The sequence below is a fragment of the Magnetospira thiophila genome (assembly GCF_054657015.1).
Window position 1 is genome coordinate 1,355,275 of sequence record NZ_BAAHXF010000001.1, and the last position, 113,893, is coordinate 1,469,167.

Below are 113,893 nucleotides of genomic sequence, written 5' to 3' on the forward strand. Positions count from 1 at the left end.
GGGCCGTTTTCTTGTTGCGATTTGTGCCCCATTATAAAGCCAATTGTCAGCAAGCGAAGAGCCAAATGAAACCCGATCAGATCGAAGAATTTTACGCCCGTTTGTCCGCCGCGCGCCCGGAACCCCGTGGCGAACTGGACTATGTCAATCCCTATACCCTGTTGGTCGCCGTGGTGCTCTCGGCCCAGGCTACGGACAAGGGAGTCAACAAAGCCACCGGGCCGCTGTTCGCGGTGGCTGATAGCCCGGCCAAGATGGTCGCCCTGGGCGAGGAAAAGGTCCGCGAATACATCAAGACCATCGGCCTGTTCAATACCAAGGCCAAGAATGTCATCGGGCTTTCGGAAAAGCTGCTGGCCGATCATGGGGGCGAGGTGCCGCAGGATCGGGCCAGCCTGGAGGCGTTGCCCGGGGTCGGTCGCAAGACCGCCAGCGTGGTGGTCAATATCGCTTTCGGAGAGCCGACCATTGCCGTCGATACCCATATCTTTCGGGTGTCCAACCGCACCGGGCTGGCTCCCGGCAAGACGCCGCTCGCCGTCGAAAAAAAATTGGAAAAGGTGACGCCCGATCCCTGGAAGCGCCATGCCCATCACTGGCTGATTTTGCATGGCCGCTATATCTGCAAGGCCCGCAAGCCCGATTGTCCGGGCTGCCCGGTGGCCGACCTATGTCAATTCAAGGAGAAGACATCCGGTTGAGCAGGGTGGCGTAGCAGCCGCTGGGGGTCAGGTCGATGCCGTTGCCGGGGCGGGTCTCCACATGCGTCACCTGAAGGACGCTGTCCCTGTCATAGAGAAACAGATCAAGGATGCAGGACTCGCCGCGGTATTGCCAGAGTTCCGCCGGAGGGTCCTGACGCCTGAAGTCGGGGGGCCCGAGTTTCCGGCGAACCTCGGCGGCGCTGAGATGGAGCAATTCGCTGGGCGGCATCATCTGACGCCGGGGAGGTGGGTGCTGGACCGTCGGTGCGACGGCGGCGACTTCCGGCGCGGTGACCTGCACCGCCGGGGGCGCGGTGGGCGGCGCGCCGCCGCACCCGGCGACCAGGGCCAGGGCGCTCAACGCCAACCAGCCCCGGGCAAGGGTCACGGAAAGGACTTTTTATCGGACGAGAGGGACATCATGTCGCCGGAGACCTCGCCACCGGACTCGATGACGATGCGGCCATACTGAACCGACCCGATGACCTTACCACCGGCATGGATGACCAATTCCTCGCGGGCCGTCAGGTTGCCCTCGAAGCGCCCGGATATTTCCGCTCGCTCCACGTCCACGTCGCCCTTGAACAGGCCCGAGGGCAGAACTTCGATCAGCTTGGCCCCGGTGACGGAAACTTCTACCTCTCCCTCGATGACCAGCCGTTCGCAGGCGGTGATTTCACCCTTCAACCGGATGTCGCGACCGACCACCAGACGCTTGGGGTCCTCATCGGCGGGCTTGGGTTTGTCACCTCGGCTGCTGGGACCGCCCGGAATTTCCATCTGACGGCGCGGAATGTCCGCCCGATAGGGGGCAGCGGGGATGGCCGGGGCCGGACCTTTGCGCGAGAAGGGCTTCAGGGGCGAGTCTTCCCCTTCGTCCAGAGCAGGTTCGATCATTTCTGCGGGGGTTTCCACCACTTCTTCTTCCTCTTTCTTTTTGCCGAACATTGAAAAGTCCTCCTGAGATATTATGCGCTGCGATGACGCCAGGCCTCGACCAGATGGACCATGGCGGCGGTGGCGATCAGCGGGGCGACGAGATTGACCAATGGAATGGTGAAGGTGAAAGCCATCAACATGCCGATCAACATCAGTTGGGTTTTGTGGGCTCTGCGCATGCCCAGGGCATTGAAGTCATCCAGACGGCGCAGGGCTACCAGCTCGTAATATTCACGTCCGAACAGATAGCCGTTTACCAGGTAAAAAGCGATCGGATAGAGCGGTGGAATAATCAGGAAAAACAGCAGAAAAATATTGAGCACCACGGCAATGGCCAAAAACTTCACCGTGGTGACGATAAGCTCGCTTATGGGCTGCTGACGGGCGGGCGGCAAATGCGGATAGTGGCGCTTGTCCACCGCCGCCGCCGCCTCTTCGAGAAAGAAGCCGACGATGATGCTGATCACCGCCGGGAACAGGAACCAGGTCAGCACACCGACGGCGGCGACCCCCAGCACGTCGATGATGGATTCCAGCCAGCCGATGTCGAACAGGGCGGTGTTGCCGAGCAGGAAGCCGATGGTCATCCACAGCAGCACGAAAACCACCAGGGCCAGACCCATGCTCTTCCACAACACATTGCGAAAACCGGGGTCGGAAAGCTGGCCGATGGCCAGGGAAAAAGCCTTGATCATATTTCTTTGCTCGCTGCTCCCCCTGGGGGAGCCCTAAAATTGAAATACCCGGCACCACCGGGAAGCCGTTCGACAGGCCCCTGTTTAGCGCCCGGGCAGGCAGCCCGCAAGGGGTTGGGAGTCCTGAAACTGCGAATGTAGTCAGAAATTGCGTCGCCAACCGGCCTCACAGGCCATCGGACCCCCCTTTTTTCAACGATTACAGCGGAAAAATCATAAAAAAGCATGAAGACCGGTTTTTTTTCGAGCAGCGGTTCCTTTTCCTGGACGCCCCCGACTCACAAGATCTGGGGGGGAGTCCCTGGGATTATAAATTATATTGTGATTTCAGCACATTGAGTCCGAAAACCGAATTTCTCACAAAATCAGAAAACTACGATTGTTGTTTTATTGTCCGTCAACGGAGGAGCCTCGCATCGGGACGCAAGAAACTCGTTACCGAGTCCGCGCGGTCGGTCCTGTCCGACCCCCCTTGCCCCAGGGCTCCGGGTCGCTATACTGCGCCCGCCTCGGGCCACTGGAGATTTCGTTAAATGACCGACTCACCCCCTCCCGACTTCCAGGTTCTGGGAATCGGCAATGCCATCGTCGATGTTCTGACTCAGGCCGAAGACAGCCTGTTGAGCGAGCTGAATCTGGCCAAGGGCGCGATGACTCTGATCGACGCCAACGGCGCGAACGCTTTGTATACAAGGATGGGACCGGGAGTGGAATGTTCTGGCGGGTCGGCGGCCAATACCGTTGCGGGGCTGGCATCATTAGGGGCGACGACCGCCTATATCGGCAAGGTGCACGATGATCAATTGGGCGAAGTGTTTCGTCACGACATGAAGGCCCTGGACGTTCATTACGATACCGTTTCCGGTACTGACGGGGCACCGACCGCCCGCTGCCTGATTTTCGTTACGCCGGACGCCCAACGCACCATGCAGACCTATCTCGGGGCCTGTGTCGATCTGGGGCCGGAAGATATCGACCCGCAATTGGTCGGTCGCGCGGCGGTGACCTATCTGGAGGGCTACCTGTGGGACCCACCGCGGGCCAAGGAAGCCTTCGTCAAGGCGGCCCTGTCGGCCCATCAGGCCGGACGCAAGGTGGCCTTGAGTCTGTCCGATGCCTTCTGCGTCGACCGCCACCGGGAATCGTTCCTGGATCTGGTCAAGCATCACGTGGATTTGTTGTTCGCCAACGAGGATGAGATCAAGAGCCTGTTCCAGGTGGCGACTTTCGACGAAGCCATGCATCTGGTGCCCGACCATGTGGAGATTGCCGCCCTCACCCGGGGGGCGCGGGGCTCGGTGGTTTGGGGCCAGGGCGAGGTGCATATCATGGACGCCGAGGCGGTGGACCGGGTGGTCGATACCACCGGGGCCGGAGACGCCTATGCGGCCGGGTTCCTTTATGGTTTCACGCGCGGCGACGATCTGGCCCGCTGCGCCCGTATCGGCGGCATCTGTTCCGCCGAAGTCATTTCACATTATGGGGCGCGTCCGGAAACGCCCCTGGGCGCCCTCGTCGCCCGGCAATTGGGATCACATCATGAAACTGCGTAATATCGCCATTATCGCCCACGTCGATCATGGCAAGACCACCCTGGTGGACGTGCTGCTCCGCCAATCGGGCACCTTCCGCGACAACCAAAAAGTGGCCGAACGGGCCATGGACTCCAATGATCTGGAGCGTGAGCGCGGCATCACCATTCTCGCCAAATGCACCTCGGTGGATTGGAAAGGCACCCGCATTAATATCGTCGATACCCCCGGTCACGCCGATTTCGGCGGCGAGGTGGAACGTATCCTGTCGATGGTCGATGGGGTTCTGTTGTTGGTCGATGCCGCCGAGGGGGCCATGCCGCAGACCAAGTTCGTGACCGGCAAGGCGCTCAAACTGGGTCTCAAGCCGATCGTCGTCATCAACAAGGTGGACAAGGCGGAATCGCGGGCTTTCGAGGTCCAGGACGAAGTGTTCGATCTGTTCTCGGCGCTGGATGCCAACGAGGCGCAGTTGGATTTCCCGACCGTGTTCGCCTCGGCCAAGAACGGCTGGGCATCCCTGGAACCGGACGACGTGACCGACAACATGAACGTGATCTTCGAGGCCATTCTGGCCCATGTGCCGCCGCCCCATGTGAACGAAGACGCCCCCTTCACCATGCTCGCCACCACCTTGGAGGCCGACCCCTATCTGGGCCGCGTGCTCACCGGACGGGTGGAGACCGGGATCGTCCGCCCCAACATGGCGATCAAGGTGCTCAACCGCAAAGGCAAGCTGGTGGAACAGGGCCGGGTGAGCAAGCTGCTGACCTTTCGCGGTCTGGAGCGGGTACCGACCGAGGAAGCGCGCTCCGGCGATATCGTCGCCATTGCCGGTCTGACCAAAAGCACGGTGGCCGATACCCTGTGCGACGCCTCCGTCGAGACGCCGCTGCCTGCCCAGCCCATTGATCCGCCGACCCTGGCCATGATGTTTTCGGTCAACGATTCACCGTTCGCCGGACAAGAGGGCAAAAAAGTGCAGTCGCGGGTCATCGGCGACCGGCTGATGTCCGAGGCCGAGGGCAATGTGGCCTTGCGGGTCACCGAGACGGCGGAAAAGGATGCCTTCGAGGTGGCCGGACGGGGTGAATTGCAATTGGGCGTGCTCATCGAGACCATGCGCCGCGAGGGCTTCGAACTGTCCATTTCCCGCCCGCAGGTGTTGTACAAGGAAGAAAACGGCCAGCGTCTGGAGCCACAAGAAGAAGTCACCATCGACGTGGACGAGGAATTCGCCGGCATCGTCGTCGAGGCCATCTCCCTGCGCAAGGGGCAGATGAAGGAAATGCGTCCCTCCGGCGGCGGCAAGGTGCGTTTGGTTTTCCACGTCCCGGCGCGCGGCATGATCGGCTATTATGGCGAGTTTCTCACCGAAACCCGCGGTACCGGCATCATGGCCCGGGCGTTCCATGACTATATCCCCTATACCGGAGCCATTCCCGGTCGTCGCAACGGGGTGCTGATCTCCAACGCCACCGGCCAATCGGTGGCCTATGCCCTGGCCAATCTGGAAGGGCGCGGGCCGCTGTTCATCGGTTCCGGCGTTAAGGTCTACGAGGGGATGATCATCGGCGAGCACTCCCGCTCCGGCGATCTCGAAGTCAATCCCTTGAAGGCCAAGCAGTTGACCAACATGCGCGCTTCGGGCACCGACGAGGCGATCCGCCTGACCCCGCCCCGCCGCATGTCGCTGGAACAGGCCATCGCCTATGTCCAGGACGACGAGCTGGTGGAGGTCACCCCGGAAAGCATCCGCCTGCGTAAGCGCCATCTCGACCCGCATGTGCGCAAACGGGCCAGCCGCCAGTCGGCGGCGGAGAACTGATCTCTTGACGGCGGTGGAGTCCTCTTCTGAAATTCAGATAGCGGAGGCTCCGCCAACCCGTCATATCACCACAGACCCTTTCTGGCGGCTGATGCCCGGGCGGATGCCCAGGCGTTGGTGGCTGTTCCGACCCTTCGATTGGCTGGCCCGGCATTGGCCGGACTTTCGCACTCGGCGCGGGGTGCTGGTGGTGCGCATGGACGGCATCGGCGACATGGTGCTGTTCCGTCGGGCGTTGGATCACTATGCAGCGGCGCTTAACGTCGAGCGGGACCAGGTCACCGTGCTCGGTTGCACCAGTTGGGCGCGGGTGGCGCATGGGGTGTTCGCCGGATATCGGGTGGTGGTGCTCAACGAGCATCGGTTCGCCAAGAGCATTTGGTATCGGTTCAAGACGGCCGTCTGGGTGCGCAGGCTCAACCCGGCGGTGGTGCTCAATGACTCTTATTTTCGGCGTCCGTTGATGGCCGACAGCTTGGCCTGGATCAGCGGCGCGCCGCTAAATATCGCCTCGTTGCCTCATATCAGCGACAAGACCCGTTCGATCTATAATTGGTACCTCAGCCAGGCCAGCCGGATTATCGATACCGGCCCTTATCCGACTCACGAAATTCACCGACATTTCCGTTTTCTTTCGGTGCTGGCCGGGCGCGAGATCCCTGCCGAGGCCCCGTCTATCGCCTGGAAATCCGAGCCGCCGGAATATGCCTATGAAGGCCCCTATGTGCTGCTCAATCCGGGTAGCAACGAATATGGCCGCCGCTGGCCGTTCGACAATTATCTGGACATTGCCCGCCGTTGCGTCGCCGCCGGGTGGCGGGTGGCGGTGGTTGGAAGTCCGAAGGAGCAGCCGCCGGAAGAGGGGCTGCGCGAGCTGGACGCCTTGAAGGGGGTCGATAACCTGATCGGCAAAACCAGCCTGCCGGGGCTGCTGGATTTGATGAGACATGCCAGCGCCGTGGTCAGCAACGATACCGGCCCGATGCATCTGGCCATTGCCCTGGGGGCCCCCACGGTGGCCATTATCGGCGGCGGTCATTTCGGCTGTTTCATCCCCTATCCGGAGGACGTGCTTCCACCGAACGTGCATTTCCTGTGGCAGGAGATGGACTGCTATCACTGCTTCTGGGCCTGCCCCAAGCGGGCGACAGACAAGGACTCCTTTCCCTGCGTGGCGGCGGTGGGAACCGAGGCGGTCTGGGCGCGGCTTGAAGGTCTTCTTAAGAAAACGCCGCTAGAGTGACTCCATGGCCGATTTCTATCAAACCTACGAGGATTTCAAGGGCTATCGGACTCCCGGTCTGAAAGCCAAGCACATCCGCCAGTTCGACCGGGAATTCTGGCAGGTGGCTCATGTCGCGCCGACCCATTCGGTGCTCGAACTGGGCTGCGGGGCCGGGCAGTTCCTGCTTTATCTGCGGGCCAAAGGCATTTCGGATTTTCTCGGCCTGGATCATGATCCGGCGCTGGCCCCGGTGATCCCGGCGGAAGTGGCCGATCATTTCCAGGTCGCCGACATCTGGGCTTTTCTGGAGGCCACCGAGCGCCGCTTCGACCGCATCGCCCTGTTCGATGTGCTGGAGCATTTCACCCCTGACGACGGCGTAAAGCTGCTCGCCGGACTGAAATCCCGGCTCCATCCCGGCGGACGCATCGTAGTGCGGGTGCCCAACGTGTCGTCACCCTGGGGACTACAATACCAATATGGCGACCTGACCCACCGGGCTGCCTATACGCCGTCGTCGCTGACCCAATTGGGCCAGGCCGCCGGATTGCCCCAGGTGACCTGCCATGCCCAGGTGCAGGGCAGCCGCTCGCGGCGTTGGACCGAGGCGCTGCTGCATGGGCTGCTGTCCCGATTGCTGACCCGCCCGCCGCAGATCTGGACGGCCAATGTGCTGGCCGTATTCGCCGCCGGGGAGGATTAGGGTTTGGTGCGCGGCTGGATCGAATCCCTGGCCGTCTATCGGGACGTGCGGGTGCTGCGTCTGCTGCTGCTGGGCTTTTCCGCCGGAATTCCCATTTTATTGGTGTTTGCCACCCTGTCGGTCTGGCTGCGCGAGGCCGGGGTCGAACGGGCGGCGGTGGGATTTTTCAGCTGGGCGGCACTCGGCTATGGTTTCAAGTTCATCTGGGCACCGCTGGTCGATCATCTGCCGTTGCCGCTGCTGCATCGTTTGTTCGGGCGACGGCGTTCCTGGCTGCTGGTGGCCCAATGCGCCATCATCGCCGCCTTGCTGTTGCAGGCCTTCAACGATCCGGCGGTGAATCTGACCCTGGCCGCCGTCTATGCGGTGTTGTTGGGTTTTTCCTCGGCGACTCAGGATATCGTCATCGACGCCTATCGCATCGAGGCGGCGGAAGAAGAGCTGCAAGCCAGCCTGTCGGCGGCCTATATCGCCGGATATCGCATCGGCATGATTTTGGCCGGGGCGGGGGCGCTGGAAATCGCCGGGAGCCTCGATCCCGATCCGGGAAGCTATCAGCATTCCCCGTGGTTCTGGACCTATCTGAGCATGGCGGCGGCGATGGGTATCGGGTTGATCACCACCTTGCTAATCCCCGAGCCTGACCCACGGGCCGGTCGGTTCTCCATGGATCGCCCGATGAGCCATTACCTGCGCTTCATGGCCCTGTTCGGACTGTCGGTGGCGGCCTTTGTGGTGATGTTTTTGCTCACCGCCGACGGTGCCGAAGCGGCGAAACTAAGCCTAGCCACATTGCCCGGCATGGTCCCCGACCTGAGCGGCTTTCTGGTCGAGGCCGGGCGGCTGGTCCTGGCGGTGGCGGTGGCGCTGCTCACCGCTCGACTATTGATGTCCAGCGGTTTGGCTCCGCAAGACATGGTGCGCGAGGCCTATGTGGACCCGTTCGCCGACTTTTTTGCCCGTTTCGGACGGACGACCCTGCTGGTGCTGGCGCTGATTGCCTTCTATCGCATTTCGGATGTGGTGATGGGGGTGATGGCCAATGTGTTTTATGTGGATCTGGGGTTCGACAAACAAACCATCGGCCGGGTGAGCAAGGGCTTCGGCTTGGTGATGACCCTGCTCGGCGGCTTCGCGGGCGGCCTGCTGGCCTATCGGTTCGGGGTATTGAAGGCACTGTTCATCGGGGCGGTGCTGGTGGTGGTGACCAATGCCCTGTTTGCCCTGCTGGCGGTCACCGGGCCGGTGTTGCCGATGCTGATGGGGGTGATCGCGGCCGATAATCTCAGCGGCGGCATCGCCTCGGCAGCCTTCGTCGCCTACCTCTCAGGCCTGACCAGTGCCGGGCACACGGCGACCCAATACGCCCTGTTCAGCTCCTTGATGCTGCTGCTGCCCAAGGTCATCGCCGGTTATTCGGGGATGATGGTCGATGCCCTGGGCTATGAATGGTTTTTCATCGGCACTGCTCTGATGGGCCTGCCGGTACTGTTGCTGATCCTTGCGGTCAAGCTGTGGGTGCGAAACTGAAAACCCGCCGAGCCGATGAGATCGGGATAGGTACGTCCGGCCAGTTGTTTCCCCTTGCAAAGGCGATGATGGTGGGTTGGTCGCCAGTCGGTCTTGTTCTTAGAGCGGGATGAATTTAGGTTGGTCCATATCCGGCGTTTCTGACGAGGTTGGCGCATTCCTGCGGCGGGAAGGCATCGAGTAGCCTTCCGATGGCCTCGCAGAGCGCATCGACGGTGCGCGCGGCCTCCTTGCGCAGCAGATGCTTGAGTTTGGCAAAGACCTGCTCGATGGGGTTCAGGTCGGGGGAGTATTTCGGCAGGAAGAACAGCTTGGCACCCGCGCCTCGGATGAGGCGGCGGATGGCTTCGCCCTTGTGGCTGCCGAGATTGTCCATGACCACGATATCGCCGGGCTTGAGGGTGGGGATGAGCACCTTCTCGACATAGACCCGGAAGCGTTCGCCATTGATCGGCCCGTCGAGAACCCAGGGCGCCTCAATGCGGTCGTGGCGGAGCGCGGCGAGGAAGGTCATGGTTTTCCAGTGGCCATACGGCACCTTGGCGTCGAGCCTTTGGCCGACCGGCGCCCATCCCCGGAGCGGCGCCATGTTGGTCTTGGTCCAGGTTTCGTCGATGAAGACTAGGCGATCAATGGCCACCCGGTCCTGATACGCCTTCCACTGTTCACGCTTACGCGCCACGTCGGGCCGATCCTGTTCCCTGGGAAGGACGCTTTTTTTTGAAACTCAGTTTTTCGGCATGCACGAATTCCCAGACGCTGCGGTAGTCGACCATCACCTTGCGCTCGGCCAGTTCCGCCACCAACCCACGCAACGTGAAGTCCTTCTCCTTGCACCGCTGGATAAGCCAATCACGGTGTTCTCCTCGGATTGTCTTCGGCCGGTTCCCTCCCATCTTGTCGGGCGCAACACTGCCCGTCTCGCGGAAACGGGTCACCCAGCGGATGACCGAACTGACACCAACGGCAAACCGCGCCGCGGCCTGGTGCCGAGAGAGGCCGCCTTCCTCAACGGCGGCGACCACACGCTCGCGGAGATCGTTCGAATAGGGTTTCGTCATCCATACTGGCCTCCTTTTCCAGCCAGTATGTTGAATCAGAATTGCGAGACTTTGGGAATCCCCTTTCGATTCACTCCGGCTTCATCCCGCTCTAGTGTCTGGCCCGAAAAGAGTTGAGTGATTTCAGTGTGTTGTGATTCTCTCGTTTGTGATGAAGCAAATGAGGAGGCACAACATGTGGACTGAAATCACTCGACCTCAATATGACCGTTCGGGTTTGCGATACGCAAGCGATCTGACGGATGAGGAATGGTGCGTGATCATGCCGCTGTTGCCTCCGGCAAAGAAGCTGGGGCGTCGCCGAATGACGAATTTGCGTGAGGTGTTGAATGCGATCCTCTACATGGCGCGCACGGGTTGCCAGTGGCGAATGCTGCCGAGGGAGTTTCCCCCGCGCAGCACGATCCAGCGATACTTCTATGCTTGGCGTTCCGACGGGACATTGCGCACCATGAACCACAGGCTTCTCATGACGGCGCGCGAAGCGGCAGGACGCGAGGCCAGTCCTTCCGCTGGCGTAATCGACAGCCAATCCGTGAAGACCACGGAAAGCGGCGGCATCCGGGGCTTTGATGCGGGCAAGAAGATCAAGGGGCGGAAGCGCCACATCATCATCGACACCGGTGGGTTGCTGGTCGGCGCCGTGGTCCACGCCGCCGACATCCAGGACCGCGACGGTGCCCCGGCCGTACTGGCCTCGATCCGCTCGGCGTTCCCCTGGTTGCGCCATGTGTTCGCCGATGGCGGCTATGCTGGTCCGAAGCTCGCCGACGCGCTGGCCAAACTCGGCACCTGGACTCTGGAGATCGTCAAACGCTCGGACGCGGCCAAAGGCTTCGTTCTTCTGCCTCGCCGCTGGGTCGTGGAGAGGACCTTCGCATGGTTCGGGCGCAACCGTCGTCTTGCCAAGGACTTCGAGGAAACCGTCGAAAGCGCCGAGGCCTGGCTGCTCATCGCCAGCATCCAGCTTCTCAGCCGAAGGGTAACTGGGGCAAAAGTCCGGGCGGTCAGGCTTCGCAGCGGGCAGCAACCAATTCCGGGAGGTGCGGCACCGGCGTAGCGACGGCCGCGCCGAGGCGGGTTCCGAGGAAGTCCCAGAACGAAATACCGAGTTTGCGGCAGGTCTTGGCGAGGCCGAGGAAGGCGTCGCGGCAGTCACGTCCGGGGTCGCTGCGGGTGGTGCCGCTGACCTTGCGGCGGATGACTTGGCAGCGGATGTCGTTTTCCGATCCGTTGGTGTGGAGCGGGATTTCCGGCCGGTCGAGGACGCGCAGCAGTTCGGTCTTGTTGGCGTGAAGGCGAGCGAGCAGGCGGTCCAGCGTGGCGAAGCCGGTGCGCCGTCGGAAGAGGCGGTCGAAACGGGTCTTCAGTTCGGCCTTGCGGCGCGGGGCCGGGGCGGCGCGGTAGGCTTTGAGGTCGGCGTAGAACCACCAGATCAGGCCACGAACCTTCTCCTTGGCGGCGCGGGCCGCCTCGGTGAAGGTGTCGAGCTTGTGGACCAGCCGCTCGGCGTGGACCCAGCATAGGGCGTGCTCGCCGACATTGAACTGGCCGGCATCGTCGGAGACGATCACAGTGCCGTCGAGGAAGCCGTGGGCAGTGACGGCGCCCCACAAGGCACCCTCGGTGGCGATCGTCACCGGGGCGGGATGGACCTTGAGGGCAGCGATGCCCAGCGCACCGAGGTGGGCCTGCCACGCGGCGTGGTCGGCGAAGCGGCGCACCGGGTGCCCCGCCAGGGTGGCGATGACCGAACCGGCAAGGCGACGATGGCGCATGTAGGCGAAAGCCTGGTCGTTGAGGACATAGTCGCCGTGGCCGGCACGCAGCAGGCCGAGGAAGTTGGCCCGGCTCTTCGATCCGGTGGTGGCGAAGAAGGTGAAGGCGTCGTTGCCGATCTGGGTGCAGACGCCGTTCTTGCCCTGGTGACGGGCGCCGGTGTCGTCCACCGAGATCCAGCCGCCGTGCGTGAGCCCCGCCCGCAGTACGTCGCGGGCCTCGGCGACGAAGGCGTCGTTGGCATCGGTCAGGATGCGCACCACCTGCCGCTTGGAGATGTCCACACCGAGCATCCGCAACAACTCGACCAGGCGCGGCACCGTGGTCTGACCCTGGTGGTATTGGGCGAGGATGAAGCGCTTGATCTCGGGGCCGAAGTGGTCGCCGATCCCGGCCGGCAGCGGCGCCAGCACCGTGCGCCCGTCCGGCGTCAGCCAGCGCTCGCGGCGATAGCGCACGACCCGCGGCTCGATCTTCAGGTCCTGGATGGTGAAGTCTTCGTAGCCCTTGAACCGCGACCCCGGCGGAATGGCGGTGGCGACGACGATCCGCTCCTCGACCGGCGCCGACGGCGCCTTCGGCCCGCGCCGCCGCTTCTCTCGCCGCGACCGCTTGTCCGTCGCCTTGTCCATCCCGGACGGCGTCGATGGTGGCTTGATGTCCGGCTTGCCCTTCAGTCCTTTCAAGCGCGCGATCTCCTCGCGCAACGCCGCATTCTCCGACGACAGCCGGGCATTCTCTTCCAGCAGCCCCAGAGCCAGCGGCTTGAGCACCAACGGTGAAAACGCATCAATATCTGGGCGTGGCTTGACCATGCCCCACAGAATCATGAAACAGTGGCCGATTCAACCAATTGTGAGTCCGTCGGCCGCCGCCGCCCGGACTTTTGCCCCAGTTGCGCCGAAGGATCGCAAGGGCTTGATTTCCATCGGTTCATTTCGAGTCAGATGGAGTGGTTGCCGCCTTCCCCGAACGGCATCGCAGTGTGCCAAGATGTGGTGTCTAGAGCCACAAGAAGGAAAGGACGGCAACCATGACGAAGGCTACTATGATCGGGGTAGATTTGGCAAAGAACGTGTTTCAGGTCCACGGAGCGTTGATGACGGGAGAGGTGCTGTTCCGCAAGAAGCTGTCGCGTCGGAAGTTTCCGGAATTCATGGCCGCCCAGTCACCGGCCATTGTGGTGATGGAGGCTTGCGGCGGGGCGAACCACTGGGCTCGGGAGATGATCCGATTGGGGCACGAGGTGAAGCTGATCGCACCGCAGTACGTCAAACCGTTCGTGAAGCGGCAAAAGAACGACGTGGCGGACGCCGAGGCGATCGTGGTCGCGGCGCAACGCCCGGAGATGCGTTTTGTCGAACCGAAGACGGTCGAGCAGCAGGCGAAGGCGGTGCTGTTTCGCGGTCGGGACCGACTTGTTCGTCAACGCACCGAGTTGATCAATGCGCTTCGGGCGGTTCTCTACGAATATGGCCGGGCCATTCCGCAAGGACGTCACCAACTCATACGGATTGAGGTCATCCTGGAACACTGGCCCGAGGACATTCCCGGTTTGGTGCGCGAGGAATGCCGTGAGCTTTTGGACCAGATCACCGCCTTGACGACGCGGATCGGGGACAAGAACGCGAAGATCAAGGCCGTGTCGGCGAGGAGCGACAGGTCTCGGCGATTGCAGACCATGCCCGGGATCGGTCCGCTGACCGCCCTGGCCATCGAGGCCTTTGCGCCGCCGATGGAGCATTTCCGAAACGGTCGCGACTTCGCCGCCTGGCTCGGCCTTGTGCCGCGCCAGTTCTCTTCGGGCGGAAAGGCGCGACTGGGGCGCGTCTCCAAGGCGGGACAGTCCGACATCCGTAGGCTTTTGATTGTCGGGGCGATGTCGCGCCTCAATTGGCTGGGAAGGCGGACGATCCCAAACGGCTCCTGGCTGGCGCGGATGGTGGCGCGCAAGCCGAGGATGCTCGTGGCCATCGCCCTGGCCAGCAAAATGGCGCGGACCATCTGGGCCATGTTGACGAAACACGAGGATTTCCGGGATCCGGCGCTGGCCACGACGGCCTGACGTTGGAGCACGGGGAGGTGTGAGAAGGCAACGATTGGAATGGGCAACAGGATCGAACAGATCCGGATCGGGAAAACCAGTTTAGAGTCCAGAGCCGACAAGCTCGCGAGTCAGATTTGGACCCGATCCGCGGATCACCATACCGGCCGGCGGCTTTCGGAAGTGCCGCATTCAAAGGCCTTACAGAAGACCGCACTCGATCACTTGCCTACACAATCAGTTTCTTCTTGCATCAACGGCGGCAACCACAGAAGACTCTTAGGGAAGCAATCCGTATACTCCCCTCATGCGTGTTATTGGACTCCTTTTCGTTACTTTACTCCTGGCCCCGGTCGCCCTTGCGGATTTTGCGGCGGGGATGCGGGCCTATGAGGCCGAGGATTATGCGACGGCCCGAGCGACATGGCAGCCGCTGGCTGAGGCAGGGGACCCACAAGCGCAGTATTGGCTGGGCTATCTGTACCGCTTCGGTCACGGCCTCGACCAGGACTTCGAAACGGCCATCGTCTGGTACAAGAAGGCAGCCCAACAGACGGCGGACGGCGATATCATGCGCCGGGCGGCCTATGCCCTGGGGTATATGGTTAAACGGGGGCACGGCACACCAAAGGACCTGGAAAAGGCGGAATGCCTGTATCGCGTGGCGGCGGAGAATGGCTATGCCAATGCGCAGGCCGCACTGCATTTGTTTCTGCGGGAAAAACCTGGGATTGATTTCGAGGCCTTGGATTGGGCCGAACGGGCGGCGCGCCAAGGACAGGACCAGGGGCTGTTTGCCACCGGATACGCCGAGGTATTGAGCCCGTTTGGGGATACGATTGAGGGACTGACAAGAATCATTATTGCGGAAAGATTAAAAAACAAACATGCGATCCAGAAAATGCAGGAATACAGAGATGCAGATAATCAATATTTTTTGAATAAAATTATTAAAGCAGAGGAAAAATCTATAACATGGCAGGCAGAAATTGAACCTCTGCCTGCCATGTTGGTTGAAGTGCCAGATGGATGTTGGCCTTGATTATTTATTTTTTTTCTTCGGATTGTCCTTTACCAAAAAGCTCATCCATCACTTTTTGAACCATCCTCTCCTGCACCTCCTTCCGCACATCGGTCAGGTAGGCGGCCCCGGACTGGCTCAGATTGTCGGCCATCAATTCTCTGAGACGGCTTTGTTGCCCCTCTCTCAGCACCGTTTTCGCCAGCGTCTTGCCCTTGCCGAGCACCGCCTCGGTGGCGATGTTCAGGCTGTTTTTGGCATGGGCCGAGAACACGCCATAGGTCAGCGCCTCGGCCGGGTTCAGGTTGTTTTTCAAGCCCCGGGCGATGGCCTCCTTGACCACCGGTCCGGCCAATCCCTGTTGGGCCAATTCCTTGGCCATCCAGGCGGCGTTAATGTCGGGCATGGCCTTGGCCAGGGCTTTGACCGCCTTGTCGCCACCCGCCTCCAAGACCTTGCGAACCTTGCCGATCCTCACCGTGTCCAGGCCCATTTGCGCCAGTTGGCTCAGGCCCTGCTCCATATCGCCCCGGGCGAAAGCGCGGGTGGCGTTGGCCGCCCCCTGACCCAGGTCAAGCGCCGTGCCGACCGGGGTGACGGAGATCATGACGACCCCCAGGTCCGCGACCGGTTCCGGGACACCGGCCTCGGTGAGCGTGGATTTCAGGTTGCCCTCCCAATCATAGGGGGCTTCGGCCTTGGCCCGCTCTCGGGCGGCGATGTCCGGGGCGGCGTCCCGATAGGCCTGCCGGGATTGCTCAAGCATCTGATGGCGTTGCTCGGTTTGTTGGGTATCGGCGTCCCCGCGCTGTTGGACCCTGTTCCAGGGTTCGCCGGGTAGGTCGAGAGGACCGGAGCTGGACTGAGCACCAACGGCCTGCACCTTCGGGGCCGGACCGACCCCCGGACGATGGACCGCCGGTTTCACGTCATGACCCGTTTGCGCACGAACTCCGTCGATGAAGGTCGGCGGATGGGAATCGTCGTAAACCTCTGGCGCAGGTTGAGGCGGCACGGGTTTGGACGGGGGCGCGGTCTCGGTCACCGCAGTGGCTGCCGGTCGGGCCCCGGCACCGCTGTTGATGATTTTGTCCACCTCCCGCCGGGAGTCCGGGTGGTTGTCGGCGGTGGCGGTGGCGGATTGGCCGCCGGAGAGGTCGATCTCGCCTTTGAAGGTGTTGCGGTGCCATTGATCGACCGGCGGGCGGACCACCTTGTTTTTCGGATGGCCATCCTGGAAATAGCCGGGCGAGGTCATCACCTTGCCGTTGTCGGTGCAGGACCAATCGAGCGGGTCCTTGCAGGCGATGATCCGGTCCGCCTCGGGCTGCGGGGTGACCGGATGCTGGGCGAAGTCGTGCTTGTAGTCGTCCTCGTTGCCGACCGGGGGCAAGGTGGTCTTGGTGGTCTTGGCCTTTTCCATTTGCCGGAGCCGCTGCTCGGCCCAGCGGTCGTTCGCGCTCTGGGACGCATCGAGGGTATCGGTTTGGCGCGACACGGCTTTCGGGGGCGAGACAAAGTCCTTGATCTCCGGCGGATCGATGGTGGCGCGCCGGGACGCGGGCGCGAACAGGTCTATTCCGCTGTCCAGGCGACTGGGCTGAGGAGCCGGGATCGGGGGATCGAACGCCGGAGTCGGCGGATGCGCACTGGCATCCAGGTTGGGGGCTTTCATATCGTCGGATAACGACGGCGTGGTCGATTGCATGGAACCCATAACGGGCCTCCTTTCATGAAAAAACCGCCCGAAAGGGGCGGCGGATTATATTCGTGATATGTTCTAAACAACGGCGCCCCCGGCGTCTGGGCTCTCCAGGCTCATATATACCCTAGTGGGCTGTGTGCTATGGATTGAGAGCAGACGCGGGAAGGGCGGTCGTTGCAGAGACCATAGCCTCACAGAAAAGGAATGTCAACATATAAATAGGTGTTTTATCTTATTATAGAAAATGCTTGATTTGCATGGCGCCTCTGTCATTCCCCGGGCTTTCCCGGCGCGCCGACCCATGTATTATAGGCGGCGACTCCCGCCCCCCTGTTACGAACCGGACTCCTCCTTTCATGTTGCGCATTGCCCGCCCCCGAGACGTCATACATCGCAAGGCCCTGGTGGCCGATCTGGATCGTCTGGTCGCCGACGGCTACAGCACGCCCAAGCGACGCGAGGTGCTGGCCCGGTTGAAACAGGAACTGACCCAGGGCCAGGGGAAGCTTCGCCAGCGGTTCGAGGCACGGGACATCGACGGGCTGGAGTTGATCCATGCCAATGCCTATCTGATGGACCAGATGGTGCGGACCATCTTCGATTTTACGTTGCGTCACGTCTACAAGGTGCACAATCCGACCAAGGGCGAACAACTGGCGGTGGCCGCCGTCGGAGGATACGGGCGCGGCGAACTGGCCCCGCAGTCGGACGTGGATCTGCTGTTTCTGTTGCCCTACAAGCAGACTCCGCACGGCGAGCAGGTGGTCGAATATATGCTCTACATGCTGTGGGATCTGGGGCTGAAGGTGGGCCATGCGACGCGCTCGATCAACGACTGCATCAAGCTGGCCAAAACCGACCTGACCATCCGCACGGCCTTGCTGGATGCCCGAGACCTGTGGGGCGACCAGAAACTGTTCAAACAGTTCAAGGACCGTTTCGAGGCCGAGGTCATCGCCGGAAGCGGCACCGATTTCGTCGAATCCAAGCTGGCCGAGCGCGATGCCCGCCACGAACGGATGGGCGATACCCGCTTTGTGGTCGAACCCAATCTCAAGGACGGCAAGGGCGGCCTGCGCGATTTGCAGACCCTCATTTGGCTGGTCAAATACCTCTACGGCATCGAGGATTTCGAGGCCCTGCACAAGCGGCAGATCCTGACCAAGGCCGATGTGCGGACCTTCGGCAAGGCCTTCCGCTTTCTGTGGACGGTGCGCTGCCACCTGCATTACATGGTCAACCGGCCCGAGGAGCGCCTGACCTTCGACGTGCAGACCGGCATCGGCAAGCGCATGGGCTACCGCGCCCATGCCGGAGCCAGCGGCGTCGAACGGTTCATGAAACACTACCTGCTGACGACCAAGGAAGTGGGCGATCTGACCCGCATCATCTGTGCCGTGCTGGAGGACAAGCAACGCAAGAAGCGGCAGATGTTCAGGTTGCCGAGCATGAATCTGTTCAAGCGCGTGCCGGAGGGCTTCAAGCTCGATGGCACCCGGCTGTCGCTTGATCAGGACGACCTGTTCCGGCGCGATCCGGTGAACCTGCTGCGGCTGTTCCACAACGCCCAGGAGTTGGAAACGGACATTCACCCCAACGCCCTGCGCAAGGTGACCCTGAACCTCAAACGCATCACCCCGGAGGTGCGCAACGATCCGGTGGCCAATCAGGTGTTTATGGACATCCTGACGTCATCGAAGAATCCTGAAATCCCCTTCAGGCGGATGAACGAGTCCGGGCTGTTCGGCCGTTTCGTGCCCGATTTTGGCCGGGTTGTCGCCCAAATGCAGTACGATATGTACCATGTGTACACAGTCGATGAGCATACCATCCGCGCCATCGGCATTCTGTGGCGCATCGAGAACGGCAAACTGAGCGAGGAGCATCGGACCACTTCGGTGGTGATCGAGGAAATTCATTCCCGCCGGGCCTTGTACATGGCGTTGCTGCTGCACGATATCGCCAAGGGGCGGGGCGGCGATCATTGTCTGCTCGGGGCCGAGGTGGCGCGCAAGATTTGTCCGCGTTTCGGCCTGACCGAGGAGGAAACGGAATCGGTGGCCTGGTTGATCGAAAATCACCTGGTGCTCAGTCGCACCGCCTTCAAGCGCGATGTCAACGACCCCAAAACCGTCGGCGATCTGGTGGATCTGATCCAGTCTCCGGAACGATTGCGTATGTTGCTGGTGTTGACGGCCGCCGATATCCGGGCGGTCGGACCGAATGTCTGGAATCACTGGAAGGCCGGGCTGCTCAGTACGCTCTATTACAATGCCCTGGAGTCCATGTCGGGGGGCATTCCGGCCAAGCAGCGCGAGGAGCGGGTCTATCAGGCGCAACAGCAATTGCGCCACGAACTGGCCGACTGGCCGCCCGAGGAGGTGGAGGCCTTCATCGCCCTGGGCTACGCCAACTATTGGCTGGGGGTCGATCTGGAGACCAAGATCCATCATGCCGAGTTGATCCGCAAGGCCCGGGCGCAGAACCTGAAGCTGCATATCGAGACCCGGGTGGAGGCCTTGCGCGGGGCGACCGAAATCATCGTCTATACCTCCGATCATCCGGGATTGTTCTCGCAGATTGCCGGGGCTCTCGCCCTGGCCGGGGCGTCGGTCATGGCGGCCAAGATCTATACCCTGACCGACGGTATGGCCCTGGACACCTTCCAGATCACCGACATCGAGGGTGGCCCGTTGAATGGGGAGCGCGAATTGCAGCGGGTCTACAAGCGGCTGCAGGAGGTTCTGGAAGGCCGGATCTATCTGGCTAAGGAACTACAGGAACAGCGCGCCCGCGCCATGCCCAGCCGGACCAGTGTGTTCAAGGTGACGCCACGGGTGCTGATGGACAACAAGGCGAGCACCGACCACACGGTGATCGAGATCAACGGGCGCGACCGCACCGGGTTCCTGTACGATGTGACCGCCACCCTGACCGCGTTGAACCTGCAAATCGGGCGGGCCCATATTTCCACCTACGGCGAACGGGCGGTCGATGTGTTCTACGTCAAGGATCTGTTCGGATTGAAGGTGTGGGAGGAGGAGCGGCTGGAGCGCATTCGCCGCAAGCTGCTGCAAGCCATCGCGCCGCCAGCCGAGCTGGACTGAGGTTTGCCCCATGAACCTGCTCAAGGCCTTCACCACCATCAGCGGTTTCACCATGATGAGCCGGTTGCTGGGGTTTGCCCGCGATATTCTGGTGGCGGCGGTGCTTGGCGCGGGGATGGTGGCCGACGCTTTTTTCATTGCCTTCAAACTGCCCAATCTGTTCCGTCGCCTGTTTGCCGAGGGGGCCTTCAACGCCGCCTTCATTCCGCTGTTCGCTGGCAAGCTGGAGGCCGAGGGCGAGGATTCGGCCAAACGCTTCGCCCGCGAGACCTTCGCCCTGTTGCTTTGGGCCTTGCTGGTGCTGGTGCTGGTGCTCGAAATCACAATGCCTTGGGTCATGCGGGTGGTGGTGCCGGGCTTCGTGGACGAACCGGAAAAGTTCGCCCTGACCGTCACCCTGACCCGCATCACCTTTCCCTATTTGTTGTTCATCTCCCTGGTGGCGCTGCTTGGCGGGGTGCTCAATTCGCTGTTGCGTTTTGCTGCCGCAGCGGCGACGCCGATTCTGCTCAATGTCTGTCTGATTACCGCCATCCTGGCCGCCACACCGTTTCTGCCGACCCCCGGTCATGCCCTGGCCTGGGGCGTCGCCGTGGCCGGTGTGGTGCAATTCGTCTGGTTGCTGTGGCAGGCCGGTCGGGCCGGATTCTGGCCCCGGCTAATGCGTCCGGTATGGAACGCCGACGTGCGCTTGCTGGTCCGCCGGGTGATTCCCGGAGCCATCGGGGCGGGGATCTATCAGGTCAATCTGGTGGTTGATATGATCATCGCCTCGCTGCTCCCCGAAGGCTCCATCTCCTACCTATTTTTCGCCGACCGCATGACCCAGTTGCCGCTCGGGGTGATCGGTGTTGCCGTGGGCACGGCGCTATTGCCCATGTTGGCCCGGCAACTGCGGGCCGGAGACGATACGGGCGCGCACAACAGCCAGAACCGGGCGCTGGAATTCACCCTGCTGCTGACCCTGCCCGCCGCCGTCGCCTTCGCCATGCTGCCGGAGGCGGTGGTGCAGACCCTGTTCCAGCGCGGGGCGTTCGATCCGGCGGCGGCCCAGGCCACGGCAATGGCCCTGATGGCCTATGCCTTCGGTCTGCCCGCCTATGTGCTCAACAAGACCCTGACGCCGGGCTTTTTTGCCCGCGGCGACACCGCGACGCCGATGAAGATCGCCGCCGTGTCAATGATCGCCAATGTGGTGTTCAACCTGATCCTGATGGGACCGTTTCTGCATGTGGGGCTGGCCATGGCGACGGTCATTTCGGCCTGGCTGAATACCGTTCTGCTGGCCATCATATTGGCCCGGCGGGGACATTTGTCACTGGACCGACGCTTCCTCGGCCGACTGCCCCGGACCCTGTTGGCCTGTGCGGGCATGGGGGCGGCGCTGTGGTATCTGCAACAGCCCCTGGCCCCCTGGCTGGACGGCGGGGAAGGGCACCGCGCCGCGGCCCTGGCGGCCCTGATCGGGGCGGGGCTGGTGAGCTTCGGGCTGCTCGCCGTGATCACCGGGGCGGCCCGTCCGTCCGACCTCAAGAGCTTGACCCGCCGGGCATAAACAGCCATAAACCGCGCGGTTCCGGGGTCCATACCCGGATGGAAACAGGGGATCTTCGAGCCATGAACCGCATTTTTTCGGGCGTACAGCCCACCGGCAATCTGCATCTGGGCAACTATCTAGGCGCCATCCGCAACTGGGTGCGCCTGCAGGACGATTTCGACTGCATTTTCTGTGTGGTCGACATGCATGCCATCACCGTGTTTCAGGACCCGGAAGCCCTGCGCACCTCGACCCGCGAGGTGGCGGCGGCGATGATCGCCTCGGGCATTGATCCCAAGGAAAACATCATCTTCAATCAAAGCCGCAATCCATCGCACGCTGAATTGGCCTGGATTTTCAATTGCGTCGCCCGCTTGGGTTGGCTCAACCGAATGACCCAGTTCAAGGAAAAGGCGGGCAAGAACAAGGAAAACGCCTCGGTCGGGCTGTATGCCTATCCCAACCTGATGGCGGCCGACATTCTGGCCTACAAGGCGACCCATGTGCCGGTGGGCGAGGATCAGAAGCAGCATCTGGAACTGACCCGCGACATCGCCGCCAAGTTCAACAATGACTTCGGGGTCGATCTGTTCCCCCTGCCCGAGCCGCAGATTTTCGGCACGGCCACCCGGGTCATGTCGTTGCGCGACGGGGCCAAGAAAATGAGCAAGTCCGATCCGTCGGATTTGTCCCGCATCGCCATGACCGACGATGCCGACACCATCGCCAAGAAAATCCGCAAGGCCAAGACCGATCCGGAGCCCCTGCCCGAGAGCAAGGCCGGGTTCGAGGGGCGTCCGGAAGCCGCCAACCTGATGGGCATTTACGCCGCGCTGGACGATTCAGACCTGGAGGCGGTGCTGGCCCAGTACGGCGGCAAGCCGTTCTCCGAGTTCAAACAGGCGCTGGCCGATCTGGCGGTGGCCAGGCTCGGCCCCATCGGTGATGAGATGAAACGCCTGATGGCCGACACCGCCGCGCTGGATGCCATCCTGGCCGACGGCGGCGCCCGGGCACGGGCCATCACCGAACCGATCTTGCGGGAAGTTTATGACGTGGTTGGGTTTTTGCGGAACTAAATCCGTTTAATTCGAACACTCTGCCCTGGCACGAACGGCAAACCGGCTTACCTCTTTAGGAAGCATCACTTAAGGAGGCCTCATGGTCGCGCGCCTGTCCAAGTTTGAGATCCCCCGCATCGAATTCAAAGGCGGGGCGCGGCGCATCGGCTGGGGGATATTGGCGGCGCTGCTGCTCTATTATCCGCTGGGCATGCTGATCATTCATACGGTCGATGATGATTTGGACTTGCAGGCCGTCGAGACACCGCAAGGGGGCAGCCATGCGGTGGCCATTGCCGAGGCGCTGATTGCCCGGGAAACCGACGACCACCGCTGGACCGCCAACGATCCGTTCTTTCTGCCCGGCGCGGCCTTGGATAACATGCCTCATTTTCAAACCGGAATCATCTATGCCCTGAGTAGATTCGCTATCGAAATGAGCGATCATATCGGCCGTATGCGGGGCTCTTCGCAGGTCGATGCGGATCTGGACAAGGCCGCCGGATTGCTCAAATACCCGGGCGATGTCTGGTGGTTCGACCTGTCTACCTCGCTCGCTCCGACGGCAGCTTCCGAGGCCCAGTACCGGTCAGCAAGGCGGGCACTGCATGCCTATAATGGACGGCTGGCGGCGGGCAATGCGGTGTTCGAGCGGCGAGCCGATAACCTGCAAGTCACCCTGGAGCGCATTGCCGCCGACCTGGGCTCGGCCTCGGCGACCATCGACCAGCATCTGGACGACGGCGGCGGCTTTTTCATGGATTTCCAGGTGGACGATATTTTCTACCGCAACAAGGGGCGACTCTATGCCTATTACCTTTTGCTGCGCGAACTGGAAAAGGACTACGCCAACATCCTGGCGGAAAAGGAATTGGCCGGTCCGTGGAGCGAGATGCTGGATTCCCTGGGCGATGCGGCGACCCTCCAGCCGCTGGTGGTGCTCAACGGCGCTCCGGATTCCCAGATGATCCCTAGCCATATCGCGGCCCAGGGATTCTATCTGCTGCGCGCCCGGACCCAGTTGCGGGAAATCGCCAATATCTTGCTCAAATAGTCTGAATGCTTGATTTCACCCGACCGATGCCCCATGTATCGACCAACCCGGATAGTCGACCTTCGAGGATCAGCCATGTTCATTCAGACCGAAGCCACCCCCAATCCCGCCACCCTGAAATTCCTGCCCGGGCGCCCCGTGCTGGGCCGCGGCAGCGCCAACTTTCCCAAATCGTCCGATGCGGTGGGCAAGTCGCCGCTGGCCGAGCGGCTGTTCGAACTGGACGGGGTCGCCGGGGTCTTCCTGGGCGGTGATTTCATCACCGTGACCAAGGGCACCGAGGGCGATTGGAGCAAGATGAAGCCGGTGGTGCTGGGCGCGATCATGGATCACTTCACCGCCGAACAGCCGGTGATGACCGGCGGACCGGCCGATGCCGAGGGCGCCGAGGATGATGCCCTGGTCAGCAAGATCAAGGAACTGCTCGAAACCCGGGTGCGCCCGGCGGTGGCCGCTGACGGCGGCGATATCGTTTTCGAATCGTTCTCCGATGGCATCGTTTATCTGCATATGCAAGGGTCCTGTGCCGGCTGTCCAAGTTCGACGGCCACCCTCAAGCATGGCATTGAAAACATGCTGAAATATTATGTGCCGGAAGTGGTCGAGGTGCGCGCCGTCAATTGATTCGGCTGCGTAACCCGTCATTTTGACGGCCCGTCCAGGCCTTTGAAATTTCATCCCCGGTCCTTTGGTCCGGGGGTGTGTTTTTGTGCAACAGCGGACAACCGTTCCGCTCGCGTGGCACCAGTTTGGGCTGGCCCCGTTGACGGGATTTTAATAAAAGGCTGTTCAAATGTTACGGACCACCGGTGTAACCAGAGGAACCGACCCGCGAGGGCGGTCCCATGAAAAGAGCCATGACGCATAAATTTTCCTGGTTTGAACGCATCTCCGTCACCTTTATTTTCTTGTGCCTGATCGGTGTGAGCGCCGCCATAGTGGTCTCACCGCCCGAAGGCATGACCAGCGCCCCACGCGCCATCCTTGATCTGTCCGAGCGCACCCGGTCGGAAATCCTGGTCAGCGAATTCAGTGAGCTGAGCCCCGAAGCCGGATATGCCGGATTCAAGGAAGGCATCGTCCGCCCCAGCGTGCGACTGCTCGAAGGCACCTTCGCCCGCATCGGCTATTCCCTGGACGCCGTCAAATCCGGCGGTGTCGGGGTGCCGCGCCTGCTTCTGCCGTCGATCCCCCGGGACATGGCCAAGATGGCCGAGACCGATGCGCGCAAGACGCTCTTCCTGACCAGCGTGCTGCCCCTGGTGCTGGCGGTCAACGACCGCGTTCTGGCCGACCGGACGCGGGTCGAACAGATCATCGCGATGCAAGAGGAAGGCCGCCACGTTCCGGCCCTGGAGCGTCTGTGGCTGACCACCATTGCCGAAAAATACGGCTTGCCCGAGGATAATCCGAGCCGCCTGCTGCGCCGTCTCGATGTGGTCCCGCCCTCCCTGGCCCTGGCCCAGGCGGCGGTGGAAAGTGGCTGGGGCACCTCGCGCTTCGCCCGCGACGGCAACGCCCTGTTCGGCCAATGGACGACCGACGAGGATCGGGGGTTGGTGCCCCGGGAGCGGGAGGACGACAAGGCCCACCGGGTCAAGATCTTCGATCATTTGATCGACAGTGTGGCGGCCTATGTGCACAACCTGAACACCCACAAGGCTTATGCGGATTTCCGTCAGAAACGGGCCGGTCTGCGGCGGCAGGATGCGCCCCTTGATGGTTATGATCTGGCGGGCACGTTGTACAGGTATTCGGAGCGCGGCGAGGATTACGTCGACACCCTGCGCCTGATCATCAACACCAATGACCTGCGCGGTCTCGATGATGCCCGGCTGCGCGGACCAATGATCACCGCCATGCTGATGCCGGACGACTGATCCTAAAATTAGGGCACCAAAATCTGCCGTCCGACCCAGCGCCAACGCCCGTTGGCGGTAGGCAAGGTGCAGCTCAGCCGGGTGCGACCTCGGGGCAGCGCCGTGGCGGTGCGGATTTCCACCCGGGATTGTCCCAGGATACTGATTTTCAAGTCATCCGCATGGGACGAATAGCAGGCCAGGGCTGACAGATTTTGCGGCGGGTCGGAGACGGTGAAGCCGATGGGCGGCGGATTGGGGCCGTGCAGCACCGGGTCGGTCGGCGACCAGTCCTTCACCGCCAGCGGCCGCGCGGCGGAAACCAGACGCACTCGGTCCGCATCGCCAAATTGTTCATTAAGGGCGAAGCGCGGCAGATAAAAGCGATCCTCGGTTCCGTGGGCAACGCCCGAATGCTGGCCGAAACCGGCTTGGAAGCCAGCGGCCCGGGCGGCCTGCCATTCCCGCAATCCGGCCTCGCCGTAGGGATAGGCGATGAGCGCCGGGGGTTGGCCCAGTTCTTCCACGAAGCGACGATTGGAATGGGCCAATTCTTCGGCCAGGGCGGCATCTGAAATTGCGGGCAAATGGGGGTGTCGGGCAGTCTGGCTGCCGATGGTCACCCCGGCGTCGCGCAACTCACGGATCTGATCCCAGGTCATGTAATCGGGCAGGCCAAGGTCCACCGATTGGGTGGCGACGAACAGGGTAAAAGTTAATCCTGCCGCCCGCCACCGGGGCCAGGCCACCCGATAGGCCGACAGAAAGGCGTCATCGACCGTGATTGCCACCGCCCGGTCCGGCAGGGGCGTCTCGCTCTCGAAGGCCGCGATGATCTCGGGCAGCGGCATCACCCGGGCGCCTTCGTCCCGAAGAACCTGGATATGGGCTTCCAGTTGCTCCAGGCGGACGCTGGTGCTCGGATGGGCCGTCTCGGCGAAACGATGGTACAGCAGGATCGACGCGGAGTCCGCCGCTCCGACCGGCGCGGCCAGCAACAGTCCAAGAATAAAAATGCCGAATCGCCAAACCATTGAGAACCATCCTGTCGCGGGAGGGATTATTTTTGCGCGACCGGGCCAAAGGATACAAGGCCTTGTTTCGCAACGGCATCTTGCAAAGTCCGTGGAAAGCGCCTACCTGCGGAGAAGATCTTTCCTCCCTCTGACCAAGGATATGGACCATGCCCCTGGACGACAGCGCCCTCGATACCCTGTTTCTCAACGCCCGCACCCATAATGCCTGGCAGAAGCGTCCGGTGCCGGAGGCGCTGCTGCATCGGCTGTGGGAACTGATGCGCATGGCCCCGACCAGCGCCAATTGCAGCCCGGCGCGGATCGTCTTTCTGACCAGCGACGCGGCCAAGCAAAAGCTTCGTCCGACGTTGATGGAAGGCAATGTGGAAAAGACCATGACCGCTCCGGTAGTGGCGATCATCGGTCAGGACATGGCTTTCTATGAGCATCTGCCGAAACTGTTTCCCCATGCGGATGCCAAATCCTGGTTCGTGGGCAACGACGAACTGATTGCCACCACCGCCTTTCGCAATGCCACCCTGCAAGGGGCCTATTTGATGATGGCGGCGCGGGCGTTGGGGCTGGATTGCGGCCCCATGTCCGGCTTCGACAATGCCCAGGTGGACGACCTGTTTTTCGCCGGGACGCAGGTCAAATCGAATTTCCTGTGCAATCTGGGCTATGGCGACCCCAAGGCCCTGTTTCCGCGCAGCCCGCGCTTCGACTTCGACGAGGCCTGTCGGGTATTGTGAGTCACACCTCCTTCGAGGCCAGCGCTGCTAACCCATCATCGGTCGCGGCAGGGCGCTGTCGCTGAACAGCGGCAGGCGGCGGGCATCGAACAGCTGATAGTGCCACCACTCATTGCGATAAAAGTCCCATCCGGCGGTGGTCATCAATCCCATCAGCAGCAGCCGGTTGTGCTGGGCCGCCGTCGATATGTCGCGGTTGCCATGGTGGGACAGCGGGGTAAAGGCATCGAAGGGGGTGCCCATGTCCAGTTCGCGGCCCGCCTTGTCGAGCAGGGTGAGGTCCACCGCCGCGCCGCGCGAATGGGGCGAGCCGCGCCGGGGGTCGGCGAGAAATTCCGGGTCGGGGGTATGGTGCCACAGTTTCCATTGTGCCTCGGCGGGGCGGAAGGCATCGAAGATCTTCAACCGCCAGCCCTGTACGGCAGCCAGTTCCACCGTCCGGCGCAACAGGGCCTCGGCTTCCGGATGCAGATAACAGGCGGCCCGGGCATAGACCGGTTGCCCGGTGAAATTGTCCCGGGTGGCATAAGCGATCTCCAGATCGACGGCGTGGGTCTCGGGGGTGATTTCGATCAACGGCATGGGCAGGGATCTCAGGCTGGTTGTGGGGCCGGGTCGGGCGCAGTATAACCCTTTGCCATGGAAAACCCAGATCTCACCCCGACCCTTTTGGCCCTCGACACGGCGACCAGCGGCTGCGCCGTCGCCCTGTGCCGGGGGGGCGCGGTGCTGGCCCGACGGGCCGAGGTCATGCCGCGCGGCCAGTCGGAGGCCCTGCTGCCCATGGTACGCGATGCAATGGCCGAGGCCGGTCTGAGATTCGACCAGGTGGACCGGCTGGCGGTGACCATCGGCCCAGGGGCCTTCACCGGTCTGCGTATCGGTTTGGCGGCGGCGCGCGGGCTGGCCCTGGCGATGGACCGACCTCTGGTGCCGATCACCACCACCGAGGCGCTGGCCCATGCGGTGCCGCAAAGCGAACGCACGGGTCGGACGGTGCTGGTGGTGCTGGATAGCAAGCGGGCGGATTTCTATGCCCAACTTTTTGATGCCGATCTCACCCCCCTGGGGGAGGTGCAGGCCATCGCCCCGCAAGATTTGGCTACTTTTGTGCCCGAAGGGCCGCTGTTGCTGGTCGGCGATGCCACGGACAAGGCCTTCGATATCCTGGGCAGCGCGGGCGGCGATGTGACACGATCCGCCACCGCCCCGGTGCCCGATCCGGTGGTCATCGCCCGATTGGCCGCAACCCGAGCGCCGGTGGCCCATCCGTCGCCGCTCTATCTGCGTCCCCCCGATGCCAAACTCCCGCAGCACGGCGGACGCCTGCGACCATGAGCGACCGGCGGACCATCGTCACGGCGGGACCGGCGCACACCACCGTTCTTGCGGCCCTGCATCTGGCGGCCAATGGCAAAGTCTGGCGGCCCGAAGACTTGCAGTCCCTGTTGATCAGCCCGGGCCTGTTGTCCCTGGTCGCCTGTCGGGGCGAAATCCCCCAGGCTTATGTGCTCTGCCGGGCGGCGGCGGACGAGGCGGAGATTCTCGAAATCGGCACCCATCCGGAGGCCCGGCGGCAGGGTCATGCCCGGGCTTTGCTGCATGCAGTCGAGGCGCGTCTGGCAGCGACCGGGGTGCGGCGGCTGTTGCTGGAGGTGGCCGCCGACAATGGTCCGGCGCAGGCGCTTTATGAACAGGCCGGATTTCAACTTGTGGGGCGCCGTCGGGGCTACTATGCACGACCCTCGGGACCGGCGATGGACGGGCTGATCCTGGAAAGGAAGATTGAATGTAGTTGAAATGAAGTATAATAAAAATAAGAATGATTATCAATAAACTATGTAACTATGTAACAATATGTAATACTTGATGATTTGATTCTATTTCCGTATATTCAATAAAATGACCTATAGTTGGGGGGTATTGAATAATGTCGGGCCAAAACAACTTTGCCGAATTATTGGAATTGACAACCGAAATCGTTGCGGCCCATCTGGGTAACAACACGGTGGCGGTCGATGATATTCCGACCTTGATTCACGATGTTTATCAGACCTTGTCGACGCTGGATGAACCGGCGGTCGAGGTCGAGAAGCCGCAGCCTGCGGTGTCGATCAAAAAATCCATTCAGGAGGATTATTTGATCTGCCTCGAAGATGGCAAGAAACTAAAAATGTTGAAGCGGCACCTCAAAACGGCTTATGACATGACACCGGAAGAATATCGCGAGCGTTGGGGACTGCCTGCCGATTATCCCATGGTGGCCCCCAGCTATGCCGCGCACCGGAGCAGTTTGGCGAAGAAAATCGGTCTGGGCACCAAGTCCCGCAAATAAAGACCGAACGGTTTGGAACATCGGTTGAGGGCGCGAGGGGCCGTGACGGCAGACAGCAAATCCAAAGCCAGTGGCGAAGGCAAGGGCATTCTCGGTGGCGTCTCGGCCATCGAGGAGAGCTGTGTCGCCAGCGGCATGAAGATGACCGGCCAGCGGCGGATCATCGCCCGCGTGCTGTCCCTGGCCGAAGACCATCCGGACGTGGAAGAACTCTATCGTCGGGCGACGGCGGTGGACCCGAAAATCAGCATTGCCACGGTCTATCGGACGGTGCGCTTGCTGGAAGAGGCGCAGATCATCGAGCGCCTGGACTTCGGGGACGGGCGCGCCCGTTACGAAGCCGCCCCGGAAGAGCATCATGATCATCTGATCAACATGAAAACCGGCAAGGTCATCGAGTTTCAGAACAAGGAAATCGAGGCCCTGCAACGGCGCATTGCCGAACAATACGGTTTTCGCTTGGTCGGACATCGGTTGGAGCTTTATGGTGTGCCCCTGTCGGAAGATGATCCTCAGGAATAGCGCGTTCCGCCCGTGAAAAAGCTCTTTATCAAGACCTTCGGCTGTCAAATGAACGTCTATGATTCGGCACGCATGGCCGATCTGCTGGCGCCGCTCGGCTATGCGCCGGTGGAGGCCCCCGAACAGGCCGACATGGTCATCCTCAATACCTGTCACATTCGCGAAAAAGCGGCGGAGAAAGTCTATTCCGATCTGGGACGGCTGCGTCTGGACAAACAGGCCCGCGCCGCCGAGGGACGGAACATGATCCTGGCGGTGGCGGGCTGCGTCGCCCAGGCCGAGGGAGCGGAAATCCTGCGCCGCGCCCCGTTCGTGGATCTGGTGGTCGGGCCGCAGACCTATCACCGCCTGCCCGAGATGGTGGCCCGGGCCAGTCGCGCCGGGGGCCAGCAAATGGACACGGATTTTCCGGTAGAGCCGAAATTCGACTATCTGCCGCGCCCCGGGGCGGCGGGGGCGACGTCGGCCTTTCTGTCGGTGCAGGAGGGCTGCGACAAGTTCTGCACCTTCTGCGTCGTGCCCTATACCCGAGGTGCCGAATATTCCCGTCCGCAGGCCGATATTCTGGCCGATGCCCGGACCTTGATGGACGAGGGGGTGCTGGAGATCACCCTGGTCGGGCAGAACGTCAATGCCTACCACGGCGGCGATGCCGGGTTGGGGGGGCTGTTGCGCGCCCTGGCCGATCTGGGGGTGCCGCGGCTGCGCTATACCACGTCCCATCCGGTGGACATGGATGAAGACCTGATCGCCGCCCATGGCGACATTCCGCAATTGATGCCGTTTCTGCATCTGCCGGTGCAGTCGGGCTCCGATCGCATTCTGGAAGCCATGAACCGCCGCCATAGCCGGGACGATTTCAGGCGCGTGGTGGAACGCTTGCGGCGGGTGCGCCCGGATCTGGCCCTGTCGTCGGATTTCATCGTCGGCTTTCCCGGCGAGAGCGATGCCGACTTTCAGGACACTCTGGATCTGGTGGACGAGTTGCAACTGGCCCAGGCCTATTCTTTCAAGTACAGCCCGCGCCCGGGGACCCCGGCGGCCAATCTGGAAAGCCAACTGCCCGAGGAAATCAAGAGCGCCCGACTGGCCGCCTTGCAGGATCGCATCAACGCCGCCCAGGAAGCCTTCAACCGGTCCTGTCTGGGGCTGGTGATGCCGGTGCTGCTCGACCGTCCCGGTCGCCATGACGGCCAGGTGGTGGGGCGCAGTCCATATATGCAGGCGGTGCATGTGGACGCCGGTGCCGCTTTGCTCAATCGCATAACCGACCTGAAAATCACCGCCGCCCATCCCAACAGCCTCACCGGCATTCCCGTTTCCTCCGTGACAAAGGCGACCGCCTGATGCCCCACATGGACACCCCCGATCCCTTCGACCCCAACGCCGGAACCCTGATTCTGGGGTTCGACAACAACGGCCTGGCGATCAGCCTGTTCGGCCCGCACAACACCCACCTGCAACGCATCGAGCAGGTCTTGGAGATCAAGATCTACTCCAAGGGCAACATGGTGTCCCTGTCTGGAGCCCCAGGGACGCAACAGGCGGCGGCCGATGTGCTCAACCGCCTGTACGACCAACTGGAAAAACGTCAGACGGTCGGCATGGATGAGGTGGACGCGGCCCTGCGCATGGTGACCAATGGCGTGCCGCCGGTGGACATGGACATTCAGGTCAATACCCGCAAGCGACAGGTCAGCCCGCGCACGCCGACCCAGGCCAATTACCTGCGCGCCATCGACGACAACGAATTGGTGTTCGGCATCGGCCCGGCGGGCACCGGCAAGACCTATCTGGCGGTGGCCAAGGCGGTGGAGCGGCTGATTGCCGGCGAGGTCGATCGCATCATCCTGTCCCGTCCGGCGGTCGAGGCGGGGGAACAGTTGGGATTCCTGCCCGGCGACATGCAGGAAAAGGTCGATCCCTATCTGCGCCCGCTCTATGACGCGCTGAACGACATGCTGCCGGGAGATCAAGTGGCCAAACGCATGGAGCGCGGCGAAATCGAGGTCGCGCCGCTGGCCTTCATGCGCGGACGCACCCTGTCCAACGCCTTCGTCATTCTGGACGAGGCGCAGAATACCACCGCCGTGCAGATGAAGATGTTCCTGACCCGCCTGGGCCAGGGCTCGCGCATGGTGGTGACCGGCGATCTGACCCAGGTGGATTTGCCGCGCGGCACCCGGTCCGGCCTGCGCGACGCGGTGGAGATTCTCGACGGGGTGTCCGGCGTGGCCTTCACTCAGTTCCTGGATTCCGACGTGGTACGCCACAGCCTGGTCGGGCGTATCGTCAAGGCCTATGACAGCGCCGAGGCCCGCCGCAAGGCCGCCGCCCGCTATGAACAGGAAGTCCGGCCGGTCCCATGATGACGGACTCCCCAGTGCCGGATCTGTCAGTCACCCTCGCCTGCGCGGGGTGGCTGGACGCCCTGCCCGAGGCCGAGGCGCTGGGCCTGCGGGCCGCCCTGGCTGCCCTGGCCGAGGTGCAGGAGCCGGTGGAAGCGGCGCTGGTGCTGGCCGACGATGCCACCGTGCAAGGACTCAACCGGGACTATCGGGGCCAGGACAAGCCGACCAATGTGCTGTCTTTCGCCGATCTGGGGGAGGATCAGGCGGGTGAAGTGGCGCGCCTGTTGGGGGATGTGGTGGTGGCGCTGGAAACCACGGTTCACGAGGCGGCGGACCAGGGAAAATCCCTTTCCGACCACTTCAGTCATCTGGTGGTTCATGGTATGCTGCATCTGCTCAATTACGATCACCTGAGCGACGACGACGCGGAGCACATGGAACAAAAAGAAAGAGCTATTCTAGCCGGGCTCGGAATTGCCGACCCCTACGCCTCGTCCGGTACCCGGGACGAAGACGGAAACCTGGACCCATGAACGACGACAGTTCCTCCCATTCCCCTGGCAACAGCCATCCCTCGGAAGACACGACCCTGATCTCCTCACTGCTCGGATGGTGGCGGGATCGTCGTCCGAACCGTGATCCGGAGGCCACCCTCAAGGAAGCCATCGGCGAATTGATCGAGGTGCATATCGAGGAAAACGACGCCTCGACCGAACAGATCGTCGAACAGGAAAAGATCCTGCTCGACAACATCCTGTCCCTGCGCGAACGCAACATGTGGGATGTCATGGTGCCGCGAGCCGATATCATCGCCGTCGATTGCAGCGCCTCGTTCGGCGAGGTGGTTGCCATCATGATGCGCGAGGGCCATTCCCGGTTGCCGGTGTTCCGGGACAACCTTGATGAATCCCTGGGCATGGTCCATATCAAGGATGTGCTTGGCTGGTGGAACCGCCAGGACACGTTCAATCTGTCCGAGGTGGTGCGCAAGCTTTTGTTCGTGTCTCCGTCCATGCAGGTTCTGGAGCTGCTCCTGGAAATGCGGGTCAGCCGCTGTCACATGGCCCTGGTGGTCGATGAATATGGCGGCATCGACGGACTGCTCACCATTGAGGATCTGGTCGAGGAGATCGTCGGCGAGATCGAGGACGAGCATGACCGGGACCTGGAAACGACCCTGAAGGAAACCTCCGATGGGTCCATCCTGGTCGATGCCCGTCTGCCCCTGGAGGACTTCGAGGAGCATTACGGACGGTATTTTACCCAGGAAGAACGGGAAGACGCCGATACCCTGGGCGGTCTGGTGTTCACGCTGCTCGGTCGGGTGCCGATCCGCGGCGAGCTGGTCACCCATCCCAATGGCCTGGAATTCGAAATTCTGGATGCCGACCCACGACGCATCCGGCGCTTGCGGGTGTTGCTGAATCCGGCGGTCGCGCGCCCCACCCCAACCCAGGCATAAGAGGTTCGTCGTGCGAAAATGGGCGGCGCGCCTGCGCGATCTGAGCGGCTGGCGACGGGCCGGGCTGGCCCTCTTTCTCGGGGTCTTGACCGCTGGCGCGTTGCCGCCGTTTCATATTCTGCCCCTGCTGTGGATCGGCCTCATCGGACTGCTTTGGATGCTCGATGGAGTGACCCGGCCCGGTGCCGCCTTCGGGCTTGGCTGGTGGTTCGGTGTGGGCCATTTCGCGGCTGGCCTGCATTGGGTCACCTATTCCTTTCTGGTGCAGGCGGATCAGTACGGCTGGATGATTCCCTTCGCCATCGGCTTCCTGGCGGCGGGCATGGCCCTGTTCCTCGGGCTGGTGACCCTTTTGACTTTTCTCACCGGCCTGCGCGGGCTCGGGCGGGTGGTGGCGCTGGCCGCCATCTGGACATTGGTGGAATGGATGCGCGGCTGGATCCTGACCGGATTTCCATGGAATCTGATGGCCACCGTCTGGACCATTGCCCCTCAGATGCTGCAAAGCGCCAGCCTGCTCGGGGCCTATGGCCTGAGCCTGATCACCGTTCTCGTGGCCGCGCTTCCGGCCACGTTGGGTGATGCCGAGGACTCCCCCTGGCGTCGCCGGGCCCCGACCCTAATCGGTCTGCTGGCCCTGGTCCTGCTGTGGATCGGCGGGGCATGGCGTCTGGAGGCGGCGGGTCCGACAGGGCAACGGGTGGTCGAGGGCGTCCGACTACGGCTTGTGCAGCCCAACATCGACCAGACCCTGAAATGGCTGCCCAGCCTGCGCGCCCAGCATGTGGCCGGGCAGATGGCCCTGAGCAGCAAGGAGCTGGATGACAACACCGAGGCCCTGCCGCCGACCCATGTGATCTGGCCGGAAACGGCGGTGCCTTACGATCTGTCGAACAATGAAGAGCTGCGCCATGTACTGTCCCGGGTCGTGCCCCCCGGCGGCTTTCTGATCACCGGCGCGCCGCGCTGGCGGGACCCGGACAGCGAACAGCGCCGCCTCTATAACAGCCTGCATGTTCTCGGTGCCGACGGTCGCTTCGTCGAGACCTACGACAAATTTCATCTGGTGCCGTTCGGTGAATACAATCCGCTGAGTTGGATTCCTGGTGTGACCAAGCTCACCGAGGGGCGGACCGATTATTCCCCTGGCCCCGGCCCGCGCAGCCTGCGGGCCCCGGGATTGCCCCCCTTCTCGCCGCTAATCTGCTACGAGGTGATTTTTCCGGGGCGGGTGGTCGATCCGGAGGACCGTCCCCAATGGCTGCTGAACCTGACCAACGATGCCTGGTTCGGGCTGTCGCCGGGACCCTATCAGCATTTCGCCGCCGCCCGTCTGCGGGCCGTGGAGGAGGGCCTGCCCCTGGTGCGGGTGGCCAATACGGGCATATCGGGCGTTGTGGACCCGCAAGGCCGGGTGCTGGCCCATCTGCCGCTGGGCAGTCGCGGGCGGCTCGACAGCACCCTGCCGCTGGCGTTGGAGAGCCCGCCCTTTTTTGCCCGATTCGGAAATGGGCCGGTGGTGCTGCTGTGCCTTTTGATGCTCGGCGGAGCCCTTTTCCTTCAACGGCGTGAGGGCACTTTTCAAAAAATATGAAAAGCTGTATTTTGGCTTTCACAATCCCGCCTCTTGTCCCTATACTGAAGAATAACGCTAGGTCAAGTTGAAGGATCGTCCAGTCGATCCAGCCTGATACCTATAAGGGAAATCACAAGCGAGCCATGACAGCCATGTCCCCAAACGAAGCCTCCCCCGTCCGCAAGCGCAAGATCTCTGACAAACGGCTGCCGCCGGGCGTCCCCAATCCCATCGACATTCACGTGGGGGGCCGGGTGCGATTGCGCCGCACGCTGATGGGAATGAGCCAGGAAAAGCTTGGCGAGGCGGTCGGGCTGACTTTTCAGCAGATTCAGAAATACGAACGGGGCGCCAACCGCATCGGGGCCAGCCGCCTCTATGAACTGAGCCGCATTCTGGATGTGCCGGTGGCCTTTTTCTTTGACGACATGTCCGACGAGATGAGGGACAAGACAGGCTCCGAGTTGCTGGGCTTTCAGGATCAGGCGCAAACCGAACTGGAGCCGGACCCCATGACCCGCCGGGAGACCCTGGAACTGGTACGGGCCTACTACAAGGTCGGCAATCCGCAGGTCCGCCGCCGCCTCTATGAACTTGCCAAATCCCTGGCCAAGACGGATCTCGACGAGGAGTTGCCTGACTAGGCGACTTCCCCCCTTGACCCCCTCGACGTTCCTTGTCACAACAGGGCGCGTTTTTGTGTGCCTGTTTGCCCTGTAAGATAAGGAGATCCTCAGTGTCCAGTTCCGCTGCCTCGTACCTGTTTACCAGTGAGTCCGTTTCCGAGGGGCATCCCGACAAGGTCTGCGACCGGATTTCCGACAGTATCGTTGATCTGTTCATGGCCTCCGGCGATCCCCATGTGCGGGTTGCCGCCGAGACCCTGTGCACGACCAATTTCGTCGCCCTGGCCGGTGAAGTGCGGGGGCCGGAAAACCTGGGCCACGAGCAATTCAAGGAAGCGGCCCGGCAGGCCATCAAGTCCATCGGCTACGAGCAGCACGGCTTCCATTGGCGCGATGCGGAAATCATCTCGCATATCCATTCCCAGTCGGCGGATATCGCCATGGGCGTCGATGCGGCGGGCAACAAGGACGAGGGCGCGGGCGACCAGGGCATTATGTTCGGCTATGCCTGCACCGAGACCGACGCCTTGATGCCGGCGCCGATCCAGTATTCCCATGAAATTCTGCGCCGTATGGCCGAGGCCCGCCATGGGGGCGAAGCCGGTCTGGGTCCGGATTCCAAGAGCCAGGTGACCCTGCTGTACGAAAACGGCAAGCCGGTGCGCGCCACTTCAGTGGTGGTCTCGACCCAGCATGCGGAACATCTGGATCAGGAGCAGGTGCGCGAGATCGTCCGTCCCTTCGTGGAGCAGGTGCTGCCCGCCGGTTGGATGTGCGACGACGCCCATTTCTACGTCAACCCGACCGGGCGCTTTGTCATTGGCGGTCCTGACGGCGACGCCGGTCTGACCGGTCGTAAGATCATCGTCGATACCTATGGCGGGGCGGCACCGCACGGCGGCGGAGCCTTCTCGGGCAAGGACCCGACCAAGGTGGATCGGTCGGCGGCCTATGTCACCCGCTATCTGGCCAAGAACGTGGTCGCCGCCGGTTTGGCCGAGCGTTGCACCATTCAGTTGGCCTATGCCATTGGCGTGTCCCATCCGCTGTCGGTCTATATCAACACCCACGGCACCGGCAATGTGGATGAGGCTCGTCTGGCCGTGGTGTTGCAGGAAATGGTCGATCTGCGGCCGCGCGGCATTCGCGAGCACCTCAGTCTCAACCGGCCGATCTATGCCCGCACCGCCGCCTATGGTCATTTCGGACGGACTCCGGAAGCCGATGGCGGTTTCTCCTGGGAAAGAACGGATCTGGTCGATGGCCTGAAGGCCGCTTTCGGGGCGTGACTCCGGGCGGTCCGCCCCGGGACACCTCCCGCCAGCTCTATGGGCGGCGGATGGGGCATCCGTTGAGCCCGGCCCAGCAGCAACGGGTCGATGATCTGTTGCCGCGTCTGCGCCTCGATCTGTCGGGGCCACTCGATCCAGCGGCGCTGTTTCCCCGTCCAATGACCGAACTCTGGCTCGAACTGGGGTTTGGCGGCGGCGAACACCTGGCGGCCCAGGCAGCGGCCCGGCCCGACGTGGGCTTCATCGGCTGCGAGCCCTTCATGAACGGCGTCGCCCGCTGTCTGGCGGATCTGGAAGCGCGTGGGCTGGACAATGTGCGGCTGCTCGACGACGACGCGCGCAAGGTGTTCGACGTGCTGCCCGACGCCAGTCTCGACCGGGTGTTCGTGCTGTTTCCCGATCCCTGGCCGAAAGCCCGCCATGCCAAGCGGCGGTTCATTGTTCCGGCCAATCTGGACTTGCTGGCCCGGGTGATGAAGGATGGGGCGGAGCTGCGCGTCGCCTCCGACCATATGAGCTACATCCGCTGGGCGCTCGGACACCTGATGGACCATCCGGCCTTTCAATGGACCGCCCGCCGCCCCACCGACTGGCGCACCCGCCCCGCCGACGGCCAGCAGACCCGCTACGAATCCAAGGCCCTGGCCCGCGGCGACCGCTGCGTCTACCTAACCTTCACGCGGACGGTGCGACCCGCAGCCTAAATATGTTCCACATCCACGTCGAGGTGACGCTTGCCGTAATGGTCGGTCAGCTTGGTGCCCTTGGGGGAGACCACATGGGTCCGACGCTGCTTGGCCGGGGCGAGGAACAGCCGGGTCTGCTCGTCAACGAGGCGCAGCGCGGCCATGGTGGCCGACAAACTGGTGATCAGGGTAAGGTGGGCGATAGCGGAGCCCAGCATGAAGGTCTGGGGAACATGTGGGGATGTCAACATGGGACGACCCTCCAATGGAAAGACGAGATCCTCTATTCTACCACAAATTTATGGATTAGGGCAGACGGCAGCCGATGATCCAGTGCAGCACTTCCGGATGGATGCGCGCCCCCTTGAAATTGCAGCGCCAAACCTCGACCCCGGTAAAATCCGCATCGCTGAGGTCTGCTCCGCGCAGGTCGGCCTCGGTCAGATCGGCGTAGGACAGGTTGGCCTGCCGCAGATTCGCATTGCGCAGATTGCAGAACGACAGATTGGCCCCCGACAGATTGGCCATGCCCAGATCGGCGTTGGTCAGATCACAGCCGCGCAGGTCGGCGTCGGACAGATCGGCGCCGCGCAGATCGACCCCTTCCAGTTCCATGTTCACCAGACTGGCCCGGCGACCGATGCTGACATCCGCCCCCCAAAGGGCATGGTCGGAGAGAATCTGCTTCAGTTTTGCGGCCTTCATGGAATCCCCATTGTATTCAGATCCTGATGAGTTTCGCACAGGCGCCTCCCAGGGGGCAAAGAGAAAGGTGAGGCCGGTGGGACCTCACCTTTCTTATTCATCGCAGGAAACCGAATGTCACTTGGTAAACGGAGTCGGCCGAGGCGTCGCGTCGCTGGATGGCGGCAGGATCGGCAGGGTGAAGTTCGGCTGATCGCCGGTCAGGGTCTTCAGGAAGGCGACGACCTTGGCATTTTCTTCGCGGGTGAACTTCTTGCCAAGCTGGACCCGCGCCATCGTGTCGACGGCTTCCGGCAGGGTATTGGCCGCCCCATCATGGAAGTAGGGATAGGTCATTTCCACGTTGCGCAGGGTCGGCACCTTGAAGTTGAAACGGTCGGCATCGTCACCGGTCACCGCGACACGGCCATCGGCCGAGGCTTCGGTTTTGTAGGGCTCGACCACGCCCATTTTCTGGAAGGAATTGCCACCGACAGCCTCACCGTTATGACAGGCAACACAGCCGCTTTCCTCAAACAGCTGGTAACCGGCCAGTTCGTCGGCCGTCAGGGCGTCCTTTTTGCCCAGCAGATATTGGTCAAAGCGGGAATTGGGCGTGACCAGGGTCTTTTCGAATTCGGCGATGGCCAGGGTCACCTGGTCGATGCTGATCTTGTCCGTGCCGAAGACCTGCTTGAATTCACGCACATAGGCCGGAATGGATTCCAGAACGCCAATGGCCAGAACATGGCTGAAACCCATTTCGCCCGGGTTGGCGATCGGGCCACCCGCCTGGGCCTGAAGGTCGGCCGCGCGACCATCCCAGAACTGGGCCAGATTGAGACTGGAGTTCAAGACGGTCGGGGCATTGATCGGACCCTGTTGCCAGTGGTCGCCAATGGACGTGGGCAGATTGTCCGTGCCGCCCATCGACAGGTTGTGACAGGAATTGCAGGAAATGAAACCGGATTTGGACAGGCGCGGATCGAAATAAAGCTTCTTGCCCAGATCGACCATGCCCAGATTGATCGACTGAGGCGGCCTGATCGGTTGAATATATTCGTCGGCATCCGCGAAAGCCGGTGAACCGGCAAGAGACGCACCGACGATCACCAGCGAGGCCATGATGGAACGATAGTTCATGACTCATTCTCCCATTATCGACAAAAGGTTTTGTTTTCATGTCCTCCAGGACAAACCCCGGATCAACACGAGATCGGCCTCGATGCGGGACAAGATTTCCCTTCCCTGAAACGGAAACGACAGCAGCGGACATCTGGCAACGCAGCCACCCGCTGACCTGTCGGCAACAGACCAAACGGCGTTATATTATAACATTATAGAAAATAACTCTAGGGTTATTTGCAGGAAACTCGGCTTGATTGAAATCAAAAGTTGGTCCTGAAAATTGCCCCGTCCCGTCACACGTCCAGGTTGACCACCTTCAAGGCGTTGGTCTGAATGAATTCGCGGCGCGGCTCGACCACGTCGCCCATCAGGGTGGAAAACACTTCCTCCGCCTCGTCGGCGTGACTGACCCGCACCTGCAACAGGGAGCGGGCGTTGGGATCGAGGGTGGTTTCCCAGAGCTGTTCCGGATTCATCTCGCCCAGGCCCTTGTAGCGTTGCACGGAAATGCCCTTGCGTCCGGCCTCCATGATGCCGTCGAACAGGTCCACCGGGCCGCAGATCGGCCGCGCAGTGTCCTTGATCAGGAGCTGTCCCGTCGCCCCGTAGACCTGCCGCAGATTGGCCGCCGCCTCGTGCAGTTGGCGGGCCTCGGCGCTGCGCAGCACGGCCTTGTCCAGGCGGTGCAGCTCGGTCACCCCGCGCAAGGTGCGCGTGAGGCTGAGTCCCGCCTCGTCGGCGTGCCCCTGCCAGCCCTTTTCGGCTTCCGGGGCGATGCGGTTCAGCCGCGCCGCCACCGCCTGGGCCGCCGTCGTTGCCGCCGCCTCGGTGCCGAGCAGGGTCTCGGTCAGCACCCCTTCGATGGCCGCCTGTTCGACCACAAAGAGCGGCAGCTTGCCACTCAGTCCCGAAAGCAGACTCTTGAGTCCACGGGCATTTTCCACCAGCGCCTTGAGATCGACCCCGGCCACCTGTTGGCCGTCGTGCAGGGTCAGCACCGCCCCTTCGGAAATGGCGGTGCTCATCAGGTATTCCTCCATCGCCGCGTCGTCCTTCAGATAGACCTCCGACGAACCGCGCTTGGCCCGATAGAGCGGCGGCTGGGCGATGTAGAGATAGCCGCGCTCGATAATCTCGGGCATCTGGCGATACAGGAAGGTGAGCAGCAGGGTACGGATGTGCGACCCGTCCACGTCGGCGTCGGTCATGATGATGATCTTGTGGTAGCGGCATTTCTCGATATTGAAATCGTCGCGTCCGATGCTGGTGCCGAGGGCGGCGATCAGGGTGCCGATTTCCGCCGAGCCGAGCATCTTGTCGAAGCGCGCCCGCTCCACGTTGAGGATTTTGCCGCGCAGGGGCAGGATCGCCTGGGCCCGCCGGTCGCGGCCCTGTTTGGCCGATCCGCCCGCCGAATCGCCCTCGACGATGAACAGTTCGCTGCGCGCCGGGTCCCGTTCCTGACAATCGGCCAGCTTGCCGGGAAGGGTGGAGATATCCAGCGCCCCCTTGCGGCGGGTCAGTTCGCGGGCCTTGCGCGCCGCTTCGCGGGCGGCGGCGGCCTCGATGATCTTGCCGATGACCCGTTTGGCCTCGGCGGGATGTTCCTCGAACCATTGCTGCAAGCGATCCCCGGCCACGCTCTCGACAATCGGGCGGACTTCGGAGGACACCAGCTTGTCCTTGGTCTGCGAGGAGAATTTGGGGTCCGGCACCTTGACCGACAACACGCAGGTCATGCCCTCGCGGGCGTCGTCGCCGGTGATGGCGACCTTTTCCTTTTTGGCGATGCCGGTGGACAGGGCGTAGTTGTTGATGGTGCGGGTCAAGGCCCCGCGAAATCCGGCCAGATGGGTGCCGCCGTCGCGCTGCGGAATGTTGTTGGTGAAGCAGAGCATGGTCTCGTGGTAGCTGTCGTTCCATTGCAGGGCGATTTCCACCGTCACCCCGTCCTTCTCGCCGCTGGAGGAGACGGTCTCCGGAATCAGCGCGTTCTTGGAGCGGTCCAGATAGCGGACGAACTCCACCAGCCCGCCTTCGTAATGCAACTCGACCACTTTGGGCTCCACGTGCCGCTCATCGGTCAGGGTCAGTTTGACCCCGGAATTGAGAAAGGCCAGTTCGCGCAGCCGATGCTCCAAAGTGGCGAAATCGAAGGTGGTCTGGGTGAAGGTCTGCTTGGACGGCAAAAAGGTCACATGGGTGCCGGTTTGCCCATTGGCCGGACCCATCACCGCCAACGGGGCCTCGGCCTCGCCGTGGCGGAATCGCATCCAATGCTCCTTGCCGTTGCGGAACACCCGCAGTTCCAGGGTTTCGCTCAGGGCGTTGACCACCGATACGCCAACCCCATGCAGACCGCCGGAGACCTTGTAGGAATTGGAGTCGAATTTGCCCCCGGCATGGAGCTGGGTCATGATCACCTCGGCCGCCGAGACACCCTCCTCGCCGTGGATGTCCACCGGCACGCCGCGCCCGTTGTCGGTGACCGTCACCGAGCCGTCGGCATTGAGGGTCACGGTGACCGTGTCGCAGTGCCCGGCCAGCGCCTCATCAATGGCGTTATCGACCACCTCGTAGACCATGTGATGCAGTCCGGTGCCGTCGTCCGTATCGCCGATATACATGCCCGGGCGCTTGCGCACCGCCTCCAGGCCGCGCAACACCTTGATGGAATCGGCCCCATAGGCCAGTTCTCTGGCGTCAATTTGGTTCTGGGTGGTCTCGCTCATGGTTCAATCCCTCGGGGTCGCAACCCCATCCTCCACATGAAAAAATTTGGCCTGTCCGTGCAGCGGCGCAAACAGCGCCGGATCTGTTCCAGTCATCCAGGCCTGAGCCCCAAGGCCCAGCAATTCGTTGAACAGGGCCTCGCGCCGCTGTTCGTCCAGATGCGCCCCCACCTCGTCGAGCAGCACCACCGGGGCGGCGTCCCGCTCGAAGGCCCGCATTCGGGCATCGGCCAGAATCACCGCGATCAACAGCGCTTTTTGCTCGCCGGTTGAACAGAGGTGGGCCGGCAAATTCTTGACTTCGTGCCGCACATCCAGATCCGAACGATGGGGGCCGACCGACGCCCCGCCCCGTTCCGCGTCACTGGTGCGACCGCGCACATAGGCGACCCGCAGCCGGTCCTCGGCCTCCAGGGCCGGACCCTGTTTCAGCCAGTCTTCCAGCGCCCCGTGCAGGGCCAGGGCGGCGCGGGGAAACGGGCCGATGGCCAGAGCGCAGGCATCATTGAGCCGATCCACCATGTCCTGGCGGGCGGCGACAATGGCGACGCCACGGGTCGCCAGGGTGTCTTCAAGCCCCGACAGCCAAGCCGGATCGGGCCGCCGCCCGTTTTCCAGGGCATCGCGCAGCAGCCGCCCGCGCTCGCGCAGGGCGTGATCGTAGGCGGTCAGCCGCCCGGCATGGGCCGGATCGAAGCCGAACACCAGTTGATCCAGAAAACGCCGCCGCGCCCCCGGGCCGTCCTGGAACAGCCGATCCATCTGCGGGGTCAGCCAGACCGCGTTGAAAACCTCGGCCAGTGCCGCCTGATTGCGTGCCGCCTGACCGTCGATTCGCACCAGGCGCTTTTCCTTGCCGTCAGGGGTGACTTCCAGGCCGGTGCCCAGATCCATGGGGCCGGCCGGGGTCTGCACATGGGCCGCCACGGCCCAGGAGCCCAGGCCGCTGGCCCGACTGGGTTCGCTCAGTTTGACCCGGCGCAGGCCGCGTCCGGGCAACAGAAACGACAGGGCTTCCAGCACATTGGTCTTGCCGGACCCGTTGGGGCCGGTCAGCACCACCGGCTCGCCGCCGGATTCGAAACGCTGAAAGGCGTAACAGCGAAAGTCGGACAGGGTCAGCCGGGTGACGGCAAGACGACCGCCGCCGAGAGATGTCCTGGAGCGGTGGTCAGACACGGGGCCCGGCTCCCTGGTTTCGGCCGCCATCCGTATGGTCATGGATGCGGAGGCCTCATACGCGCATCGGCATCAGCACGTAGATGGCGCTGGCATCGTCGGCGTCGCGCAAAATCGTCGGGGACGCCGGATCGGACAGGGCCAACTGGGCGCTGTCGCCCTCCACCTGTTGCAGGATGTCGAGCAGATACCGTGAATTAAAGCCGATCTCCACTGCTTCTCCAGCGTAGGAGATTTCCACTTCTTCAGTCGCCGAACCGGCGTCGGGGCTCGACGCGGTCAGGGTGAGGGTGCCGGAGGCAATGCCCAGCTTGATGGCGCGGGATTTCTCCGCCGAAATGGCCGACACACGGTCAACCGCCTCGGCCAGCAACCGCCGGTCCACATCCACCAGCTTGTCGTTGTTTTGCGGAATCACCCGTTCATAATCGGGGAAGGTGCCGTCGATCAGTTTCGAGGTCAGCACCGCCGAATCAAAGGCGAAGCGGATTTTGGTCTCGGACAGGGAAATGGCCACGTCGTCGCCGGTCTCGTCGATCAGTTTGCGCAGTTCGGTGACCGTCTTGCGCGGCACGATGACCCCCGGCATGCCCTCGGCTCCGGGCGGCAGCGGCACTTCGACGCTGGCCAGCCGGTGACCGTCGGTGGCCACGGCGCGCAGCACGTCGACTCCTTCGCGCTGCGCCGCGTGCAGGTAGATGCCGTTAAGGTAGTAACGGGTTTCCTCGGTGGAAATGGCGAATCGGGTGCGGTCGATCAGGCCGCGCAGTTCCCCCGCCGACAGGGCGAAGACATGGGGCAGGTCGCCACTGGCCATCAGCGGGAAATCGGCGGTCGGCAGACAGGCCAGGGTGAAGCGCGACCGTCCGGCCCGCAGGGTCAGTTCCGAATCGTCGTCGGAAGTTTCCATCGCCACCTGTGCGCCGTCCGGCAGCTTGCGCACGATGTCATGCAGGGTATGGGCCGGGGCTGTGGTGGAACCCGGGGAGTCGACCGCAGTCTCGAGGGTCTCCACCATGTCCAGGTCCATGTCGGTGGCGTTCAGCGCCAACCGGTTGTCCCCGGCCTCAATCTTGACATTGGACAAAATGGGAATCGTGGTGCGGCGTTCGACGACGCTCTGCACATGCCCCAAAATCTTAAGCAGATCAGCACGTTCTAAGGTGATTTTCATGAGTTTTCGAGAATCTGTCTATGAGCGGTTGAATGGGCGGCTTTCACATGAATCGCCGCCCCGATGGGGGCGTCGACAAAGGGACGTCATTATAGGCGGAAAGCCCCTGAAATCCGAAGCAAAAACATCGCCGACGTGGGATCAGCCGCCGAGCATGCGCCGCAGCAGGGACACGTCCTCGGAGAAACCGGCGTCCAGGTCGCACAGTTCGTCCACTTTGCGCACCGCATGCATCACCGTGGTGTGGTCGCGACCGCCAAATTTCCGCCCGATTTCAGGCAACGAGCGGGTGGTCAATTGCTTTGAAAGATACATCGCCACCTGGCGCGGACGGGCGACCGCCCTGGCCCGGCGGGCCGAATGCATGTCGGCCAGCTTGATGTTGAAATGTTCGGCGACTTTTTTCTGGATTTCCTCGATGGTGATGCGGCGGTTGTTGGCGCGCAGCAGGTCGTGCAGCACCTCCTGGGTGCTCTCGACGGTAATGTCGCGACCGACCAGTTGGGCATGGGCGATGACCCGATTCAGGGCCCCTTCCAGCTCGCGGACGTTGGAAGTGATCTTGTGGGCCAGAAATTCGTTGACCCGCGGCGGCACTTGCAGGCCCATGTGCTCGGCCTTGGATTGCAGGATGCCGAGACGTAATTCGTAGGTGGTGGCATGGATGTCGGCCACCAGACCGCAGCCGAGCCGCGACTTGAGCCGTTCCTCCATGCCCTCCAGATCCGACGGCGATTTGTCGGCGGAGACCACGATCTGCCGCCCCTGATCGACCAGCGCATTGAAGGTATGGAAAAATTCTTCCTGGGTCGATTCCTTGCCGCTGATGAACTGCACGTCGTCAATCATCAACACATCGACCGAGCGGAAATGCTCCTTGAAATCCACCGCCCGCTTCTCGCGCAGGGCGCGGATGAAGCGATACATGAACTTTTCCGCCGAGAGGTAGACCACCCGGCGGGTGGGGTCGTTGTCGCGGATATGGGCGGCGATGGCGTGCATCAGGTGGGTCTTGCCCAGACCGACGCCGCCATACAGAAACAGCGGATTGAACGACACCTCATGGGCCGAGGCCACCCGGTTGGCGGCGGCATAGGCGAATTCGTTGGGCTTGCCGGTGACAAAGCGCTCAAAGGTGAAGCGCGGGTCGAGCGGCACGCTGATGCCCTCGTCCATCTGAACCAGCGCCGCCGCGGCTCCCGCCTCGGCCTGTCCGGCCTTCGGGGACTCGATCATTGGCCGCGATTCGGGGGTGACGGATTCGCGCAACACCGACGGGGTGCGACTCTGCTGCACCACCACGTCGATGGCGCGGACGTTGGGATTCTCCTCGCCCCAAAAAGCGCGCAGGCGATCCGCATAGTGGTCCAGCACCCAGTCGCGCATGAAGCGGGTCGGGGCAGCCAGCCGCACCAGACCGACATCGGCCCCATGCACCGCCATCGGTTTGAGCCAGCTGCGGTAAGCCGCTTCGCCGATTTCGCCGCGCATGCGCTCGCAAACCCGCGTCCACTGGCCGTCCAATAAGGTTCCGTCACCATCCATGGTCATTCGCCCTTCTCAGCCCCGTCGCCGACCCGCGCCCACCCGCGGTGATCCACAAATTCAGCCCTCACTTCGTGCCACCTTCCCCCCCGGACATTTATGACAACCGTCACATTTCCATGTGTCGAAAGCCGACAAATACACTCGATGGCATAAGGGCTGATTACAGTTCTGGATCAGTCGATGTTGTGACCTACTCCCTCCCAGACTGCGCATATAAAGTTACTATAGCGCGCTCATTTCGAGAAATACTTTGATTTTATATTATAGTATCTCGAATTTTATTGAATTTTACAAATCCCCCCACTTGCGGGCAAGATTTTCCGCTTCATGGGACTGCCAATTTTTCCTGTATTCCTTGTTTTGGTCGATTGATGTCTCACCCCCGAACATCCTCTTTGTGTACCCTGAGTGACGTTCCGATTCAACGCTATCCTGACCGGTTCAGTGCAAATAAATGGCTTGACTCAATGTCCCCACCGGAGTCCTTCGCGTCAACGTTTTGAAACAAAAAGCCGCGCCTCCAGGGCACGGCTTTTGAAACATAAATGCACGTATTCGTTTAAGCGCCGAGGGCCTTGATGCGGGCCGAAAGGCGCGACAGTTTGCGGTCAACGGTATTGCGCGCCATGACGCCCTTGGAGACGCCCTTGTGCAATTCCGGCTGCGCGGCCCGGAAAGCGGCCTGCGCCTGCGCCGCATCGCCACCGGCAATGGCGGCCTCGACCTTCTTGACGTAGGTGCGAATGCGGCTGCGCCGAGCGCGATTCAGCTCGGTGCGGTTTGCGGTTTGCAGGATGCGCTTTTTCGCGGACTTATGATGAGCCATATGAACAATCCGTATCTTTATGCGTCAGGTGTGACGGAGGGCGGGTTTATATCGTCCGCGCCGGGTTCCGTCAAGGGGCGGAATGGGCGAATCCGTGTTATCGCATTTGACCGAGGATGGATCGAGCGAGGCCGTTGGGGCGCGGCGGCGAGGGCGGTAACCACCGACAGGACCGCCGGAGCGCTTTACCGTCGATGACGATCACACCGTCACCGGCCTCGCCCAGTTCCTCTGCGAAGCGATCATCAGAGCCTCAAGAATTTCCTGCCGTTTTGCATTTCCCGTCTGGGGATCGGGAATATCGGCATAAGTAGTCATATACCAAGACACCCCATCGCCTCCATGTGTGAGGCGGCACTGCAATCCATTTCAGCCGATCAGGATACCCAGATTGTTCAAATGCGATCCCCCCTGGAGGTCGAATCCGCATAATGCTTTACAGTATATCAGTCAAATAGTATACGGACGAAAAGGAACCTTTGAACCCAGGAACGCACCATGGCAAGGGAGAGAAATTTCCACGAATCCCTCGCCCGGCGCGACCACGTTCAGGGCAGCTCTGATCGCTCATTCGGCCTTGTCTTTGCAGTCTTCTTCGCTGTTATCGGGCTATTTCCCCTGATCGGGTATGGTCAACCGCGTCTCTGGGCGCTGGGAATTGGAGCCGGTTTTCTGATCGCGGCGTTGACGATTCCCAGGATTCTGGCCCCCCTGAACCGGATTTGGTTCAAATTCGGCCAACTGTTGCACGGTATCGTCAACCCGATCATCATGGGCCTGGTTTTTTTCACCACGTTAACACCCATTGGCCTACTGATGCGCCTGTTCGGCAAAGACCCTCTGCACCGCAGGCCGGACCCGGGACTTTCCAGCTACTGGATTCACCGGGATCCTCCGGGGCCGGACCCAGCCACCCTGACCAAGCAATTCTGACTGGAACTGCGATCATGAGTTTTCTGAGTGAGTTGTGGGATTTTCTAAAATCCCGAAAGAAATTCTGGCTGCTGCCGATCATCGTCATGATGGCGGTATTCGGCGGGTTGCTGATCGTCAGCCAGGGCTCTGCGGTGGCTCCGTTCATCTACACCATCTTCTAGAGCGGGATGAATTTAGGTTGGTCCATATCCGGCGTTTCTGACGAGGTTGGCGCATTCCTGCGGCGGGAAGGCATCGAGTAGCCTTCCGATGGCCTCGCAGAGCGCATCGACGGTGCGCGCGGCCTCCTTGCGCAGCAGATGCTTGAGTTTGGCAAAGACCTGCTCGATGGGGTTCAGGTCGGGGGAGTATTTCGGCAGGAAGAACAGCTTGGCACCCGCGCCTCGGATGAGGCGGCGGATGGCTTCGCCCTTGTGGCTGCCGAGATTGTCCATGACCACGATATCGCCGGGCTTGAGGGTGGGGATGAGCACCTTCTCGACATAGACCCGGAAGCGTTCGCCATTGATCGGCCCGTCGAGAACCCAGGGCGCCTCAATGCGGTCGTGGCGGAGCGCGGCGAGGAAGGTCATGGTTTTCCAGTGGCCATACGGCACCTTGGCGTCGAGCCTTTGGCCGACCGGCGCCCATCCCCGGAGCGGCGCCATGTTGGTCTTGGTCCAGGTTTCGTCGATGAAGACTAGGCGATCAATGGCCACCCGGTCCTGATACGCCTTCCACTGTTCACGCTTACGCGCCACGTCGGGCCGATCCTGTTCCCTGGGAAGGACGCTTTTTTTTGAAACTCAGTTTTTCGGCATGCACGAATTCCCAGACGCTGCGGTAGTCGACCATCACCTTGCGCTCGGCCAGTTCCGCCACCAACCCACGCAACGTGAAGTCCTTCTCCTTGCACCGCTGGATAAGCCAATCACGGTGTTCTCCTCGGATTGTCTTCGGCCGGTTCCCTCCCATCTTGTCGGGCGCAACACTGCCCGTCTCGCGGAAACGGGTCACCCAGCGGATGACCGAACTGACACCAACGGCAAACCGCGCCGCGGCCTGGTGCCGAGAGAGGCCGCCTTCCTCAACGGCGGCGACCACACGCTCGCGGAGATCGTTCGAATAGGGTTTCGTCATCCATACTGGCCTCCTTTTCCAGCCAGTATGTTGAATCAGAATTGCGAGACTTTGGGAATCCCCTTTCGATTCACTCCGGCTTCATCCCGCTCTAGGGATTCCCTTGGATGCGCATCCTGGGCCTTTCCGCCTATTATCACGATAGCGCCGCCGTCCTGGTTGAGGACGGACGCATCGTCGCGGCGGCCCAGGAGGAACGCTTCACCCGCAAGAAGCACGATGCCGGATTTCCACACCAAGCCATCACTTATTGCCTGGAGGAGGCGGGGCTTTCTCTCGGCGAGGTGGATTTTGTCGCCTTCTATGACAAGCCGTTTCTGAAATTTGAGCGGTTACTGGAGACCTACCTGTCCTTCGCCCCGCGCGGGTTCGCCTCGTTTCGTATGGCGATGCCCGTCTGGCTGCGAGAGAAGTTGTTCCAAAAGGACCTGTTGGGCAAGGAGTGCAAAAAGTTCGACCCGAATTTCGATTGGGCGCATCGGCTGCTGTTCAGTGAGCATCACCTGAGCCACGCGGCGGCGGCTTTCTATCCCTCACCCTTCGAGGAGGCCTTGGTGCTGACTATGGACGGGGTCGGCGAATGGGCCACGACTTCGGTCGCCATCGGTCGCGGCAACGACCTGAAAGTGATCAAGGAGCTGCACTTTCCTCATTCCCTGGGTCTGCTCTATTCGGCCTTCACCTATTACACGGGATTCCGGGTCAACTCCGGCGAGTACAAGGTGATGGGTCTGGCTCCCTATGGCGAGCCGAAGTACGCGGACCTGATTCTCGACAAACTCATCGACGTCAAGGAGGACGGCAGTTTTCGTCTGGACCAGAACTATTTCGACTATTGCACCGGATTGCGCATGACCAACCGGCGGTTTGACGCGCTATTCGGGCGTCCGGCACGCCAACCGGACAAGGAGCCGCTGGAGCAGTTTCACATGGACATTGCGGCGTCCATTCAACGGGTGACCGAACAAGTGGTGTTGCGCCTGACCCGAGCCCTTGCCACCGAATACAACATCCCCAATCTCTGCATGGCCGGGGGCGTGGCCCTGAACTGTGTCGCCAACGGCCATGTCCTGCGCGACGGGGCCTTCGCCGACCTGTGGATTCAACCCGCCGCAGGAGATGCCGGTGGGGCTCTGGGAGCCGCCCTGGCCGCCTATCACCTGCACAAGGGTCAGCCGCGCCGGGTTTCCGGCTCCGGCGATGCCATGCGGGGTTCTTATCTAGGGCCGCAATTCGCCCAGACGGATATTGAAACTCGGCTGACCGCTGCCGGGGCGCATTTCGAAGTGCTGGACGAGGAACCGCTGCTGGATGCCACGGCGCGCGCTCTGGCCGATGAACAGGCGGTGGGCTGGATGCAGGGCCGCATGGAATTCGGCCCGCGCGCCTTAGGCGGGCGCTCCATCCTCGGTGACCCGCGTTCGGCAAGCATGCAGAAAACCTTGAATCTCAAGGTCAAATACCGGGAAAGCTTCCGACCTTTTGCGCCCTCGGTACTGCGGGAGGATGTGGCGGACTGGTTCGACCTGGACGGGGATTCCCCCTACATGTTGCTGGTCGATACGGTCAAAAAGGACCGCCGACGGGAAATGACGGCAGACGAGCAGGCACTGTTTGGCATCGACAAGCTGAACGTGCCGCGTTCGGACATTCCGGCGGTCACCCACGTGGACTATTCGGCGCGCATTCAGACGGTGCACGCCGAGACGCATCCTCGTTATCACGCCCTGTTGACCCGCTTCAAGGAACTGACCGGCGTTCCGTTGCTGGTCAATACCTCCTTCAACGTGCGCGGCGAACCCATTGTCTGCACGCCAGAGGATGCCTTTCGTTGCTTCATGGGCACCGATCTCGACCTGCTGGTGGTCGGTAACTGCCTGCTCCGCAAGACCGAGCAGGACCCCGCCCTGCGCCGCGACTACAAGGACGCCTTCGATCTGGATTGAGGGACTCAGCCCTACAGTTGCCAGAATCCGGCGAACCTGTTACCTCTGATCCTTCCTCTCGGTCGTTGGAGATTGTTGCGCCCGTGCCGCTCCTGAACCCGGATCATACCCCGCAGGGACCCCGTTTGTGGGATCGGTTGTATCAATCGTTTCTTTATCAGTGGACGTTGGGCACCCGTGTGCCGACGACCCTGGAACTGCTGCCGCCTGATCCCTGGTTTGGCGATCCGGCGCGCGGTCAGGAACTGCTGAACGGCATTCTGCCGCTGACCGGCGGTCCGTCGGTCCCCCTGACCACCGGGCCCTGGCCGACCGATCCGGACCATCGCAGCGCCGCCCAGGCCTGCCATCAATTCGGCTGGCTGCGCGACTTGCGTGCCCTGGGCAGTGGGCGCGGACGGACGGTGGCGCGCGGCCTGATCGAGGTCTGGGTGACCCATCACGGGCGCTATGATCCCTATGCCTGGCGACCGGAAGTGGTCGGGGCACGGCTGGCCAACTGGCTGATGTCCTACGAATATCTGGTGTCCGGCGCGGCGGCGGAATTTCCCGGCCTGTTGTTGGCCTGCATCGGGCGTCAGGTGCGCCACCTGCGACGGGTGGCCGCCAGCTCAGCCACCGGGCGGGGGGCCTTTGCCTGCGCCAAGGGGTTGATCCTGGCCGGTCTGACCCTGTCGCGGCAGAATTTTCTGGAAACCGGGCTGGCCTTGCTGGAACAGGAGGTGGCGCGGCAGATTCTGCCCGACGGCGGTCATCTGGAGCGTTCCCCGGCGGCCTTGTTTGAGGTGCTGCAACATCTGATCGAAATTCGTGCCGCGCTGATTGCCTTTCAGACGGAAGTCCCCGCCGCCGTGCAACGGGGCATTGATCGGGCCACGCCGGCGCTGCGCGGCGCCCTTCTCGGGGATGGCACCCTGGCCCGTTTCAATGGCGGCACCGAGCGCGACGCCGACGAAATCGCCGCCGTGCTGGCCCAGGCCGATGTGCGCGGCCGCCCCATGGCCCATGCGCCACACAGCGGATTTCATCGTCTCACCGCCGGTCGCACCTGCATCGTCCTGGACGCCGGGCCGCCACCGCCGCCGGGGGCCGACCGGGCGGCCCATGCGGGCACCCTGTCGTTCGAGATGACGACGGGAAAAAACCGTCTGGTGGTCAATTGCGGGGCCCATCCGCAACCGGAAAATCCGTGGAATCATGTGCTGCGAGCCAGCGCCGCCCATAGCACCCTGGTGGTCGATGACACCAATTCGTCGGAACTGGTGGCGGGTGGCGGTCTCGGCCAGCGGCGCCCGGATCTGGTGCCCTCGCGACACCATCAGCAGGATCGCTGCACCCTGGTCGAAGCCTCCCACGACGGCTACGAGGCGGTGTTCGAGCTGACCCATCACCGGATGCTCTACCTCTCCGCCGATGGCGACGACCTGCGCGGCGAGGACCTGTTGGAGGGGCCGGGCGGCGAACGCTTCGCCCTGCGCTTTCATCTGCATCCGAAAGTTCAGGTTTCATTGGTCGAGGGCGGACAGGCGGCGTTGCTGAAAATGCCGCGCGGGGCGGGCTGGCGGTTTCTGGCCAACGGCGGCCCGGTGACCCTGGAGGACAGCCTGTACATGGACTCCCGGGGCGACAGCCACCACAGCCAACAGATCGTCGTCAGCGGCCTGCTGCGCGGTCAGGGGGTGCGGCTGAAATGGCGCATGCATAAAATCGGCGGCAAATAGGCGTCTACCAGGCCGTCCAGCCGCCATCCACGGTCAGGGTCTGGCCGGTCACGTAGCTGGCGGCATCGGAGGCCAGATAGAGCACCGCCCCGACGATTTCCTCGGCCTCGGCCATGCGTCCCAGGGGCGTCCGTGCCGCATAGGCGGCCTTGAAGGCGGCGTTCTGACCGCTGTCCACACCGCCTGGCACCAGAGAGTTGACCCGAATGCCGTCCTTGGCCCAATAGGTGGCCAGATATTGCGACAGGCCGATCACCGCCGCTTTCGAGGCCGCATAGACGGCCGGGGTGTTGATCGGTCGCCCCAGATATTCCGATCCGGCATAGATGCGCTGGTCGGGGGCCGAGATGCCGTAGATGGAGGCCGTCTGAATGATCGAACCGCCGCCGCCCCGGGACAGCATATGGCGGCCCACCGCCTGGGCCATCAGGAACATGCCGTCGATATTGACCGCCATGACCTCGCGCCAGGTCTCCAGGCTGTAATCCTCGAACGGGGCCAGAAAGGCGTCGAGGCTGCGGGATTTGGTCGCCGCGTTGTTGAGCAGCAGATGAATGGCGCCGAAATGATCCACTGCCCGGGCCACCGTCTCGCGTACCGAGTCCGGGTCGCTCACATCCAGGGGCAGGGCCAGGGCACCGGGAATCCCCTCGGCCACCGCCCGGGCGGCCGCATGGTCCAAATCGGCGACCACCACCCGCGCCCCGGCCCCGGCCAGCCCGTGACAGAACCGCTGTCCGAGAATGCCCGCCCCGCCGGTGACCAGGGCGACCCGTCCGTCGAGCCGAAAACGATCAAGGGCAGATTCGGCCGGGCTCATGGGCGGGACATCCTTTCGCGAAACAGGCTTTCGACCAGTCGGAAATCCAGCTCCGTGTCGATATCCACCGAGCGTTCCTCGGGCATCACGTACAGCCGGGTATCGTCGCGAATCACCCGCGAATCGTCGCGGAACATGGATTCGTGGGTCCAAACATAGATCGAGGCGTTGAGATCATAACAAATTGGCGCGTCCTGGCGTCGGACCAGGGCTCCATCGGGAGTCTTGGAGAGATGCACGAAGCCCTGGGCGTCCGGCTCGACCAGATTGAAATAGGGGGAGCGCCGGGCCGGGGTGCCGCTGATCAGATTGCCGCCGGGCCCGGATTCGAGCTGTTCGACGGCGGCCCGGATATCCGAGGCCAGGCGCAGCGGCGAGGTGGCGTCCAGATCGACGAAGGTGTCGAACGGCGTGTCGTGGCGGCCTTCGACGATCTCCGCGCAATGGCGGATGCTCGGCAGTTTGCCCGCCGTGTCGCTGGCCAGTTCGTCGGGACGCGCCACCAGTTGGGTCGCCCCCCAGATTTGCGCCATTTTGAGGATTGCCCAACTGTCGCTGCTCACCGCCACATCGTCGAACAGGCCGGACTCCAAGGCCTGTTCCAGGGTATGGGCGATCAGCGGGCGGCCTTCGAGCATGCGGAGGTTTTTGTTATGCACGCCCTTGCTTCCGGCGCGGGCGCAGATGCTGCACAGGCGTTTCATGGGGCGACCCAGCTCCTTTCGCTCAAGGCGCGCTCGGCGGCGGCGATCAAGTGCGTGACGGCGAGTCCCTGGGCCTGATCGCAGGCCAGCCCGCCGCCGCTCAGGACATCCTCGTGCAACGCCGCATAGGTGCTGTCCCGTTCCAGCTCGAAGCGGGTTCCGGCAAGGGTCCCGGCGATCAAATCCGCCTCAAGAGTGCCTTCCGAGGTCTGCATCAAAATGTTCCGTCGGGCTGGCTGGTCCAGGTAATTCAGATGCACGGAGACCACCGGACAGCGTTCCGTTTCCACCAGCAGGGTGACCAGATCGTCGCTGTCAATGTCCAGGTCGCTGACCTGTCCGCCAAGCGCCGTGACCCGCCGCCAGGGACCGAACAGCCACAGCAGCAGATCCAGTTCGTGACTCAGGTCGCGCAACACGCCGCCGCCCTGCTCCCGGCGGGCCGAATAGCCGTCCCGGTAATCCCGCTGCGGTCGCCAGTCGGGCAGATATTGGCCCACATGAAACTGACAGCCAAACACCGACAGTCCGTCGAGCCAGCGGCGCAGTCCCTGAATGACCGGATGAAAGCGCAAATTATAACCGATCCGCAAATCGGCGAAGCGATGCCCGGGCAGCGTTGCCGGGGCATGAAGAAACGGTTTCTCCACCAGCACACGCCCCCTGAACCCAGCCTCGGCGGCTTGAGTCAGGTCCGAAAGATGTTCATCGGTGCGACTGGCGATCACCAGCAAGTCCGGTTGCCAGCCGGACAGGCCCTCGCTCAAAGTGGTGAATTGCCGATCGAAAACTCCGGGCCGACGGCTGACCACCGCGACCTCCAGGCCGCGTGCCGCCAGCAGCCGGGCATGGCGGGCCCCGATGGCCCCATGCCCCACCACCAGGGCGCGGCTCATTTGAAGACCTCGTGATATTCCGCCTCGGCTTGCAGGAAGTCATCCACCCGGCCCACGTCCAGCCAATATTCACGCACCGGAAAGGCGGCCACATGCTCGCCCCGCGCGATGGCCTCTTCCAGCAGGGTCGGCATGTCGAGAGGTTGGCCGGGGGGGATGCGGGCGACCAGTTCCGGCTCCAACACATAGATACCGCCATTGACGAAAAACGAATGCACCGGCTTTTCGACAATTTGAGTAATGCGCTGGGCATCGAGCTGGACTACGCCGAACGGCACCTGGACGTCGTACTCGCGCACGCAGACCGTCGCCATGGCCTTTTGTTCCTGATGATACTCCAACAGGCTGCGGAAATTCACCTTGGTCAGCACATCCCCGTTCATCACGATAATCGGACGGGTCGGCGGCGCGGGGAGCAGGCCGAGAGCCCCGGCGGTGCCCAGTTTATCCTGTTCCTCCAGATAGTCGATTTGAACGCCCCACTGGTGCCCGTCGCCGCAATAGGCGCGGATCTTATCGGCCAGATAATTGACCGAAAGGAAAATGTTCTGAAAATTCTGCTCGGCGAAGGCCCCGATGATGCTTTCCAACAGTGGCTTCGGGCCGACCTTGAGCAACGGCTTGGGCGTGGTTTCGGTCAGGGGGCGCAAACGCATGCCCAGGCCCCCGGCCATTACCACCACCCAGTTGGGCAAGGGACGGGGAGTGACCAGTTCCTCCCGTATGCTCAAGCCGACCACATGACCCTGACTGTCGACCAGCGGGACCTGACGAATGCTGCGTTCGGACATCAGTTGCAGCAATTCCACCGGGTCCCCGTCCGGGTCCCAGACCAGCGGCGTCGAGCAGATTACGTCGGTCACCGGCGCATCCAGGCCCTTGCCACGCAGGATGCCGCGCCGGATATCGCCATCGGTCAGGGTGCCGATCAATCGTGCATCGTCATCAAGCACCAGACAGATTTGCAACGCACTGGTTTCGAGCACGCGGATCGCCTCGCCGAGACTGGCCGTGTGCGGCGTCAGGGTGTTTTTCCAGTGCTTTTCCAAGGGATCAGTTGTCCACGGGGGCCGCGGGATTGCCGACCACGGTGGTTCCGGCGGGCACGTCGCTGACCACCGTTGCCCCGGCCCCGACCCGGCAGTTTTCGCCGATGCGGACACCGGGCAGAATGGTCGCCCCGGCCCCGATCAGGGTTTCCGCGCCGACCGAAACCATATGGGCCAGCACTGCTCCCGGTCCGATATGGGCGTGATCGCAGACCACCGAATCGTGATCGACGATGGCTCCGGTATTAACGATGGAATTGAGCCCGATACGCGCCCCGGTCTGAATGACCGCGCGGGCCATCACCTGACAGCCTTCGGACAGGTTCGCCGTGCGCGACAGCACCGCCGTGGGATGAATCAGCGACAGATTGCGAAAGCCCTTGGCCTGGGTCATGTAAAACAGTTTGCGGCGGATGGTGATGGAGCTGACACCGATGGCGGTCAGCACCCCGGCGCTGGTAATGTCGTCGAGCATTTCGTCGCCGCCGATGATCCGATGTCCCATCAGGAACGAGCCGCGAAGATCCTTGTTGCTGTCGAGCAGCGCCACCACCTTGTCCCCCAACAAGCGCAGCGTATCCACCACCACTTTGGCATGACCGCCGGCACCGACGACCACTACGTACTTATTCATGCCAATACCTCCATTACCGCTTTGATGACGTCCTGTTGCGACTCCTCCGAAAGATCCGTCGAACAGGGCAGGGTGAGCACAAGCTGCCACATTCCGTCGCTGACCGCCATGGGGCTGCGCGGTGCGTCGGCATAGGGTTTTTGCAGATGCATGGGTTTCCAGAATGGACGACTCGCGATATCCCGTTCGCGCAGGGCGGCGCGGACCCGGTCGCCATCTGGATGACGCGCCGGATCGAGCAGCAGGGCGGACAGCCAGCAGGCGCTTTCCACCTGTTCCGGGCAAGGCAGGACCCGCAAACCGGTGGCCGCCGGAAGGAGAAGGTCGTAATTGGCCTGCACGCGGCGCTTGGCTCCGAGGAACTCACCCAGCCGTTCCACCTGGGCACAGCCCACGGCAGCTTGCACATTGGTCATCCGGTAGTTGAAGCCCGGCATGTCGTGGTCATAGCCGGTACCCACTCGCGCGGTGGTGCTCAGGTGCCGGACTTTGGTCATCAGGGCCTGATCATCGCCCAGCACCATGCCGCCGCCGCCAGCGGTGAAGGTCTTGTTGCCGTTGAACGAGACGACGGAGAGATCGGCCCCCATCTCGCCCAGGAATCGGTCCTTGTACAAGGCCCCCAGGGCCGCCGCGCCATCGGCCACCACCGGCAGTCCGTGGGCGCGGGCCAATTCCACCAGAGCATCCATGTCCGCCGGTTGACCGAGGGCGTGCACCGGCATCAGGGCCGCCACCCGTTTGCCGCTCGGCTTGTGGATCAGTTGGCCTTGGTCGGTTTTCGTATGAACGGCCAGTTCGCGGGCCAACAGGTTGGGGTCGAGGGTCAGGCTGTCCGCCCCGATATCCATCAACCAGGGCGTGGCCCCGCATTGGTGAATGGCGTTGGCGCTGGCGATAAAGGTGTAGCTGGACAGAATCACCAGATCTCCCGGTTGCACGCCGACGGCGGTCAGCGCCACATGCAGTCCGGCCGTCCCCGAGGCGGTGGCGACAGCGTGGGAAGATCCGGCGGCGGCGGCGGTCAAATCTTCCAGGCGGCTGACAAAAGGCCCAACGGAAGAGACGAAGCCACTGGCGATGCAGTCTTGCAGATACTGCGCCTCTCGGCCCGAAAGATTGGGAATGGCGAGCGGAATCACGGCACGGCTCCTGTTGCAGGGGCGGAGACTCCCGACCCGTTTCCCGATTATCGGCGGATGACCCCAGAGGAGCAAGACCGATCAATCCAGATCGAAGGCGTCCTTGTAGTCGCGGCGCAGGGCGGGGTCCTGCTCGGTCTTGCGGAGCAGGCAGTTACCGACCACCAGCAGGTCGAGATCGGTGCCCATGAAGCAACGAAAGGCATCCTCTGGCGTGCAGACAATGGGTTCGCCGCGCACGTTGAAGGAGGTATTGACCAGCAACGGAACGCCGGTCAGTTCCTTGAAGCGGGTCAACAGGGCGTGATAACGAGGATGCGTCTCGGCGTGCACCGTCTGAATGCGCGCCGAATAGTCCACGTGGGTGACCGCCGGAATGTCCGAACGCGGCACGTTCAGCTTGTCGATGCCAAACAGTGCCTGCTCGTCTGCCGTCATTTCCCGTCGGCGGTCCTTTTTGACCGTATCGACCAGCAACATGTAGGGGGAATCCCCGTCCAGGTCGAACCAGTCCGCCACATCCTCCCGCAGTACCGAGGGCGCAAAAGGTCGGAAGCTTTCCCGGTATTTGACCTTGAGATTCAAGGTTTTCTGCATGCTTGCCGAACGCGGGTCACCGAGGATGGAGCGCCCGCCTAAGGCGCGCGGGCCGAATTCCATGCGGCCCTGCATCCAGCCCACCGCCTGTTCATCGGCCAGAGCGCGCGCCGTGGCATCCAGCAGCGGTTCCTCGTCCAGCACTTCGAAATGCGCCCCGGCAGCGGTCAGCCGAGTTTCAATATCCGTCTGGGCGAATTGCGGCCCTAGATAAGAACCCCGCATGGCATCGCCGGAGCCGGAAACCCGGCGCGGCTGACCCTTGTGCAGGTGATAGGCGGCCAGGGCGGCTCCCAGAGCCCCACCGGCATCTCCTGCGGCGGGTTGAATCCACAGGTCGGCGAAGGCCCCGTCGCGCAGGACATGGCCGTTGGCGACACAGTTCAGGGCCACGCCCCCGGCCATGCAGAGATTGGGGATGTTGTATTCGGTGGCAAGGGCTCGGGTCAGGCGCAACACCACTTGTTCGGTCACCCGTTGAATGGACGCCGCAATGTCCATGTGAAACTGCTCCAGCGGCTCCTTGTCCGGTTGGCGTGCCGGACGCCCGAATAGCGCGTCAAACCGCCGGTTGGTCATGCGCAATCCGGTGCAATAGTCGAAATAGTTCTGGTCCAGACGAAAACTGCCGTCCTCCTTGACGTCGATGAGTTTGTCGAGAATCAGGTCCGCGTACTTCGGCTCGCCATAGGGAGCCAGACCCATCACCTTGTACTCGCCGGAGTTGACCCGGAATCCCGTGTAATAGGTGAAGGCCGAATAGAGCAGACCCAGGGAATGAGGAAAGTGCAGCTCCTTGATCACTTTCAGGTCGTTGCCGCGACCGATGGCGACCGAAGTCGTGGCCCATTCGCCGACCCCGTCCATAGTCAGCACCAAGGCCTCCTCGAAGGGTGAGGGATAGAAAGCCGCCGCCGCGTGGCTCAGGTGATGCTCACTGAACAGCAGCCGATGCGCCCAATCGAAATTCGGGTCGAACTTTTTGCACTCCTTGCCCAACAGGTCCTTTTGGAACAACTTCTCTCGCAGCCAGACGGGCATCGCCATACGAAACGAGGCGAACCCGCGCGGGGCGAAGGACAGGTAGGTCTCCAGTAACCGCTCAAATTTCAGAAACGGCTTGTCATAGAAGGCGACAAAATCCACCTCGCCGAGAGAAAGCCCCGCCTCCTCCAGGCAATAAGTGATGGCTTGGTGTGGAAATCCGGCATCGTGCTTCTTGCGGGTGAAGCGTTCCTCCTGGGCCGCCGCGACGATGCGTCCGTCCTCAACCAGGACGGCGGCGCTATCGTGATAATAGGCGGAAAGGCCCAGGATGCGCATCCAAGGGAATCCCTAGAAGATGGTGTAGATGAAGGGGGCCACCGCAGACCCTTGACTGACAATCAGCAATCCGCCGAATACCGCCATCATGACGATGATTGGCAGCAGCCAGAATTTCTTTCGGGATTTCAGAAAATCCCACAGTTCGCTCAGAAAACTCATGATCACTATTCCAGTCAGAATTGCTTGGTCAGCGTGGCCGGGTCAGGCCCCGGAGGATCCCGGAGGATCCAGTAGCTGACGCGCGCCGGGTCCGGTCTGCGGTGCAGTGGATCCTTTCCGAACAAGCGCATCAGTAGGCCAATGGGCGTCACCGTGGTGAAAAAAATCAAACCCATGATGATCGGGTTGACAATGCCATGCAAGAACTGCCCGAATTTGTACCACAGCCGATTGAGGGGGGCCAGAATCCTGGGAATCGTCAACGCCGCGATCAGAAAACCGGCTCCAATTCCCAGCGCCCAGAGACGCGGTTGGCCGCCCCCGATCAGGGGCAATAAAGCGATAACAGTGAAGAAGATCGCAAAGACAAGGCCGAATGAGCGATCAGAACTGCCCTGAACGTGGTCATGCCGGGCAAGGGATTCATGGAAATTTCTTTCCCTGGCCATGTTGCGTTCCTGGGTCCAAAGGGTTCTCGGTGGGCCTATCCGCGCTGTGTACTATTTCGCATCAGCGGAGTAAAGGCTTAAGGGGAATACGCTGTCTCTTCGGGGCTATTTCTGGGTGGGGTCGCTGACCATTGGACTTTACGCCACCCCGGTGGCGCGGCATTATCCGGCCTGAGGAGATCCCCCATGACCATCCCCCCTGAATCAAAGGCTTCCAGCCCCCGTGAAACAGTCCGTCCGATGTTTCGTTGGCTGCCTGTGGCCGCCCTGCCGTCTTTGGTTCTCGCGATGTTCTGTTTCCTGGTGGTTCATGGGTATTTGAACGCGCATGGCTACCGGCTCGGCGAGATTTCCCAGTTGAAGACAGGGGCCTTGGGTTTGGTCGGCGTTCTTGGGATTTATGCCCTGTTATCTCTGTTCAGCCGCCGCGTGCGATCCTTCAATAACATTCTCATCCTCAATATTCTGCTGGTGTTGGCGGGGACGGAGGCCATTCTGCGTGTGATGCAGGAACGACTGCCGTTCTCCATCGTCGAAATGCTGCCCAATACGGATCGGGAGCGTTTGTTGACGCAGCGCGGGATTTTCACGGTCGCAGGAATTTCGGGCGACGGCATGCTGTATAGCTGGAAACCGAATTTCGAGCTTTCGAGTCTGCCCTGGGTCAAGGTGGATGCCAACGGTTATCGAAATCCCGAAATTCCGGGCCGACCGGATGTGGTCTTGCTGGGGGATTCGGTAACCATTGCCCAGAACAGTGAACAGGACATGGCCGATGTATTGCGGCAAAGGGGGTTGTCGGCTCTCAATCTCGGCTTCAGTGGGTATGGACCGTTTCATCAGCGGGATGCGTATCGCAAATACGTTCTTGATACCGGACTCGAACATCGTGCCGTTGTAATCAATTTTTGTTTTTGTAACGATGTGACCGACGCTCAATCCTATGAACAACTATCCAGGATCGGGGGTGATTGGCGTAATTATCTGGGAACGACCGTCAGCAAGAACGCCTTTCCTTTTGGCTTCGAGCCGCCTTGGACTGTTTCGATCCTGTTTAATCTGCCCTTTACGGTCGTTCAGAACTATCGCAATGCGCAAAACCGGATCGCGGCGCGGGAAGAACTGGTCCTGAAACTACCCCGGGGTGAGATTTCCGCGACCGACTGGATGTTGCCTCGGAAGGCCCGGGGCCTCGACGACCAGGACTGGAGCCCGGCCCTGGACGCACTCGGGGATATCATGAGCCTGGCCCGAACCCACGGGGCCTCGGTGGTGCTGGCCTATTACCCGGACCTCAGTCAGATCTATCTTCCCTATTTTCAGGAATCCAGTCCGTTCAGAAAGGCCGCTCAGGCGGATTACAAGGACGCCCTGGCACGGCTTGGCCGACTGGCTAAAAGCCAGGGGGCGGCTTTTGTAGATTACACGCCCGGCCTTCAGGAGGGAACCGGTGAGTCCCGCGCAACCAGTGCCAATTCAGATTATCACCCCAATGACCGGGGTGTTGCGATCATGGCCGAAACGGTACTTCCCATATTGCGGAGCCTGCTGGGAACAGCGGCTAATAATAATTAAATCGCGTTGAAAGCGTCCGGGAGATTGGTTAGTTTCCCGGCACCTCTCCCCTCTCAGATCCAAGGCAAACTTCATGGCTGAAAAGATTACCGCGAAGGGCGTCGTCGTCGCTCTCCTGATCGGGTTGGTTTTCCTGTTGGCTCTTTCCGAAGTGTTTCTTCGGGTGCTGATGCCCCATTGGAACGAGTTCTACAGCGGTCGTTTCATGACCCGGACCCTGGTTCCGAACCATGGGATCGTGCCCATCGGAGTCCCGGGATTCGACGGCTATTTCGCGCAAAGCAATGGGGATTTCAGGGCGCGCATCGTGGTCAACGAATTTGGCTTGCGCAATGACGAACCGGTGTCGGCGGCCAATGATCGGGTCTGGGTGGTCGGCGATTCCATGACCTTCGGCTGGGGGATCGAGCGGGATCAGATCTTTACAGCAATTATAGCCGCCGAGAGTGGGCGTCCGACCTATAATGTGGCCAGCCCCGGAACCGGCATTTGTGGGTATCAGGCCCTGCTGGCCCGCATGCCGCAAGAGGTCAAACCCAAAGCCGTGGTGCTCGGTCTGGTCCTGGAAAACGATATTCTCATCGACGATTGCGCCGCTGAAGCGCGGTTGGCCGAGCACAACAGCCAAGATCCCACCCACGAAGCAGAGTCTGATCCGATCTCCCTGCCCTTGATCAAGGGGATACTGATCCATAATTCCGCCCTCTACAATTTTCTGACGGTGGCGGTGAAGCGGGTCAACTATCTACGGGAATTCCTGACCGATATTGGCCTGATTGAGCGGGGGCATGTGTATCACCGCGCCATCGACGAAACCTCCCTCGAACGGTCCGTCGCCGAATCGATCAAGGGACTGGTCGGCGTGCGGGACTTGGTGCCGGAGGGAACGCCCTTTGCCATTCTGATCGTTCCGGCGCGGTTTGAAATCCGTGACGGCGATCCGTTCTACGCGAAGATGCGGGCCGAACTGACGGCGGGCCTGATGGCCGAGGGCTTTCCCATCATTGATCCCTTCGAGGCGTTTGTCGCCGCCGGGTTCGAGCCGACCCATTTCGCCCATGACGGCCATTGGTCGGCCCTGGGGCATCAGATTGCCGGTACGGCGGCAGCTCAATGGGTCAAAACGCTGCCCCAATAACAATACCGGCTACGTTCCTCTGCGACTCGCTACAAAATAAGGGAATTGTGGGGTTGACGTTCATGGATTGAACAGTGTAGTGTTCGCGCCGTGAACAAGAATGGGTTCGAAGGCCCCATGACATCCGGCAGCAAATCAGACGCGGTGACGCAGGATCAGGCGGAAATCACCATCGGCATTCTCTCGGCCATTGAGCAGGACAGCCGGGTGACCCAGCGATCCTTGGCGCTGGAAATGGGGATCGCCCTGGGCATGGCCAATGCCTACCTGAAGCGCTGTGTCAAAAAGGGCTTCGTCAAGGTCTCTCAGGTACCGGCCAACCGCTATGCCTATTACCTGACCCCCAAGGGGTTCAGCGAAAAAAGCCGACTGACCGCGGAATATCTCTCCCAGTCGTTCAATTTTTTCCGTGCCGCGCGCCACGAATGCACCGAACTGCTGGGGCGTTGTGCTGAGCGGGACTGGGCTCCGGTGGCGCTGGTCGGGTCCGGCGATCTAGCCGATGTGGCCTTGCTTTGTGCGCGCGACGTGGACATTGAACTGGCGGCGGTGATTGAGGTTGCGACTTCCGAGGACGGCCCGTTTCATGGATTGCCCCGGGTCATGGGTCCGGAAGCGGCGGCGCAATACGGGGCGGTGCTGATTACCGACATGCAGACCCCGCAGGAAACGTTTGACCGGCTCACGGGCATCCTGCCAGACGAGCGTCTGTTGGCCCCACAGTTTTTGCATATCAGCCGCCAGGGGGACCGCCGATGATCCGCTGGTACGCCGTCCATACCCATGCCCTGGCCGAGGAAAAGGCCCGCTATCACTTGGAAAACCAGGGCTTTACCGTCTATGTGCCGCGCTTTTTGAAACAGCGCCGCCATGCCCGCCGCACCGACTGGATCAAGGCTCCGTTATTCCCGCGCTACCTGTTCGTTGCCATGGACACCGCCAAAGCACGCTGGCGGGCGATCAATTCGACCCTCGGGGTGGCCTATCTGGTCGCCAACGGCACGGCGGCCCCGTTGCCGGTCCCGGCGGAAGTGATCGACGGCATTCGAGCCCGCGAGGACGAAAACGGCTTGGTGGCCCTGGATCAGGCGGCCCGTTTCAAGAGAGGCGAACCGGTGCGGATCACCGAGGGCGCTTTCGGTGATCATGTGGGTCTGTTCGACGGCATTGACGACAAACACCGGGTGCGGGTTCTACTGTCCTTGATGGGGCGGCAGGTCCGGCTCCGCCTTTCCGAGGGGATGGTCGGCCAGTTGGCCTGACCCCATTCGGATTGGCAATCAGTACCCTCGCGCTCCGCTGACCGAGAGTCACCCGGAGTGCGGTAGCTTGGAAAATCCGTGACCTCTCATCTCCAAACCTCGGACCCCTTTTTGTCCCAACTTTTGCGCCGGGAGCATTCCCTGCTGGCCGCAGATATGGCGGCCAATCAGCAGCAACTTCGCCAGCGCATTGTCGGAACCCGGTTGCTGGTGGTCGGTGCGGCGGGCTCCATCGGCGCGGCGGTGGTGCGGCAACTGGCCGATTTCGCGCCGACCACCCTGCATTTGGTGGATCTCAGCGAGAATAATCTGGTCGAGTTGGTGCGCGACCTGCGATCCTCGGCCCGGACCCTGCCCGAGGACCTTCAGACCTTCGCCGTGGCCTTCGGTAGCGACGAATTCCGTCACCTTTTGACGGCTCTCGGGCCTTACGACTACTTGATCAATTTCGCCGCTCTCAAGCATGTGCGCTCGGAACGCGATGTGTTCAGCCTGATGCGCATGATTGAGACCAATGCCGGACATCTTTACGATTTGCTGACGGATATCGAGATTTCCGGGAGCCCGTTGCCGTTCCGCCGTGCCTTTTCCATCTCCACCGACAAGGCCTCGCACCCGACCAATGCCATGGGGGCGACCAAGAGTCTGATGGAGCGCGTGCATCTCTGTCATGCGGAACGGCTGCCTTTTGCCTCGGCGCGCTTTGCCAATGTGGCTTTTTCCGACGGCAGTCTGTTGCAGGGTTGGGAACAGCGGCTGGAAAAGCGCCAGCCGATCGCCGCGCCATCCGATATCCGGCGTTATTTTTTCTCCCACGAGGAAGCCGGCCAGTTGTGTCTGCTCGGCTGTTTTCTTGGCAATAACCGGGAAATCGTGTTTCCCAAATTGACCCCGGAAACCGACCTGAAGCCACTGTCCGAGGTGGCGGAGGCCTATCTCCGCTACCGGGGACTGGAACCGGTGGCCTGTGCGGGTGAAGCCGAGGCGCGGGCAATGGCGGCGAGATTGACATCCACTTCGCGCCACTGGCCCTGTCTGTTTGCGCCATCCGATACCAGCGGTGAAAAACCGTTCGAGGAATTTTTCGCTGCGGATGACGATGTGGACATGGAGCGTTTCGACGCAGTTGGGGTGATCCGGCATGATGGCACCGTGGACCGGGCGGCGGTCGAGCATACTATGGCGAGCCTGCGGGCTCTGCGCGCCCTGCCCGACTGGCGCAAGGCCGACGTGATCCGCGCCTTGCAGATTGCAGTCCCTGAATTCACCCATGCGGAAACCCACCGCAACCTTGACCAAAAGATGTAGGCACCGATGAAGGACTGGCGGGATACCATCGTGGCTTCGGGGACACCAATCCAGGAGGCCATCCGCATTCTTGATGAGACAGCGGCCCAAATCTGTCTGGTGGTCGATGGGGAAGATCGACTGCTGGGAACGGTCACCGATGGCGATATCCGGCGCGGCCTGTTGCGCGCCGTGCAGTTGAGCGAGCCGGTTGAAAGAGTGATGAAGCGGGACTTCGTGGCCTCCCTGGCCAGCGAAGATAAGTCCGACCGGATTAAGGCCATGGTCTCCATGAAGGTTCACCAACTGCCGATCATTGATCCCCGGGGCCGCATCGTCGGCCTGGAGATCCTCGACAAGCTGGTGGCGCAGACGGTCCAGCACGACAATTGGGTGCTGCTGATGGCTGGGGGACTAGGCACCCGATTGCATCCGTTGACCCATACCAAGCCGAAACCACTGATCGAAGTGGGCGGCAAGCCGATTCTGGAAACCATTTTAGCGCAGTTCGTCCGGCAGGGATTTCATCGCTTTTTCATCTCGGTGAACTACCGGCGGGAGATGATCAAATCCCACTTCGGCGACGGGGAGCGCTGGGGTGCGGAAATCCTCTACCTGGATGAACCGGAGGCGCTGGGGACGGCCGGCGCACTGGGGCTGGTGCCCGAAGTTCCGGATAAGCCGATGATCGTCATGAACGGCGACCTGCTGACCAAAGTCAACTTCGAGGCGCTGCTTGATTTTCATCGTCAATCCGGTGCCCATGCAACCATGGCGGTGCGGGAATATGATTTCCAGGTGCCGTTCGGGGTGGTCGATCTGGCCGACGACCGAATCACCGACATCATCGAAAAGCCAGTCCATCGGTTCCTGGTCAATGCCGGGCTCTATGTCATTGCGCCGGAGGTACTATCAGAGATTCCGGGGTCGGAAAGGTTTGACATGCCGGACCTGTTCCGGAAATTGATCGCCCAGAACCACTCGACTAAGGTGTTTCCGATCCGCGAATACTGGCTCGATATTGGTCGCTCCGTTGACCTGGACCGGGCACGCGAGGAATTCGGGAATGTGTTCGATGAGAATTGACGGCCGTCTTCGTTTCGCCTGTCCAAGGGGAAAAGGTTGTTGAATTTCCAGTCCCTTCCCTTGTGGCAAGGTGTGCGGCCGTCCCCAGGAGGCATAACGGATTTTGCCTTCTCTCTGGGCGTCGATGACAGCGGAATCATTGGCCAGACGATGGAAGAGTCCGTGCGACGGCGGGTCGTCGAGGCCTATGCGCATTCCGACTACCAATTTATCACACCGCCTCCAGGAAGTTCGTCCTGGGCGGATAGGCTGGGTGCGGAACAACTGGACTACACACTGGCAGCTCTCAGCGACGGGCATCCACGGTCCATTCTCGAAATTGGCGCAGGGAGCGCCTTCGTGTGCAAATCCCTGCGTCAGCACCTGTCCGGGTGCACATATACCCTGATTGATCCGAGTCTGCCGAAGGCTGTAGAGACCGGGGTGGAAATCATTCAAGATTATTTCCCCTCACGGCAACTGGCTGATCGGAAGTTTGATTTGATCCTGTCCTTCAATTGTCTGGAACATGTGGCTGACCCCTTCGGTTTCATGCAGGCAATGGCGCGCCAGACAACGGCCACTGGTCGAGTGGTTCTGGGATTTCCTGATATCGAGGCGCAATTCCGGCGGGGTGACCTGAATGCGCTCCTGCACGAACACCTGTCATATTTCACCCAAAACAGCGCCCGTGCCTTGTTTGCCTCGGCCGGGTTCGAGGTGCAGGAGTTGATCAGCCGCAATGATAACATGTGGTGCGTGCTGGCACCTGCCACACGTCGACCGACGCGCGCCGAGGACGGGCTGGCCTTGTTGAACACCGCAGGTCTCGCTTTTGACGGCGTGTTACGCGATGTGGGAGGCGAGGTTCGAAAGTTGTTGAGCGCCGGTCGACCGATTGCCTTTCACGGTGCGACCAATGGACTAAACATTTTTCTGCATCTGTTAGATTTGGGGACACACCCGAATGTGGTGATCTATGACGGCGATGAATCGAAGACCGGACAGTTTCTGCCCGCGAGTCGCAATCCCATCCTTCATGCCAGCGAAGCTTCCTATCGTGACATGCATACGGTCCTGGTCTCGGCGGTGAGCTTTTTCGAGCCCATTTCGCGGTTTCTCCAAGAGCACCATGGGTTTTCCCACAGCCAGGTGAGGCCCCTGTTCCAGTGAGCTCGCGCCGCGCCCTGTTCGATGAAATGCGTCACCTGGCGCAGGTCACCCGATTGCCGCCACCGGTGGATTTTCATCTCCATACCACTTGGACCGATGGCGCACAGGGCGTCGACGCCATGTGGCGGGCGGCGGTAGCGGCGGGGCTGACACAGATATTGTTCAGCGAGCACTCACGATCTAACAGCGGAGGGTGGTTCGATGATTTTGCCGCCGAGGTACGGGCGCTTCCCGAAACGCCGTGTCAGGCCCTGGTGGGGACTGAAGTGAAAATTGCTGATTTTGAGGGTCGTCTCGATTTGTCTCCGGCCATTGCGGCAGCCTGCGATCTGGTCATGGGGAGTGTCCACCGGTTCCCTGGAGAAGCGGGCGTGGTCGATTTCACGTCCAGCAACATGAGCCTGGAAGACGCGGTTGATACCGAATACCGGCTGTCCCTGGCGGCGCTCGATAATCCGCAGCTTGATATCCTGGGGCATCCGTTCGGCATGACTATTCGCCGGTTCGGTGGCGAACCGCCCTGGCCCCTGATCGAAAAGCTGATTCGGAAGTGCGCCGAGTCCGGCAAGGCTTTCGAAATCAATACACGCTATCATGACCAACCGGATCGGCTTATGAAAGCGTGCCTCGCCGTTGATTGTCCGGTATCATTCGGGTCAAACGCCCATTGCGTTGACGATGTCGGCGCGGTGCAGCGTCACCCAGCCTGGGAAATGTCGTGATGAATCCCCTACGTGTCATGGTTACCGGAGCCGGGAGCGGAGTTGGCCAGGGTATCGTCAAGGCCCTGCGTTTATCCTCGTTGCCCGTGACCGTCATCTCCGCTGATATCGGGCCGCTCAATCCGGGGCTTTATCGCGCCGATGAGGCCCTTCTGATCCCCAAGGTGGAAGACCCCAGTGCCTATGACTGGTTCCGCCGGACACTTCAGGAGCAGAAAGTTGACGCCGTCCTGATCGGCTCAGAATTCGATCTGGCATTCTTTTCGCGTCATCGCGAGGAGCTCGAAGCGGCGACTGGAACAAAAATCTGTGCCTCGCCCGCGGACTCCGTGGCCATTGCCGACGACAAGCTGTTAACGACTCAGTTTCTGGCCAATCATGCATTGCCCCATGCCCGTGCCATTGCCCCGGCAGACGCCACAGAGGCAAAAGCGGCGGCGCGGGAATTCGGGCTTCCGGTGGTGCTGAAAAGCCGCTGCGGAACATCAAGCCGTCATGTCCACGTCATTCATGGCCCGGATGACATTGATCGTTTATTCGATGCCATTCCCGATCCGATGCTCCAGGAGTTTGCTGGGCGTATCGGAAACGACTTGGCCCATGAGTATACCTGTAGCGTTTTCGCACTGCCCGACGGTCGCTTTCTTGGCCCGTTCACGGCGCGCAGGACGCTCAGAGGGGGGACTAGCTGGCTGGTCGAAGTGGATCATTTCGAAAAGATGTATCCCTTGATGTTCGATATCGCCGCCTGTCTGCCGACCGTTGGCTCGCTCAACGTGCAGATGAGGGATGGGCCCGAGGGACCGATTCCGTTCGAGTTCAACGCACGGTTCTCCGGCACCACGGCGGTACGGGCACATTTCGGCTTCAATGAGCCGGAAATGTACCTTCGGGCCTGGTGTCTTGGAGAAACCTTGCCGACGCCGCAAATTCGCAAGGGCATGGCCATGCGTTATGTGGAAGAGGTTTTTCTGGATGACGTCGGCGTCGAGGATCTTGTAGCCCCCCTGCCCAAGGGAACCGTTCACTCGTGGTTCTGAATCGTGTTGCCTTGACCGGGGCCTCCGGCATGGTCGGACGTCATGTGCTGGCCGAATTGTCGGGGCGCGGAATCAGCGTTGCCGCGACATCGCGCAGTCGCCCGGAATGGTTGCCGGTCGATGCTGCCTGGACCTCTTGGGATCTCGCCGAATGGCGTTCGCCCGAGGCGCTTGACGCGATGTTTGGGCCGGTTCATGCGCTGTTGCATGTCGGGGCGATGGTGCCGACTTCGGGCCTTGTCCTCCAGGAGGGGGCTTTGTTGGCGGCCAATGTGTCTGCCTGCCGGTGCCTGGGTAACTGGGCGATGTCCCGGGACATTCCGATGATGTTTCTGTCCGGGGCCGTGGTTTACGATTTTTCTGTATCGTTACTTCCAGACGAAACGGTGCGCCGCACCTCGACCCCGGAAGGCGGGCTTTACGGATTGTCCAAGGTGCTGGCGGAGCAGGTATTGGAGAATCTTGCGGCGGCGGGCCTGCGCGTGGCCCTGCTCAGGGCGACCTCCATTTATGGTTGGGGGCTGCCTGAAAACAAGCTGCTCACCCGGCTCCTGTCTCAGGCGCGGGACGGCGAGACCCTGAATCTGCAACATCCGGTCGAGGACCAGGTTAATCTGGTTCATGCCTCCGATGTGGCCCGGGCCATGGTGGACGTTGCGACTTCCGGTCAGACGGGCGCATTCAATATTGGCGGGTTCATGGCTTCCCTGAAGGATATGGCGGAAAGCTGCGTCGCTGTTGCCGGGGCCGGGCAGGTGCTGATTGAGCCAGGTCCCGCGCCGCGCCCGGCGATTCATCGTTTTCAGGTGGACGGGACAAGGGCGGCGCAAGCTTTTGGATATCGGCCCCGGGTGATGCTGAGGGAGGGCCTGGAGCGGCTTTTGGCCGGTCGGGTCTAAGGGGCGAGAGAGGTTGATGAATAGCCGCTGCATTGGGATCGCGACCTCTTCGCGGGCCGATTTTGGCCTGCTCAGGGGGCTGATGGGTGCCGTGAAAACGCATCCGGCCTTGTCCTTGATTGTCTACGCAACGGGGATGCATCATTCATCGGCGCATGGGGCCACGTTATCCGAAATTCGCGATGCGGGATTCGAAGACGTTCTGGTGGAGGTGCCCACTTGGTCCCCGGGGGACAACGATCAGTCAGTCGCCCACCAGATGGCCCGGGGCGTGGCCGGATTCGCGGATGCTTTTGCTGCGAGAAGGCCCGACATTCTGGTTGTGCTCGGTGATCGTTTCGATGTCTTTCCTGCCGCCCTGGCGGCCTTGCCATTCACCCTTCCAGTGGCCCATATTTCTGGGGGAGATGTCACGGAAGGGGCCATTGACGATGCCATTCGTCATAGCCTGACCAAATTGTCGCATCTTCATTTTGCCACCAACGCCCTGTCGGCCCAGCGGATACGCCAACTCGGAGAGGAGCCGCAGAGGATATTCGTGAGCGGTCAGCCGGGCCTGGATGCGGTGCGCCATTTCGTTCCGCTATCGCGGGAAGCGTTGGCAAGCCGTCTGGAACTCGATCCAAATCGTCCTATCACGCTGTGCACCTTTCACCCCGAGACGCTGGCCCCGGATCAGTCGGTCGGCACCATTACTGCCCTGTTGTCAGCGGCAGCGCAGGTGGACAGCCAGATCATTTTCACCTCGCCCAACAGTGACCCCGGTAGCGAGGCCATTCGCACGGCGATCCTGGCCGACTGTGCCGCCCGCCCGGATCATGTGTTCCGGACATCGCTGGGGCGTGAACTGTATTGGCACGCACTGGCCAATGTGGATTGCATGATTGGCAACTCGTCCAGCGGCTTGACCGAGGCGGTGTCCTTTCACCTGCCGGTGGTGGATATCGCGGGTCGCCAACAGGGGCGCTTCGCTCCAGAAAATGTCATTTCCTGCACCGGGGAGACCGCCAGCATCGTAGCGGCTTGGCGCCGTGCCCTGACGTCCGAATTTCGGGGGAGCCTGGCGGATGTTGTCAATCCCTACGGCGACGGCCATGCGGTCGAGCGCATTCTCGACGTTCTGATATCGGTGCCGCTCGATCATCGGTTGGTTGCCAAGCGTTTTGCCGACCTTCCGGCCCCGGAAACGGTTGGCCACGAACGTTGAGCGACATGCCGGAAGCGTGGACGGGTTCCAAGCGCATTCCCTTCGAAGGAGCGGGAGAAGCGGACCAAAAATCCTATTCTACCGTCTATGTGGCATCTCATTCCCGTCATCTAGACCTGATACCCGACGCGCCAGATATCCTGGTTTTCATGACCGAGTGGGCAGGATATCAGGTGGCGCGGGAACGCGGGTTCCAAGCACTGCATACGGATTGGGCGCGCGCCCATTGTCCGGCAGACGGGGATACCGCCGAAGAGGTCTATTTCCGGGCCCTAGACTGGTGCCCCGGCGGAGCGGACGATCCGACCCGCTACAAGGGCGTGTCGCTGGGCAGGATGTATGCCACCTTTTTGGGCTGCGCCTATCTCGATACCGCTCGGGTGGATCGGGCTCTGCGTCACTTATGTGCCAATCACGCCATCGGGCGGATCGTCGTTTTTGATATTTCTTCCACCTTCCATACACTGAAACTCGCGGCAAAAAGCTTGTTGATTCAACAAATTGGTATGGCCTTCTCGATCCCCGTCGAGGAACGATGGGATATTCCCCACATTGGCGACGCGGCATTCTTTTCCCGTCCCATCGGTCCGCGGGTTTCCCCATGGACATTCCGCGACCGGTTGCGCGGGGGGTTGGGGCGTATCGTCGAATGGGCCTTTCGGCTGGCGGCGGTGGGTCGGTCCGCGCCAAGGGTTTTTCTGTATATCAGCACCCTCAGCCTGCGACATCTGGTGACCTGCCGACCCGACGGCATCCTGCCGGTGTTGCCCTTCGAGGCCTCGCCGAAAAGTCGGACGTTTTTGGGAACTTGTTTGCGGCACGGCATAGTGCCCGCGTCATTGACGCAATCCCCCCCGACGAAGAAACAGATTGCCGCCTGCGCGTCGATGGTCGAGGCGGTGGAAGACCATTGGCGCAAGCATCCTGCCGACCCGGTGGGAAGGGTGCATCGGGAGACAGTCCGCGAGACCGTTTTGCGTCTGGAGATTCTGGCTGAACTGGCCCGCACCGTGGACGGGTTGGACAAACTTATCACTCGTTTGAATGTCCGGCGTGTGGTCAGTGGAGACGCCTCGGCACCCATGGGTCGCGCTTTGTGCGAATTGGCCCAGGTGCGGGGCCTGGGGGCGGACGAGACCCTGAACGGTGTCTTCATCAGTCCGTTACGGGACCCGGTGCGATGCTCGGAGGACGGTGGGAGCTCTCCGGTCACTCGGGAATTGGCGCTCGGACCGGCGATTGAGAAATGGCTTGCCCTGAGCGGAACGCCGCTGCCCAGTGTGGTGACGGGTTACCCGGGATTGGGCCGTCTGAAAGCCGTTGCTTTGGCGCGACCGGCCACAGGCAAGGCGCTCGTCTTGCCTCTCTATGCCTGGCTCAACGACACCGGGGGATGGCCCTCGAAACTGTCTCCCAATCTGGTGCGCATGGTTCGGGGGCTGGCGCAAATGGGCTATGGGTCGATCCGGATTAAGATTCACCCTGGTCTCGATAACTTGAAATATTATCAGTGGCTTGTTGATCATTTTGACCTGCCTTGTACGGTGGATCAGACGGCTGCGTTCGCCGACCACCTAGCCTGGGCCGATTTGGTCGTCGGACCGCCGGGGTCGGGGACTTTTCTGGAAACACTGGCGGCGGGCAAGCCCTACTATGTACTGCGGCCCCGGCCCTCGGCAATCCCCGACGTGTTGCTGGAAGGTGCCGTGGTTGGCGATACGGCAGAGGCCCTTTGCCAGGCGATTGGTCGCGGAGAATTACCAGATCGCGAACGCATTCTGTCCCTGTGGTGCGGACTGGGGCAGGTGACCGATCCGGCCCGCGCCGTGTGGTTGGCAATTGCTGAGAAAGTGTTGGAGGTACGATCATGATCGATGGTCTGCGGGTGCTGGTTGTGGTTGCGGCGCGAGGCGGTTCGAAAGGCTTGCCGGGCAAGAATATCCGTCCCCTGGGCGGGCGGCCCTTGGTGGCCTGGAGCATACAGGTGGCCCGGGAGTCGGCGTTCGTGGACCGCATTATCATTTCCTCGGATTCCCAGGACATCATTAACGCGGCCGTTGCGGCGGGTGCCGAGGCTCCCTTCGTGCGTCCCGCCGCGCTGGCCGGGGATGACGCGGAAATGGAGCCGGTACTCCTGGATGCCCTGGACCGACTGCCCGAAACCTACGACCTGTTGGTCCTGATGCAGCCGACGTCACCCCTTTGCGTAGCGGCAGATATCGACGACAGTCTGCGCAAATGCGTTGATCGCGGAGCAAATTCGGTGGTGACGGTCACCGAACTGGCCAAATCGCCGTACCGGGCATTTAAACTGGATGAGCAGGAGCAACTAGTCCGGTTGCTTCCTCCTCCGAAGGGCGGTCAGCGCCAGGAACTGCCGATCAGCTATGCGGTCAATGGCGCAGTCTATGTGGTTCGGGTCGATCATTTGCGCGAATACGGAAAACTCATTGATGGTGAAACGCTGGGGCTGGTAGTGCCGCAGGAGAGATCCGTCGATATTGATACCCTGCTAGATTTCCGCTTGGCCGAATTGATCCTTGCGGGCGCGTGACAGGGGGAATACCAAAGGGAGCCTCAAGGCGGCGTTCACGGATTTTCCTCAAGAAGGCACATATCGGGGCGCGGGGCTGAATGTTGCTCCGTCCTCTCCTTCCACACCAACATCTCTGCATTCGGAAAGCTTACAATGGTACAAAGTGAAGAAGGTCGATTGGAAGCAAAATACGGACTTCCTTCGGAGGTAACGTTTTGCAAAAAATGCGTTATTTCAAATCAACGTCCGAATTCGACAGTCGAATACAAACACAATGCCGAAAGCAAGAAGGAAACGATCAAGTTCGGTGAGGATCACGTCTGCGACGCCTGCCGGGCGGTCGAGAACAAGCAGTCTATCGACTGGGAGGATCGTGAGCGGCAACTGCGTGAGCTCTGCGACCGCTACCGACGCGATGACGGGCAATACGATTGCCTGGTTCCCGGCTCCGGTGGCAAGGACAGCTTCTATCAGGCCCATACCCTGAAGTACAAATACGGCATGCATCCGCTGACCATCACCTGGGCACCGCATATCCATACCGATTGGGGATGGCGCAATTTCCAGCGTTGGATTCACACCGGGTTCGACAATAATCTGATCACCCCCAACGGGCGGGTGCATAGGCTCTTGACCCGTCTGGCCGTCGAGCGGCTGTTCCATCCGTTTCAGCCGTTCATCATCGGTCAGAAGGCGCTGGCCCCGAAAATGTCGGTGTTGCATCAGATCCCGCTGGTTTTCTACGGCGAGAATGAAGCGGAATTCGGCAATCCCATTGAGGACAACGACAAGGCCGAACGGGACTGGCGCTATTTCTCCCTGCCCGACAAGTCGCAGGTCTATATCGGCGGCACGTCGGTCCAGGAACTGAAAGAGGATTTCGGAATCCATACAAACGACCTCGAAGCTTATATGCCGGCTAACCCGGAAGATCTGAAGCGGGTCGGCACCGAGGTGCATTATCTGGGCTATTACCTGCGCTGGCATCCCCAGGGAGCCTACTATTACGCCCATGAACATGGCGGGTTCGAGGCATCGCCCGAGCGTACCGCCGGAACCTATAGCAAATACAACAGCATCGACGACAAGATCGACGACTTCCACTACTACACCACGTTCATCAAGTTCGGCATTGGCCGGGCGACCTACGATGCGTCACAGGAAATCCGTAACGACGAGATCGACCGGGAGGAGGGCGTGGCCTTGGTGCGGCGTTTTGACGGCGAGTTTCCGGCGCGCTTTGCCGACGAAATTTTTCAGTATCTGAGCCTCTCCGAGAAAGAATTCGGCGACGTGGCCAAGCGTTTCGAACAACCGATCATGGACAAGGATTCTTTCATGGCGCTGGCCGACCAGTTCCGGTCACCGCACCTGTGGCAGTACCAGAACGGCGCCTGGTCGTTGCGTCATACGGTTTGGGGAGCATAGGCCCGTTCCATGCGCAATCTGCGGCTCATTGCCCGGCTCGACATCAAGGGGTCCAACCTGATCAAGGGCGTGCATCTGGAAGGCCTGCGCAAGATCGGCGATCCTCAGGCCTTCGCCCAGCGTTATTATCAACAGGGCATCGACGAAATCATCTACATGGACACGGTGGCCAGCCTCTACGGTCGCAACAATCTGTCCGACATTGTGGCTCATACGGCGGCCGATGTGTTCATTCCAATCACCGTCGGCGGCGGCATCCGGTCCATCGGAGACGCCCATCACCTGCTGCGCATGGGGGCCGACAAACTGGCTATCAATACCGCCGCCGTGCAACGCCCCGAGTTGTTGACGGAACTGGCCGAGCATTTCGGCAGCCAATGTGTGGTGTTGTCCATTGCCGCGCAACGACAACAGGGCGGCTGGTGGGAGGCTTTCACCGACAACGGGCGGGAACATTCCAGCCTGAACGTCATCGAATGGGCGCAACGGGCGCAAGAACTGGGGGCCGGGGAAATCCTGCTGACTTCGATCAACCAGGAAGGCACGGCCAAGGGCTTCGATGTGGATTTGGTCCAGGCGGTTACCGATGTGGTCGATATCCCGGTGATTGCCAGTGGCGGCATGGGCAGCCTGTCGCATTTGGACGCGGTGGTGGCCGGGGGGCAGCCTGATGCGGTGGCCATGGCCCATGTGCTGCACTATGACAAGCTTTCCATTGGCGAGGTGCGTGCTCATGCCTTGGTCCACGGCTGGTCGGTCAGGCGGGTGGCATGAAACAGGTCTCTATCGTTGATTACGATTGCGGCAACCTGCGCAGTGTCGCCCAGGCCTTCGAGCATTGCGGTGCACGGGTCAGTCTGGCTCAGGACGCCGCCGACATTGCCGCCGCCGAACGCCTGGTTCTGCCCGGTGTCGGAGCTTTCGCCACCGCCATGAATCGGTTGGCGGAGCGGGATCTGGTTGGCGCGTTACAGGATTTCGCCGCCACCGGGCGACCCTTCATGGGCATCTGTCTGGGCATGCAGTTGCTGTTCGAAAGCAGCCAGGAATTCGGTCGGCATCCGGGGCTGGGGTTGATCCCGGGCCATGTGGTGCCCATTGCCCGCCGCCAGGACAATGGCGAGCGGCGCAAGATTCCCCACATCGGTTGGGCCGGTTTGCGTTCGGCCCGAGCCGACGGCTGGTCCGGCAGCCTGCTGGAGGGATTGGCCGAGGGCAGCGCCATGTATTTCGTGCATTCGTTCGTCGGCAATCCGGCGGACCCGGCCCATCGTCTGGCCGACGTGGACTACGACGGGGCTCTTCTCAGCGCGGCGGTCAGCCGGGACAATGTCACCGGCACCCAGTTCCATCCCGAAAAAAGCGGGCCGCTGGGGTTGAGGATTTTGCGACGTTTCATCGAAATATGAGCCGATTCCAGGCTTTTTCATTCTTCTGTTTTCAATTGAGCAACGGAGCGCCACTATGGCTGTCAAGGTGCTGGACTGCACTTTCCGAGATGGCGGATACTATAATGACTGGGATTTCTCCCCGGAGGTCGTGCAGTTGTACCTCCTCGCCATGGCCGCGGCGAAGGTCGATGTGGTCGAGCTGGGATTTCGGTTTTCGGCCCAGAATATCTTTTTAGGGGCGCACGCCTACACGACGGACGCCTATCTGTCCAAACTGGATCTGCCCGAGTCCCTGAAAATCGCGGTGATGATCAATGCCACGGATGTGATCAAGGCCCCCAAGGGGGCCATTACCGCCATTGATCACCTGTTCGGTACCGCCGACCGCTCTCCCGTTTCCATGGTGCGGGTTGCCGCCCACCTCAATCAGGTGGCGGACTGCCGCGCGGCGGTCGGGCGATTAAAGGAACTGGGCTATGAGGTGGGCTTTAACCTGATGCAGGTCTCCAGCCAGCCGCCGGAAAAGCTGACCGCGTTGGCCAAGGAGGTTGCCTCCTGGCACACGGTGGAGGTGCTCTATTTCGCGGATTCGCTGGGAAACATGAACGAGGCTGACGTGGCGGCGGTGGCCCAGGCGTTGGCCGCCGGATGGGACGGGGAACTGGGTGTCCACAGTCACGACAACATGAGCCGCGCCTTCTCCAACAGTCTGGCGGCCCTGGAGGCGGGCGTTACCTGGTTGGATGGGACCGTCTACGGCATGGGGCGTGGCGCGGGCAATGTCAGGACGGAATACCTGTTGGTCGAATTGAAGCGTCGGGGTATTGCTCCTTATGATCCAGACCCGTTGTTCCCTCTGGTCCTGATGGAGTTCAAGGCGCTGCACGATCAATACGGCTGGGGTCCCAATCTGTTGTATTTCCTGTCGGCGGCCTATCTCATTCATCCGACTTATGTGCAGGAAATGCTGCGGGTCGAGAATCACAGCGCCGAACATGCTGTCGCGGCGCTGGAAGCATTGCGTCAGAACGGGGGCATGTCCTACAGCGCCGAACGGTTACAGCAGGCCATGGGTGGCGGCGTGGTGTTTCCAGGAACATGGAATGCGCGCGGCTGGGCGGCAGGCCGAAAGATTCTGATCATCGGTTCGGGGTCCTGGATCAAGCGGCACGAGCAATTCGTTCTGGAATATATCGAACGGACAAAGCCGCTTGTCCTTTGCTTGAACGTTCGCTCTCCGGTGCCGTCTGGTCATGTGGATGCCTATGTTGCCTGTCATTCCGTCCGGTTCGCTTTGGAGGGGCGGCATTATCTGAGCCTCGAAGCGCCGCTGATCGCCCCGGCGAAGGCCTTGCCAAAGGAATTGGCACAAAAGATGACCCAGGAGTCCCTTCATGACTGGGGCATGACGGTCAAAAGCGGCCTGTTTGAGGTCCATGAGACCCATTGCACCATTCCGCAGCGCCTGGCCGCCGCCTACGCCCTGGCGTTGGCCAATGCTGCGGGAGCTACGGCCATTGAGTTGGCGGGATTTGATGGATATGGGCCGGAAGATCCTCGCCAAGCGGAGATGCAGCGGGTGTTTGCGGCCTATCACGCCCATGCCGCCCTGGTCCCGGTCACGGCGATCACCCCGAGTACCTACGATGTCCGCAAATCATCCCTGTTCGCGCCTTAGAAGTGCGGCTCAGCAGATGAGAATTTTTCGCAACATGGCGGATGGTGATGCGGGATAATCGTACCCATCTTCATGGGACGAACGGCCACCTCGCGGGACGGGGGCGTCGGAAATGGCAGGAATATCAATCGTTGGGCGGGGATCTCCGCTCCAGGAGGACGTAATGAAGGTTTTGATCCTGAACACACCGAACCGGGGATACGCGACCGACTTCCCCCCCGTTGGCGCGTTGAGTGTTCTGAATTACGCTCGGAAACACGGGCCTGAAGGCGCGGAGTACAGCTTCTATAACGTGGATTTCCTGCGCCCCACCCTGGAACAGGCCATTGAATATATCGTGGCTTACAAGCCCGATGTGGTCGGAATCAGCGCCGTGATCTCCACCTCCTATCTGTTTACCAAGACCATCGCCCTGGCGCTGCATGAACGGCTGCCCGATTGCCTGTTGGTTATCGGTGGTAACCTGGCGTCGGCGGCGGAATTGTTGCTGCGCAAGGCCAAGGTGGATATTTGCGTGCCGGGCGAGGGCGAGATGGTGTTTCGGGATCTTCTGCATCACCTCCAGGATCATCCCGGAAATCGGGATTTTTCGGCCATTCCGGGCCTCGTATATCTTGATGCGGCGGGCAAGCTGGTCAATACGGGATTGGAAAAGCCGTTGTCGGCCGATCAGATCTGGGATTTCGATTGGGACGACCTGGATAGGTCCGGTCTCACCGGGCATTACGTGCGACCGGTATTCAACGACGATGGTATTCCGCGGCATCCCTGGCGTCTGGACCGGCGCAGCTTCGAGCCGCACCGCAAAAACAAGAATTTGGCCGTTTTGAATTGCGTCAAGGGATGCGTTGCGCGCTGCACCTTCTGTCACCGCAACCAAAAGGGCATCCGCCATATTCCGGTCGAGTTGGTGATGAAGCGGTTGGACGAGTTGATCGAGCGCTACAACGTCGGGTTCGTCTATATGGGGGCCGAAACCTTTGGGGCCGACAAACGCTGGCTCACCACTTTTCTTGAAGAGATCAAAAAGCGCGACGTGCTGTGGGGCGCGGGCGGCGTGCGGGCCAATACCTTCGATTTCGGATGGGTCGAAAAGGTCAAGGAAGCGGGCTGTGTGAATCTTTCCTACGGCAACGAGACCGGCAGCGAACGCATGTTGGCGATCATGGAAAAAAAGGTCACCAAGGAAGAAAACTACCAGGCGATGGAAAACGTCATCCGGGCCGGCTTTCCGACCGGAATGCAGTTCGTGCTCGGGATGCCCGGGGAAAGTGAAGAGACGGTGCGTGAGACCATTGAGTTCATCAAGTTCGGCACCACCCTGAGCGAAGAGGAAAACCCGGACCGCTTCGCCATCGGCTATGCCCAGGCCCTGCCGGGGACGCCGCTGTACGAATATGCCCGGCTGCATGGCTACATCAAACCCGGAATCGACGGCGAGGATGAATACCTGTTGCGCATGTCCAACCGCGATGCCTCCGATCCGGATGTGGCGATCAACTTTACCCACGTCCCGCGGCTGCGTTGGCTGGCCTGGCGCCACCTCATCTCCATCGAGGTTTACCACAATTATCTGAAAAAGTTCGGTCGTGAACATTATTACAAGATTATCGCGCGTGACTTGGCTTATCTCGGAGGATTCCATGGTGATGCGCCGGAGGTTGCGGACGCCATCCTGGCACCGTACCTTGAGACCCTGCGGGAAGGAAAGTCTCCGCCCTTATCCGTGCTGTTCAAGCTTTTGACGTCGGATCGACCGGGGCTGTCGATGACGTTCTATCCGACGGTGTTCTATCCCTTACGGCATATGGTATCGCTGATCGAATTGGTCCGCAGCTCCATGCTTTACGGATGGAAACGCGGGGTGTTCCTGGCCTGGGATTGGTTGACGTTCCGCCTCAGCCAGCCTTTCCGGCAACCAAAATTCAAATACGAATACAAGTCCTTGCGCAAAATCGTGCAGGATCTGGGGTATATGCCTGAAGATCCCGAGGGTATGTTTCCCTTGCGCGAGGGCCGGTAAGCGATCCAGGGTCTGAGGCTCACGTCCACGTCGATTGGGGGGGAAAGTTGGAAAACGATCTGGTGGCGGCAGGCGAGAGTGCTCCGCCCGTGGTGGCCATCGTGCCGGCCCGCAAAGGGTCGAAGCGGGTGATCAACAAAAACATGCGCCCGTTTCATGGTCGCCCCCTGGCGGCCTGGACTTTTGATCTGATCCGCGATCTGGCGTTGTTCGATCGAGTCCTTGTCACCACCGACGATGACGACATGAGTGCCCTGGTCGCCGATTATCCCGGTTTCGAGGCCTTGCGCCGCCCGGAAAACCTGGCGGGGGACAGCGCGACGGTGCTGGAGGTCATGTTGCAGGTCGGACGGGATCTGCACTTGCCTGCAGAAACGATTGTGGTGCTGCTCCAGGTTACCGCGCCGCTGCGTGTGCCCGGCGACGTGACCCAGGCTTTGCGGCTGTTCGAGGACGGGGGGCGAGCGCGGACCGTGGTCGGGGTCAGCCCCGTTCTCTATCCACCGGCGCTGACCTGGACCATTGAGGATGAAACATTGGTCTCGACGACCCGGGAAACGGCCCCCTTGGTCACCCGCAAGCAGGCCCATGCCCCGGCCTATCACTGGAACGATATTGTGCTGGTCGACAGCCTTGCCGGACTGGCGACTCCGGGGCGGAATCTGTTCGGTCCGGCCCCCATTCCCCTGATTGCGCCTCCGGAACGGGGGGTGGCCATCGACTATCCGGTTCAGTTCACAATGGCCGAGGCGCTGTTCCCGCCTCACGATGAAAGGCTCGCCCCATGACCATATTTTCCGGTGCCGTCTGCACGCCATTGCTGCCGTTCGCGACCAATAGCACTTTCCAGTTCGACCGTTTCGATCCTTTTGTCGCCTGGCAGGTCGCCAACGGGGTCAAGGGGTTCTTCGCGCTGGGGACCTGGGGCGGGTTTGCCCTGCTGACCACCGCGGAACGTAAAACGGCGGCGGAACAGATTGTCGCGGCCATTCATCGCCACGGCGGCACCGTCATGTTGCAAATCGGCGCCCTGGCCCAGTCCGAAGCCGAAGATCTGGCCCGCCACGCCGCCGCTGTCGGGGCCGATGCGATCGCCAGCGTGGTGCCGCTCTATTACAGTTCGGCGGGCTATTACAGCTTCGAGGATTACAAGGCCTACTTTGCTCGTCTGGTCGAGGTCAGCGATCTCCCCCTCTACCTCTACAACAACAAGCGCACTACCAATGTGCTGCTGACGCCGGAGCAATTCGTTGAACTGGTGGGCGTTGGCTTGGCCGGTGTCAAGGACGGTTCCAAGGACCCCGGCTGGATCCTCAAGACCCAGGAGTTGTTGGCACAACAGGGTTTGCAGGCGGATATCGTTCCGGGCAATACGTCGGCCATGCCCTACAGCGTCGCCTATGGGATCGGGTCCTGCATGTCCGGCGCGACGGTGACCATGCCCCGCTTGACCGCCCAGACCATGGAGGCCTTCCTACGCGGCGACATGGCCGAGGCTGGTGCCCTGCACAGGAAACTGATGTCTGCCCGCCGCCGCATTGCCGAGCGCGGCCACCCGGCCCCGACCAGCTATGCGGTGCTGCGGGCCATGGGCCATGATCTGGGCGTTGCCCGTCGCCCCTGGCCGCATGTTTCCGACCATGCCATCACCGGGTTGATCGACGAACTGAAGGCCCTGGGCGTGCCGGATGTGCTCTAGGCTGCTCTGCCTGGATTTCGACGGGGTCGTGCTGGAATCGGTCCATATCAAGGATCAGGCCTATCACGCCCTGTTTACCGACGTCGATTCCGGAATGCGGGATAAAATCCTGGCGGAACACAAGGCAACGCCCGGAATGAAGCGGGGCCGCAAGGTGGCCCATCTTTTCACCATGGCCCATGGACGCCCGCCGCAAACGGACGAATTGGCCCATTACGTGGCGCGGTTTGCCGAACTGGTGGTGAAGGAAATGCTGGCTTGTCCCTATACGCCGGGTTTTGAAACCTTCATTTCCGGTTGCAAGGACAAACCCATCTATTTGGCGACGGCGGCCCCTCAGGCGGAGGTGCAGGACATTGCCCGCCGCCGCCGCATGTCGTGGATCACCGAGGTTTTCGGCAATCCCACGACAAAAGTTGAGGCTTTGCGGGAAATCGCCCGCCGGGAGGATCGCCCCGTTTCCGAAGTGTTGTTCATTGGTGACGGGGTCAACGATCTCGCCGCCGCCAGAGAAGTGGGGGCGGTGTTCCTGGGCCGGGTGCCCGCTGGGGACTTGAATCCGTTTCCTGACGACGTGCCGGTCTTTCAGGATTTCGCGCGGGATGCGCCAGGGGTCGTCCACGCCCTGCGGGAAGGACTTTCCGAGCACCCATGAAAACGTACGTCGTTTCGGAATTGACTCTTCTGCCGCTGCTGCTGGAGGCCGGGCGGGGACGGAAGATTCGCATTCTGGCGGTTGATCCCTATCTGCCGCCGCTGGCCGGTATGCTGGGTAAAATCGTTGATCGGATGATTGCGGCGGGCCGGGCGACGTGGGTGGTGCAGGATTTTCCAGAACTTGCCGATGTGGTTGCCGCACCAACCAATGTGATGTTGCGCGACGTATTCGCCAAGATCGAGGATTGGCAGAACCGGCGCTGCCGCTTCACGGAATCCGAAGCCGATGCTCGCTACGGGATGGCCTATCGGCAAGTCTCCGCGAAGGTCATTGAGAGCAAATACATCCAAGCACTCTTTCTGGAAAAAATCGAGGAAACCGAGACCGGGCTGCAAAATATCCGGGGCATGCATGCCGACACCCGAGGCTTATATGCAGCCTGGCGCGGACAACAAGGCGGCACTTGGGATCGCCCCCGCAGATGGAATGTGGGCTCACTCCTGGTCAATCCATTGTTGCTGGGAGCCAGCACCCTCTTTTCCTGGGCCTGGATCTTGCGGCGTTTGCGCGGACGAATTGTGGCCGGTTCGTATTTCCTGGCAGCGGATTACCTGCGTGACCCTCGCGACAATCGTCTCTATCGGTGCGCGGCGGAAGGCGGGCCGCTGCTGCTGGTGAAGCGCACCCAGGCATTGGCGGTGGATACCCTGCCCGATGACTTGTCCGCAACGGTCGCCGAGGCCGATGCAGGAGGCTTCACACTCCTCGGGGCCCTGATCGCCCTGGGGCTGGTTTTAGGGGATGGCCTGCGGCTTCTGGGGACCTATGGCCGGATGTCGCCGACACATTTCTATGCCGTCAGCACCTTGCCCCATAAGCGGATCGTCTTCCGCGCGTTTTTCAATAGATACCGCCCGGCCTTCTACTGGGGTCGCGACGAGTACAATGTGGAGCATATTCTCCGGCGGCAGGAATTGCACCGGATTGGCGGACGTTCGTTGGGTTTGATGCATGGGGTCCAGGCTCTCGGGGATCTCAACCCGCGCCGCCGCTACATTGATTTCGATGTTTTCTATATCTTCGGTCCACACCTCTATGAGAAGCATTACAAAAAGACCTGGGCCAAGGACATGGCGGTGCGTCCCATCGGCAGCTTCGGCTTTTCGCGGGAACAGTTTGATGCCCCTTTCCCGAAGGACGCGACGGATATTGCCATCTTCGTCGCCCTGGGCATGAAAGAACCTGAGATTGCCCGGACCATTCGGGAGATCTGTCTGGCTTTTCCCGAGCGACGGGTTCTGGTGAAACCGAAGTACCTGGATCGCTCCCACACCATTGATGACTTGCTAGATGCCATCGGCCGGGATGTGACGAACATGGAAATGACCCGAAGGGCGGCGCATGATCTTATGGCGGGCGCGGCGGTGGTTCTTTCCGATGCCTCGACGGTCGTCACGGAGGCGCTGCATCTTGGTCGACCGACCCTGATGCTCGATATGCTGACTGACCACCGGCAATGTTTGTATCGGGATTTTCCGGGTCTTTGCGTGCGAACCGCCGAAGGGGCTGTAACGCAGATCACCAAGTGGTTCAAGGGCTCCGAAACCTTCGATAGAAATCACTATAACGATCTGATTGATGTCTCGGGCCGCTGGTTCATCGACATAATCCGCGAGGACCTCGGGCTCACTCGGACGACGGACGGCAAAGGCAAACAATGATCTCTCTGATCGGACGCATTCTTTCGTTCATCGACCCGATGCATCGGGCAAAGATTTATATCCTGGTCGCTTTGATGGGCGTGACCTCGCTGCTCGATATGGCGGCTCTCGGTTTGATCCTGCCCATTCTGACCTTGTTCACCGAGCCGGATCGCATTTACCAGTGGACAGGCGGGCTGTTGCGTTCCCTGAGCCATGAGGGTCTGATCCTGCTGAGTGTTGGCTGTTTCACGATTTTCTTTCTGATCAAGACATTCGCCACCTTGCTGATGGTCTTTTTCACCAATCGCATTTCGGCGCGGATGATGGCGCAATTTCAGACCAATGTTTTCCGCCGTTATCTGCGACGCCCCTATATCCTGAATCTGACCAGCGCCTCGTCGGATGTGATGCATAACACGGTGATGAACTGCTACCGCGCTTTCGAAGCCGTACGGATCATTCTCAACATCGTTCTGGAAAGCATGCTGGCGACAGCGACGGCCTTACTGTTGCTGCTGGTCGAGCCGTTGGCAACCTGCGCCATGGCGGTCATGTTTGGGGCCACGGGCTTTATCTATCATCGTTACGCCGGACCGGTCCTCCAGCGCTGGGGGACGATCATGGTGCAATCGGAGCGCAATCTGCTTCAGGCTTCCGGGCAAGCCTTCCATTCGATCAAGAGCATTAAGATCCATCAGCGCGAGGCTTATTTCGAGGCGCAATTCTTCAATCTGGCCAAAACGGATTCCGTCTACCGCTCCAATGCCTTCACATTCCAGCATGTGCCTCGTCTGGCAGTCGAGCTGTTGATGATCATGGCCTTTGCGGTCAGTGTTGCCGTGATGGTGTTTTCAAAAAGCGAGTTGAGCGCCACCCTGCCGGTCCTGGGGCTGTTCGCCATGGCGGCGCTGCGCCTGATGCCATCATTGAATCGCCTGCTTCAGGCCATGGGGGAATTGCGGCAACGGGAGCCTGCGATCAATCTGGTTCATGCGGAACTGGCCGCCTCGGCCCGGGAGACGGCCCGCCCGAGCGAACAGGGACAGTCGAGCCGACCGCTGCCGTTCGAGCGGGATCTGACACTGGAAAATTTGACGTTCCATTATACGGACCAGGACGCGGCGGCGCTGCGGGACATTTGCTTGACCGTTCACAAAGGGGAATCCATCGGCTTGGTGGGCGGCTCCGGGGCCGGAAAGTCGACCCTGACCGAGATTATTCTGGGCTTGATCCGACCCAGCGCAGGGAGCATCAAGGTCGACGGCAAGGACATCTGGAGCGCTGCGGAAAGCTGGAACATGCAGCTCGGGTTCGTGCCTCAGCATATTTATATTCTTGACGATACATTGCGCAATAATATCGCTTTTGGTGTGGCCGCCGAGAATATTGATGAAGAACGGGTCCGCAAATCCGTTTCCATGGCCTATCTCGACAGCGTGGTGGCGGGTTTGCCTGAGGGTCTGGATACGCTGGTCGGGGAGAACGGCGTGCGCCTATCAGGCGGTCAGCGGCAACGCCTGGGGATCGCTCGGGCGCTCTATACGGATCCGGCGTTGATCGTCCTGGACGAGGCGACGTCGGCCCTCGACAACGAAACAGAATTGGAAGTCAATGCTGCCATCGACCGCCTAGCGGGGAAAAAAACCATGATCATCGTGGCCCACAGGTTAAGTACTGTGCGCCATTGCCAACGGATCGTGTTCATGCGCGATGGGTCGATTGAAGCCATTGGTTCGTTCCAGGATTTGATGGAGAAATCCCCCGGGTTCAGGCGGCTCGTCGAGCTCGGAGGGCAGGGTGAGTTGACAGAATCTCAAGTGAATTAGAGCGGGATGAATTTAGGTTGGTCCATATCCGGCGTTTCTGACGAGGTTGGCGCATTCCTGCGGCGGGAAGGCATCGAGTAGCCTTCCGATGGCCTCGCAGAGCGCATCGACGGTGCGCGCGGCCTCCTTGCGCAGCAGATGCTTGAGTTTGGCAAAGACCTGCTCGATGGGGTTCAGGTCGGGGGAGTATTTCGGCAGGAAGAACAGCTTGGCACCCGCGCCTCGGATGAGGCGGCGGATGGCTTCGCCCTTGTGGCTGCCGAGATTGTCCATGACCACGATATCGCCGGGCTTGAGGGTGGGGATGAGCACCTTCTCGACATAGACCCGGAAGCGTTCGCCATTGATCGGCCCGTCGAGAACCCAGGGCGCCTCAATGCGGTCGTGGCGGAGCGCGGCGAGGAAGGTCATGGTTTTCCAGTGGCCATACGGCACCTTGGCGTCGAGCCTTTGGCCGACCGGCGCCCATCCCCGGAGCGGCGCCATGTTGGTCTTGGTCCAGGTTTCGTCGATGAAGACTAGGCGATCAATGGCCACCCGGTCCTGATACGCCTTCCACTGTTCACGCTTACGCGCCACGTCGGGCCGATCCTGTTCCCTGGGAAGGACGCTTTTTTTTGAAACTCAGTTTTTCGGCATGCACGAATTCCCAGACGCTGCGGTAGTCGACCATCACCTTGCGCTCGGCCAGTTCCGCCACCAACCCACGCAACGTGAAGTCCTTCTCCTTGCACCGCTGGATAAGCCAATCACGGTGTTCTCCTCGGATTGTCTTCGGCCGGTTCCCTCCCATCTTGTCGGGCGCAACACTGCCCGTCTCGCGGAAACGGGTCACCCAGCGGATGACCGAACTGACACCAACGGCAAACCGCGCCGCGGCCTGGTGCCGAGAGAGGCCGCCTTCCTCAACGGCGGCGACCACACGCTCGCGGAGATCGTTCGAATAGGGTTTCGTCATCCATACTGGCCTCCTTTTCCAGCCAGTATGTTGAATCAGAATTGCGAGACTTTGGGAATCCCCTTTCGATTCACTCCGGCTTCATCCCGCTCTAGGTTCAAATATGCACATAGCCGTTTCCAACATCTCTTTGCCGCCGGGCGTGCCTGTCGCCGAACTGGCGCGCGTGTCTGAGCTTGGCGTGCGTGGGCTGGAAGTGGCTCCCTCGCGGATCTGGGCGGACACTTGGCAGGGCCTCGCCGCGTCGCAGGTGAGCGCTTATCGACAGCAGGTTGAAGCGGCGGGGTTGCGGATGGTCGGTCTTCATTCCCTTATTTTCGATCATCCGGATCTGGGGCTGTTCAAAGATGCCGAAACCCGGTCCCACACTCTGGATTTCTTCACCCATCTGTCTGCTGTCTGCCGGGACTTAGGCGGGAAAACCCTGATCTGGGGCGGCGGGCGGCGGCGTGGCGATGTATCCCTGGCAGATGCCTTCGATGAGGCCATCGCCTTCATGGGCGAGCTATGTGCCCGGATCGACGATCACGGCACGGTATTTTGCTTTGAGCCGTTGGGCCCGAAGGATTCGGATTTTGTTAATTCAGTGCATGAGTCCATTCGGATCGTCGAGACCGTCAATCATCCGTCTTTGAGGGTGCAACTGGATGCCAAAGCATTGATGGAAAACGATGAAATAAATGAAGCGACGTTCGTCGCTGCGGCACCCTATCTGGTGCATTATCACGCCAACGAACAGGGACTGGGGATTCTTGGCGAGGGTGGTGCGGTGCCCCATGCCCGGCTCGGGCAATTGCTGCAAGGTATCGGCTATGACGACTGGGTATCCATCGAACAGCGGATGCTCCCCGATAAAGATCCTCTTGAAATTTTGGCGCGCAGCATCGGTCACGTGAAGGACTGTTATCCATGAACCGTTTCGAAAAACCTGATTGGGTTCCCGCAGTCTCCAAGGGCTCGCGTATTCTCATCATCGGGGCCAGCGGCGGCCTGGGGACGGCGCTGACCCAAATGCTGCTTGAGGGCTCCGATTGCGTCATCGGGGTGCATGGCGCAACCAAAAAGCCGCGTGTCGAAACCTCCGACCGTCTGATCCAGCTCCGCCAGTCCTTCAACAGTTGCGCCGACTGTGAACGGGTCATTGATACCTTCGTCGACAAAGCGGGCGGCATGGATGCCCTGGTCGTGCTATCCGGCGGCATCCATTTTTCCGGCCACTGGAAAGACATGCCGGAAGCGGACTGGGAACGGGACATGGCGGTTAATCTCAATCAGCCGTTCTATCTGGCTCGCGCCGCCCTGCAACGCATGACCGCTCAGGGCAGCGGCGGCCGTATTCTGCTCAATGGAACAGAGTCCGCCTTGCATGGGGGATCGGCCATGTCCTTTCCCTACGCGGTCGCCAAAAGGGGCACGGAATGCCTGGTCCAGGGGTTGGCCCGCGAGGGGGCAGCCCATAACATCCTGGTCAACGGAGTCCGTCTCGGCTACATCAAGAGCGGCTTTCATCAGCGTTGGCATGAAAAGACCGAACAGGAGATGACGGAGCGCGCCGATTTGGTGCCGCTGAAGCGGGGGGGAGACCCTCAGGAGGCGGCGGCATTGATGATTTACCTGCTGTCTGGATGGGGCTCCTTCATCACCGGGCAAATGTTTCCGTTGACGGGCGGCGACTGGTTGTAGAAAACATGCCGTTTGCAGACCAATGACCCCCAGGGATCGCACTTAAAAAGTTACACTCCTCGAGGAAAGACATTCATGAAAATCTTTGTTTCCGGCGTCGCCGGGTTTCTTGGCAGCCATTTGGCGGACACCTTTATTGCTGAAGGCCACGAAGTGGTGGGCTGCGACAACATGATCGGCGGCGAACTCCATAACGTCCCGGACAAATGCAGCTTTCATCAAGTCGACTGCAATCAGTTCGAGACCATGCTGCGCCTGACTCAGGGCTGCGATGTGGTTTATCACTGCGCGGCCACGGCCTATGAGGGGTTGTCGGTGTTTTCGCCCAATCTGGTGACGCAGAATATTGTCGGTGCGTCGGTGTCCCTATTCACGGCGGCGATCCAGAACAAGGTCAAGCGGATCGTCTATTGCTCTTCCATGGCGCGCTACGGCGAAAATCAGGTGCCTTTCCGCGAGACCTACGAAACCCGCCCGCAGGACCCTTATGGAATCGGCAAGGTGGCGGCCGAGGAAATTCTCAAAAACCTGTGCCAGGTGCATGGTGTGGAATATGTCATTGCCGTACCGCACAACATCATCGGATCGCGGCAGAAATACGACGACCCCTATCGCAACGTCGCCTCGATCATGATCAATCTGATGCTGCAGGGGCGACAGCCGATTGTCTACGGAGACGGCAAGCAGAAGCGCTGTTTCTCCTTTGTCGACGACTGTATATATTGTCTCAAGCAAATGGCTTTCCAGGAAAACGTGGTGGGCGAAGTGATCAACATCGGCCCGGACGAAGAGTTCGTGGAAATCATTGAACTGGCCGAAATGATTTCCAACCTGCTGGGCTTCAATCTGAATCCGGTATTCATGCCGGATCGGCCGCAGGAAGTGAAAATGGCCACCTGTTCTTCGGACAAGGCGCGCGAACTGCTTGGCTATCAGACCTCGGTTTCGCTGCGCGATGGTTTGCAGGACATGATCGACTACATTAAAAAGCGCGGTCCGTTGCCGTTCCTCTATCACCTGGATTTGGAAATCGTGAACGAGATCACGCCCAAGACCTGGTCTGAGCGGCTTTTCTGAACACAACCGGGTTGGAGCCAGGATCATGTGGAACGGCAAGACCGTCAGTGTCGTATTCCCGGCTTACAACGAGGAGCCGAACATCGAGGCGGCCATTGCCGAGTTCCAGGCAGTGTCCTTCTTCACCGGCTCCAAGGTGGTGGACGAGATCCTGGTGGTCAACAACAACTCCAAGGATCGCACCGAGGAACTGGCGCTGAAGGCGGGGGCGCGGGTGGTCTCGGAACCCAGGCAGGGCTATGGCAACGCCATGCAGCGGGGGTTGAAAGAGGCGGCCTCGGATATCATTGTGCTGTGCGAGCCCGACGGCACCTTCGTGGCCCATGATATCCTCAAACTGCTGGCCTATGCCGATGATTTCGAGATGGTATTCGGCACCCGGACCTATCCCGGCATGATCTGGAGCGAGGCCAACATGAAGTGGTTCATGCGCCTGGGCAATTATGCGGTGGCCAAATTCATGGAAGTGCTTTACGGCGCGCCGTCGCTGTCCGATTGCGGCTGCACGTTTCGGCTTCTGCATCGCGCCGCCGCCGACAAGATCCAGCCCGAGCTGTTCGTCGGCAAGTCTCATTTTTTGCCCAACATGGTCATCGCGGCCCGTATCAAGCAGCTCCACTTCATCGAGGTCCCGCTTAGTTACCGGGGCCGGGTGGGGGAATCGAAAATCACCGGCAGTCTCTGGGGCACCATCAAGACCGGTTCGGCCATGGCCTGGCTGATCGCCCGCATGTGGCCCCTGTTTCTGTGGCGGCGGATGACCGGAACCGTCTGACATGGCTGAAAATCCCGCGCCTCTGGCCTTGGACCAGATCTACCAGAATCGCTTCGACGCCGAAGATCGGGTGGCCATGCGGGCCGTATGGCGGGTGCTGGTCGATCATTTCTTTCAGCGCTGGGTAAAGCCGACCGACGCGGTGCTCGATGTCGGGGCAGGACTGTGCAATTTCATCAATCAGGTCAAGGCCGCGCGCCGGGTCGCCATGGATGCGGACCCGACCACCGGTTCGCGCTGTGACCCAGGGGTGGCCTTCATCCATGCGCAGAGCCTGGAGGCCTGTCAGGAGGCCGGTCCGTTCGACGTGGTGTTCATGAGCAACCTGCTGGAACATCTGCCCAGTGGCGAGGCGGTGCTTGAGTATCTGCGGGAAACCCGGCGGCTGCTGAAGCCCGGGGGCCGGGTGATGATCCTGCAACCGAATTTCGCTCTGGTCGGGGCGGCCTATTTTGATTTCATTGATCACAAGACCATCCTGACCGACAAGTCGTTGGTCGAAGCCCTGGAACTCAGCGGGTTCGAGGTCGAATACCTCAAGCGCCGTTTCCTGCCCTATACCTCCAAGTCGTCGATTCCCCGGGCACCCTGGATGGTCCGTCTGTACCTGGCCCTGCCGCCGGTGCAGTTTCTCATGGGCCAACAGTCCTTTGTGGTGGCCCGTCCGGTGGCGCTTGCTTCCGACGCTTCGCGCCCCATATAGCAAATGGGCAGGCGGTGCGGTGCAGATGAACTTTCAGCGACCCTTGAAGAATAACAGGTTCCGTCCGGCACCGGGTTTCGGCGAAGACCGTGCGTCTTGGCAGCTCCAGCGGGCGGAAATCGAGCGTAGCGGAGCCCTGCGTTCCATTTCCGGTCCGCGCGCCGCAAAGTTCATGGCCTTCAAGCGAAGGGTTTTCGGCTGGGCCAACCTGGGGTCGCCGCCGCTGCACTGGAATGGCCTGCATAGCCATCTGATTCGCCGGGCCAAGCGATTGAATTTCCGGTTTTTCGATGTGCCGGTCTACGGTCTACCCGCCGCCTTCGAAGGCTATCGGCTGCTGCATCTGAGCGATCTGCATTTGGGTGGCGTTACGGGGCTTGAAGACAGCCTGGCCAGCCTTCTGAAGGATATTGAGACCGATGCGGTGGTCTATACCGGCGACTTCATCGACGATTTTCACGACGACCCCGCTTCCATGGCCCCGGCGCTGCGCAAAATCCTCGGCAACGTATCGATTGCCGACGGCGTGCTGGCGGTGCTCGGCAATCATGACGGCTGGCGGTCCGTGGCGGTCCTGGAGGGGCTGGGATACCGGGTCCTGGTCAATGAATCGGTGACCCTGGAGCGCGGGGACGCCCGGTTGGTCTTTACCGGGACCGACGACCCGAGTTATTACTACACGGATCGACAGCCCCAGGCGTTTGATCGGGCACCTGAAGGATGTCGGATCGCGATGAGCCATTCCGCCGATCTGGCGGACGCCGCAGCCCGCAATGGATATGGCTTGTATCTGGCCGGACATACCCATGGCGGGCAGGTCTGTTTCCCCGGCGGTCGCCCCCTGTATCTAGATTTGCAGGTGCATCGGGAATTCGGGGAAGGGCTATGGGTTCACGCACAAATGACCGGCTATACCAATGTCGGTGCCGGGGCTTCGATTATGCCCTATCGTTTTTTCAAGCCCGGTGAGGTGGCTCTTTTGACTCTGAGACAACACCCTCTCCCGGTGGCGGATGGAAGGCCATGAGTATGTTGGAAAACACCCCGGAACCTGCCGCGCCCGTGCGCAAGGCCCGTCCCGCCCGCATTGTCCGAAAGACCGATGATCGGCAGATTGCCGATTTGTACGGGCAGTATGCCGCCCCGGTCGGTGAGACCCGCGGGATTCAGATCGTGCGCCCGTTCTCGGTGCTGTCGGCCACCACCTACAGCGCCGCCATTCTGCCGCCGCTTGGGCTGGCTTATCTGGCATCGGTGCTGCGCAAGGCCGGATACGGCGTCGGTATCGTCGATGCGCAAGGGGAGGATATCTTCAATCTCCGTCTTTCGGAATGTGAACGGTACAATCTTCAGGGTCTGGGCACCGAGGCGCTGATCGACCGGATTGCGCCGGACACCCTGGTGGTTGGCGTCTCGTTGATGTTTTCGCAGGAGTGGCCGCCGCAACGGGATTTCATCCTGGCACTGCGGGAGCGCTTTCCCGATGTGGTCATCGTGGCCGGTGGGGAGCATCCGACGGCTTTTCCCGAATATACGCTGCGCGATTGCCCGGCCATCGACTTTGTGGTCACCGGCGAGGGGGAACTGACTTTCCTGGAATTGGTCTACCGGCTGTTCCATGGGCTGGCCGCCAAAGAGTCGCCCGGGATTTCCTATCTCAACGAAAACGGAGCTTATGTCAGCAACGGCTACAGTGACCGCATTACCCATCTGGACGACCTGCCGCGCCCGGCCTGGGACCTGTGTCAGGTGGAAAACTATTTTCAGCCCAACTGGGCCATGGGCATCAACATGGGACGCCACATCCCCATTCTGGCGACCCGTGGCTGCCCCTATCAATGCACCTTCTGCTCCAATCCGGTCATGTGGACCACCCGTTACAAGATGCGCGATGCAAAAGACGTGGCGGCGGAAATCGAGGAACTGGTCTCGACCTACCATGTGGATTCCATTGATTTCTTCGACCTGACCGCGATCGTCAAAAAAGACTGGACGCTTGAATTCTGTGACGAACTCAAGCGCCGCAAGCTGAAGATAACCTGGCAGTTGCCGTCCGGGACCCGTTCCGAGGCGCTCGACCAGGACACCTTGCAGGCGCTATGGGATACCGGCTGCCGATTGATCACCTATGCGCCGGAAAGCGGTTCCCAGCGGACTTTGGAGTTGATCAAGAAAAAGCTGAAACTGCCGCATATCGTCGAAAGCATCCGCATCGCCAAAAGCGTCGGTCATACGGTCAAGATCAATCTGGTGATGGGATTCCCCGGCGAAAAGCTGTCTGACATTTTCAAGACCGTCGGCTTCGGGATCAAAATGGCCTGGATGGGCGCGGACGATTGCAACATCGCCATTTTCTCCCCCTATCCCGGCTCGGAGCTGTATGCCCAGTTGCTGGCAGAAGGCAAACTGCCGCCGCCCAGCGATGACTACTTCGCCTCGCTGCTGGTCTATTTCGACCTGACCAAATCCATTTCCTACTGCGAGAATGCCAGCGGTCGCACCCTGGCCTGGCTGCGTATCCTGATATTGATGTCATTCTATTCGCTGGCCTATCTGCGTCACCCCAGGCGCATTTGGCGCGTGGTGCGAAGCATGACCGGGAAAAATCCCTTTCGGCCATCCAATGTGCTGGAGCAGCGCTTGTTCGACATCTTCGCCCGCAAAAAGCGCGTCGCCGCGAAATAGACCGAGTTCAACGGCATGAGACAGTTTCAGGACCGGACGGATGACACACGCACCAATCGTTTGGTGATGCTGCTCGGTATGCTTTGCGCGGCCTTGCTCAGCATCAAGTATTTTCCGGGGGTCGAGGGAAACGCCTATTACGCGGGCTTTGTCCTGAAGTCCCTGTATCCGGACCTGATGACTCAGGACCCGATTGTCGGCAACGCCCTGTCGTCGACCAGTTCCCCTTACAAGTTGACACTCTATTATCTGCTGCCGAAGATTTTCGGGGAACTGTGGCTCGATGATCGGTTTACCGCGCCTTTTTACATCCTCGTCGTGGCGGCGTCCTTTTTCGCAGCGGATCGGATCGCAGTGGCCTTTGGACTGCGCGGTGCCTGGGGACGGGTGATCGTGCAGCTCATGTTCCTGCGCGATCACATGATCATGGAAAATGCGGTGAACTTCGCCCATCAGCCGGATTTTCACCATTCGGCGGTGGTGTTTCCGATCGGACTCTGGCTGTTCTGGGCGGTCATCCGGGAAAAGAGTCTGGCTGTGATCCTGGTGATCGGAGCGTTGCTGGGCGCCGTCTCGCCACAGGTGGCCCCCTATGCGCTGGGTATGAGTCTGGCTGCGGTGGGGCTGACCCGCAACGGGAGGGAACGTACGATTTCCCTAGCTTTGTTGGCCCTGGGGATGGTTGCCGCCGTCTATCTCTTTGGTTTCCATCTGGCCGTTCCGGAGGCCGACCGCCTGCATATCTGGGAACTACTGGTCTATCACTGGTATGAGGGCATGGTCCTGCCGTTCGATGACCGCTACATGGGCACGGCTTTTGTGGCCTCGGGCGTGATGATATTTTCCGGCATCATAGGTATTGTCCTGTTCTGGCCGACCGAAAAGACTCCCGCCCTGGCGGCTGCCCGCGTCATTTTGACGGTCGCCTTCGTGGCCTGGGTTCTCATGGGGCTGTATGTCCAGTTTGCCCCAGAGGCATGGCGTTATCCGCAGCTTCTGTTGTTTCCCATTACCCGCCAGATGCAGTTTCCGCAGGTATTGGCCTATGTCGGCGTGACGGTATTGATGCTCAACTGGCTGCGGGACGGTCCGAGTCTCCTGCGCGCGGGGGTCAGTGGGCTGGTTTTGTTCGTTCTGGTGGTGGCCGGACCAGGAAATCTGGACCTGTGGTCAGGATTGCTAGGTGGGGGGCTGATCCTCTCGTTGCTCGGCCATGTTTATTGGAAACGATCCGCCGGGCTGTCGGTGCAGGAAAGGGTTGCGGATGATTTCCGTTCTTTGTTCGGTGTCGCGATGTTTCTGGCGATGGGCGTGGCGATGGGGGTATCGAGCTGGCAGAAATGGCCAGACTGGGAGTATCAATTCAAGACAGGCATTCACGGCAGTTCGTCAAGCGCCCCTTGGGTCGAGGCGTCGAAATGGATTCGTCACAACACCCCGAAGCAGGCGGTTGTGCTGCCCATTGAATTCGCGACGGACCCCTCGTCTCAGTCTTTGATGATACGCCGCGCCATCATCTCGCGGGGTGGACGCGCCACACCGCAGCCGATGATGCTGTCTCATGGCCTCAATCTGAAGCATTTTCTGTTCGCCGAGGAGCAGCGCGCTATTGCCCGCACCCTCATGGATTCCTGGTTTCAAATGTCGCCCATGGATATCGCCGGTCAGATTGCCCGCTTGGAGCCGACGCCTGATTATATCCTGGCACCGGCATCCGTGGTCGAGCATATGAACGATCCGGCTTTTCCCTATGCACCGGTGGCCGAGGTTGGGGCATTCACCGTGCTGCGTATGCGCGACCAAATCTCCGAGGGGAAATGACCGACCTGTCTCCCGCCGCCTTGGCGCACGTGGCGCGACCTCTGTATGCCCGGGGATCGCTGTTGTTGCGTCTGATTCAGGGCTACCGCCCCTTGATCTGTCCCTTCGGCCAGATGATCGACATGATTCCTGCCGGGGCACGGGTGCTCGACGTGGGCTGCGGCAGTGGGTTGTTCCTCGCCCTGCTTGCCCATGCGGACCGGATTGGCGCGGGTCACGGGGTCGATATGTCGCCGATGGCCATCGACGTGGCCCTTCATATGAAAGCGGTGCATCCCCGGGGGGACCGTCTGACCTTCGAATGCCGCTCGGCCCAGGAGGCCTGGCCGGAGGGGGAATACGACGTGGTGTCCTTTGTCGACCTGCTTCACCATGTGCCGCCGGGCGATCAGACGGAGGTTCTTCGTCAGGCGGCGGCCAAAGTGCGGCCGGGCGGACTGTTCCTGTACAAAGACGTCGGGCGGCGGCCCCGCTGGCGGGCGACGGCCAGCATCCTCCACGATCTGGTCATCGCGCGGCAATGGATCCATATCCCGGATATGGCGGAGATCCAGACCCTGATGGTGGCACTGGGATTCGAGCAGCTCGAATTCCAGGCCATTAACATGTGGTGGTACGGCCACGAACTGGCCCTGTTCAGGCGGGCCGGTTGAGGCGTCCCTCGGTCAATCCGGCGCTGAAAAGGTTGCGGTCCGAGTGACGGCCTTTGAACTGCTCTTTCAATTGTTGGTGCCGCTCTCGTAAGCTCTGCCGAGCGTCCGTTTCGTCGGCCCCGCTACAAACCGCATCTGCCAGATCCAGGGCTTCCGGGGCCAGTTCGATCAGCCGTTTGCGATGGGTCAGCCAGTCGTTGAGGTAGAAGGTCCGTTCGTGCGGATTGATTGGCGGCAACAGGTCGGACAGCAGGCCCTCCGGGTCACGGACCAGCACCTGCGCCCCGTCCAACCAGCCTGCTTCGTGGATAGATTTTTGCTCCTGCGTCATGTTGGCCGGATGGGCCGGGCTGTAGGCCTCGAACAACAGCTTGAACTCCGGGTGACCGAGCAGAAAATCCCGAGTCGACCAGCGCACGTCCGGATAGTTGGCGTCGTCGATGACGATCACCGCGTTTTCATGCAGGAACGGCTTGATCAGCAGCAGGCAGATGAGCTGACTGCGGTAATCGTGCGGTCCGTCAATGAAATAGACGGCAACCCGCCGCCCGTCCAACCGGTCGCCGAGGGTTTCCAAGGCGATCTCGAAATCCTCGTTGATCAGGTGGGCGTTGGTCACTTCGAAACGGGCCATGCGCTCGCGGACGATGGAAAGATTGACCTCTTCTGGGTCCAGAGTGGCGAAATTGTCGATGCCGTAACAGGGAAATCCCGGCGCGGCAAGGGCGGAAGAGACCAGGGTCAGGCCCTGAAAAACACCGATTTCCAGGTAACAGGCGGTGGGGTCGTCTTCAAACCGGCGCGCCAGCCGTTGCAGCAGACCGACACTTTTCAGTCCAGACAGGCCGCTCAAGCCATCTGCACGCCGGTCAACCAACAACGGCGTCTGTTCCGTTTCCGCGACGAGGGCGGTCACTTGGGCGATAAAATCTTCATTGGACGGGGACAAGGGCGGGCCACTCCGATTACATTGGGTCGGCGCGCACCTTGCCACACCCGCAACCGCATGTGAACTCACGAGATGACTGTTCTGCTCCGCCAATCGAAGGAAATGCCGATGGAGGGCGCGTGGGACCATTGGCTGGCCGTCACCGGCACGGCCTGTGATCTTGTGGTGTCGCGCCGCCTGCCGGATCTCGCGGATCGGCTGGAGCGGGCCTTTGAGGCCGAGCGCGAGACTTGGTGGCAGTTGGGCCATGAGTTGGGACGACAACCCTCCGCCGACATCGCCCATATGCCGACGGCGGGCAGTTTCGGATGTGATTTCGGCATCATGCTGGCCTGGGGGCGGCTGGTTTTGGAATTGGTTCGGGAACAGGCCCGCGTGCTAGTGGTCTGTGACGATCCCTGGCTGTTTCGGTATCTTCGGACCTTGGAGGGGGTGACGGCCGGTCGCGTTCCGTCCCGTTTATGGCTGTTGCTCAAGGGACGTTTCCGGGGTCTCGCGGCCCGTACCCGAGTGGCGCTGCGGGTCGCTCTGGCCGCTGTTCGCCTGCCCGCTCCATCCCAGCAGGGACAGGCGGTGCTGTTGGTCTATGGTCATCCACAAAGCGACGCGGCGGGTCATGACGCCTATTTCGCCGATCTGATGATCCGCTTCCCGCATATTGGTCGGGCGCTGCATACGGATTGTCCGGTACCACGGGCCCGGGAGTTGGGTGCCGATGGGCGGACGGTCAGTTTGCATGGCTGGGGCAGCCCGTGGTTCGCTCTGACCCTGCCCTTCGTGCGCTGGAGACCGGTAATCGACGGGCCGTTGGCAGAACTGGTGCGGCGGGCGGCGCACAAGGAGAACAGCGGCGGCGGCCCGGCCATGAATCGATGGCAGATGCATTGTCAGCGGCGATGGCTGGCCCAGGCTCGCCCCAAGCGGGTGGTCTGGCCGTGGGAAAACCATGGTTGGGAGCGCAACCTGTGCCGCGCCGCCCGCCCGGCGGGAGTGGCGACCTATGGCTATCAGCATACGGTGATCGGCCCACATCAATTCAATTACAGCAGCGCCACCAACTGGGATGCCGGGATCAGTCTGCCGGATCTGGTGATCGCCGATGGCCCGGCCTACCGGGATGAAATGGCCGCCTGGGGGATTCCCCAGGATCGGCTGGTGATTGGCGGCTCGTTGCGTCTGCCTCGCTACGGCACGGCGACGGTCAATCCGCGCGGGCCGGTATTCGTCCCCTTGTCGGCCATTCCGGCAGTGGCGGAACAGCAGGTGGCAGCGGGACGGCGGCTGGCCGAGGCCGGTTGGCGGGTGCGGGTCAAAGAGCATCCCATGTATCCGTTGGCCTTCGAGGAACAAGAAGAATTGCAGCGCACCGGAGACCCCCTGGCCGCGCAGGACGGGCTTGCGGCGGTGCTGTTCAGCACCGGAGCTTCCGGGTTGGAGGCGGTGCTGATGGGCTTTCCAGCGGTGCGCCTGCAACTGCCCGACCAAGTGGCGATCAATGTGCTGCCGACCGGATTGTCGGTGCCGACGGCGACCGTCGAGACGGTAGTGGCGCGATTCAAGGAAAAACTGACACCGCCGCGTGCCCGGTGGGACGATGTGCTGGCCGATCCAGACACTTCCTTCTGGCACCGACTGCTGATCGGTGATATGCACTCAGCCACCGATTTGACACCAAAGAAACCGACCCCATGAGCCCAAACAATTTGAAAGTGGCGCTGATCGGCTGCGGTCGCATCGCCGGTCACCATTGCCAGTCTGTCGCCGCCGTTGCGGGGGTCGAACTGGCCGCTGTCTGCGATCTGGTGGAAGACAAGGCCCGGGCCTACGCCGAACAATACGGCGTGCCCCATTTCATCGACTATCACCAAATGCTGACAGAAATTCCAGGGATTGATCTGGTGGCCGTTATCACCCCGTCGGGGATGCATGACGAACATGCCCGCGACGTGTTGAACCGTTACGGCAAGCATTTGATCGTCGAGAAACCGACGTTCATGCGTCCGTCGCAGATGACCGCCGCCTATCAACAGGCCGATGCCCTGGGAGCCAAAATCTTCCCGGTCTTCCAGAACCGCTACAACAAGGCAGTGTCCAGGGTACGCTCGGCTTTGCAGGCGGGGGAACTGGGCGACATCCGGCTGGTCTCGGTGCGGGTGCGTTGGTGCCGACCGCAGCGATATTATGATTTGGCCCCCTGGCGCGGCACCTTCTCCCATGACGGCGGTTGTCTCACCAACCAGGGCATCCATCATGTGGACCTGCTGCGCCATCTGGGCGGCGAAGTGGCACGCATCAACGCTACTATGCGCACCCTGGGGGCCGATATCGAGGTGGAGGATGCTCTGGTCGCTACCCTCGACTACAAATCCGGGGCCATCGGCAGCCTGGAAGTGACCACCGCCGCCCGCCCGGACGATTTCGAGGCCTCGCTGTCCATCGTCGGCTCCGAGGGGCTGGCCCAGATCGGCGGCATTGCGGTCAACGAATTGCAGATCTTTACTCCCGATCCCGAGGCCTGCGCCGCCCACTCGGAAGATTTCGTCGGCATCAAGGGCCATGGGGCAGTCTACGGCTACGGCCATACGGAAATGTATCGCGACATCGTTGCTGATCTGCGCGGCGAAAAACCCTATCCGGTGGACCGGCACGATTGTCGGAGCACCCTGGAACTGCTCAACGCCTTCTACCGTTCCGACGAGGCGGGCGGCTGGGTGGGCGTCGGTGGGCCGGATGAATCGCCGCGCCTGGGCCGCGCCAACGACGCGGTATCAGACCTCTACAGGACAGCGGCACCGTGAGCGGCAGAATGAACGTGGGCATCGCCGGATACGGCATTGTCGGGCAGCGGCGGCGGGAGGTCATCGACGCCCGCCCGAACATGCGGACCATTGCCGTCTGCGACCAGACCCTGCCGGGCGAGGGTGCCTTTGACGACGGGGTGCGCCACTACACAACCTTCGAACGGATGTTGGAGGCCGAGCCGGAGCTCGATATCCTGTTTGTCTGCCTGTCCAACGATGTCAATCCAGCGGCCACCATCGGCGGCTTGGAGCGCGGTCTGCATGTGTTCTGTGAGAAGCCGCCGGGGCGTGACGTGGCCGACATCGCTCGGGTCATCGCGGTGGAAAAAAAGCATCCTGGACTGAGGCTGCAATACGGCTTCAATCACCGTTACCATGACTCGGTGCGTGATGCTCTGAAGCTGGTGCAATCCGGCGAGTTGGGGCGGGTCATCAACCTGCGCGGCATCTATGGCAAATCACAATTGATCACCTTCAACCAGACCTCCTGGCGCACTCGGCGGGAGTTGGCCGGAGGTGGCGTGTTGCTCGATCAGGGTATTCACATGGTCGACCTGCTGCGCCTGTTCGCTGGCGAATTTACCCAGATCTACAGTGTCATCGGCAACGACTTCTGGGGCCATGACGTGGAAGACAACGCCTATGCCCTGATGCGTACCGCCGACGGCATCGTTGCCATGATCCATTCCTCGGCCACCCAATGGCGGCACCGGTTCAATCTGGAAATCACCCTGGCCAAAGGTTCGGTGACCCTGTCGGGCATTCTGTCGGGCTCCAAGAGCTACGGGGCCGAGACCCTGACCGTGGCTCGGGTTGGCGACGACGACCGGGGCGACCCGCGCGAAGAGACTGTCCGCTACAATCAAGATCCCTCGTGGTCCGACGAAGTGGCGGAATTCGCTGCTGCCATTACGGAAAACCGTCCGATCACCAATGGATCATCGGACGAGGCCCTGAAAACCATGCAGCTGGTCTTTGGCATATATTGCGCCGATCCGGTTTGGAGGGCAAAGTGGGGCCTTAGCGTTTCAGGAGATGAGTCATGAGTGCCGCGCCCATAAGTCAAAGCGACCGTGCCTTCGGGCTGACTTTTGTCGCCGTCTTCCTGATCATTGCTGGGGTAGCCTGGTATTTTTTCGACGTGCTGGCCGTCTGGGCCTTGGTCTGCGCTGGTGTGTTTTTCATTTTGGCGTTGTTGCTGCCAATCAGCTTGCTGCCGCTTAATCGACTCTGGGCTGGGTTCGCCCATCGGTTGGGTGGGTTCAACAATCATCTGCTACTCGGTCTGTTCTATGGGCTGTTCATGGTGCCGCTTGGTGGTCTGATGCGCCTATTTGGCTGGGACCCTTTGCGGCGCTCTTTCATGTCGGAGGACACCAGTTACTGGACGCCGGTCACCCGTAAAACCGATGCCGAGACCTTGCACGACCTGTTCTGAGGGGCTATTGGAAGCTCCCGGTTCCCTTTTCCCACTGTGATGGTCATATTTCATGCTCTCTCTTCTTGGTCAGCTTTTCAAATTCATGAAGGTCTATCGTAAGTTCTGGATGGCTCCGTTGGTCATCGGCCTGCTATTGCTCGGCGGCCTTTTGATCGCCGCCCAGAGTACCGCTCTGTCGCCCTTCATTTACGCCATTTTCTAAGCGGGATACGGTCCTTGTACGTGCTTGGCATATCCGCCTTTTACCATGACAGCGCCGCCGCTCTGGTGCGCGACGGCGACATTGTGGCGGCGGCTCAGGAAGAACGCTTCACCCGTCAGAAACACGATCAGGGATTCCCGGGTCGGGCTGTGGCCTATTGCCTGGACGAGGCGGGCATAACCCTGGATCAGGTGGACTATGTTTGCTTCTACGACAAGCCGCTGCTGACCTTCAACCGGCTGCTCGAAACCTACTTGGCCTACGCGCCCCGGGGACTGCCCTCGTTCATCAAGGCCATCCCGGTCTGGGTGAAGGAAAAGATTTTCCAGAAAGGGCTGTTGCACAAGGAATTGAATCGGCTTGATCGGGGGAACATCAAGGAAAGCCAGATTCTGTTCAATTTCCACCATCACTCCCATGCCGCCAGCGCCTTCTATCCGTCGCCGTTCGACGAGGCGGCGGTGCTGGTCATGGATGGAGTGGGTGAATGGGCGACCACGACCATCGGTGTCGGCAAGGGCACGGAATTGACGTTGCTTGAGGAAATCCGGTTTCCCCATTCCCTGGGAATGCTTTATTCCGCCTTCACCTACTACCTCGGTTTCAAGGTCAACGATGGGGAATACAAGGTGATGGGGCTGGCCCCCTATGGTGAACCCAAATACGTTCAGCAAATCACCGATCACCTGATTGACGTCAAGGAAGACGGTTCGTTCCGTCTGGATATGTCCTATTTCAATTATGGTACCGGCCTGACCATGACCAACGCCCGGTTCCATGACCTGTTCGGTCGCCCACCGCGACAGACCGCCGATCCGTTGACCCAGATGGACATGGACTTGGCGCGCTCGGTACAAGTGGTGGTTGAGGAAATCATCCTCAAATTGGTCAAAAGCCTGCACGAACGGACCGGACAACAGAATCTCGTAATGTGTGGCGGCGTGGCACTCAATTGCGTGGCCAACGGGCGCATTCTGCGCGAGAGCCCGTTCGATAATATGTGGATTCAGCCCGCTTCCGGCGATGCGGGGGGAGCTCTCGGGGCGGCCCTGAGCGTGGTGCACTGTATGAGCAATGCCCCGCGCCCGGCGTTGGGTGGCGGGGAACGCGACCGCATGAAAGGGGCCTATCTGGGTCCGTCCTTCGAGCGCCGGGAGATCCAGGCCGCCCTGGACGGCTATGCGGCTGTTTACGAAGATCTGCCCGATGACGCCTTGTTTGACCGGGTAGCGGACCTGCTGGCGCAGGAAAAGGTCGTCGGCTGGTTCCAGGGCCGCATGGAATTCGGGCCACGGGCGCTCGGCTGCCGCTCGATCATTGGCGATCCGCGCTCTTCTGCCATGCAGAAGATCTTGAACCTGAAGATCAAGTACCGGGAAAGCTTTCGCCCCTTTGCGCCGGCGGTGCTGCGCGAACGGGTCGGCGACTACTTCGATCATCAAGGAGACAGCCCCTATATGCTGCTCGTCGATCAGGTCAAACGGGACCTGTGGCGAGACCTGAGTCCAGAAGACGAGGCCAAGCAGGGCTTGGACAAGCTCGGCGTGATCCGCAGCGACCTTCCCGCCATCACCCATGTGGACCACTCGGCCCGCATTCAGACGGTCCACGAAGACACAAATCCCCGCTTTCACAGGCTGCTTAAGACCTTCGAGGACAAGACCGGTTGCGGCGTTCTGGTCAATACCAGCTTTAATGTGCGCGACGAACCGATCGTCTGTACACCGTCCGATGCCTATCGCTGCTTCATGGCGACAGAAATGGATGCGCTGGTGGTCGGCAATGCCCTGTTGTTGAAGGAGCGGCAGTGATGGTGTTGGACACGACCCCGGCTTTCTCCGAACGCATCCTGGCCTGCCTGAAACAGCCGGGCGGTCGCGATGGCGATGGCCTTGAGCTGTCCGGTGAGGCCCTGCGCGCCGTCGGCAGTGGGGAGACTTATCCGTTTATCGAGGGGATTCCCTCGCTCTATGTGCCCCTGGACGGTGAGGGCGAAGATGTCACGGCCCGGGTCAAATCGTTCTACGAAGAGAACCCCTTTCCCAGTTACGAGGGATTGGAGGAGTTCGGCGAACTGGTCTCCAAGGGCAGCCAGAACCCGTTTTCGGCCCAGTTGCTGAAGGCCATCGGCTACAACAAGACGGTTCTCGAATGCGGCTGCGGCACCGGGCAGTTAAGCCAGTTCCTGCAACTCAACAACAACCATGTGCTGGGAATCGATATGTCCCTGGGCAGTCTGCGTCTGGCCATGGAGCACAAGCGGCGCAACCAGTTGGAACGGTCCAGCTTCGCCCAGATGAACATTTTCGACCTGGCGATCAAGGACAATGCGTTCGACGTGGTGATCTCCCACGGAGTGCTGCACCACACTTTCGATGCCCGCCGCGCTTTCTCCCATATCGTCAAGAAGGTCAAACCGGGCGGTATCGTCATGGTCGGGCTGTATAATCGCCCGGCGCGCCTGCCCACCTGGATCCGCTCCAAGCTGATCGGGCTGTTCGGCAACCGCATAGATTATGTGGTGCGCAATCGTATTCGTGATGAACGCAAGGCCGACATCTGGATCAAGGATCAGTATTACAATCCGCATGAAACCTGGCACTCGATCGACGAGACCATGGGCTGGTTCAGGGAAAACAACGTGGAATTCCTAAACTGTTCGCCAGCGATCCTGGGGACCGGCGGGGAAACCGCCGACTCGTTGTTTGACAAGACTGATCCCGGCACCGCCTATCAGCGGATGATCACTCAGATCGGCTGGCTGGGGACCATTGCCCGCGAGGGGGCATTGTTCGATCTCATTGGGCGCAAGAAAGCCTGACCAGAGAAGGGAAAAGCCCATGAAAACCATCGGTGTGGTCCCGGCGCGCATGGCCGCCAGCCGGTTTCCCGGCAAACCCCTGCATCCCATTTGCGGTCGGCCGATGCTCGAACATTGTTTCGAACGGTCGAAACTTTTCGCGGGATGGGACGGGCTGTTCCTCGCCACCTGCGACATTGAAATCAAGCAGTTCGCGGAGGCCAAGGGCTACCCGGTGCTGATGACCGCCGCCACCCATACCCGGGCCTTGGATCGGGTGGCCGAAGCGGCGGCCAATTGCGGTCTGTCTCTGGACGACGACGATGTTGTGGTCTGCGTTCAAGGGGACGAACCGCTGCTCGGCCCCGATGTGATCGAGGCGGTGCTCAAACCCTTCTCCGACGATCCGACGGTGAAGGGTACCATGCTGGCGGTGCCGATCCAGGATGAAGAAACCTTTCTCAACCCGGATATTGTGAAGATCGTCTCCGACATGGCGGGCGATGTTCTTTACACCTCCCGCGCCCCGGTGCCCTACGCCAAGGGGGGCTTCTCGAAAGATCTGGGAGCGATGCGGGTGGGCGGCATTTTCGGCTTCCGCTGGCACTTTCTGCGCTGGTTCACCGAAACCCCGGAATCACCGTTGGAGATCAAGGAATCCTGTGACTCGAATCGGATTTGCGACAACGGATTCCGGCAGCGTATCGCCCCCATTCCCTACCGGCCCTATGTATCGGTGGATAGTCCCTCGGACGTGGCGCGGGTCGAGGCGGTGATGAAGCAGGATGTCTGGTGGGGCCGGTACTGAGACGGAAATGATCCAGCCCGTGCACAAGAATGCCCGATATGCGCATATCGACGTGCTGCGGGCGATTGCCGTGCTGATGGTCATGTTCCAGCATCTTTACCACCCCCTGCTGTCGGCGACAGTGACTCCCTGGCCCATTTTCGAAACCCTGCATCAATGGGACGTGCGGTTCGATTTTGGGCGCGGCGGGGTGTATCTGTTCTTCATCATCAGCGGATACGTGATTCCCCAAAGTCTGTTGAAATACCGGGACAACCGCACACGGAACTTCTGGATCAGCCGGTTTTTCAGGCTCTACCCCGCCTATTGGCTCTCGCTGGCCGTCACGATTGTCATTGGCCCGGCGATCTTTGCGCCCGGGGTCTACATTATCAATGTGACCATGCTGCAAGAGTTTCTCGGCGTCCCCGATGCGCAGGGGGTCTACTGGACCCTGGCGGTGGAAATGCTGTTTTACGGCCTCTGCACGCTGCTGGCTTTCTTCGGCATCCTGGACCGGGGGCAACGATTAGAAGGGGTCTTTCTCGGCATGGTCGGGCTCGGGGTTGCCGGGGCGCTGGTGCGGGCCGCGACGGACGTTCCGTTTCCCTTTGCCTGGCCCATGTTCCTGTCGCTCATGCTGGGCGGTGCGGTATTGCGCAAGCGGGACCGGGAAGGAAAAGCCGCAGACCTGCGACTGGCCATCGCCATCGGAATTTTTCTCGGACTGGGCCTGCTGGTTTCCCTGGCCGTCTATCACGACCCGGACCGGTTCCAGAAGCCCTGGACCCGGGAATTCGGTCCCTGGGCGGCGGCCGTTTTGCTTTTCACGTTGATCCATTTTGTTTTTCGAATCCGCTGGCGTCCGTTGGCCTTCGTGGGGATGGTCAGCTATTCGATCTATCTGTTCCATGTGCCGCTGGGCCATGTATTGGTTCACGGACTGGTCGCGGTCGGTTTTGTGGCGGCGGTGCCGTTTCCGGTTTCCCTTGCCGTGACCGCGCTGCTGATCTTCGGCGTTTCCAGTGTGATCTATTTCGTCATTGAACATCCAAGCATCGAATTCGGGCAGCGACTGATCGAGCGATGGTCCCTACCGAAACCCGAGGATGCCGAACCCCTTGAGGAGAAAACGCCCTCATGACTCGCATCGCCGTCACTTCCCGATCGTTTTCCCGCCATCCGGTTTTGCGGGCCGAACTTCTGGCGCGCTACTCACAAGTGACGTTCAACGATGCCGGTCTGTCCCTCGACGGGGAAAGCCTGATTGACTTCCTGCGTGGCCATGACCGGGCGATCACGGCGCTGGAGAAAATGACCGGCGCGGTGTTCGCGGCGTTGCCGGAATTGCGGGTGCTGTCCAAATACGGCGTCGGGTTCGACATGCTGGACTTAACGGCGATGGCCGAGCGGGGAATCAAGCTGGGCTGGACCGGCGGCGTCAACAAGCGCTCGGTGGCCGAACTGACCATCGCCCTGGCCATTGCCCTGTTGCGCCACGTGCAGGCGGCCAACCGCGAGGTGCTGGCCGGGACCTGGCGGCAGCATATGGGGTTGCACCTGTCCGAACGGACGGTCGGCATCGTCGGCTGCGGACACGCGGGCAAGGATCTGGGCATCCTGCTGCGGGCCTTCGGCTGTCGGGTGCTGGCCCACGACATCCGTGACTTCCCGGACTTCTATGCCGCGCACGGGGTCGAGCCCATGGGGCTGGAGGATTTGCTGCGCGGGTCAGATATCGTCACCTTGCACCTGCCGCGCGACCCCTCCACCGAGAATATACTTAATGCCGAACGGTTGGCCTTGATGAAGCCCGGGGCCTATCTGATCAATGCGGCGCGCGGCGGCCTGCTCGACGAGGTGGCGGCCAAGGCCATGCTGCTGGACGGGCGACTGGCCGGGGCGGCGTTCGATGTTTTCGCCCAGGAACCGCCCCGGGACGATGAGTTGCTGCACCTGCCCAATGTGATTGTCACGCCGCATATCGGCGGCAGCGCCGAGGAGGCGATCCTGGCCATGGGCCGCGCCGCCATCGCCGGACTGGATGACCACCGCCTGCCCGAACCGGGGGTGTTTCCGGAAGGCTACGGCGGCTATCGCTGATCCGGTTTCCTGGCCGAAATGTACCAACCAAAGCCCATGATCTTTCCCAGCCACAGTTCCAGCGGCGACTGGATGGGCCAGGGCGTTCCATAGACCAGAATGCCGCCCGGGTGAGTGCCGTAGCGCTTGATCTGCCAGCGCCGGTACAGCCGCCCAAGCTTGGGGATCAGGTAGAAATAGAACTCCCCCTTGCGCAGGGTGAGATCATTGAATTTGGCAAACAATTGCCGGATTCCGCCCGCCGTGTAGCAGCGGGTGATGGGGTTTTCCACCGTCTGGGCATTTTTGCCGCCCCATTCGGTGGCCTTGCCCAACCAGTTGCGGTCCTTGAACATCCGCCCGCGCAACAGCCCCTCGGCCAGCACCATGTTGATCCAGTAGTGCCAGGAGCTTTTGCAGTAGAGCAGGATCACCGCCCGTCCCCCGGGCTTGAGCACACGCAGTACCTCGTCCATGGATTTTTCGGTGTCCAAGGTGTGATGCAGCACGCCATTGGAATAGACGATATCGAAGCTGTCATCGGCGAACGGCAGGTTTTCCGCATCCGATTGCAAGGCCCGGCATTGCTCGGCCGTGTTGCCGAGCAGGTCGAACTTAGCCTGGGTCGCCCTGGCCCGGTGGAAGGTCAGATCCACCGACGTCATATGCGCCCCGTATTTGGCGAACAGCGCCGAATGACCTCCCGCGCCGGGGCCGATCTCCAGCACCTTTTTTCCCTTTAAATCAGACAACGGCATTTCCACCACCGCCAGATGACGGCGGTAACGGAACATGTCCTCCAGAGCGTTGAGGCCATCGAGTAGGCCTTGTTTCGACAGATCCCGGTCCACGTCCTCGTAAAGGGAATCGTAGAGGGATTTCCAGAAACTCTGGATGTCGGCCTTGGTCGGTTCGGATTTGTCTGGAACGCTCATGGCGGTTTGTATAACCATTGCCCCGGTTTCCCGCTACTGGCTTTTTATATTCCGGGTGTTCATCTTGCTCCAAGGGCTGCGCCGAAAACTCCGCCAACTGCTCGCCGACCCGGTGCTCCGGCGCTGGATGGTCGGGCGCGTTCTGGGGCGACAGGCCGGGGAGCCGCGATACGAAGCCCACTGCCCCCCCTATGCGACGGACCTGCTTCCCCTGAAGCCGGAGGTACCGCATTGTTCCCTTGCCTCGCTGCCCGACCAGGCCCCGACACGGCCCCTGAAACTGCCATTGCCCGGTCAAACGCTGCATCTGGAGGTGGGCGACGACGAGACGTTGTTCACACGCGAATTTGAAGATACGGAGGTGCTGCTCGGCCTGCACCGTTTTGCCTGGCTGCCCTGGGTCGGAGACAGCGTGGATACGGCCTGGGTGGATCGGCTGTGGCGGACCTGGTGCGATGCCCGCGGCGCGGAGGATGAATCCTGGGCCTGGCACCCCTACACGGCGGCAGAGCGGGCCATCAACATTTTGCGTTTTGCCCGACGGTTTGGACTGCCCGGAGATCGAACGCGAACCCTTGAGGTGCTGGCCGCCCACACCCCGGCGATGGCCGGACGGCTGGAATATTTCGGCGATCATCACACGGGCAACCACCTGAGCAACAACGGGCGCGGGCTCTATTTGGTCGGTTTGCAGATGGGCCTCCCGGAGGCGACGGAACTGGGGACCCGAATTCTGTTGCGCGAAGCCGAGCGTATCCTCCTGCCCTCGGGGGTGTTGCGCGAGGGCTCGTCCCATTACCATTTGCTGCTGACGCGCAATTACGCTGAATGCTGGCTGGCGGCGCTGGCCCATGGGCGGCCCGAGTCTGCCAAGCTGGAGCAGGTGACACGGCGCATGCTGGCGGTGATTCCGGCGCTGACATTGCCCGGCGGGATGCCCTTGATCGGCGATATCTCGCCGGATGCCGCCCCGGCGTTTTTTGCCGGACTGCTGCCGGGCGGCGATACGACGCAGGGCTGGACCGGCCTGCTGGATGCGGCCGAGCGGCACCGCCTTGCCGGACTGGATATTCCCCTGTCGGACCCGGCGGCGCTGGCTGCCGACGGCTGGCTGCGCGCTGATATGGGGGATTGGAGCGGTCTATGGCACGCCGCCCCGGAAGGCTGGAGCCAAATGCCGGGGCATGGACATCAGGATCTGGGGTCGTTTGAACTGCATTACGGGAACCAGCGGATTTTCCTCGACCCGGGACGCGGGGCCTACGGCGAGACCGGCGAGGCTGCTTATTACCGCTCGGGCCGGGCACATAATGGCTTGCTCATGGACGGGGCCGACCCCTATCCGGCCAACAAGCCCTACTACGATCCGACGTTTCGACGACGGATCGGCGGTGCGGTGCCACGATTGGAGCTATCGGGAGACAGGGTTTCTTTGAGACATGACGGCTTCGGGCGGTTGCCCGGCGTGGGCACGATCACCCGCTCGTGGCAGTTCGAGGGCCGGCGGATGACCTTGCGTGACGACATCTCGGGTCGAGGACGCCATCAAATCGTCCGTTCGCTGCACACCTTGTTGCCGGTCCGGATGGTGGGCGAGGAGGTTCTCCTCAATGGGCGTTTCCGGCTGCGGGCCGACCGGAAGATCACCCTGCACCAGACCCGGATATGGGAAGCCTACGGACAGAGCCGCCCGGGACACCGCATTGATGTGGCGCATCAGGGCCGCCTGCCCTGCACCGTGACCCTGCATCTGGAGGTGATGGACTGAGATGTGCGGAATTGCCGGACTTTTCCTGCCCCGTGGAGCGACCCTGGTGAGCGCGGACCTGGACGCCATGGCCCGGGTGATGGCCCATCGGGGACCCGACGGGGAAGGTCGACATGTTTCCGACGACCGGCGGTTCCAGGCCCTGTTCCGGCGGCTGGCGATCATTGACTTGGCGACCGGCGAGCAGCCGCTGATCGAGGGCAAGGGTGATCGGGTACTGCTGGGCAACGGCGAAATCTACAATTACCGGGAACTGCGTGCCTCCGAGCCGGACTATCCCTACCGCTCCAGCGGCGACATGGAGGTTATCCTGCCGTTGGCCCGACGTCATGGGGATGAGTTCGTGCATCAACTCAACGGCATGTACGGTCTAGCCCTGTACGAGCGCCAGCCGCATCAATTGCTGCTGGTCCGCGACCGCTTGGGAGTCAAGCCCCTCTATTGGGCCGAACTTCCCGGCGGTGGTCTGATTTTCGCCTCCGAAATCAAGCCGCTGTTTGCTTCTGGCTTGCTGTCGCCACGCATTGACGAAAGCGCGGTGTCGGCCTATCTGGCCCATGGCTGGGTCCCGGCCCCGCAAACCCTGTACGCGGGCGTGCGAAAACTGCCGCCGGGACATCTGTTGCGCGCCGGGGCCGATGGTGCAATCAGTGTGGCGCGCTATTGGCAACCCCGGGCGGCAATGGATCTTCCCGCAGATCCCCGAGATATTGAAACTCATCTGATCGACCTGTTGCGCGATAGCGTGCGGCTGCAACTGCGTAGCGATGTGCCGGTCGGGGCGTTGCTGTCCGGCGGCCTGGATTCCGGTTTGATGGTCGCCCTGGCGGCGGAACAGAGTGAACAGCCAGTCAATACCTTCACTGTGCGTTTCCCCGGCGCGACCTATGACGAAACGCCCCTGGCGCGGGCGGTGGCGGAGCGCTACGGCACCCGCCACCGGGTCATCGACGTGGACGCTCAGGAAGCCGGACGGTTGCTGCCGCAACTGGCCTGGTATGGCGAGGAGCCGCTGTTCGATGCCGCCCTGCTGCCCAACTATCTGATTGAAAAAGCGCTTTCCGAACATGTGACGGTGGCCCTGAACGGCAGTGGCGGCGACGAACTGTTCGCCGGATATGGGCGCTATTTTCCGCTGTCTGTGGAGCAACGGTATCTGAAGCTGCCGGGATGGCTGCGGCGCAGGGTCATCGAACCACTGGCCCCGGCCATGACCGCCTTTCAGCTGCGTCGGGCGGAAAAGTATTCCAGCGACCGGGCGGCCTATCTGCACGACCACATCAGCCATTTTCCGGCCCCGATGCGGGCCTTGATCGGCAACGGCATGGTGCCCCCGGGGGCGGCACAGCGGGAGGCCTTCGAGCGCTTTGACGGCCCGCCGCAAAGCGCCGCCCTGGCCGCCGACCTGCAAACCTATCTGGCCGACGATTTGATGTATCTGCTCGACCGAACCTCCATGGCGGTGAGCGTCGAGGGACGGGTGCCGTTTCTCGATCATCGGCTGGTCGAGGCGGCGCTGGCCGTGTCGCCCGAGGTGCGCACGCCGGGGGGCGAACAGAAGGCGCTGGAACGGCGCATGGCCGCCCGTTATCTGCCCGAGGCGTTGCTGCGCGCTCCGAAGCAGGGATTCGCCTCACCGGTTCCGGCCTGGCTGGAGGCGGGATTGGCGGAGCCCCTGCGACGGCTGCTGACCCGTCCGGCGACCCTGGAGCGCGGCTGGTGGACCAAAGCCGGTATCGAGCGCCTGCTGGCCGACCCGGCGCGCCACGGCTTCCGGGTCTATAGCCTGGCCATGCTGGAACTGGCGGTGCGCCTGCACGGCGAGGGCGACCGGATCGAGGATCTGGCCGATGTATGAGGGGGTCGATGTCAGTGTCATCATCCCGGCCTACCGGGCCGCGACGCATATACGGCGGGCTCTGGAAGGGGTCGCCGCGCAGACCGTCGCACCGGGGGAGGTGGTGGTAGTCGACGACGGTTCCGACGACGGGACCTTCGCCGCCACCGAGGCTTGTCGGGACCTGCTGGCTCCCCTTCCGCTGAAGCTGATCCGCCAGGACAACGCCGGGGCCGGGGCGGCGCGCAATCGGGCCATTGCCGAGGCGACCGGGGCGGTGCTGGCCTTCCTCGACGCCGACGACGAATGGTTGCCGACCAAACTGGAGCGCAGCCTCTATCACATGAATGCCGGAAATCATGTGCTGGTGGCCCATAACGGCTGGATCGTCGAGGGGGCGCGGGAGATGCTGAACGACTGCGCAACCCGCTTCAATGAGCCGCGCGATCCCTATGTCACCCTCTATCGCAAGGGCTACATCGACACCTGCACCGTGCTCGCCCGTACCGACGCGGTGCGGGCGGTGGGCGGCTTCGATGTCACATTGCCCAACGCCCAGGATTTCGAACTGTGGCTCAATGTGTTGAAGGAGCCGGGAACGCCGTTCCTGGTGTTCGATGAGCCGCTGTCGCGCTACCACATCACCCCGGGCAGCATCATGAGCAATACCCAGCGACGGCTGTCCTGTACCCTGGAAGTGGCCCGGCGCTACGTCCCGGCGCTGAAAAAGCGTGGTGCCGTTCTGAGCCACTTGCTGTTTCGAGTGCTGGCGGTGCACCTGGAGGCCCTGGCCGCCTATCGGGCACGGGGGGAGTATCTGGCGGCGCTAGGGACGCTTCTGCGACTCCCCTGGCG

107 protein-coding genes (2 of these 107 running past the window's edge) are annotated in these 113,893 nt (G+C 61.3%); 77 read left to right on the forward strand and 30 right to left on the reverse strand.

Going from position 1 to position 113,893, the window contains the following annotated elements; translation table 11 throughout:
- The first annotated feature begins 65 nt into the window (after positions 1–65).
- A complete protein-coding gene (gene nth / locus ACYQ1P_RS06665) occupies positions 66–701 on the forward strand; it encodes an endonuclease III (RefSeq protein WP_460019566.1) in 636 nt (211 codons plus the stop codon).
- Here nth and ACYQ1P_RS06670 read toward each other — a convergent pair.
- The 3 genes from ACYQ1P_RS06670 to ACYQ1P_RS06680 are packed head-to-tail and all read right to left on the reverse strand — an operon-like array spanning position 679 to position 2,338.
- Positions 679–1,092: a hypothetical protein gene (locus ACYQ1P_RS06670; protein WP_460019567.1), complete on the reverse strand. Its 414-nt coding sequence runs from the start codon at positions 1,090–1,092 to the stop codon at positions 679–681. The two genes, nth and ACYQ1P_RS06670, sit on opposite strands and share 23 nt — an antisense overlap.
- A complete protein-coding gene (locus ACYQ1P_RS06675) occupies positions 1,089–1,652 on the reverse strand; it encodes a bactofilin family protein (protein WP_460019568.1) in 564 nt (187 codons plus the stop codon). Before ACYQ1P_RS06675 ends, ACYQ1P_RS06670 begins: the two co-directional genes overlap by 4 nt.
- A 20-nt stretch (positions 1,653–1,672) precedes the next feature.
- Positions 1,673–2,338: an EI24 domain-containing protein gene (locus ACYQ1P_RS06680; RefSeq protein ID WP_460019569.1), complete on the reverse strand. Its 666-nt coding sequence runs from the start codon at positions 2,336–2,338 to the stop codon at positions 1,673–1,675.
- Positions 2,339–2,871: 533 nt separating this feature from the next.
- On the opposite strand from ACYQ1P_RS06680, the gene ACYQ1P_RS06685 reads away from it, so the two are divergent.
- The 5 genes from ACYQ1P_RS06685 to ACYQ1P_RS06705 all read left to right on the forward strand — a co-directional run bounded on the left by ACYQ1P_RS06685 (position 2,872) and on the right by ACYQ1P_RS06705 (position 9,156).
- Complete coding sequence (locus tag ACYQ1P_RS06685) at positions 2,872–3,891, forward strand: adenosine kinase (protein ID WP_460019570.1); 1,020 nt, start codon at positions 2,872–2,874, stop codon at positions 3,889–3,891.
- Positions 3,878–5,698 carry a translational GTPase TypA gene (typA, locus tag ACYQ1P_RS06690; protein WP_460019571.1) on the forward strand — a complete coding sequence of 607 codons (1,821 nt, stop codon included), beginning with the start codon at positions 3,878–3,880 and terminating at the stop codon, positions 5,696–5,698. Before ACYQ1P_RS06685 ends, typA begins: the two co-directional genes overlap by 14 nt.
- A gap of 103 nt (positions 5,699–5,801) precedes the next feature.
- Positions 5,802–6,941, forward strand: a complete 1,140-nt coding sequence (locus tag ACYQ1P_RS06695; protein ID WP_460019572.1) for a glycosyltransferase family 9 protein — start codon at positions 5,802–5,804, stop codon at positions 6,939–6,941.
- A gap of 4 nt (positions 6,942–6,945) precedes the next feature.
- Positions 6,946–7,626 (forward strand): class I SAM-dependent methyltransferase, encoded by a 681-nt coding sequence (locus ACYQ1P_RS06700; protein ID WP_460019573.1) that lies wholly within the window; start codon positions 6,946–6,948, stop codon positions 7,624–7,626.
- A 6-nt stretch (positions 7,627–7,632) separates the two neighbouring features.
- A complete protein-coding gene (locus ACYQ1P_RS06705) occupies positions 7,633–9,156 on the forward strand; it encodes an AmpG family muropeptide MFS transporter (protein WP_460019574.1) in 1,524 nt (507 codons plus the stop codon).
- A gap of 115 nt (positions 9,157–9,271) precedes the next feature.
- On the opposite strand, the gene ACYQ1P_RS06710 is transcribed toward ACYQ1P_RS06705, so the two are convergent.
- Positions 9,272–10,217 (reverse strand): IS630 family transposase gene (locus ACYQ1P_RS06710; protein WP_460018340.1). Its coding sequence is split into 2 segments (ribosomal slippage): positions 9,272–9,877 and positions 9,879–10,217, totalling 945 coding nucleotides; the frame shifts between segments, so codons are not numbered across the junction.
- Positions 10,218–10,392: 175 nt separating this feature from the next.
- Between ACYQ1P_RS06710 and ACYQ1P_RS06715 the strand changes: the two genes are divergently transcribed.
- Complete coding sequence (locus ACYQ1P_RS06715) at positions 10,393–11,277, forward strand: IS5 family transposase (protein ID WP_460019575.1); 885 nt, start codon at positions 10,393–10,395, stop codon at positions 11,275–11,277.
- Here the strand turns inward: ACYQ1P_RS06715 and ACYQ1P_RS06720 are convergent.
- Positions 11,225–12,826 carry an IS66 family transposase gene (locus tag ACYQ1P_RS06720; protein WP_460018633.1) on the reverse strand — a complete coding sequence of 534 codons (1,602 nt, stop codon included), beginning with the start codon at positions 12,824–12,826 and terminating at the stop codon, positions 11,225–11,227. The genes ACYQ1P_RS06715 and ACYQ1P_RS06720 overlap by 53 nt on opposite strands.
- Positions 12,827–13,029: 203 nt before the next feature.
- On the opposite strand from ACYQ1P_RS06720, the gene ACYQ1P_RS06725 reads away from it, so the two are divergent.
- Together ACYQ1P_RS06725 and ACYQ1P_RS06730 are read left to right on the forward strand one after the other, a co-directional pair.
- Complete coding sequence (locus ACYQ1P_RS06725) at positions 13,030–14,061, forward strand: IS110 family RNA-guided transposase (protein WP_460019576.1); 1,032 nt, start codon at positions 13,030–13,032, stop codon at positions 14,059–14,061.
- Positions 14,062–14,347: 286 nt separating this feature from the next.
- Entirely contained in the window at positions 14,348–15,082 is a 735-nt protein-coding gene (locus tag ACYQ1P_RS06730) for a tetratricopeptide repeat protein (RefSeq protein ID WP_460019577.1), read from the forward strand.
- Between the two features lie 4 nt (positions 15,083–15,086).
- On the opposite strand, the gene ACYQ1P_RS06735 is transcribed toward ACYQ1P_RS06730, so the two are convergent.
- A complete protein-coding gene (locus ACYQ1P_RS06735; RefSeq protein ID WP_460019578.1) occupies positions 15,087–16,778 on the reverse strand; it encodes a hypothetical protein in 1,692 nt (563 codons plus the stop codon).
- Positions 16,779–17,122: 344 nt separating this feature from the next.
- Between ACYQ1P_RS06735 and ACYQ1P_RS06740 the strand changes: the two genes are divergently transcribed.
- The 6 genes from ACYQ1P_RS06740 (at position 17,123) to ACYQ1P_RS06765 (ending at position 25,405) form a co-directional block, all read left to right on the forward strand.
- The gene (locus tag ACYQ1P_RS06740; RefSeq protein ID WP_460019579.1) at positions 17,123–19,873 is read left to right on the forward strand and encodes a [protein-PII] uridylyltransferase; all 2,751 of its coding nucleotides are present in this window, start codon (positions 17,123–17,125) and stop codon (positions 19,871–19,873) included.
- A gap of 10 nt (positions 19,874–19,883) precedes the next feature.
- Positions 19,884–21,428, forward strand: a complete 1,545-nt coding sequence (gene murJ / locus ACYQ1P_RS06745) for a murein biosynthesis integral membrane protein MurJ (RefSeq protein ID WP_460019580.1) — start codon at positions 19,884–19,886, stop codon at positions 21,426–21,428.
- Between the two features lie 62 nt (positions 21,429–21,490).
- Positions 21,491–22,489 (forward strand): tryptophan--tRNA ligase, encoded by a 999-nt coding sequence (gene trpS / locus ACYQ1P_RS06750; protein ID WP_460019581.1) that lies wholly within the window; start codon positions 21,491–21,493, stop codon positions 22,487–22,489.
- Positions 22,490–22,571: 82 nt separating this feature from the next.
- Positions 22,572–23,525, forward strand: coding sequence for a DUF2333 family protein (locus ACYQ1P_RS06755; RefSeq protein ID WP_460019582.1), 954 nt, complete (start codon positions 22,572–22,574; stop codon positions 23,523–23,525).
- A 75-nt stretch (positions 23,526–23,600) separates the two neighbouring features.
- The gene (locus ACYQ1P_RS06760; protein ID WP_460019583.1) at positions 23,601–24,149 is read left to right on the forward strand and encodes a NifU family protein; all 549 of its coding nucleotides are present in this window, start codon (positions 23,601–23,603) and stop codon (positions 24,147–24,149) included.
- A gap of 233 nt (positions 24,150–24,382) precedes the next feature.
- Positions 24,383–25,405 carry a glucosaminidase domain-containing protein gene (locus ACYQ1P_RS06765; RefSeq protein ID WP_460019584.1) on the forward strand — a complete coding sequence of 341 codons (1,023 nt, stop codon included), beginning with the start codon at positions 24,383–24,385 and terminating at the stop codon, positions 25,403–25,405.
- Between the two features lie 8 nt (positions 25,406–25,413).
- Here ACYQ1P_RS06765 and ACYQ1P_RS06770 read toward each other — a convergent pair whose 3' ends face one another.
- Positions 25,414–26,418, reverse strand: a complete 1,005-nt coding sequence (locus tag ACYQ1P_RS06770; RefSeq protein WP_460019585.1) for a polysaccharide deacetylase family protein — start codon at positions 26,416–26,418, stop codon at positions 25,414–25,416.
- Positions 26,419–26,567: 149 nt separating this feature from the next.
- On the opposite strand from ACYQ1P_RS06770, the gene ACYQ1P_RS06775 reads away from it, so the two are divergent.
- Entirely contained in the window at positions 26,568–27,152 is a 585-nt protein-coding gene (locus ACYQ1P_RS06775; RefSeq protein ID WP_460019586.1) for a malonic semialdehyde reductase, read from the forward strand.
- 27 nt (positions 27,153–27,179) lie between these two features.
- Here the strand turns inward: ACYQ1P_RS06775 and ddpX are convergent, their stop codons facing one another.
- Positions 27,180–27,734 (reverse strand): D-alanyl-D-alanine dipeptidase, encoded by a 555-nt coding sequence (gene ddpX, locus ACYQ1P_RS06780; protein ID WP_460019587.1) that lies wholly within the window; start codon positions 27,732–27,734, stop codon positions 27,180–27,182.
- Between the two features lie 57 nt (positions 27,735–27,791).
- On the opposite strand from ddpX, the gene tsaB reads away from it, so the two are divergent.
- From tsaB to trmB, 12 genes are all read left to right on the forward strand, one after another.
- Positions 27,792–28,490: a tRNA (adenosine(37)-N6)-threonylcarbamoyltransferase complex dimerization subunit type 1 TsaB gene (gene tsaB, locus ACYQ1P_RS06785; RefSeq protein WP_460019588.1), complete on the forward strand. Its 699-nt coding sequence runs from the start codon at positions 27,792–27,794 to the stop codon at positions 28,488–28,490.
- A complete protein-coding gene (locus tag ACYQ1P_RS06790) occupies positions 28,487–28,951 on the forward strand; it encodes a GNAT family N-acetyltransferase (RefSeq protein ID WP_460019589.1) in 465 nt (154 codons plus the stop codon). The genes tsaB and ACYQ1P_RS06790 overlap by 4 nt, the downstream gene beginning before the upstream one ends.
- A gap of 131 nt (positions 28,952–29,082) precedes the next feature.
- The gene (locus tag ACYQ1P_RS06795; RefSeq protein WP_460019590.1) at positions 29,083–29,487 is read left to right on the forward strand and encodes a Ros/MucR family transcriptional regulator; all 405 of its coding nucleotides are present in this window, start codon (positions 29,083–29,085) and stop codon (positions 29,485–29,487) included.
- Between the two features lie 135 nt (positions 29,488–29,622).
- Positions 29,623–30,009: a Fur family transcriptional regulator gene (locus tag ACYQ1P_RS06800; RefSeq protein WP_460020139.1), complete on the forward strand. Its 387-nt coding sequence runs from the start codon at positions 29,623–29,625 to the stop codon at positions 30,007–30,009.
- Between the two features lie 12 nt (positions 30,010–30,021).
- Complete coding sequence (miaB, locus tag ACYQ1P_RS06805; RefSeq protein ID WP_460019591.1) at positions 30,022–31,356, forward strand: tRNA (N6-isopentenyl adenosine(37)-C2)-methylthiotransferase MiaB; 1,335 nt, start codon at positions 30,022–30,024, stop codon at positions 31,354–31,356.
- 8 nt (positions 31,357–31,364) lie between these two features.
- Positions 31,365–32,378, forward strand: coding sequence for a PhoH family protein (locus ACYQ1P_RS06810; protein WP_460020140.1), 1,014 nt, complete (start codon positions 31,365–31,367; stop codon positions 32,376–32,378).
- A complete protein-coding gene (gene ybeY, locus ACYQ1P_RS06815) occupies positions 32,378–32,893 on the forward strand; it encodes an rRNA maturation RNase YbeY (protein ID WP_460020141.1) in 516 nt (171 codons plus the stop codon). Before ACYQ1P_RS06810 ends, ybeY begins: the two co-directional genes overlap by 1 nt.
- The gene (locus tag ACYQ1P_RS06820; protein ID WP_460019592.1) at positions 32,890–33,822 is read left to right on the forward strand and encodes a hemolysin family protein; all 933 of its coding nucleotides are present in this window, start codon (positions 32,890–32,892) and stop codon (positions 33,820–33,822) included. Before ybeY ends, ACYQ1P_RS06820 begins: the two co-directional genes overlap by 4 nt.
- 10 nt (positions 33,823–33,832) lie before the next feature.
- Entirely contained in the window at positions 33,833–35,416 is a 1,584-nt protein-coding gene (lnt, locus tag ACYQ1P_RS06825) for an apolipoprotein N-acyltransferase (protein WP_460019593.1), read from the forward strand.
- Between the two features lie 134 nt (positions 35,417–35,550).
- Positions 35,551–36,042: a helix-turn-helix domain-containing protein gene (locus tag ACYQ1P_RS06830; RefSeq protein WP_460020142.1), complete on the forward strand. Its 492-nt coding sequence runs from the start codon at positions 35,551–35,553 to the stop codon at positions 36,040–36,042.
- A 92-nt stretch (positions 36,043–36,134) separates the two neighbouring features.
- Positions 36,135–37,313: a methionine adenosyltransferase gene (metK, locus tag ACYQ1P_RS06835; protein WP_460019594.1), complete on the forward strand. Its 1,179-nt coding sequence runs from the start codon at positions 36,135–36,137 to the stop codon at positions 37,311–37,313.
- Positions 37,314–37,363: 50 nt separating this feature from the next.
- Positions 37,364–38,020, forward strand: coding sequence for a tRNA (guanosine(46)-N7)-methyltransferase TrmB (gene trmB, locus ACYQ1P_RS06840; RefSeq protein ID WP_460020143.1), 657 nt, complete (start codon positions 37,364–37,366; stop codon positions 38,018–38,020).
- On the opposite strand, the gene ACYQ1P_RS06845 is transcribed toward trmB, so the two are convergent.
- The 8 genes from ACYQ1P_RS06845 to rpsT form a co-directional block, all read right to left on the reverse strand.
- Positions 38,017–38,253, reverse strand: coding sequence for a hypothetical protein (locus ACYQ1P_RS06845; RefSeq protein WP_460019595.1), 237 nt, complete (start codon positions 38,251–38,253; stop codon positions 38,017–38,019). The genes trmB and ACYQ1P_RS06845 overlap by 4 nt on opposite strands.
- Positions 38,254–38,308: 55 nt before the next feature.
- The gene (locus ACYQ1P_RS06850) at positions 38,309–38,707 is read right to left on the reverse strand and encodes a pentapeptide repeat-containing protein (RefSeq protein ID WP_460019596.1); all 399 of its coding nucleotides are present in this window, start codon (positions 38,705–38,707) and stop codon (positions 38,309–38,311) included.
- 117 nt (positions 38,708–38,824) lie between these two features.
- Positions 38,825–39,829, reverse strand: a complete 1,005-nt coding sequence (locus ACYQ1P_RS06855) for a cytochrome-c peroxidase (RefSeq protein ID WP_460019597.1) — start codon at positions 39,827–39,829, stop codon at positions 38,825–38,827.
- Between the two features lie 278 nt (positions 39,830–40,107).
- The gene (gene gyrB / locus ACYQ1P_RS06860; protein ID WP_460019598.1) at positions 40,108–42,546 is read right to left on the reverse strand and encodes a DNA topoisomerase (ATP-hydrolyzing) subunit B; all 2,439 of its coding nucleotides are present in this window, start codon (positions 42,544–42,546) and stop codon (positions 40,108–40,110) included.
- 3 nt (positions 42,547–42,549) lie between these two features.
- Positions 42,550–43,725 (reverse strand): DNA replication/repair protein RecF, encoded by a 1,176-nt coding sequence (recF, locus tag ACYQ1P_RS06865; protein WP_460019599.1) that lies wholly within the window; start codon positions 43,723–43,725, stop codon positions 42,550–42,552.
- Between the two features lie 55 nt (positions 43,726–43,780).
- Positions 43,781–44,899, reverse strand: a complete 1,119-nt coding sequence (gene dnaN / locus ACYQ1P_RS06870; RefSeq protein WP_460019600.1) for a DNA polymerase III subunit beta — start codon at positions 44,897–44,899, stop codon at positions 43,781–43,783.
- Positions 44,900–45,040: 141 nt separating this feature from the next.
- Positions 45,041–46,444: a chromosomal replication initiator protein DnaA gene (gene dnaA / locus ACYQ1P_RS06875; protein ID WP_460019601.1), complete on the reverse strand. Its 1,404-nt coding sequence runs from the start codon at positions 46,442–46,444 to the stop codon at positions 45,041–45,043.
- A gap of 562 nt (positions 46,445–47,006) precedes the next feature.
- Positions 47,007–47,273, reverse strand: a complete 267-nt coding sequence (gene rpsT / locus ACYQ1P_RS06880; protein WP_460019602.1) for a 30S ribosomal protein S20 — start codon at positions 47,271–47,273, stop codon at positions 47,007–47,009.
- A 498-nt stretch (positions 47,274–47,771) separates the two neighbouring features.
- Here rpsT and ACYQ1P_RS06885 point away from each other — a divergent pair, with 498 nt between their 5' ends.
- Together ACYQ1P_RS06885 and ACYQ1P_RS06890 are read left to right on the forward strand one after the other, a co-directional pair.
- Entirely contained in the window at positions 47,772–48,206 is a 435-nt protein-coding gene (locus tag ACYQ1P_RS06885) for an SxtJ family membrane protein (protein WP_460019603.1), read from the forward strand.
- Positions 48,207–48,220: 14 nt separating this feature from the next.
- Positions 48,221–48,370, forward strand: a complete 150-nt coding sequence (locus ACYQ1P_RS06890; RefSeq protein ID WP_460019604.1) for a DUF5989 family protein — start codon at positions 48,221–48,223, stop codon at positions 48,368–48,370.
- Between the two features lie 12 nt (positions 48,371–48,382).
- Here ACYQ1P_RS06890 and ACYQ1P_RS06895 read toward each other — a convergent pair.
- Positions 48,383–49,328, reverse strand: a protein-coding gene (locus ACYQ1P_RS06895) for an IS630 family transposase (protein ID WP_460018340.1) whose coding sequence is annotated in 2 segments (ribosomal slippage) — positions 48,383–48,988 and positions 48,990–49,328 — 945 coding nt in all. Because the reading frame shifts where the segments join, the coding sequence is not laid out codon by codon here.
- Between the two features lie 107 nt (positions 49,329–49,435).
- Between ACYQ1P_RS06895 and ACYQ1P_RS06900 the strand changes: the two genes are divergently transcribed.
- Both ACYQ1P_RS06900 and ACYQ1P_RS06905 read left to right on the forward strand, forming a co-directional pair.
- The gene (locus ACYQ1P_RS06900; protein WP_460019605.1) at positions 49,436–51,274 is read left to right on the forward strand and encodes a carbamoyltransferase family protein; all 1,839 of its coding nucleotides are present in this window, start codon (positions 49,436–49,438) and stop codon (positions 51,272–51,274) included.
- 83 nt (positions 51,275–51,357) lie between these two features.
- Positions 51,358–52,995 carry a heparinase II/III family protein gene (locus ACYQ1P_RS06905; RefSeq protein WP_460019606.1) on the forward strand — a complete coding sequence of 546 codons (1,638 nt, stop codon included), beginning with the start codon at positions 51,358–51,360 and terminating at the stop codon, positions 52,993–52,995.
- 4 nt (positions 52,996–52,999) lie between these two features.
- Here ACYQ1P_RS06905 and ACYQ1P_RS06910 read toward each other — a convergent pair whose 3' ends face one another.
- The 9 genes from ACYQ1P_RS06910 to ACYQ1P_RS06950 all read right to left on the reverse strand — a co-directional run bounded on the left by ACYQ1P_RS06910 (position 53,000) and on the right by ACYQ1P_RS06950 (position 60,771).
- The gene (locus ACYQ1P_RS06910) at positions 53,000–53,815 is read right to left on the reverse strand and encodes an SDR family oxidoreductase (protein WP_460019607.1); all 816 of its coding nucleotides are present in this window, start codon (positions 53,813–53,815) and stop codon (positions 53,000–53,002) included.
- Positions 53,812–54,519, reverse strand: coding sequence for an acylneuraminate cytidylyltransferase family protein (locus ACYQ1P_RS06915; protein WP_460019608.1), 708 nt, complete (start codon positions 54,517–54,519; stop codon positions 53,812–53,814). The genes ACYQ1P_RS06910 and ACYQ1P_RS06915 overlap by 4 nt, the downstream gene beginning before the upstream one ends.
- On the reverse strand, positions 54,516–55,415 hold the full coding sequence (locus ACYQ1P_RS06920; RefSeq protein ID WP_460019609.1) for a Gfo/Idh/MocA family protein: 900 nt from the start codon (positions 55,413–55,415) through the stop codon (positions 54,516–54,518). The genes ACYQ1P_RS06915 and ACYQ1P_RS06920 overlap by 4 nt, the downstream gene beginning before the upstream one ends.
- Positions 55,412–56,464 carry a nucleotidyltransferase family protein gene (locus ACYQ1P_RS06925; RefSeq protein ID WP_460019610.1) on the reverse strand — a complete coding sequence of 351 codons (1,053 nt, stop codon included), beginning with the start codon at positions 56,462–56,464 and terminating at the stop codon, positions 55,412–55,414. Before ACYQ1P_RS06925 ends, ACYQ1P_RS06920 begins: the two co-directional genes overlap by 4 nt.
- Before the next feature lie 4 nt (positions 56,465–56,468).
- Complete coding sequence (locus ACYQ1P_RS06930) at positions 56,469–57,098, reverse strand: acetyltransferase (RefSeq protein WP_460019611.1); 630 nt, start codon at positions 57,096–57,098, stop codon at positions 56,469–56,471.
- Positions 57,095–58,240: an aminotransferase class I/II-fold pyridoxal phosphate-dependent enzyme gene (locus ACYQ1P_RS06935; protein WP_460019612.1), complete on the reverse strand. Its 1,146-nt coding sequence runs from the start codon at positions 58,238–58,240 to the stop codon at positions 57,095–57,097. Before ACYQ1P_RS06935 ends, ACYQ1P_RS06930 begins: the two co-directional genes overlap by 4 nt.
- Positions 58,241–58,321: 81 nt before the next feature.
- Positions 58,322–60,160, reverse strand: coding sequence for a carbamoyltransferase family protein (locus tag ACYQ1P_RS06940; protein WP_460019605.1), 1,839 nt, complete (start codon positions 60,158–60,160; stop codon positions 58,322–58,324).
- A 12-nt stretch (positions 60,161–60,172) separates the two neighbouring features.
- Positions 60,173–60,322: a DUF5989 family protein gene (locus tag ACYQ1P_RS06945; RefSeq protein ID WP_460019604.1), complete on the reverse strand. Its 150-nt coding sequence runs from the start codon at positions 60,320–60,322 to the stop codon at positions 60,173–60,175.
- 14 nt (positions 60,323–60,336) lie between these two features.
- Complete coding sequence (locus ACYQ1P_RS06950) at positions 60,337–60,771, reverse strand: SxtJ family membrane protein (protein ID WP_460019613.1); 435 nt, start codon at positions 60,769–60,771, stop codon at positions 60,337–60,339.
- 186 nt (positions 60,772–60,957) lie between these two features.
- On the opposite strand from ACYQ1P_RS06950, the gene ACYQ1P_RS06955 reads away from it, so the two are divergent.
- The 23 genes from ACYQ1P_RS06955 (at position 60,958) to ACYQ1P_RS07065 (ending at position 87,081) form a co-directional block, all read left to right on the forward strand.
- The gene (locus ACYQ1P_RS06955) at positions 60,958–62,346 is read left to right on the forward strand and encodes an SGNH/GDSL hydrolase family protein (RefSeq protein ID WP_460019614.1); all 1,389 of its coding nucleotides are present in this window, start codon (positions 60,958–60,960) and stop codon (positions 62,344–62,346) included.
- 73 nt (positions 62,347–62,419) lie between these two features.
- On the forward strand, positions 62,420–63,484 hold the full coding sequence (locus ACYQ1P_RS06960) for an SGNH/GDSL hydrolase family protein (protein WP_460019615.1): 1,065 nt from the start codon (positions 62,420–62,422) through the stop codon (positions 63,482–63,484).
- Positions 63,485–63,601: 117 nt separating this feature from the next.
- Complete coding sequence (locus tag ACYQ1P_RS06965) at positions 63,602–64,243, forward strand: winged helix-turn-helix transcriptional regulator (protein ID WP_460019616.1); 642 nt, start codon at positions 63,602–63,604, stop codon at positions 64,241–64,243.
- Positions 64,240–64,746, forward strand: a complete 507-nt coding sequence (nusG, locus tag ACYQ1P_RS06970) for a transcription termination/antitermination protein NusG (RefSeq protein WP_460019617.1) — start codon at positions 64,240–64,242, stop codon at positions 64,744–64,746. Before ACYQ1P_RS06965 ends, nusG begins: the two co-directional genes overlap by 4 nt.
- 78 nt (positions 64,747–64,824) lie before the next feature.
- Positions 64,825–66,054 (forward strand): polysaccharide biosynthesis protein, encoded by a 1,230-nt coding sequence (locus ACYQ1P_RS06975; protein WP_460019618.1) that lies wholly within the window; start codon positions 64,825–64,827, stop codon positions 66,052–66,054.
- 6 nt (positions 66,055–66,060) lie between these two features.
- Positions 66,061–67,119: a nucleotidyltransferase family protein gene (locus tag ACYQ1P_RS06980; protein WP_460019619.1), complete on the forward strand. Its 1,059-nt coding sequence runs from the start codon at positions 66,061–66,063 to the stop codon at positions 67,117–67,119.
- A gap of 36 nt (positions 67,120–67,155) precedes the next feature.
- Positions 67,156–68,271: a class I SAM-dependent methyltransferase gene (locus ACYQ1P_RS06985; protein WP_460019620.1), complete on the forward strand. Its 1,116-nt coding sequence runs from the start codon at positions 67,156–67,158 to the stop codon at positions 68,269–68,271.
- Positions 68,268–68,993, forward strand: a complete 726-nt coding sequence (locus tag ACYQ1P_RS06990; RefSeq protein WP_460019621.1) for a PHP domain-containing protein — start codon at positions 68,268–68,270, stop codon at positions 68,991–68,993. Before ACYQ1P_RS06985 ends, ACYQ1P_RS06990 begins: the two co-directional genes overlap by 4 nt.
- Positions 68,993–70,033, forward strand: a complete 1,041-nt coding sequence (locus ACYQ1P_RS06995) for an ATP-grasp domain-containing protein (protein WP_460019622.1) — start codon at positions 68,993–68,995, stop codon at positions 70,031–70,033. The genes ACYQ1P_RS06990 and ACYQ1P_RS06995 overlap by 1 nt, the downstream gene beginning before the upstream one ends.
- Entirely contained in the window at positions 70,024–70,932 is a 909-nt protein-coding gene (locus tag ACYQ1P_RS07000) for an NAD-dependent epimerase/dehydratase family protein (RefSeq protein ID WP_460019623.1), read from the forward strand. Before ACYQ1P_RS06995 ends, ACYQ1P_RS07000 begins: the two co-directional genes overlap by 10 nt.
- 16 nt (positions 70,933–70,948) lie before the next feature.
- Positions 70,949–72,139, forward strand: a complete 1,191-nt coding sequence (gene neuC / locus ACYQ1P_RS07005) for a UDP-N-acetylglucosamine 2-epimerase (RefSeq protein ID WP_460019624.1) — start codon at positions 70,949–70,951, stop codon at positions 72,137–72,139.
- Positions 72,140–72,288: 149 nt separating this feature from the next.
- Positions 72,289–74,010: a glycosyltransferase family protein gene (locus ACYQ1P_RS07010; protein ID WP_460019625.1), complete on the forward strand. Its 1,722-nt coding sequence runs from the start codon at positions 72,289–72,291 to the stop codon at positions 74,008–74,010.
- Positions 74,007–74,693: an acylneuraminate cytidylyltransferase family protein gene (locus tag ACYQ1P_RS07015; protein WP_460019626.1), complete on the forward strand. Its 687-nt coding sequence runs from the start codon at positions 74,007–74,009 to the stop codon at positions 74,691–74,693. Before ACYQ1P_RS07010 ends, ACYQ1P_RS07015 begins: the two co-directional genes overlap by 4 nt.
- Positions 74,694–74,828: 135 nt before the next feature.
- Entirely contained in the window at positions 74,829–76,103 is a 1,275-nt protein-coding gene (locus ACYQ1P_RS07020) for an N-acetyl sugar amidotransferase (RefSeq protein WP_460019627.1), read from the forward strand.
- Between the two features lie 9 nt (positions 76,104–76,112).
- On the forward strand, positions 76,113–76,877 hold the full coding sequence (gene hisF, locus ACYQ1P_RS07025; protein ID WP_460019628.1) for an imidazole glycerol phosphate synthase subunit HisF: 765 nt from the start codon (positions 76,113–76,115) through the stop codon (positions 76,875–76,877).
- Positions 76,874–77,512, forward strand: a complete 639-nt coding sequence (gene hisH / locus ACYQ1P_RS07030; RefSeq protein WP_460019629.1) for an imidazole glycerol phosphate synthase subunit HisH — start codon at positions 76,874–76,876, stop codon at positions 77,510–77,512. The genes hisF and hisH overlap by 4 nt, the downstream gene beginning before the upstream one ends.
- A 55-nt stretch (positions 77,513–77,567) precedes the next feature.
- Positions 77,568–79,172, forward strand: coding sequence for an aldolase catalytic domain-containing protein (locus ACYQ1P_RS07035; RefSeq protein WP_460019630.1), 1,605 nt, complete (start codon positions 77,568–77,570; stop codon positions 79,170–79,172).
- 163 nt (positions 79,173–79,335) lie between these two features.
- Positions 79,336–81,195: a B12-binding domain-containing radical SAM protein gene (locus tag ACYQ1P_RS07040; RefSeq protein ID WP_460019631.1), complete on the forward strand. Its 1,860-nt coding sequence runs from the start codon at positions 79,336–79,338 to the stop codon at positions 81,193–81,195.
- A 47-nt stretch (positions 81,196–81,242) separates the two neighbouring features.
- Positions 81,243–81,983: an acylneuraminate cytidylyltransferase family protein gene (locus ACYQ1P_RS07045; RefSeq protein WP_460019632.1), complete on the forward strand. Its 741-nt coding sequence runs from the start codon at positions 81,243–81,245 to the stop codon at positions 81,981–81,983.
- Positions 81,980–82,894: a dihydrodipicolinate synthase family protein gene (locus ACYQ1P_RS07050; protein WP_460019633.1), complete on the forward strand. Its 915-nt coding sequence runs from the start codon at positions 81,980–81,982 to the stop codon at positions 82,892–82,894. The genes ACYQ1P_RS07045 and ACYQ1P_RS07050 overlap by 4 nt, the downstream gene beginning before the upstream one ends.
- Entirely contained in the window at positions 82,884–83,549 is a 666-nt protein-coding gene (locus ACYQ1P_RS07055) for an HAD family hydrolase (RefSeq protein ID WP_460019634.1), read from the forward strand. Before ACYQ1P_RS07050 ends, ACYQ1P_RS07055 begins: the two co-directional genes overlap by 11 nt.
- Positions 83,546–85,273 carry a hypothetical protein gene (locus ACYQ1P_RS07060; protein WP_460019635.1) on the forward strand — a complete coding sequence of 576 codons (1,728 nt, stop codon included), beginning with the start codon at positions 83,546–83,548 and terminating at the stop codon, positions 85,271–85,273. Before ACYQ1P_RS07055 ends, ACYQ1P_RS07060 begins: the two co-directional genes overlap by 4 nt.
- Positions 85,270–87,081: an ABC transporter ATP-binding protein gene (locus ACYQ1P_RS07065; RefSeq protein WP_460019636.1), complete on the forward strand. Its 1,812-nt coding sequence runs from the start codon at positions 85,270–85,272 to the stop codon at positions 87,079–87,081. The genes ACYQ1P_RS07060 and ACYQ1P_RS07065 overlap by 4 nt, the downstream gene beginning before the upstream one ends.
- A 12-nt stretch (positions 87,082–87,093) precedes the next feature.
- Here ACYQ1P_RS07065 and ACYQ1P_RS07070 read toward each other — a convergent pair.
- Positions 87,094–88,039, reverse strand: a protein-coding gene (locus tag ACYQ1P_RS07070; protein WP_460018340.1) for an IS630 family transposase whose coding sequence is annotated in 2 segments (ribosomal slippage) — positions 87,094–87,699 and positions 87,701–88,039 — 945 coding nt in all. Because the reading frame shifts where the segments join, the coding sequence is not laid out codon by codon here.
- 142 nt (positions 88,040–88,181) lie between these two features.
- Here ACYQ1P_RS07070 and ACYQ1P_RS07075 point away from each other — a divergent pair.
- The 9 genes from ACYQ1P_RS07075 (at position 88,182) to ACYQ1P_RS07115 (ending at position 97,436) form a co-directional block, all read left to right on the forward strand.
- Complete coding sequence (locus tag ACYQ1P_RS07075) at positions 88,182–88,952, forward strand: sugar phosphate isomerase/epimerase family protein (RefSeq protein ID WP_460019637.1); 771 nt, start codon at positions 88,182–88,184, stop codon at positions 88,950–88,952.
- Entirely contained in the window at positions 88,949–89,722 is a 774-nt protein-coding gene (locus tag ACYQ1P_RS07080) for an SDR family NAD(P)-dependent oxidoreductase (protein WP_460019638.1), read from the forward strand. The genes ACYQ1P_RS07075 and ACYQ1P_RS07080 overlap by 4 nt, the downstream gene beginning before the upstream one ends.
- Before the next feature lie 75 nt (positions 89,723–89,797).
- Entirely contained in the window at positions 89,798–90,799 is a 1,002-nt protein-coding gene (locus ACYQ1P_RS07085; RefSeq protein ID WP_460019639.1) for an NAD-dependent epimerase/dehydratase family protein, read from the forward strand.
- Between the two features lie 25 nt (positions 90,800–90,824).
- Positions 90,825–91,574, forward strand: coding sequence for a glycosyltransferase family 2 protein (locus ACYQ1P_RS07090; protein WP_460019640.1), 750 nt, complete (start codon positions 90,825–90,827; stop codon positions 91,572–91,574).
- Position 91,575: 1 nt separating this feature from the next.
- Complete coding sequence (locus ACYQ1P_RS07095; RefSeq protein ID WP_460019641.1) at positions 91,576–92,277, forward strand: class I SAM-dependent methyltransferase; 702 nt, start codon at positions 91,576–91,578, stop codon at positions 92,275–92,277.
- Positions 92,278–92,302: 25 nt separating this feature from the next.
- Positions 92,303–93,304, forward strand: a complete 1,002-nt coding sequence (locus tag ACYQ1P_RS07100) for a metallophosphoesterase (protein WP_460019642.1) — start codon at positions 92,303–92,305, stop codon at positions 93,302–93,304.
- Positions 93,301–94,962 (forward strand): B12-binding domain-containing radical SAM protein, encoded by a 1,662-nt coding sequence (locus ACYQ1P_RS07105; protein ID WP_460019643.1) that lies wholly within the window; start codon positions 93,301–93,303, stop codon positions 94,960–94,962. The genes ACYQ1P_RS07100 and ACYQ1P_RS07105 overlap by 4 nt, the downstream gene beginning before the upstream one ends.
- 15 nt (positions 94,963–94,977) lie before the next feature.
- On the forward strand, positions 94,978–96,783 hold the full coding sequence (locus ACYQ1P_RS07110) for a hypothetical protein (RefSeq protein WP_460019644.1): 1,806 nt from the start codon (positions 94,978–94,980) through the stop codon (positions 96,781–96,783).
- Positions 96,780–97,436 carry a class I SAM-dependent methyltransferase gene (locus ACYQ1P_RS07115; protein ID WP_460019645.1) on the forward strand — a complete coding sequence of 219 codons (657 nt, stop codon included), beginning with the start codon at positions 96,780–96,782 and terminating at the stop codon, positions 97,434–97,436. The genes ACYQ1P_RS07110 and ACYQ1P_RS07115 overlap by 4 nt, the downstream gene beginning before the upstream one ends.
- On the opposite strand, the gene ACYQ1P_RS07120 is transcribed toward ACYQ1P_RS07115, so the two are convergent.
- Positions 97,420–98,385 (reverse strand): class I SAM-dependent methyltransferase, encoded by a 966-nt coding sequence (locus tag ACYQ1P_RS07120; RefSeq protein ID WP_460019646.1) that lies wholly within the window; start codon positions 98,383–98,385, stop codon positions 97,420–97,422. The genes ACYQ1P_RS07115 and ACYQ1P_RS07120 overlap by 17 nt on opposite strands.
- 72 nt (positions 98,386–98,457) lie before the next feature.
- Here ACYQ1P_RS07120 and ACYQ1P_RS07125 point away from each other — a divergent pair, with 72 nt between their 5' ends.
- The 10 genes from ACYQ1P_RS07125 to ACYQ1P_RS07170 are packed head-to-tail and all read left to right on the forward strand — an operon-like array spanning position 98,458 to position 108,519.
- The gene (locus ACYQ1P_RS07125; protein ID WP_460019647.1) at positions 98,458–100,077 is read left to right on the forward strand and encodes a hypothetical protein; all 1,620 of its coding nucleotides are present in this window, start codon (positions 98,458–98,460) and stop codon (positions 100,075–100,077) included.
- Positions 100,074–101,183 carry a Gfo/Idh/MocA family protein gene (locus ACYQ1P_RS07130; protein WP_460019648.1) on the forward strand — a complete coding sequence of 370 codons (1,110 nt, stop codon included), beginning with the start codon at positions 100,074–100,076 and terminating at the stop codon, positions 101,181–101,183. Before ACYQ1P_RS07125 ends, ACYQ1P_RS07130 begins: the two co-directional genes overlap by 4 nt.
- Positions 101,180–102,232, forward strand: coding sequence for a Gfo/Idh/MocA family protein (locus ACYQ1P_RS07135; protein ID WP_460019649.1), 1,053 nt, complete (start codon positions 101,180–101,182; stop codon positions 102,230–102,232). Before ACYQ1P_RS07130 ends, ACYQ1P_RS07135 begins: the two co-directional genes overlap by 4 nt.
- A complete protein-coding gene (locus ACYQ1P_RS07140; protein WP_460019650.1) occupies positions 102,229–102,624 on the forward strand; it encodes an SxtJ family membrane protein in 396 nt (131 codons plus the stop codon). The genes ACYQ1P_RS07135 and ACYQ1P_RS07140 overlap by 4 nt, the downstream gene beginning before the upstream one ends.
- Before the next feature lie 52 nt (positions 102,625–102,676).
- Positions 102,677–102,829: a DUF5989 family protein gene (locus ACYQ1P_RS07145; protein ID WP_460019651.1), complete on the forward strand. Its 153-nt coding sequence runs from the start codon at positions 102,677–102,679 to the stop codon at positions 102,827–102,829.
- A gap of 20 nt (positions 102,830–102,849) precedes the next feature.
- Positions 102,850–104,640: a carbamoyltransferase family protein gene (locus ACYQ1P_RS07150; RefSeq protein WP_460019652.1), complete on the forward strand. Its 1,791-nt coding sequence runs from the start codon at positions 102,850–102,852 to the stop codon at positions 104,638–104,640.
- Positions 104,640–105,650: a class I SAM-dependent methyltransferase gene (locus tag ACYQ1P_RS07155; protein WP_460019653.1), complete on the forward strand. Its 1,011-nt coding sequence runs from the start codon at positions 104,640–104,642 to the stop codon at positions 105,648–105,650. Before ACYQ1P_RS07150 ends, ACYQ1P_RS07155 begins: the two co-directional genes overlap by 1 nt.
- A gap of 19 nt (positions 105,651–105,669) precedes the next feature.
- Positions 105,670–106,437 (forward strand): 3-deoxy-manno-octulosonate cytidylyltransferase, encoded by a 768-nt coding sequence (locus ACYQ1P_RS07160; protein WP_460019654.1) that lies wholly within the window; start codon positions 105,670–105,672, stop codon positions 106,435–106,437.
- A gap of 7 nt (positions 106,438–106,444) precedes the next feature.
- The gene (locus ACYQ1P_RS07165) at positions 106,445–107,560 is read left to right on the forward strand and encodes an acyltransferase family protein (protein ID WP_460019655.1); all 1,116 of its coding nucleotides are present in this window, start codon (positions 106,445–106,447) and stop codon (positions 107,558–107,560) included.
- Positions 107,557–108,519, forward strand: coding sequence for a phosphoglycerate dehydrogenase (locus ACYQ1P_RS07170; RefSeq protein WP_460019656.1), 963 nt, complete (start codon positions 107,557–107,559; stop codon positions 108,517–108,519). Before ACYQ1P_RS07165 ends, ACYQ1P_RS07170 begins: the two co-directional genes overlap by 4 nt.
- Here ACYQ1P_RS07170 and ACYQ1P_RS07175 read toward each other — a convergent pair.
- Complete coding sequence (locus ACYQ1P_RS07175) at positions 108,510–109,451, reverse strand: class I SAM-dependent methyltransferase (protein ID WP_460019657.1); 942 nt, start codon at positions 109,449–109,451, stop codon at positions 108,510–108,512. The two genes, ACYQ1P_RS07170 and ACYQ1P_RS07175, sit on opposite strands and share 10 nt — an antisense overlap.
- Here ACYQ1P_RS07175 and ACYQ1P_RS07180 point away from each other — a divergent pair.
- The 3 genes in view from ACYQ1P_RS07180 to ACYQ1P_RS07190 are tightly spaced (at most 1 nt apart) and all read left to right on the forward strand, a layout consistent with a single transcriptional unit that may run on beyond the window.
- Positions 109,432–111,201 (forward strand): heparinase II/III domain-containing protein, encoded by a 1,770-nt coding sequence (locus ACYQ1P_RS07180; RefSeq protein WP_460019658.1) that lies wholly within the window; start codon positions 109,432–109,434, stop codon positions 111,199–111,201. The two genes, ACYQ1P_RS07175 and ACYQ1P_RS07180, sit on opposite strands and share 20 nt — an antisense overlap.
- A gap of 1 nt (position 111,202) precedes the next feature.
- The gene (asnB, locus tag ACYQ1P_RS07185; protein WP_460019659.1) at positions 111,203–113,059 is read left to right on the forward strand and encodes an asparagine synthase (glutamine-hydrolyzing); all 1,857 of its coding nucleotides are present in this window, start codon (positions 111,203–111,205) and stop codon (positions 113,057–113,059) included.
- Positions 113,052–113,893 carry the 5' portion of a glycosyltransferase gene (locus ACYQ1P_RS07190; RefSeq protein WP_460019660.1) on the forward strand. Its footprint extends 19 nt past the window's final position, so 842 of the gene's 861 nt are visible here — the first part of the coding sequence; it begins with the start codon at positions 113,052–113,054; its stop codon lies off the right edge, out of view. The genes asnB and ACYQ1P_RS07190 overlap by 8 nt, the downstream gene beginning before the upstream one ends.
- Positions 113,865–113,893, reverse strand: partial view of an ArnT family glycosyltransferase gene (locus ACYQ1P_RS07195; RefSeq protein ID WP_460019661.1) — the 3' portion only. 1,891 nt of this gene lie beyond the right edge of the window; the window shows 29 of its 1,920 coding nt (coding positions 1,892–1,920); the start codon falls outside the window, past its right edge — the gene reads right to left on this strand; the stop codon is at positions 113,865–113,867. The genes ACYQ1P_RS07190 and ACYQ1P_RS07195 overlap by 48 nt on opposite strands.

Excerpts from the sequence above, each read along its gene's own strand:
- nth (WP_460019566.1), top strand. The coding sequence starts at position 66 with ATGAAACCCGATCAGATCGAAGAATTTTACGCCCGTTTGTCCGCCGCG.
- ACYQ1P_RS06675 (WP_460019568.1), bottom strand. The coding sequence starts at position 1,652 with ATGTTCGGCAAAAAGAAAGAGGAAGAAGAAGTGGTGGAAACCCCCGCA.
- ACYQ1P_RS06680 (WP_460019569.1), bottom strand. The coding sequence starts at position 2,338 with ATGATCAAGGCTTTTTCCCTGGCCATCGGCCAGCTTTCCGACCCCGGT.
- ACYQ1P_RS06685 (WP_460019570.1), top strand. The coding sequence starts at position 2,872 with ATGACCGACTCACCCCCTCCCGACTTCCAGGTTCTGGGAATCGGCAAT.
- typA (WP_460019571.1), top strand. The coding sequence starts at position 3,878 with ATGAAACTGCGTAATATCGCCATTATCGCCCACGTCGATCATGGCAAG.
- ACYQ1P_RS06695 (WP_460019572.1), top strand. The coding sequence starts at position 5,802 with ATGCCCAGGCGTTGGTGGCTGTTCCGACCCTTCGATTGGCTGGCCCGG.
- ACYQ1P_RS06700 (WP_460019573.1), top strand. The coding sequence starts at position 6,946 with ATGGCCGATTTCTATCAAACCTACGAGGATTTCAAGGGCTATCGGACT.
- ACYQ1P_RS06715 (WP_460019575.1), top strand. The coding sequence starts at position 10,393 with ATGTGGACTGAAATCACTCGACCTCAATATGACCGTTCGGGTTTGCGA.
- ACYQ1P_RS06720 (WP_460018633.1), bottom strand. The coding sequence starts at position 12,826 with ATGATTCTGTGGGGCATGGTCAAGCCACGCCCAGATATTGATGCGTTT.
- ACYQ1P_RS06725 (WP_460019576.1), top strand. The coding sequence starts at position 13,030 with ATGACGAAGGCTACTATGATCGGGGTAGATTTGGCAAAGAACGTGTTT.
- ACYQ1P_RS06730 (WP_460019577.1), top strand. The coding sequence starts at position 14,348 with ATGCGTGTTATTGGACTCCTTTTCGTTACTTTACTCCTGGCCCCGGTC.
- ACYQ1P_RS06735 (WP_460019578.1), bottom strand. The coding sequence starts at position 16,778 with ATGGGTTCCATGCAATCGACCACGCCGTCGTTATCCGACGATATGAAA.
- ACYQ1P_RS06740 (WP_460019579.1), top strand. The coding sequence starts at position 17,123 with ATGTTGCGCATTGCCCGCCCCCGAGACGTCATACATCGCAAGGCCCTG.
- murJ (WP_460019580.1), top strand. The coding sequence starts at position 19,884 with ATGAACCTGCTCAAGGCCTTCACCACCATCAGCGGTTTCACCATGATG.
- trpS (WP_460019581.1), top strand. The coding sequence starts at position 21,491 with ATGAACCGCATTTTTTCGGGCGTACAGCCCACCGGCAATCTGCATCTG.
- ACYQ1P_RS06755 (WP_460019582.1), top strand. The coding sequence starts at position 22,572 with ATGGTCGCGCGCCTGTCCAAGTTTGAGATCCCCCGCATCGAATTCAAA.
- ACYQ1P_RS06760 (WP_460019583.1), top strand. The coding sequence starts at position 23,601 with ATGTTCATTCAGACCGAAGCCACCCCCAATCCCGCCACCCTGAAATTC.
- ACYQ1P_RS06765 (WP_460019584.1), top strand. The coding sequence starts at position 24,383 with ATGACGCATAAATTTTCCTGGTTTGAACGCATCTCCGTCACCTTTATT.
- ACYQ1P_RS06770 (WP_460019585.1), bottom strand. The coding sequence starts at position 26,418 with ATGGTTTGGCGATTCGGCATTTTTATTCTTGGACTGTTGCTGGCCGCG.
- ACYQ1P_RS06775 (WP_460019586.1), top strand. The coding sequence starts at position 26,568 with ATGCCCCTGGACGACAGCGCCCTCGATACCCTGTTTCTCAACGCCCGC.
- ddpX (WP_460019587.1), bottom strand. The coding sequence starts at position 27,734 with ATGCCGTTGATCGAAATCACCCCCGAGACCCACGCCGTCGATCTGGAG.
- tsaB (WP_460019588.1), top strand. The coding sequence starts at position 27,792 with ATGGAAAACCCAGATCTCACCCCGACCCTTTTGGCCCTCGACACGGCG.
- ACYQ1P_RS06790 (WP_460019589.1), top strand. The coding sequence starts at position 28,487 with ATGAGCGACCGGCGGACCATCGTCACGGCGGGACCGGCGCACACCACC.
- ACYQ1P_RS06795 (WP_460019590.1), top strand. The coding sequence starts at position 29,083 with ATGTCGGGCCAAAACAACTTTGCCGAATTATTGGAATTGACAACCGAA.
- ACYQ1P_RS06800 (WP_460020139.1), top strand. The coding sequence starts at position 29,623 with ATGAAGATGACCGGCCAGCGGCGGATCATCGCCCGCGTGCTGTCCCTG.
- ACYQ1P_RS06810 (WP_460020140.1), top strand. The coding sequence starts at position 31,365 with ATGGACACCCCCGATCCCTTCGACCCCAACGCCGGAACCCTGATTCTG.
- ybeY (WP_460020141.1), top strand. The coding sequence starts at position 32,378 with ATGACGGACTCCCCAGTGCCGGATCTGTCAGTCACCCTCGCCTGCGCG.
- ACYQ1P_RS06820 (WP_460019592.1), top strand. The coding sequence starts at position 32,890 with ATGAACGACGACAGTTCCTCCCATTCCCCTGGCAACAGCCATCCCTCG.
- ACYQ1P_RS06830 (WP_460020142.1), top strand. The coding sequence starts at position 35,551 with ATGTCCCCAAACGAAGCCTCCCCCGTCCGCAAGCGCAAGATCTCTGAC.
- trmB (WP_460020143.1), top strand. The coding sequence starts at position 37,364 with ATGGGGCATCCGTTGAGCCCGGCCCAGCAGCAACGGGTCGATGATCTG.
- ACYQ1P_RS06845 (WP_460019595.1), bottom strand. The coding sequence starts at position 38,253 with ATGTTGACATCCCCACATGTTCCCCAGACCTTCATGCTGGGCTCCGCT.
- ACYQ1P_RS06850 (WP_460019596.1), bottom strand. The coding sequence starts at position 38,707 with ATGAAGGCCGCAAAACTGAAGCAGATTCTCTCCGACCATGCCCTTTGG.
- ACYQ1P_RS06855 (WP_460019597.1), bottom strand. The coding sequence starts at position 39,829 with ATGAACTATCGTTCCATCATGGCCTCGCTGGTGATCGTCGGTGCGTCT.
- gyrB (WP_460019598.1), bottom strand. The coding sequence starts at position 42,546 with ATGAGCGAGACCACCCAGAACCAAATTGACGCCAGAGAACTGGCCTAT.
- dnaN (WP_460019600.1), bottom strand. The coding sequence starts at position 44,899 with ATGAAAATCACCTTAGAACGTGCTGATCTGCTTAAGATTTTGGGGCAT.
- dnaA (WP_460019601.1), bottom strand. The coding sequence starts at position 46,444 with ATGGATGGTGACGGAACCTTATTGGACGGCCAGTGGACGCGGGTTTGC.
- rpsT (WP_460019602.1), bottom strand. The coding sequence starts at position 47,273 with ATGGCTCATCATAAGTCCGCGAAAAAGCGCATCCTGCAAACCGCAAAC.
- ACYQ1P_RS06885 (WP_460019603.1), top strand. The coding sequence starts at position 47,772 with ATGGCAAGGGAGAGAAATTTCCACGAATCCCTCGCCCGGCGCGACCAC.
- ACYQ1P_RS06890 (WP_460019604.1), top strand. The coding sequence starts at position 48,221 with ATGAGTTTTCTGAGTGAGTTGTGGGATTTTCTAAAATCCCGAAAGAAA.
- ACYQ1P_RS06900 (WP_460019605.1), top strand. The coding sequence starts at position 49,436 with ATGCGCATCCTGGGCCTTTCCGCCTATTATCACGATAGCGCCGCCGTC.
- ACYQ1P_RS06910 (WP_460019607.1), bottom strand. The coding sequence starts at position 53,815 with ATGAGCCCGGCCGAATCTGCCCTTGATCGTTTTCGGCTCGACGGACGG.
- ACYQ1P_RS06915 (WP_460019608.1), bottom strand. The coding sequence starts at position 54,519 with ATGAAACGCCTGTGCAGCATCTGCGCCCGCGCCGGAAGCAAGGGCGTG.
- ACYQ1P_RS06920 (WP_460019609.1), bottom strand. The coding sequence starts at position 55,415 with ATGAGCCGCGCCCTGGTGGTGGGGCATGGGGCCATCGGGGCCCGCCAT.
- ACYQ1P_RS06930 (WP_460019611.1), bottom strand. The coding sequence starts at position 57,098 with ATGAATAAGTACGTAGTGGTCGTCGGTGCCGGCGGTCATGCCAAAGTG.
- ACYQ1P_RS06940 (WP_460019605.1), bottom strand. The coding sequence starts at position 60,160 with ATGCGCATCCTGGGCCTTTCCGCCTATTATCACGATAGCGCCGCCGTC.
- ACYQ1P_RS06945 (WP_460019604.1), bottom strand. The coding sequence starts at position 60,322 with ATGAGTTTTCTGAGCGAACTGTGGGATTTTCTGAAATCCCGAAAGAAA.
- ACYQ1P_RS06950 (WP_460019613.1), bottom strand. The coding sequence starts at position 60,771 with ATGGCCAGGGAAAGAAATTTCCATGAATCCCTTGCCCGGCATGACCAC.
- ACYQ1P_RS06955 (WP_460019614.1), top strand. The coding sequence starts at position 60,958 with ATGACCATCCCCCCTGAATCAAAGGCTTCCAGCCCCCGTGAAACAGTC.
- ACYQ1P_RS06960 (WP_460019615.1), top strand. The coding sequence starts at position 62,420 with ATGGCTGAAAAGATTACCGCGAAGGGCGTCGTCGTCGCTCTCCTGATC.
- ACYQ1P_RS06965 (WP_460019616.1), top strand. The coding sequence starts at position 63,602 with ATGACATCCGGCAGCAAATCAGACGCGGTGACGCAGGATCAGGCGGAA.
- nusG (WP_460019617.1), top strand. The coding sequence starts at position 64,240 with ATGATCCGCTGGTACGCCGTCCATACCCATGCCCTGGCCGAGGAAAAG.
- ACYQ1P_RS06980 (WP_460019619.1), top strand. The coding sequence starts at position 66,061 with ATGAAGGACTGGCGGGATACCATCGTGGCTTCGGGGACACCAATCCAG.
- ACYQ1P_RS06995 (WP_460019622.1), top strand. The coding sequence starts at position 68,993 with ATGAATCCCCTACGTGTCATGGTTACCGGAGCCGGGAGCGGAGTTGGC.
- neuC (WP_460019624.1), top strand. The coding sequence starts at position 70,949 with ATGAATAGCCGCTGCATTGGGATCGCGACCTCTTCGCGGGCCGATTTT.
- ACYQ1P_RS07010 (WP_460019625.1), top strand. The coding sequence starts at position 72,289 with ATGACCGAGTGGGCAGGATATCAGGTGGCGCGGGAACGCGGGTTCCAA.
- ACYQ1P_RS07015 (WP_460019626.1), top strand. The coding sequence starts at position 74,007 with ATGATCGATGGTCTGCGGGTGCTGGTTGTGGTTGCGGCGCGAGGCGGT.
- ACYQ1P_RS07020 (WP_460019627.1), top strand. The coding sequence starts at position 74,829 with ATGGTACAAAGTGAAGAAGGTCGATTGGAAGCAAAATACGGACTTCCT.
- hisF (WP_460019628.1), top strand. The coding sequence starts at position 76,113 with ATGCGCAATCTGCGGCTCATTGCCCGGCTCGACATCAAGGGGTCCAAC.
- hisH (WP_460019629.1), top strand. The coding sequence starts at position 76,874 with ATGAAACAGGTCTCTATCGTTGATTACGATTGCGGCAACCTGCGCAGT.
- ACYQ1P_RS07035 (WP_460019630.1), top strand. The coding sequence starts at position 77,568 with ATGGCTGTCAAGGTGCTGGACTGCACTTTCCGAGATGGCGGATACTAT.
- ACYQ1P_RS07040 (WP_460019631.1), top strand. The coding sequence starts at position 79,336 with ATGAAGGTTTTGATCCTGAACACACCGAACCGGGGATACGCGACCGAC.
- ACYQ1P_RS07050 (WP_460019633.1), top strand. The coding sequence starts at position 81,980 with ATGACCATATTTTCCGGTGCCGTCTGCACGCCATTGCTGCCGTTCGCG.
- ACYQ1P_RS07055 (WP_460019634.1), top strand. The coding sequence starts at position 82,884 with ATGTGCTCTAGGCTGCTCTGCCTGGATTTCGACGGGGTCGTGCTGGAA.
- ACYQ1P_RS07060 (WP_460019635.1), top strand. The coding sequence starts at position 83,546 with ATGAAAACGTACGTCGTTTCGGAATTGACTCTTCTGCCGCTGCTGCTG.
- ACYQ1P_RS07065 (WP_460019636.1), top strand. The coding sequence starts at position 85,270 with ATGATCTCTCTGATCGGACGCATTCTTTCGTTCATCGACCCGATGCAT.
- ACYQ1P_RS07080 (WP_460019638.1), top strand. The coding sequence starts at position 88,949 with ATGAACCGTTTCGAAAAACCTGATTGGGTTCCCGCAGTCTCCAAGGGC.
- ACYQ1P_RS07085 (WP_460019639.1), top strand. The coding sequence starts at position 89,798 with ATGAAAATCTTTGTTTCCGGCGTCGCCGGGTTTCTTGGCAGCCATTTG.
- ACYQ1P_RS07090 (WP_460019640.1), top strand. The coding sequence starts at position 90,825 with ATGTGGAACGGCAAGACCGTCAGTGTCGTATTCCCGGCTTACAACGAG.
- ACYQ1P_RS07095 (WP_460019641.1), top strand. The coding sequence starts at position 91,576 with ATGGCTGAAAATCCCGCGCCTCTGGCCTTGGACCAGATCTACCAGAAT.
- ACYQ1P_RS07100 (WP_460019642.1), top strand. The coding sequence starts at position 92,303 with ATGAACTTTCAGCGACCCTTGAAGAATAACAGGTTCCGTCCGGCACCG.
- ACYQ1P_RS07105 (WP_460019643.1), top strand. The coding sequence starts at position 93,301 with ATGAGTATGTTGGAAAACACCCCGGAACCTGCCGCGCCCGTGCGCAAG.
- ACYQ1P_RS07110 (WP_460019644.1), top strand. The coding sequence starts at position 94,978 with ATGAGACAGTTTCAGGACCGGACGGATGACACACGCACCAATCGTTTG.
- ACYQ1P_RS07115 (WP_460019645.1), top strand. The coding sequence starts at position 96,780 with ATGACCGACCTGTCTCCCGCCGCCTTGGCGCACGTGGCGCGACCTCTG.
- ACYQ1P_RS07125 (WP_460019647.1), top strand. The coding sequence starts at position 98,458 with ATGACTGTTCTGCTCCGCCAATCGAAGGAAATGCCGATGGAGGGCGCG.
- ACYQ1P_RS07130 (WP_460019648.1), top strand. The coding sequence starts at position 100,074 with ATGAGCCCAAACAATTTGAAAGTGGCGCTGATCGGCTGCGGTCGCATC.
- ACYQ1P_RS07140 (WP_460019650.1), top strand. The coding sequence starts at position 102,229 with ATGAGTGCCGCGCCCATAAGTCAAAGCGACCGTGCCTTCGGGCTGACT.
- ACYQ1P_RS07145 (WP_460019651.1), top strand. The coding sequence starts at position 102,677 with ATGCTCTCTCTTCTTGGTCAGCTTTTCAAATTCATGAAGGTCTATCGT.
- ACYQ1P_RS07155 (WP_460019653.1), top strand. The coding sequence starts at position 104,640 with ATGGTGTTGGACACGACCCCGGCTTTCTCCGAACGCATCCTGGCCTGC.
- ACYQ1P_RS07160 (WP_460019654.1), top strand. The coding sequence starts at position 105,670 with ATGAAAACCATCGGTGTGGTCCCGGCGCGCATGGCCGCCAGCCGGTTT.
- ACYQ1P_RS07165 (WP_460019655.1), top strand. The coding sequence starts at position 106,445 with ATGATCCAGCCCGTGCACAAGAATGCCCGATATGCGCATATCGACGTG.
- ACYQ1P_RS07170 (WP_460019656.1), top strand. The coding sequence starts at position 107,557 with ATGACTCGCATCGCCGTCACTTCCCGATCGTTTTCCCGCCATCCGGTT.
- ACYQ1P_RS07180 (WP_460019658.1), top strand. The coding sequence starts at position 109,432 with ATGGCGGTTTGTATAACCATTGCCCCGGTTTCCCGCTACTGGCTTTTT.
- ACYQ1P_RS07175 (WP_460019657.1), bottom strand. The coding sequence starts at position 109,451 with ATGGTTATACAAACCGCCATGAGCGTTCCAGACAAATCCGAACCGACC.
- asnB (WP_460019659.1), top strand. The coding sequence starts at position 111,203 with ATGTGCGGAATTGCCGGACTTTTCCTGCCCCGTGGAGCGACCCTGGTG.